84 protein-coding genes and 3 tRNA genes (1 of these 87 cut by a window edge) are annotated in these 88,519 nt (G+C 70.8%); 44 read left to right on the forward strand and 43 right to left on the reverse strand.

Annotation, left to right across the window (positions count from 1 at the left end; translation table 11 throughout):
• On the forward strand, positions 1-3,972 hold the 3' portion of the coding sequence (locus AB0C30_RS31455; protein WP_357951468.1) for a type I polyketide synthase. 1,530 nt of this gene lie to the left of the window's left edge; 3,972 of the gene's 5,502 nt are visible here — the last part of the coding sequence; its start codon lies beyond the left edge, outside the window; its stop codon occupies positions 3,970-3,972.
• Between the two features lie 5 nt (positions 3,973-3,977).
• On the opposite strand, the gene AB0C30_RS31460 is transcribed toward AB0C30_RS31455, so the two are convergent.
• The 3 genes from AB0C30_RS31460 to AB0C30_RS31470 all read right to left on the reverse strand — a co-directional run bounded on the left by AB0C30_RS31460 (position 3,978) and on the right by AB0C30_RS31470 (position 7,605).
• A complete protein-coding gene (locus AB0C30_RS31460) occupies positions 3,978-5,177 on the reverse strand; it encodes a cytochrome P450 (RefSeq protein ID WP_357951469.1) in 1,200 nt (399 codons plus the stop codon).
• A 36-nt stretch (positions 5,178-5,213) separates the two neighbouring features.
• Entirely contained in the window at positions 5,214-6,830 is a 1,617-nt protein-coding gene (locus AB0C30_RS31465; RefSeq protein WP_357951471.1) for an FAD-dependent oxidoreductase, read from the reverse strand.
• A 94-nt stretch (positions 6,831-6,924) separates the two neighbouring features.
• On the reverse strand, positions 6,925-7,605 hold the full coding sequence (locus AB0C30_RS31470; protein ID WP_357951473.1) for a hypothetical protein: 681 nt from the start codon (positions 7,603-7,605) through the stop codon (positions 6,925-6,927).
• Between the two features lie 125 nt (positions 7,606-7,730).
• Between AB0C30_RS31470 and AB0C30_RS31475 the strand changes: the two genes are divergently transcribed.
• Entirely contained in the window at positions 7,731-9,404 is a 1,674-nt protein-coding gene (locus AB0C30_RS31475; protein ID WP_357951475.1) for an SMI1/KNR4 family protein, read from the forward strand.
• 12 nt (positions 9,405-9,416) lie between these two features.
• Here the strand turns inward: AB0C30_RS31475 and AB0C30_RS31480 are convergent, their stop codons facing one another.
• Positions 9,417-10,316, reverse strand: a complete 900-nt coding sequence (locus tag AB0C30_RS31480; RefSeq protein WP_357951477.1) for a hypothetical protein — start codon at positions 10,314-10,316, stop codon at positions 9,417-9,419.
• Positions 10,317-10,423: 107 nt separating this feature from the next.
• Positions 10,424-11,209 (reverse strand): DeoR/GlpR family DNA-binding transcription regulator, encoded by a 786-nt coding sequence (locus AB0C30_RS31485; RefSeq protein WP_357951478.1) that lies wholly within the window; start codon positions 11,207-11,209, stop codon positions 10,424-10,426.
• 67 nt (positions 11,210-11,276) lie between these two features.
• Between AB0C30_RS31485 and AB0C30_RS31490 the strand changes: the two genes are divergently transcribed.
• On the forward strand, positions 11,277-13,238 hold the full coding sequence (locus AB0C30_RS31490; protein ID WP_357951479.1) for a DUF5107 domain-containing protein: 1,962 nt from the start codon (positions 11,277-11,279) through the stop codon (positions 13,236-13,238).
• Here AB0C30_RS31490 and AB0C30_RS31495 read toward each other — a convergent pair.
• The gene (locus AB0C30_RS31495; protein WP_357951481.1) at positions 13,235-14,218 is read right to left on the reverse strand and encodes a LysR family transcriptional regulator; all 984 of its coding nucleotides are present in this window, start codon (positions 14,216-14,218) and stop codon (positions 13,235-13,237) included. The two genes, AB0C30_RS31490 and AB0C30_RS31495, sit on opposite strands and share 4 nt — an antisense overlap.
• 115 nt (positions 14,219-14,333) lie before the next feature.
• Between AB0C30_RS31495 and AB0C30_RS31500 the strand changes: the two genes are divergently transcribed.
• Complete coding sequence (locus AB0C30_RS31500) at positions 14,334-15,254, forward strand: NAD(P)H-binding protein (protein ID WP_357951483.1); 921 nt, start codon at positions 14,334-14,336, stop codon at positions 15,252-15,254.
• Here AB0C30_RS31500 and AB0C30_RS31505 read toward each other — a convergent pair.
• Positions 15,232-15,858, reverse strand: coding sequence for a VC0807 family protein (locus AB0C30_RS31505; RefSeq protein ID WP_357951485.1), 627 nt, complete (start codon positions 15,856-15,858; stop codon positions 15,232-15,234). The two genes, AB0C30_RS31500 and AB0C30_RS31505, sit on opposite strands and share 23 nt — an antisense overlap.
• Before the next feature lie 111 nt (positions 15,859-15,969).
• Here AB0C30_RS31505 and AB0C30_RS31510 point away from each other — a divergent pair, with 111 nt between their 5' ends.
• Complete coding sequence (locus AB0C30_RS31510; protein ID WP_357951487.1) at positions 15,970-16,527, forward strand: TetR/AcrR family transcriptional regulator C-terminal ligand-binding domain-containing protein; 558 nt, start codon at positions 15,970-15,972, stop codon at positions 16,525-16,527.
• 6 nt (positions 16,528-16,533) lie between these two features.
• Here AB0C30_RS31510 and glgC read toward each other — a convergent pair whose 3' ends face one another.
• Positions 16,534-17,769: a glucose-1-phosphate adenylyltransferase gene (gene glgC, locus AB0C30_RS31515; protein ID WP_357951489.1), complete on the reverse strand. Its 1,236-nt coding sequence runs from the start codon at positions 17,767-17,769 to the stop codon at positions 16,534-16,536.
• 153 nt (positions 17,770-17,922) lie between these two features.
• Here glgC and glgA point away from each other — a divergent pair, with 153 nt between their 5' ends.
• Entirely contained in the window at positions 17,923-19,098 is a 1,176-nt protein-coding gene (glgA, locus tag AB0C30_RS31520) for a glycogen synthase (protein ID WP_357951491.1), read from the forward strand.
• 4 nt (positions 19,099-19,102) lie between these two features.
• Here glgA and AB0C30_RS31525 read toward each other — a convergent pair whose 3' ends face one another.
• Entirely contained in the window at positions 19,103-20,407 is a 1,305-nt protein-coding gene (locus AB0C30_RS31525) for a hypothetical protein (protein WP_357951492.1), read from the reverse strand.
• 79 nt (positions 20,408-20,486) lie between these two features.
• Complete coding sequence (locus AB0C30_RS31530) at positions 20,487-20,855, reverse strand: PH domain-containing protein (RefSeq protein WP_214638874.1); 369 nt, start codon at positions 20,853-20,855, stop codon at positions 20,487-20,489.
• A gap of 102 nt (positions 20,856-20,957) precedes the next feature.
• On the opposite strand from AB0C30_RS31530, the gene AB0C30_RS31535 reads away from it, so the two are divergent.
• A complete protein-coding gene (locus AB0C30_RS31535) occupies positions 20,958-21,299 on the forward strand; it encodes a hypothetical protein (protein ID WP_357951494.1) in 342 nt (113 codons plus the stop codon).
• A 91-nt stretch (positions 21,300-21,390) separates the two neighbouring features.
• On the opposite strand, the gene AB0C30_RS31540 is transcribed toward AB0C30_RS31535, so the two are convergent.
• Together AB0C30_RS31540 and AB0C30_RS31545 are read right to left on the reverse strand one after the other, a co-directional pair.
• The gene (locus AB0C30_RS31540; protein ID WP_357951495.1) at positions 21,391-21,873 is read right to left on the reverse strand and encodes an OsmC family protein; all 483 of its coding nucleotides are present in this window, start codon (positions 21,871-21,873) and stop codon (positions 21,391-21,393) included.
• Positions 21,874-22,005: 132 nt separating this feature from the next.
• Complete coding sequence (locus tag AB0C30_RS31545; RefSeq protein ID WP_357951497.1) at positions 22,006-22,413, reverse strand: nitroreductase family deazaflavin-dependent oxidoreductase; 408 nt, start codon at positions 22,411-22,413, stop codon at positions 22,006-22,008.
• A 144-nt stretch (positions 22,414-22,557) separates the two neighbouring features.
• Between AB0C30_RS31545 and AB0C30_RS31550 the strand changes: the two genes are divergently transcribed.
• The 6 genes from AB0C30_RS31550 to AB0C30_RS31575 are packed head-to-tail and all read left to right on the forward strand — an operon-like array spanning position 22,558 to position 29,892.
• Complete coding sequence (locus tag AB0C30_RS31550) at positions 22,558-23,556, forward strand: LacI family DNA-binding transcriptional regulator (protein WP_357951499.1); 999 nt, start codon at positions 22,558-22,560, stop codon at positions 23,554-23,556.
• Complete coding sequence (locus AB0C30_RS31555; protein ID WP_357951500.1) at positions 23,553-24,815, forward strand: sugar ABC transporter substrate-binding protein; 1,263 nt, start codon at positions 23,553-23,555, stop codon at positions 24,813-24,815. The genes AB0C30_RS31550 and AB0C30_RS31555 overlap by 4 nt, the downstream gene beginning before the upstream one ends.
• Before the next feature lie 2 nt (positions 24,816-24,817).
• Complete coding sequence (locus AB0C30_RS31560) at positions 24,818-25,696, forward strand: sugar ABC transporter permease (RefSeq protein ID WP_357951502.1); 879 nt, start codon at positions 24,818-24,820, stop codon at positions 25,694-25,696.
• Entirely contained in the window at positions 25,693-26,514 is an 822-nt protein-coding gene (locus AB0C30_RS31565) for a carbohydrate ABC transporter permease (protein ID WP_357951504.1), read from the forward strand. The genes AB0C30_RS31560 and AB0C30_RS31565 overlap by 4 nt, the downstream gene beginning before the upstream one ends.
• A 21-nt stretch (positions 26,515-26,535) precedes the next feature.
• Positions 26,536-28,062 (forward strand): glucoamylase family protein, encoded by a 1,527-nt coding sequence (locus AB0C30_RS31570; protein WP_357951506.1) that lies wholly within the window; start codon positions 26,536-26,538, stop codon positions 28,060-28,062.
• Between the two features lie 27 nt (positions 28,063-28,089).
• Positions 28,090-29,892 (forward strand): hypothetical protein, encoded by a 1,803-nt coding sequence (locus AB0C30_RS31575; protein ID WP_357951508.1) that lies wholly within the window; start codon positions 28,090-28,092, stop codon positions 29,890-29,892.
• Positions 29,893-29,930: 38 nt separating this feature from the next.
• Here the strand turns inward: AB0C30_RS31575 and AB0C30_RS31580 are convergent, their stop codons facing one another.
• The 5 genes from AB0C30_RS31580 to AB0C30_RS31600 all read right to left on the reverse strand — a co-directional run bounded on the left by AB0C30_RS31580 (position 29,931) and on the right by AB0C30_RS31600 (position 34,941).
• The gene (locus tag AB0C30_RS31580; RefSeq protein WP_357951510.1) at positions 29,931-30,386 is read right to left on the reverse strand and encodes a hypothetical protein; all 456 of its coding nucleotides are present in this window, start codon (positions 30,384-30,386) and stop codon (positions 29,931-29,933) included.
• A gap of 130 nt (positions 30,387-30,516) precedes the next feature.
• Positions 30,517-31,884 carry a cellulase family glycosylhydrolase gene (locus AB0C30_RS31585; RefSeq protein ID WP_357951511.1) on the reverse strand — a complete coding sequence of 456 codons (1,368 nt, stop codon included), beginning with the start codon at positions 31,882-31,884 and terminating at the stop codon, positions 30,517-30,519.
• A gap of 2 nt (positions 31,885-31,886) precedes the next feature.
• Entirely contained in the window at positions 31,887-32,705 is an 819-nt protein-coding gene (locus tag AB0C30_RS31590; RefSeq protein ID WP_357951513.1) for a carbohydrate ABC transporter permease, read from the reverse strand.
• Positions 32,702-33,664 carry a sugar ABC transporter permease gene (locus tag AB0C30_RS31595; RefSeq protein WP_357951514.1) on the reverse strand — a complete coding sequence of 321 codons (963 nt, stop codon included), beginning with the start codon at positions 33,662-33,664 and terminating at the stop codon, positions 32,702-32,704. Before AB0C30_RS31595 ends, AB0C30_RS31590 begins: the two co-directional genes overlap by 4 nt.
• Entirely contained in the window at positions 33,661-34,941 is a 1,281-nt protein-coding gene (locus AB0C30_RS31600; RefSeq protein ID WP_357951515.1) for an extracellular solute-binding protein, read from the reverse strand. The genes AB0C30_RS31595 and AB0C30_RS31600 overlap by 4 nt, the downstream gene beginning before the upstream one ends.
• A gap of 148 nt (positions 34,942-35,089) precedes the next feature.
• Here AB0C30_RS31600 and AB0C30_RS31605 point away from each other — a divergent pair, with 148 nt between their 5' ends.
• On the forward strand, positions 35,090-36,112 hold the full coding sequence (locus tag AB0C30_RS31605; protein ID WP_357951517.1) for a LacI family DNA-binding transcriptional regulator: 1,023 nt from the start codon (positions 35,090-35,092) through the stop codon (positions 36,110-36,112).
• A gap of 139 nt (positions 36,113-36,251) precedes the next feature.
• Here AB0C30_RS31605 and AB0C30_RS31610 read toward each other — a convergent pair whose 3' ends face one another.
• Positions 36,252-36,959 (reverse strand): hypothetical protein, encoded by a 708-nt coding sequence (locus AB0C30_RS31610; RefSeq protein WP_357951519.1) that lies wholly within the window; start codon positions 36,957-36,959, stop codon positions 36,252-36,254.
• Between the two features lie 257 nt (positions 36,960-37,216).
• Here AB0C30_RS31610 and AB0C30_RS31615 point away from each other — a divergent pair, with 257 nt between their 5' ends.
• Complete coding sequence (locus tag AB0C30_RS31615; protein ID WP_357951521.1) at positions 37,217-38,518, forward strand: MFS transporter; 1,302 nt, start codon at positions 37,217-37,219, stop codon at positions 38,516-38,518.
• Here the strand turns inward: AB0C30_RS31615 and AB0C30_RS31620 are convergent.
• The 7 genes from AB0C30_RS31620 to AB0C30_RS31650 all read right to left on the reverse strand — a co-directional run bounded on the left by AB0C30_RS31620 (position 38,498) and on the right by AB0C30_RS31650 (position 45,508).
• A complete protein-coding gene (locus AB0C30_RS31620) occupies positions 38,498-39,133 on the reverse strand; it encodes a hypothetical protein (protein ID WP_357951522.1) in 636 nt (211 codons plus the stop codon). The two genes, AB0C30_RS31615 and AB0C30_RS31620, sit on opposite strands and share 21 nt — an antisense overlap.
• An 80-nt stretch (positions 39,134-39,213) precedes the next feature.
• A complete protein-coding gene (locus AB0C30_RS31625) occupies positions 39,214-40,692 on the reverse strand; it encodes a hypothetical protein (RefSeq protein ID WP_357951524.1) in 1,479 nt (492 codons plus the stop codon).
• Positions 40,689-41,525, reverse strand: coding sequence for an ATP-binding cassette domain-containing protein (locus AB0C30_RS31630; RefSeq protein WP_357951526.1), 837 nt, complete (start codon positions 41,523-41,525; stop codon positions 40,689-40,691). Before AB0C30_RS31630 ends, AB0C30_RS31625 begins: the two co-directional genes overlap by 4 nt.
• Positions 41,525-42,313, reverse strand: a complete 789-nt coding sequence (locus AB0C30_RS31635; protein ID WP_357951528.1) for a zf-HC2 domain-containing protein — start codon at positions 42,311-42,313, stop codon at positions 41,525-41,527. Before AB0C30_RS31635 ends, AB0C30_RS31630 begins: the two co-directional genes overlap by 1 nt.
• On the reverse strand, positions 42,310-42,936 hold the full coding sequence (locus AB0C30_RS31640; RefSeq protein ID WP_357951529.1) for an RNA polymerase sigma factor: 627 nt from the start codon (positions 42,934-42,936) through the stop codon (positions 42,310-42,312). The genes AB0C30_RS31635 and AB0C30_RS31640 overlap by 4 nt, the downstream gene beginning before the upstream one ends.
• Positions 42,937-43,079: 143 nt before the next feature.
• Positions 43,080-44,042 (reverse strand): SPFH domain-containing protein, encoded by a 963-nt coding sequence (locus AB0C30_RS31645; protein ID WP_357951530.1) that lies wholly within the window; start codon positions 44,040-44,042, stop codon positions 43,080-43,082.
• Positions 44,043-44,185: 143 nt separating this feature from the next.
• Positions 44,186-45,508, reverse strand: coding sequence for an MFS transporter (locus tag AB0C30_RS31650; RefSeq protein ID WP_357951531.1), 1,323 nt, complete (start codon positions 45,506-45,508; stop codon positions 44,186-44,188).
• An 85-nt stretch (positions 45,509-45,593) separates the two neighbouring features.
• Here AB0C30_RS31650 and AB0C30_RS31655 point away from each other — a divergent pair, with 85 nt between their 5' ends.
• The 6 genes from AB0C30_RS31655 to AB0C30_RS31680 all read left to right on the forward strand — a co-directional run bounded on the left by AB0C30_RS31655 (position 45,594) and on the right by AB0C30_RS31680 (position 50,245).
• Entirely contained in the window at positions 45,594-46,286 is a 693-nt protein-coding gene (locus AB0C30_RS31655) for a GntR family transcriptional regulator (protein WP_357951614.1), read from the forward strand.
• A 41-nt stretch (positions 46,287-46,327) separates the two neighbouring features.
• Positions 46,328-46,690, forward strand: coding sequence for a DUF2203 domain-containing protein (locus AB0C30_RS31660; RefSeq protein ID WP_357951533.1), 363 nt, complete (start codon positions 46,328-46,330; stop codon positions 46,688-46,690).
• Between the two features lie 95 nt (positions 46,691-46,785).
• Positions 46,786-47,787: a hypothetical protein gene (locus AB0C30_RS31665; RefSeq protein ID WP_357951535.1), complete on the forward strand. Its 1,002-nt coding sequence runs from the start codon at positions 46,786-46,788 to the stop codon at positions 47,785-47,787.
• Between the two features lie 5 nt (positions 47,788-47,792).
• Positions 47,793-48,767: a hypothetical protein gene (locus tag AB0C30_RS31670; RefSeq protein ID WP_357951537.1), complete on the forward strand. Its 975-nt coding sequence runs from the start codon at positions 47,793-47,795 to the stop codon at positions 48,765-48,767.
• Positions 48,768-48,846: 79 nt separating this feature from the next.
• The gene (locus AB0C30_RS31675; RefSeq protein WP_357951538.1) at positions 48,847-49,374 is read left to right on the forward strand and encodes a CGNR zinc finger domain-containing protein; all 528 of its coding nucleotides are present in this window, start codon (positions 48,847-48,849) and stop codon (positions 49,372-49,374) included.
• 256 nt (positions 49,375-49,630) lie between these two features.
• Positions 49,631-50,245 (forward strand): alpha-ketoglutarate-dependent dioxygenase AlkB, encoded by a 615-nt coding sequence (locus AB0C30_RS31680; protein ID WP_357951540.1) that lies wholly within the window; start codon positions 49,631-49,633, stop codon positions 50,243-50,245.
• Between the two features lie 21 nt (positions 50,246-50,266).
• Here the strand turns inward: AB0C30_RS31680 and AB0C30_RS31685 are convergent, their stop codons facing one another.
• From AB0C30_RS31685 to AB0C30_RS31720, 8 genes are all read right to left on the reverse strand, one after another.
• A complete protein-coding gene (locus AB0C30_RS31685) occupies positions 50,267-50,779 on the reverse strand; it encodes a GNAT family protein (RefSeq protein ID WP_357951542.1) in 513 nt (170 codons plus the stop codon).
• Between the two features lie 94 nt (positions 50,780-50,873).
• Positions 50,874-52,436 (reverse strand): phospholipase D family protein, encoded by a 1,563-nt coding sequence (locus AB0C30_RS31690; RefSeq protein ID WP_357951544.1) that lies wholly within the window; start codon positions 52,434-52,436, stop codon positions 50,874-50,876.
• Between the two features lie 10 nt (positions 52,437-52,446).
• The gene (locus AB0C30_RS31695) at positions 52,447-53,793 is read right to left on the reverse strand and encodes an amidase (protein WP_357951546.1); all 1,347 of its coding nucleotides are present in this window, start codon (positions 53,791-53,793) and stop codon (positions 52,447-52,449) included.
• 161 nt (positions 53,794-53,954) lie between these two features.
• Positions 53,955-54,031 (reverse strand) — tRNA-His (locus AB0C30_RS31700).
• A 2-nt stretch (positions 54,032-54,033) separates the two neighbouring features.
• Positions 54,034-54,106: transfer RNA gene (locus AB0C30_RS31705), tRNA-Arg, on the reverse strand.
• Between the two features lie 4 nt (positions 54,107-54,110).
• Positions 54,111-54,183: transfer RNA gene (locus AB0C30_RS31710), tRNA-Met, on the reverse strand.
• A gap of 332 nt (positions 54,184-54,515) precedes the next feature.
• Positions 54,516-55,433, reverse strand: a complete 918-nt coding sequence (locus tag AB0C30_RS31715) for a cation diffusion facilitator family transporter (RefSeq protein WP_357951548.1) — start codon at positions 55,431-55,433, stop codon at positions 54,516-54,518.
• 93 nt (positions 55,434-55,526) lie between these two features.
• A complete protein-coding gene (locus AB0C30_RS31720) occupies positions 55,527-55,721 on the reverse strand; it encodes a hypothetical protein (RefSeq protein ID WP_357951550.1) in 195 nt (64 codons plus the stop codon).
• A 23-nt stretch (positions 55,722-55,744) separates the two neighbouring features.
• Here AB0C30_RS31720 and AB0C30_RS31725 point away from each other — a divergent pair, with 23 nt between their 5' ends.
• Entirely contained in the window at positions 55,745-55,903 is a 159-nt protein-coding gene (locus AB0C30_RS31725; protein WP_357951552.1) for a hypothetical protein, read from the forward strand.
• A 21-nt stretch (positions 55,904-55,924) separates the two neighbouring features.
• On the opposite strand, the gene AB0C30_RS31730 is transcribed toward AB0C30_RS31725, so the two are convergent.
• From AB0C30_RS31730 to AB0C30_RS31745, 4 genes are read right to left on the reverse strand one after another with little or no spacing between them, the layout of a single operon-like run.
• Entirely contained in the window at positions 55,925-56,899 is a 975-nt protein-coding gene (locus AB0C30_RS31730; RefSeq protein ID WP_357951553.1) for a hypothetical protein, read from the reverse strand.
• Positions 56,896-58,137, reverse strand: coding sequence for an MFS transporter (locus tag AB0C30_RS31735; RefSeq protein WP_357951554.1), 1,242 nt, complete (start codon positions 58,135-58,137; stop codon positions 56,896-56,898). The genes AB0C30_RS31730 and AB0C30_RS31735 overlap by 4 nt, the downstream gene beginning before the upstream one ends.
• A gap of 30 nt (positions 58,138-58,167) precedes the next feature.
• The gene (locus AB0C30_RS31740) at positions 58,168-58,971 is read right to left on the reverse strand and encodes a methyltransferase domain-containing protein (protein ID WP_357951555.1); all 804 of its coding nucleotides are present in this window, start codon (positions 58,969-58,971) and stop codon (positions 58,168-58,170) included.
• Entirely contained in the window at positions 58,968-60,008 is a 1,041-nt protein-coding gene (locus tag AB0C30_RS31745; protein WP_357951556.1) for a methyltransferase, read from the reverse strand. Before AB0C30_RS31745 ends, AB0C30_RS31740 begins: the two co-directional genes overlap by 4 nt.
• Positions 60,009-60,152: 144 nt before the next feature.
• Here AB0C30_RS31745 and AB0C30_RS31750 point away from each other — a divergent pair, with 144 nt between their 5' ends.
• Genes AB0C30_RS31750 through AB0C30_RS31825 form a run of 16 tightly spaced genes read left to right on the forward strand, consistent with a single transcriptional unit; the run spans position 60,153 to position 73,192 of the window.
• Positions 60,153-61,658 carry an oligopeptide:H+ symporter gene (locus AB0C30_RS31750; RefSeq protein WP_357951558.1) on the forward strand — a complete coding sequence of 502 codons (1,506 nt, stop codon included), beginning with the start codon at positions 60,153-60,155 and terminating at the stop codon, positions 61,656-61,658.
• Positions 61,659-61,714: 56 nt separating this feature from the next.
• On the forward strand, positions 61,715-62,035 hold the full coding sequence (locus AB0C30_RS31755) for a TcmI family type II polyketide cyclase (RefSeq protein ID WP_357951560.1): 321 nt from the start codon (positions 61,715-61,717) through the stop codon (positions 62,033-62,035).
• Positions 62,035-62,454, forward strand: coding sequence for a cupin domain-containing protein (locus AB0C30_RS31760; protein ID WP_357951561.1), 420 nt, complete (start codon positions 62,035-62,037; stop codon positions 62,452-62,454). The genes AB0C30_RS31755 and AB0C30_RS31760 overlap by 1 nt, the downstream gene beginning before the upstream one ends.
• Positions 62,454-63,722, forward strand: a complete 1,269-nt coding sequence (locus AB0C30_RS31765) for a beta-ketoacyl-[acyl-carrier-protein] synthase family protein (RefSeq protein ID WP_357951562.1) — start codon at positions 62,454-62,456, stop codon at positions 63,720-63,722. The genes AB0C30_RS31760 and AB0C30_RS31765 overlap by 1 nt, the downstream gene beginning before the upstream one ends.
• Positions 63,719-64,942, forward strand: a complete 1,224-nt coding sequence (locus AB0C30_RS31770) for a ketosynthase chain-length factor (protein ID WP_357951564.1) — start codon at positions 63,719-63,721, stop codon at positions 64,940-64,942. Before AB0C30_RS31765 ends, AB0C30_RS31770 begins: the two co-directional genes overlap by 4 nt.
• Positions 64,943-64,957: 15 nt before the next feature.
• Positions 64,958-65,224 carry an acyl carrier protein gene (locus AB0C30_RS31775; protein WP_357951566.1) on the forward strand — a complete coding sequence of 89 codons (267 nt, stop codon included), beginning with the start codon at positions 64,958-64,960 and terminating at the stop codon, positions 65,222-65,224.
• A gap of 3 nt (positions 65,225-65,227) precedes the next feature.
• A complete protein-coding gene (locus AB0C30_RS31780) occupies positions 65,228-65,683 on the forward strand; it encodes an SRPBCC family protein (RefSeq protein WP_357951567.1) in 456 nt (151 codons plus the stop codon).
• Between the two features lie 3 nt (positions 65,684-65,686).
• A complete protein-coding gene (locus AB0C30_RS31785) occupies positions 65,687-66,148 on the forward strand; it encodes a DUF1772 domain-containing protein (protein ID WP_357951569.1) in 462 nt (153 codons plus the stop codon).
• Positions 66,149-66,165: 17 nt separating this feature from the next.
• Positions 66,166-66,891 (forward strand): SDR family NAD(P)-dependent oxidoreductase, encoded by a 726-nt coding sequence (locus AB0C30_RS31790; protein ID WP_357951571.1) that lies wholly within the window; start codon positions 66,166-66,168, stop codon positions 66,889-66,891.
• 2 nt (positions 66,892-66,893) lie between these two features.
• Entirely contained in the window at positions 66,894-67,217 is a 324-nt protein-coding gene (locus tag AB0C30_RS31795; protein ID WP_357951573.1) for an antibiotic biosynthesis monooxygenase family protein, read from the forward strand.
• Positions 67,214-67,522 carry an antibiotic biosynthesis monooxygenase gene (locus tag AB0C30_RS31800; RefSeq protein WP_357951575.1) on the forward strand — a complete coding sequence of 103 codons (309 nt, stop codon included), beginning with the start codon at positions 67,214-67,216 and terminating at the stop codon, positions 67,520-67,522. The genes AB0C30_RS31795 and AB0C30_RS31800 overlap by 4 nt, the downstream gene beginning before the upstream one ends.
• 36 nt (positions 67,523-67,558) lie before the next feature.
• Entirely contained in the window at positions 67,559-68,020 is a 462-nt protein-coding gene (locus tag AB0C30_RS31805) for a DUF1772 domain-containing protein (RefSeq protein ID WP_357951577.1), read from the forward strand.
• Positions 68,021-68,067: 47 nt separating this feature from the next.
• Positions 68,068-68,826: an SDR family NAD(P)-dependent oxidoreductase gene (locus AB0C30_RS31810; protein ID WP_357951579.1), complete on the forward strand. Its 759-nt coding sequence runs from the start codon at positions 68,068-68,070 to the stop codon at positions 68,824-68,826.
• A gap of 13 nt (positions 68,827-68,839) precedes the next feature.
• Entirely contained in the window at positions 68,840-69,223 is a 384-nt protein-coding gene (locus AB0C30_RS31815) for a SchA/CurD-like domain-containing protein (protein ID WP_357951581.1), read from the forward strand.
• Positions 69,220-70,092 (forward strand): NAD(P)-dependent oxidoreductase, encoded by an 873-nt coding sequence (locus AB0C30_RS31820; RefSeq protein ID WP_357951583.1) that lies wholly within the window; start codon positions 69,220-69,222, stop codon positions 70,090-70,092. The genes AB0C30_RS31815 and AB0C30_RS31820 overlap by 4 nt, the downstream gene beginning before the upstream one ends.
• Entirely contained in the window at positions 70,085-73,192 is a 3,108-nt protein-coding gene (locus tag AB0C30_RS31825) for an AMP-binding protein (protein ID WP_357951585.1), read from the forward strand. The genes AB0C30_RS31820 and AB0C30_RS31825 overlap by 8 nt, the downstream gene beginning before the upstream one ends.
• Positions 73,193-73,246: 54 nt before the next feature.
• On the opposite strand, the gene AB0C30_RS31830 is transcribed toward AB0C30_RS31825, so the two are convergent.
• The 5 genes from AB0C30_RS31830 to AB0C30_RS31850 are packed head-to-tail and all read right to left on the reverse strand — an operon-like array spanning position 73,247 to position 78,031.
• Positions 73,247-74,287 (reverse strand): NAD-dependent epimerase/dehydratase family protein, encoded by a 1,041-nt coding sequence (locus AB0C30_RS31830; RefSeq protein WP_357951586.1) that lies wholly within the window; start codon positions 74,285-74,287, stop codon positions 73,247-73,249.
• 4 nt (positions 74,288-74,291) lie between these two features.
• On the reverse strand, positions 74,292-75,662 hold the full coding sequence (locus AB0C30_RS31835; protein WP_357951587.1) for an acetyl-CoA carboxylase biotin carboxylase subunit: 1,371 nt from the start codon (positions 75,660-75,662) through the stop codon (positions 74,292-74,294).
• A gap of 5 nt (positions 75,663-75,667) precedes the next feature.
• Complete coding sequence (accB, locus tag AB0C30_RS31840) at positions 75,668-76,150, reverse strand: acetyl-CoA carboxylase biotin carboxyl carrier protein (protein WP_357951589.1); 483 nt, start codon at positions 76,148-76,150, stop codon at positions 75,668-75,670.
• A complete protein-coding gene (locus tag AB0C30_RS31845) occupies positions 76,143-77,795 on the reverse strand; it encodes an acetyl-CoA carboxylase carboxyltransferase subunit alpha (RefSeq protein WP_357951591.1) in 1,653 nt (550 codons plus the stop codon). Before AB0C30_RS31845 ends, accB begins: the two co-directional genes overlap by 8 nt.
• Entirely contained in the window at positions 77,789-78,031 is a 243-nt protein-coding gene (locus tag AB0C30_RS31850; protein ID WP_357951592.1) for a DUF6059 family protein, read from the reverse strand. Before AB0C30_RS31850 ends, AB0C30_RS31845 begins: the two co-directional genes overlap by 7 nt.
• An 894-nt stretch (positions 78,032-78,925) precedes the next feature.
• Here AB0C30_RS31850 and AB0C30_RS31855 point away from each other — a divergent pair.
• A complete protein-coding gene (locus AB0C30_RS31855) occupies positions 78,926-80,743 on the forward strand; it encodes a BTAD domain-containing putative transcriptional regulator (protein WP_357951594.1) in 1,818 nt (605 codons plus the stop codon).
• Between the two features lie 38 nt (positions 80,744-80,781).
• On the opposite strand, the gene AB0C30_RS31860 is transcribed toward AB0C30_RS31855, so the two are convergent.
• Entirely contained in the window at positions 80,782-81,933 is a 1,152-nt protein-coding gene (locus AB0C30_RS31860) for a nucleotide disphospho-sugar-binding domain-containing protein (RefSeq protein WP_357951596.1), read from the reverse strand.
• A 169-nt stretch (positions 81,934-82,102) separates the two neighbouring features.
• Between AB0C30_RS31860 and AB0C30_RS31865 the strand changes: the two genes are divergently transcribed.
• The 5 genes from AB0C30_RS31865 to AB0C30_RS31885 are packed head-to-tail and all read left to right on the forward strand — an operon-like array spanning position 82,103 to position 88,402.
• Complete coding sequence (locus tag AB0C30_RS31865) at positions 82,103-83,293, forward strand: nucleotide disphospho-sugar-binding domain-containing protein (RefSeq protein WP_357951597.1); 1,191 nt, start codon at positions 82,103-82,105, stop codon at positions 83,291-83,293.
• 31 nt (positions 83,294-83,324) lie between these two features.
• A complete protein-coding gene (locus AB0C30_RS31870; RefSeq protein WP_357951599.1) occupies positions 83,325-84,158 on the forward strand; it encodes a class I SAM-dependent methyltransferase in 834 nt (277 codons plus the stop codon).
• Positions 84,155-86,617: a PEP/pyruvate-binding domain-containing protein gene (locus AB0C30_RS31875; protein WP_357951601.1), complete on the forward strand. Its 2,463-nt coding sequence runs from the start codon at positions 84,155-84,157 to the stop codon at positions 86,615-86,617. The genes AB0C30_RS31870 and AB0C30_RS31875 overlap by 4 nt, the downstream gene beginning before the upstream one ends.
• 5 nt (positions 86,618-86,622) lie before the next feature.
• Complete coding sequence (locus AB0C30_RS31880) at positions 86,623-87,594, forward strand: ABC transporter ATP-binding protein (protein WP_357951616.1); 972 nt, start codon at positions 86,623-86,625, stop codon at positions 87,592-87,594.
• Complete coding sequence (locus AB0C30_RS31885; protein WP_357951602.1) at positions 87,563-88,402, forward strand: ABC transporter permease; 840 nt, start codon at positions 87,563-87,565, stop codon at positions 88,400-88,402. Before AB0C30_RS31880 ends, AB0C30_RS31885 begins: the two co-directional genes overlap by 32 nt.
• Positions 88,403-88,519 lie beyond the last annotated feature (117 nt).

Here is an 88,519-nt window from a genome sequence, read left to right on the forward strand (position 1 = left end):
CACGTGGAGCGCCACCCCGGCCAGTCCGCCGCCGACATCGGCTTCTCCCTGGCCACCACCCGTACGGCCTACCGTCATCGCGCCGTGGCAGTGGGCCGGGACCGTGCGGAGCTGCTGGCCGCCGTCCGCGCCCTCGCCGCGGGCGAACAGGTCCCCGCCGGGGTCGGCGGGGTGGCCGGAGCACTGGGCAAGACGGTGTTCGTCTTCCCCGGCCAGGGCTCGCAGTGGACGGGCATGGCCACCCAGCTGCTCGACGAGTCGCCGGCCTTCGCCGAGCACTTCGCCGCCTGCGAGCGCGCGCTCCAGCCGTTCGTGGACTGGTCGCCGGCCAAGGTGCTGCGCGGTGAGCCGGGCACGCCGCCGCTGGAGCGGGTGGACATGGTCCAGCCGTTGCTCTGGGCGGTCATGGTGGCGCTGGCCGGGCTGTGGCGCTCGTACGGTGTGCGTCCCGACGCGGTGATCGGCCACTCCCAAGGCGAGATCGCCGCCGCCACGGTGGCGGGCGGTCTGTCGCTGGCGGACGGCGCCCGCGTGGTCGCCCTGCGCAGCCAGGCCATCGGCGCCGTGCTCGCGGGCCGTGGCGGCATGGCGTCCGTCGGGCTGCCGGTCGAGGAGCTGACCGAGCGCCTTGCCCGGCGGCCGGGTGAGTACTCCCTGGCCGCGGTCAACGGCGCGCGCTCGGCCGTGGTCTCCGGGGCGCCCGGCGCGCTCGGCGACCTGGTCGCGGAGCTCACCGCCGAGGGGATCCGGGCCAAGCTGATACCGGTGGACTACGCCTCACACTCCGCTCAGGTCGACGAGCTGCGCGAGCGCCTGCTGCGCGACCTCGCGCCGATCACCCCGAAAACGGGCGACGTGCCGATGATGTCGACGGTGACCGGTGACTGGATCGACACCGCCGGGCTCGACGCCGCGTACTGGCACGCCAACCTGCGTCAGACCGTACGGTTCGACGCGGCCGTCCACGAGCTGGTCGGACAGGGACACGCGGTCTTCGTCGAGTCCAGCCCGCACCCGGTGCTCACCATGGGCATCCAGGAGACCCTCGACGCCCTCGGCAGGGACGCCGTGGTCATCGGCACGCTCCGCCGTGAGCAGGGCGGGCAGGTCCGCATGCTCACCTCGCTCGCCGAGCTGCACGTGCGTGGCGTCGGCGTGGACTGGTCCGCGCTCTACCCCGGCGCCCGCCGGGTGGACCTGCCGACCTACGCCTTCCAGCGGGAGCGCTACTGGCTGGAATCCGCGCCCGCGGTCACCGCGCCCGCCGACCCGCTCGACGGGCGGTTCTGGGAAGCGGTGGACCGGGGGGAGGTGCCGCGGTTCGCCGAGGTGGACCCGGCCGCCCTGGACGAGGTGCTGCCCGCGTTGTCCGCGTGGCGACGCCGGATGCGGCAGGCGGCGACGCTGGACTCCTGGCGTTACCAGGTGGCCTGGCGGCCGGTACGGGAGGCGGCCGACGCGACGCTGACCGGAGCCTGGATCGTCGCCCTGCCGGACACCGACGGCGTCGACGCCGCCGCGATCGTCAACGGACTGGCCAAGGCGGGCGCCCAGGTGGTGCCGATCCAGGTGCGGGACCACGACCGGGCCGCGCTCGGGCATGCCCTGCGCGACGCGCTCCCCGACGAGCCGGTCACCGGCGTACTGTCCCTGCTGGCACTCGACGACCGCCCCCACCCGGCCCACCCCGTCCTGTCCCACGGCTCGGTCATGACCGTCACGCTGGTGCAGGCGCTCGGAGACGCGGAGATCTCCGCACCGCTGTGGGCGCTCACCTCGGGCGCGGTGGCCGTGGAGCGCGCGGCCGAACTCCAGTCCCCCTCCCAGGCGGTGGTGTGGGGCATCGGCACCGTCCTCGCGCTGGATCATCCCGACACCTGGGGCGGAATGATCGACGTACCCGCCGAACTGGACGAACGTGGCATCGCACGCCTCTGCGGCGCGCTGTCCGGGCTGGACAGCGAGGATCAACTGGCGGTACGGGCGGCGGGCGTCTTCGCCCGGCGGATGGAGCGCGCGCCGCTCGGCGAGGCGGCACCCGAGACCCCCTGGCGGCCGCACGGCACCGTGCTCATCACCGGCGGCACCGGCGGCGTCGGCGCGAACCTCGCCCGCCGCCTGGCGGCCCGAGGCGCCGAGCACCTCGCGCTGATCAGCCGCCGCGGCCCGGCCGCCCCGGGCGTCGCCGAGCTGGAGGCCGAGCTGACGGCGCTCGGCGCCAAGGTCACCATCACCGCCTGCGACGTCGGCGACCGCGAAGGGCTGCGCCGCGTGCTCGGTTCTCTGCCCGACGGGCACCCGCTGACCGCGATCGTGCACGCGGCCGGGGTCGTGGGCGACGACGTGCCGCTCGCCGACAGCACGCTCGCGGAGTTCGCGGAGACGGTCGAAGGCAAGATCGCCGGAGCGCTGCTCCTCGACGAGCTGTCGGCCGGCCACCCGGTGGAGCGATTCGTGCTGTTCTCCTCGGGTTCGGCGGTGTGGGGCCAGGCGGGACAGGCCGCGTACGCGGGAGCCAACGCGTTCCTGGACGCGCTGGCCCACGCGCGGCGCGCCCGTGGGCTCCCGGCCACCTCGGTCGCCTGGGGCGCCTGGGGCGGCGGCGGCATGGTGGACGAGGAGGTCGGCGCGCGGCTGCGCCGGCTCGGCGTCCGCGTCATGGAGCCCGACGCGGCGGTGAGCGCCCTGGAGCAGGTCCTCGACCACGACGAGTCCCACCGCGTGGTGGCCGACATCGACTGGACCCGGTTCGCCTCCGTGTTCACCCTCGCCAGGCCGCGGCCGCTGCTCCGCGCGCTGCCCGACGTACAGGCGATCCTGGCCGCCGACGGCGAAGCGGCCGGTCAGGACGCGCACGACCCGTCGCTCGCGGCGGAGCTGGCCGGGCTGCCGGCCGAGCAGCGGGTCGAGCGGTTGCGTGACCTGGTGCGGGCGCACGCCGCGCGGGCGCTGGGTCACTCCGGGGCCGACTCGATCGCCCCCGACCAGAACTTCCTGGAGGCCGGTTTCGACTCACTGACCTCGGTCGAGCTGCGCAACAGCCTCGCCGCGGCCACCGGGCTGCGCATGCCCGCCACCGTGGTCTTCGACCACCCCAGCCCCGCCGCCCTGGCCCGGCACCTGTCGGAGGAGTTCGGCGGTACGCGGACCGGCGACCCGCACGCGGGCGACAGCCTCAGCGCGTTGTTCGGTGAGGCGGCCCGCACCGGCAAGACGCACCAGGGCCTGGCCGTGCTGCGGGCCGTGGCCGACCTGCGCCCCTCCTTCGACTCGCCCGACGAACTCGGTGAGATCCCGCCGCCGCTCAAGCTGGCGACCGGCCCCGCCGAGCCCGCGCTGTTCTGCTTCAGCACGCCCATGGCGCTGGGGGGAGCCGCCCAGTTCGCCCGGCTCGCGGCGAACTTCCAGGGGGTGCGCGACCTGCTCGCCCTGCCCGTCCTCGGCTTCGCCCCCGAGGAGAGCCTCCCCGGTACGGCCGACGCCGCGGTGCGCATGTGGGCGCACAGCGTGCTCAACGCGGCGGACGGCAAACCCTTCGCCCTCCTCGGCTACTGCGCCGGCGGGATCTTCGCGCACGCCGCGGCCACCTATCTGGAGGGCATCGGCGTGCACCCGGCCGGGCTGATCCTGCTCGACACCTTCATGCCGGAGGACAAGGTGATCGACGACCTCGGGACGCAGATGGTCGAGGGCATGTTCGACAGGGAAGACGCGTTCGGGCCCTTCACCAACTCCCGCCTGTCGGCGATGGGCCGCTACTACAAGCTGTTCCGCGAATGCGAGCTGGGCGAGGTGGCGGCGCCCATCCTCTTCCTCCATCCGGACACGCCGCTGTCGCCGTCCTCCTCGGGGGACTGGCGCGCCACCTGGCACACCGAGCACACCGAGCGGGAGGTGAAGGGCGACCACTTCACGATGCTGGAGGACCAGGCTCCGTCCATGGCGCACGCCATCGAAACCTGGCTCTCCTGACCGGGCTACGTGGCCGGTAGCTCGCTGTACGGGTTGACGCCGTCGTACTGGATCTCCAGGTGACGCGGACCCCGCAGGGTGGAGCTCGGGCGGTAGGGCGGCGGATCGGTGACCAGGCGGGGGTTCACCAGCCGCCGCGCGAGCTCGCGCAGCGCGATCTGGGCTTCCAGCCGCGCCAGCGGAGCGCCGAAGCAGTGGTGGACGCCACCGCCGAAGCCCAGATGCTGGATGTAGGGACGGTCGGGGTCGAAATGGTCGGGATCGCGCAGGTGCGCGGGGTCGCGGCTGCCCGAGGCGAGCGCGAGGATGATGTGGGCGCCCTTGGGGATGGTGACACCCGCGATGGGGATGTCGTCGAGGGCGACCCGATTGGGCAGGAAGTGCACCGGCGGCTCGTAGCGCAGCAGCTCCTCGATGGTGTGGATGGCCAGGTCCGGCTCCTTGCGCAGCCGTTCGAGCAGCCACGGGTTGCGCAGCATGGTGAGCATGCCGTTGGTGATGAGGTTGACCGTGGTCTCGTGGCCGGCGATCAGCAACAGCGTGCCGGTCGCGATCACCTCCTGCCGCGACATCGTCCCGTCGGGGCCCTCGTCGGTGATCATCCCGGACAGGAGGTTGTCGCCCGGGTTCTCGCGGTGGGCGTCGATCAGCCCGGCCAGGTACTCGCCCAGCGTGAGCAGCACGGCCTGGCGTCTCTTCACCCGCTCAGCCAGGTCGTCCTCACCGGGGCCGAGGACCTCCACGAGCTCGTCCGCCCAGTGGTGGAAGCGGGGTTCGTCCTCCAATGGCACGCCGAGCAGGCGGCAGATCACCGTGACCGGGAACGGGTAGGCGAAGTCGTCGACGATGTCGGCCTGTTCCCGCTCCCCGAGGCCGTCGATCAACTCCGTCACGATCTGGACCAGCTCGCCGCGCAGGCTGTCGACCTTGCGCGGCGAATGCGGCGGCCCGAAGTGACGCATCGCCAGCCGCCGGAGCCGGTCGTGCTCGGGCGGATCGGTGGAGATGAACGAGGGCAGCTGCCCCGCGGTGGAGCTGACCCGCGGATCGTGCAGCAGCGCCACGATCTCCTCGTACGTGCTGACGACGTAGCTGCCGTCCTCCTGCCGTGCCACAGGCGTCTTGCGCAGCTCGGCGTACAGCGGGTACGGGTCGGCCCGGTTGGAGAACTGGAGAATCTGCTGGTAGCTGCTTGCCGGCTCCACGAAGTGCCTCCCTGGACGCGTGGGTTCGAGATGGTCTTACCGCTGGGGGCGTACGAGCGTGACGCGGCGTTCGCCCGGATCGTGGCCGGTCACCACCACGGTCGCTCCTTCGGCGGGCTTGATCCGCTCCGGCACTTCGGCCGGAACGGGCCGTGATCCGTCGAGCCGGTCGACCGTGTGGAAGTCAGGGGGGAACGGCGCGGCCTGCTCGATCAGGCGCCGGTAGAAGTCCAGCCACATCCCGTGGTCGAAGGTGACCGCGGCGGTGATCCTGCCCCGGTAGCCGTAGACGGCGACGAACCGCCGCTCGGCCAGCGAACCCTGCGCGATCATGAGCTCGTCGGCGAAGCTCGGCACGCCGACCGACTTGATGTTGACGCCGAACTGGTTGGACCAGAAGACCGGCAGCGACAGATGCGGCCAGCGATGCGCCTGGTCGCTGATCATGTTGTGCGCCGCGACCTCGGCTTGGGCGACGGCGTTGCCCCAATGCTCCAGCGCGACGAACTGGTAGTGGTAGACCGGATGCGGGAAGCGGGCCACGTCACCGGCGACGAACACGTTGTCGGTGACCACGCCGTTGACGTCGAAGGCCCGGCAGCCCGCGTCGGTGGCGATCCCCCACACCCCGCACGCCAGCCCGGACCCCTCCAGCCATTCGATGTTGCGGACCGCGCCGAGCGCGACCACCGCCACGTCGGCCTCCACGGTGCTGCCATCGGACAGCCGGGCGCCGCGCAGCCGCCCGTCCGCGTCCCCTTCCAGCTCCGCCACCGTGACCTCACAGCGCAGGTCCACACCGGCCGCGCGCTGCATGTCCGCCGCGACCGCGCCGATCACGTTGCCCAGCGCGCCGCGCAGCGGAACGGGCCCGTGGTCGACGAGGGTCACCGGCAGGCCCATCTCGCGGCAGACCGACGCCACCTCCGACCCGGTGAATCCGCCTCCGATGATCAGCACCCGCTTGACGCCGGCGGCCAGCCGCTCCCGCAGGCGCCTGGCCTCGTCGAGGGTGCGCAGGACGTACACGCCGTCGAGCGCGGCCTCCGTCTCCTTCGGCCACGGCCGGGCCCGCGCGCCGGTGGCGATCAGGACCTTGTCGAAGCCGATCTCCCCGCCGTCGGCGAGCCGTACCTTCTGGGCGGACAGGTCCAGCCCGGTCGCCCGGGTCTCCGGCAGCCAGGTGACATCGACCTCGCGAAGCTGGGGGAGCAGGGTGCGCTCGGCGGGCACCTTGCCGGTCAGGACCTGCTTGGACAGCGGTGGCCGGTCGTACGGCTGGTACGGCTCGTCCCCGATCAGGGTCAGCGAGCCCGTGAAGCCATCTCTGCGCAGCACTCCGGCGGCCCGCCCGCCGGCCAGGGAGGCGCCGACGATGACGATGCGGCCCTGGCGCTTGAACGCCTCGCCGTCGCCCGTGGGGGAGGGGCCCAGCTCCGGCCGCATGGTTCTGTGCTGGGTGGTCATCCGGTCGAGGTGAATGGCCTGGACCGGGCAGGCCGCCGCCGCCCGCAGCACATGTTCGCGCTGGTCGTCCTCCGGGCCGGTGTCGTACATGAGCGCTTCCTGGCCGTGCATCGAGAACACGTCCGGCGCCAGGAAGACGCACTGCCCGTACCCCTGGCAGCGCGTGAGATCAACGACAACTCGCACAGTGACACTCCCCGTCGGACCGGCGGCCACCTGCCGCCGAGGCCACCCTCATCACCACGTACCCGACGCCACATAGCTGATATGGCGCAAAGGGTCATTTGTTGGGCAGGTCTGCGGAGATCATCCGGTGATGGGCGGCGATCAGGAAGCAGCCCACGATCAGGACCCAGACGGGGAAGACGATCTCCGACCAGGCGACGTGGCTGACGACCAGGAGGAGCACCAGCCCGGCGAGGTAGCCGAGCCAGGACAGCCACCGGGGGAAGATGCCGAGACGCGTCGCGATGGTCGTGGTCGTCAGGGTGAACACCGCGGCCATGCGCGGCGCGTACTCGGTCAGCAGGGCCAGGGTGAGGTGGCGCCCGAAGTGCCAGAAGGCCATGGGCCGCGACGGGTCCCGCATCGTGCCGATCGTGGCCAGAAAGGCGTCCGCCGTCGCGCCGAAGACGAAGAGCGTGGCCACGAACAGCAGACCGGCGCCGAGGAAGACGGTCGCGAAGAACCGGTCCTCCCGCGCCCCGATGGAGTCGCGTACGGCGCCCATGAACCACAGGAAGAAGATCCCCCCGAACGGCAGCAGGACCAGCGCCACCCGCAGGGCGTGATGGCCGGTGGTGTCGGCGAGATAGGCGGCCGCGCCGATCGGCTGGTCGGGCACCGCCCTGCGCACCAGGATCATGGCGCCGCCCAGCGGCAGCGCGGCGAGGATCCCCGCGGCTCCCGCGGCGCGCGGCGTCCGCAACGCCTTCGCCGGCGATCCGGCAATGCCCGGCATGGAGCCCTTCCTCCCACGACGCCAAAGCCTGTACAGCCTGTACGACGCTACGTGTCCAGTCGATACGCTGGGTAATCATCGTGCGTGGTACGAAGCGGGCGCGTCGCGATGGTTAGGTGTGTCCTGTGACCCATGATCGTGATTCCGAGATCGCCGATGTGCTCCGTACGATGGCCGAGAAGATCGCGGCCGGAGCGCCCGCGGGATGGCGGCGGGCCGAACTGCAGGGGTTCGCGACCGGCCCGGACGGGTCCGGCCATCGCGGACTGAGGGTCGAGCCGGGCGAGGCGGATGACATCGACCTGCACGCGGAGATGTGCGAGATCTATACCCTGGCCGGGGCGAGCGGCGACCACCTCGCCATCGAGCTGGTGGTCGAGGCCAAGGGCCGGTTCGAAGCGGTGGTCAGCGAGTCGCTGGACCGCGTGGATCACGACGAGCACGGCTTCCTGTACGTCCTCGATCGGGGCGTGCTGCCGCCCGAGCCCGCGGAGTTCCAGCGGGGCCGGCCGGATGCCGCCCCGGCGGGAGATCCGAAGGAGGCCGTCGCGCTGCTCGGTGCGTACTTACGCGAGCGTGACCGGGTGCTGGGCGGTCCCGGCACGGACAAGTACGCCCCGCCCCCCGCGCTCCCCGAAGCGCGCCGGGCCTGGCTGGAGGCCCAGCTCCGGGTCCGGTACGGCGTGACGCTCCCCGAGGACCTGCGCGCCCTCTACGCGCTGGTCGACGGCGACGGCGGTGAGGGACTCCTGGACCGGCACCCCTGGTTCGGCCTCGAACTGCTGGAGGACCAGAGCCGCCCGGAGAACCGCTGGTGGGCGGCCGGCCGTAGCTGGAGCCACCAGCCGTTCATCACCGGCGTGGGCCCCGCCCTGGCGATGCGGCGGGCGTCGGACCACCCGTGCTGGATCCCGTTCGCCACCAGCACCGGGGGCGACTTCCTGGCGGTGGACCTGGCGCCCGGCCCGGACGGGCGGCCGGGCCAGGTCATCCGCATGGGCACGCACCACGACGAAGGCCCTGTCTATGTCGCCGACTCCGTGACCAGCCTGCTGCGGCGGCACGTCACCGCCTTGCAGGCCGGCGCCTACGCGGTCGAGAACGGCGAGTTGTGGATCGACCTCGGTGACATGAAGGAGCCGAACCGGCACGCCCACGAGCAGACCCGTTCACTGACGGTCGCCGGTCCCGACGCGGCCTCCATCCGGGGCTGGGAGCCGCGGATCCAGCGCCTGTCGGTGCTCAACGCCCCCTGGGTCGACTTCGGGCCCGTGCGCGGGGCGCCGGTGCTGTGGCAGGTGAAGGTGGACAACTGCCCGGGCGCGGACCTGACCCCGCTGCGCGACACTCCGGTGGAACTGCTCGACCTCGCCATGGACGGGATCGACCTGGCGCCGCTGGCGGGCCACGCCACGCTGCGGTCGTTGACGCTGCGCACCGAGCGGCCCGTGGACCTGACACCGCTGCTGTCCTGCCCGCGGTTGTACGCGCTGGACCTGTCCCGCGCCGCCGTCAGCGACCTCGGCGTGCTGAGCGAGCTGAAGGGACTGCTCTACCTCAACCTGCGCCGGGGGCAGTGGGCGGAGCTGCTGGAGCGGGGCGGTCTCCCGGCGGGGCTGGCGGCGGCCGGGCTCGCCGCCGAGCCGCGCCGGGAGAAGACCTGGTGGTGGTCGGTCGACCGGGCCTACCACGCCCCAGAACCGTCACTGAAGACGGCGGTCAGATGGGCGAGCGACCTGGCCGGGGAGGCGGCGGACGTACGGGTCTTCACGGGCCGCTTCCCCCGGCGGCGGCGCTGAGACTCGCGCGGGTCAGCCTCGGGTGGAGATCAGTCGCAGGGCGAGGTCGTGCTGCTCCTGTGACGGCGGCCGGGTCCACGTGATGCCGGGGCGTCGCTCGGTGAGCATCCGCGCCAGGGCGGCGGACATGACGTCCACGGGCTGGGCGTGCGGCATGTGCGGGCGAAGCTCCTGGTAATCGGCGAGCACCCGGCTGTAGTCGTACATCAGCGTGTTGGTGAAGCGGCTCTGCTCGCCGTCGGCGCGCTCGAGCCCCGCGACGAACTCGGGCTCCGGCTCCTCGATCACCGCCTTGTAGACGTCGAGACGGTTGCGGATCTCGCCGGGCGAGGCGTGGCTGTGCGCTTCGTCGTACATTCTCCGCACATGCGCCGGCACCTCGGTGAGCACCGTGAGCATGCCGTAGCCGGCGTCCTCGTTCCCATAGCCGCCGACGCCCCCGTGGACGCCCTGTGCGTGCGTGGCCATGCCCATCTCGCGGGTGAAGTCGTACTTGTCCAGGCCGTCGACGGGCTCCTGGATCCACTCGTCGTCGATGTAGAGCACACCGTCGATCTCCGCCTCCGCGGCGCGGCCGATCAGGTGCCGTACGGCGCCCGCCGGATCCGCGAGCGCCCTCGGGCCCATCGCGGCGAACTGCTCGGTGAGGAGGAACAGCGAGACCATCATCTGCGGGTTGTAGACGTGCAGCGCCCCCGCCTCCCGGTGCGGGAAGACGGTCCGCTCCTCGTCATAGGCCTCCAGCCCGGCCATGAACGCCCGCTCCTGCTCCTCGGTGAGGACGAGCTCCCAGGCCCACGTACGCTCGACGTGGAACTTGTAGAAGTCCTCACCCCTGAGCGGGTCGCGGAACTTCCACCACAGCGCGACGCCGACGATCAGCGCGACGATCACGCCCAGTGCGATCAACATCTAGATCCCCCACTTCCTGACATTTCCCGTTTCCTGGCGTCAAGCACAGAGCGGGAAGCCTAGCGGTGAGGGTCGGCCGGAACACCGGAAACGATCAAACGCGGGACCTAGACCCGGATCACCCGGATGCCGGTGTCCGCGAACCCGGCGGTCAGCTCCGGCGCGGCCGTGGAGTCCGTCACCAGGACGTTGATCCTGCTCAGCGGGCAGACCAGGGCGAACGCCCGGCGGCCCAGCTTCGAGCCTTCGGCCACCACGATCACCTGGCGGGCCTTGGTGGCCATCAGCCGGTTGACGGCGGCCTCGCCCTCGCCATGGGCGCTGGCGCCGTGCTTGACGTCGAGCGCGTCGACGCCCAGCACCACCACGTCGAGCGCGACGTCGGCCAGCATGCCCGTCGCCACCGGGCCCACCAGCTCGTACGACTCGGCGCGGGCGGAGCCGCCCGTGGTGACCACATGCAGATGCGGCCGTACGGCCAGCTCGTGGGCGATGTTCAGGGCGTTGGTCACCACGGTGAACGCCGGGCCGCGGCGGCCGGAGGGCGGGTCGGGGCGGTTGGCCAGCACTCTGGCCACCTCCGTCGTCGTGGTGCCGCCGTTGAGCCCGACCGTCGCTCCCACCGGCACCAGGGCCGCCGCCGCGGCGCCGATGCGCTGGTTGTCCGGCGCGTGCTGGGCGACCTTGTAGCGCTGCGGCAGGTCGTACGAGACGCTGTGCGCGATGACGCCGCCCCTGGTCCTGGTCAGCAACTGCTGGTCGGCGAGTTCGTCGAAGTCGCGCCTGATCGTGGCCGCGGACACGCCGAGCTTGCGCGCCGTCTCCGACACGTTCAGGCGGCCGGCCTCGGCGACGAGCTCTAACAGCATGTTCCAGCGTTCGTACCGGTTCACCGTCTAATCATGCCCGAAACCCGGCTGAAGCTCTTATCTGTCGGTTTTATGGGAAAATACTCGCCAAATGCTACGGACATCCACAGTCGTGCTCCCCGTGTCCCCGCTGGGTCCGGAGAACCCGCTGCCGCCGCTGCGCACGCTCCCCGATCCGCGTGGCGGGCTGAAGACGGCCGCCGCCGACGCCGAGATGGCGGCCCAGCTGGCTTACGGGCACGCCGAATCGCTCCTGCCGTACACCTTCCAGGACGGCTACGGCCGCGAGCGGGAGGAACGGGAGCTGAAGACGGCGGTGCTGGAGAACGAGCTGCTGCGCGCGGAGTTCCTGCTGGAGTACGGCGGGCGGCTGCGCTCGCTGGTGCACCTGCCGACCGGGCGCGAGCTCCTGCACAAGCCGCCCCACCTGCAGCTGGCCAACCTCGGGCTGCGCAACGCGTGGTTCGCGGGGGGAGTGGAGTGGAACCTCGGCACGTTCGGGCACACCGCGCTGGCCTGCGCGCCCGTCCACGCCGTCCGGGTGGCGGGGCCTGACGGGGTGCCGGTGCTGCGGATGTACGAGTGGGAACGGATGCGGCGGCTGGTCTACCAGCTCGATGTCCACCTGCCGCCCGGCTCTCCGGTGCTCCTCGTACACGTCCGGATTTATAACCCTTCGGCGGTGGATGCCCCGGTCTACTGGTGGTCGAACGCGGCGGTGCCGCAGACGCCGGGCAGCCGGGTGCTGGCGCCCGCGCGCCAGGCGTACCACTTCTCCTATGACGGGATGCTGCGCCGGGTGCCGGTGCCGCGCTGGCGCGAGGCCGACCAGTCCTACCCGGCCCGCAACGAGCAGGCCGCCGACTTCTTCTACGAGCTGCCGCACGGCGAACGCCGCTGGATCGCCGCCCTCGACGCGGACGGCGGCGGGCTCGCGCAGGTCTCCACCGACCTGCTGCGCGGCCGCAAGCACTTCCGCTGGGGCACCGGCGCGGCGGGCCGGAACTGGCAGGACTGGCTGTCCGGCCCGGACCGGCCGTACCTGGAGATCCAGGCGGGCCTGACCCGCACCCAGCTGGAGCACGTACGCCTGCCCGCCCGCTCCGCCCTGTCCTGGACCGAGGCGTACGGCCTCCTCCAGGCCGACCCCACGCGATCCCACGGCCCCTGGCCCGAGGCGCTCGGCCACGTGAGCCGCGCCGTGGACCGGCTGATCTCCCGCGACCGCCTCCAAGCCGCGCACGAGCAGGCCGTGGAGCTGGCCGCGGCGGTGCCCGTGGAGGTCCTGCACGTCGGCAGCGGCTGGGGCGCGCTGGAGCGCCGGGCCCTGGCCAAGCGGCGCAGCCGGGCGCTCAACCTGCCGGGCACGCCGTTCCCCGACTGGACGATCGGACGCGACCAGCAGTCATGGCTCGCCCTGGTGCGCAAGGGCTCGATCCCCACACCCGCCCCCGCCCTGCCGCCGTCCTCCTACACCGTCGGCCCCGAGTGGCGCGCGCTGCTGGAGAGATCGGTCGAGGAGTCGGGCGGCACCTGGTTCACCCTGCTCCACCTGGGCGTGAACCTCTATCACGACGGCGACCACGACGGCGCCCGGGCCGCCTGGGAACGCTCCCTGGTCTGCGCCGAGAACGCCTGGGCCCTGCGCAACCTGGCCGTCCTCGCCCCGTCGCGCGCCGCGGACCTGTACGAGCGGGCGCACGCGCTGTCGCCGCGGTTGCGCCCCCTCACCATCGAGACCCTCGTCGCCCTGCTCGCCGCCGGCCGCCCGGACGCGGCTCTGGTCCTGATCGACAAGCTCGGCCCGAAGGACCGCTGGCACGGCCGGATCCGCCTGCTGGAGTGCCGCGCGGCCCTGGACGCGGGCGATGTAGGCCGGGCCGGGCGGGTGCTGGAGACGGGGCTGGTGGTGGACGACCTGCGGGAGGGGGAGGACACGCTGGACGAGCTGTGGTGGGACTATCACGAGCGGCTCAATCCGACGGGACGGGCGCGGGTGCGGGCGGAGAATCCGCTGCCCTGCCGGTATGACTACAGCGTCAAGCAGTATTAGGGGCGAAGCCAAGGCGTGGCCGGCGGCGCGCCACCGGAGCGGCCGGCGCGTCCAGCTTCTCGAAGTACCCGGCGCACCGCGCCACGCAGCCACTGGTGAGCCCCGTCGGCGGTGTGGCGCGGGTGCCAGGCCATGCCGATCGTCAGTGGTGGCAGCGGCAGCGGGATTTCCAGCAGGCGCAGTCCCAGCGCGTGCGCCGCGTCGCTGAGTGGTGAAGGGGGCTCGCCCGGCAGCGCGGTCGGCACCAGGCAGACCACGTCGCCGACCGCGGCCAGCGCCATCGCCGCCAGATGTCCGGGCAGGACGGCGCTGACCCGCCGGCTGAGCCCTTGCTCGGCCAAGGCCGCGTCCAGCGGGCCGGTGAAGCGTCCCCGGCGGCTGGCCGCCACGTGCTCGGCCGCGGCCAGCCTGGCGGGCGTCAGGGTTCCGTCGGTGAGGGGGTGCCCGGCCCTGACGCCGGCCGCCATCCGCAGCGTGACCAGCTCTTCGACTCGGGTCTCCGGGTCGACGTGGTCGATGGCCCCGATCTCCAGATCGGTCCGGCCTTCGCGCAGCGCGGGGCCCGCCTCCCACTCCTCGGCCAGCACCCGCAGCGAGACGCCCGGCGCCTGGTGCCGGGCCAGCTCGAGCAGTCCCGGTGCCAGCGCCGCGCCGACCAGATCCGAGGCCTGGACGGTGAAGGTGCGCCGCAGTGCGGCGGGGTCGATCCCGCCGCTCGGGGTGAGCAATGCCTCCAGCCGCCGCACCACCGCGGCGGCCTCGTCCCGCAGCGCCTCGGCGCGGGGTGTGGGCACCATCGCCTGTCCTGCCCGCACCAGTAGCGGGTCCTGGAGCACCCGGCGCAGCCGGGCCAGGGTGCGGCTCATCGCCGCGGGGGAGGTGCGCAGCCGCGCGGCGGCACGGGTGACGCTCTGCTCGGTCAGCAGGGCGTCGAGGGCGACGGCGAGGTTGGCGTCGAGGTTCGCGGTTGGGCTGCTCACCGGCATGATTCCGTTTCGGGCAATGATTGGTTGCTGAAGTTCCCATTGTGGCAAGGGGGTTCGGGTCTGCACGATCAAGGGGCTGTACCGATCCGACACAGACCGCGAGGTTTTCATGATCGTCATTACCGCCCCCACCGGGAACATCGGCCGTCGGCTGCTGTCGCTGCTGGTCGAGGCCGCGCCCGCACGCGGAGAGGAGCTGCGCGTCGTGGTCCGCGATCCTGCCCGGCTTCCCGAGGCCGTGCGCGCACGGGTCGAGGTGGTCACCGGCTCGCACGGCGACGCCGTGACCGTCGAGCGCGCCTTCGCCGGGGCCGACGCCGTTTTCTGGCTGGTGCCGCCGGACGCCTCGGCCACGCCCGACGAGGCGTACAGCGGCTTCACCCGCCCGGCCGCGCGAGCGTTCGCCGCCCACGGCGTCGGCCATGTCGTCGGCGTCTCGGCGCTCGGCCGCGGCACCCCGCAGGCCGCCCGGGCCGGGCTGGTCACCGCCTCCCTGGCCATGGACGACCTGATCGCCGGCTCCGGCGTCGCCTACCGCGCCCTGGCCTGCCCGTCCTTCTTCGAGAACCTGCTGGAGGAGGCCGACTCGATCCGCGAGAACGGCGTCTTCACCGACACCGCCGCCGCGGACCGCCCGGCCCCGCTGGTGGCCGTCGCCGACATCGCCGCGACGGCGGCCGGGCTGCTGCTGGACCGCTCCTGGACCGGCGTCGCCAGTGTTCCGGTGCTCGGCCCGCAGGACCTGTCGCCCAACGATCTGGCCCGCATCATGACCGAGGAGCTGGGCCGTCTGGTCCGCTACCAGCGCCAGTCGCTCGACGAGTTGCGGTCCGCCATGCTCGGCTACGGCCTCAACGAGGCGTTCGTCGAGGGCATGGTCGACATGAAGCGCGCCAAGGACCAGGGCCTGGACTCGGGCGTCGACCGCTCGCCGCAGGCGGGGCCGGCCACCGGATTCGCGCACTGGTGCGCGCGGACTCTCAAGCCCGCCGTCCTCGCCACATCGATCAATTTCGCTGTGAAGGGCTGATGCTGACCGCCGCCTCGCCGCGCTTGCCGTACCAGGCGCTCCAGGCGGCGATGAGGGCGATCGTGCCGAGCAGCAGGGCCGTTGACAGGCCGGCCATCACGTCCACCGGCAGCAGGTAGATGAGCGGGAGGCGGACCGCCGACTCGGCCAGGAAGGCCGCCGCCCAGGTCAGGGTCATGACGTAATAGATGCGGCGGAACGCGGGCTCGGCCACGTAGAGGGCGTCCCAGCGGGCGGCGGTGGCCGCGTCCTCCGCGCCGAAGCGCTTGGCGAGGCTGAAGGCGGCGGGGCGGTGCACGGCGCAGGTGGTGATGAGGACGGCGGCGATGACGCCCGTGGTGATCGACTTGACCGCCAGCATGAAGCGCTCGTCCCCGGTGACGAAGGACAGGACGAGACCGAGGCCGAAGAGCAGGCACATGAACGCCGCGAACCCGTCCAGGCGCCGCTCCCTGACAGCGACATAGACGGTGCGCAGGAAGCCGACGACGGCGGCCGATAACAGCGCGGCGTACTCGCCGACGTGCAGCGCGCGCAGCAGGTAGTAGGCGGCGACGGACGGGAGCACGTCCGACAGCACCACCTTGATCATGGAGCGGTTCATGCGAAAGCCCTTTCCCATCGACTGTAAGCGCGCTTAATGCGATGAATTTCGCTTCAAGGAAACCACGATGCGAGGCGCTAACGCAAGAGATCTCGCGTTAATGTGGGTGGCATGGAACCTGCACGCAGGCCGGGCGGCCGCAGCGCGAGAGTCCGTACGGCGGTGCACGAAACCGTCCTCGACCTGCTGAGCAAGGAGGACTGGGACAGTCTGAGCATCGCCCAGGTGGCGGAGCGTTCCGGGGTGCACCAGGCGACCCTCTACCGGCGCTGGGGCACGCTTGGCGCGCTCATCGACGATGTCGTGACCGAGCGGCTGTCGCAGGGCTCACCGGTGCCCGACACGGGCACGCTCCGCGGAGACCTGGAGGCCTACGCCGTCCAGCTCGCCCGGGACGTGGCCGGCCCGCTAGGGCCCCTTTACGTGCGCGCCGCCCAGGTCGGCACCCGCGTGCACGACGACCGGCAGCCGTACCTGATGGACCGGGCCGTGCAGCTCCAGGGCATGCTGGAGCGCGCGGCGGAGCGGGGCGAAAGCGCGCCGGAGCTGCTGGAGCTCATGGAGGTGGTGATCGCGCCGATCTACTACCACGCGATCTTCTTCAACCGGCCGGTCGGCCCCGAGCACGCCAGGACGCTGGTCGACCGGTTGCTCAGCCTGCCCAGGTGAGGGTGGTCAGCGGTCGACGATCTCGTTCTTGCCGATGACCACGATCCCGCCCCTGGTCAGCGCGAAGCGGGTGCGGTCGTAGTCCAGGTCGAAGCCGATCCGCGCCCCGTCGGGGATCACCACGTTCTTGTCGATGATCGCCTTGCGGACGATCGCGCCCCTGCCGACCTTGACGTTCTCCATCAGCACCGAGTCCTCGACCAGCGAGTGCGAGTGCAGCACGACCCTGGGCGACAGGATCGACCTGTTCGCCGTGCCGCCGGACACGATGACGCCCGGGGACACCAGGGAGTCGATCGCCCGGCCCACCCGGTCGCCGTCGTTGTGCACGAACTTGGCCGGCGGCAGCGGGTCGTGGCCGGTGTGGATCGGCCACTTGTCGTTGTAGAGGTTGAAGATCGGGTGCGCCGAGATGAGGTCCATGTGCGCCTCGTAGTAGGCGTCGAGCGTGCCCACGTCGCGCCAGTAGCCGCGGTCGCGCTCGCTCGAACCCGGCACCACGTTGTTCGCGAAGTCGTAGACGTCCGCGCCGCCGGACTTGACGAGCATCGGGATGATGTTGCCGCCCAGGTCGTGCTTGCTCGTGGGGTCGAGGGCATCTTCCCGCAGCGCGTCGATCATCGCCTGGGTCTTGAACACGTAGTTGCCCATCGAGGCGTACACCTCGTCGGGAGAGTCGGCGAGCCCCACCGCGTCCTTCGGCTTCTCCCGGAACGCGACGATCCGCCGCCCCTGCGGATCGGTCTCGATGACGCCGAACTGGTCGGCCAGCGACAGCGGCTGCCGGATCGCCGCCACCGTCACGTCCGCGCCGGAGTCCTCGTGCTGCTCGACCATCTGCCGCGGGTCCATACGGTAGATGTGGTCGGCGCCGAACACGATCACGTGCTCGGGCATCTCGTCGTAGATCAGGTTCAGGTTCTGGAACAGCGCGTCGGCCGAGCCGGAGAACCACCGCGGGCCGAGCCGCTGCTGCGCGGGCACCGGGGTCACGTAGTTGCCGAGCATCGCCGTCAGCCGCCACGTACGCGAGATGTGGCGGTCGAGACTGTGATTCTTGTACTGGGTCAGTACGACGATCTGCAGGTATCCGCCGTTGGCGAGGTTGGACAGCACGAAGTCGATGAGCCGATACATTCCGCCGAACGGAACGGCCGGTTTGGCGCGATCCGCCGTGAGCGGCATGAGCCGCTTTCCCTCTCCACCTGCCAGTACGACCGCAAGAACCCTCCTGGACCTCATATCCGTGACGCTACCCTCAAAATGCCGATCTATCGACGAAACGCCCACCGAACGTAGTTCGTGCCTGGGGCTCACGGAAGATGGCGACCGACAGCCCGCCGCTACGGCTTGTCTGGCTGTGCCCGGCGGCCCGATGGATCGTAAGGTCGTGTCATGCGCGTTGATCTGCTCACCCGGGAGTACCCGCCGGATGTGTACGGCGGTGCCGGGGTGCACATGGAATATCTGGCCAGAGAGCTGCGGCGGCTGGCCGACGTCCGGGTGCGGTGTTTCGGGGCCGCACGGGAGGAGCCGGGTGTCTCCGCCTACCAGGTGCCCGCCGGGCTCGCCGACGCCAACGCGGCCCTGCAGGTGCTCGGGGTGGATCTGGAGATGGCCGCCGCGTGCGCGGGCGCCGGGGTGGTTCACTCCCACACCTGGTACGCGAACTTCGCCGGGCACGTCGCCAAGATGCTGCACGGCATCCCGCACGTCGTCACCACCCACAGCCTGGAGCCGCTCCGGCCGTGGAAGGCCGAGCAGCTGGGCGGCGGCTACACCGTCTCCTCCTGGGCGGAGCGGACCGCACTGGCCGGTGCCGACGCCGTCATCGCGGTCTCGGAGGGGATGCGCCGCGACGTACTCCTCGCCTATCCCGAGATCCCGCACGAGCGGGTGAGCGTCATCCACAACGGCATCGACACCGCCCAATACGCCCCCGACCGGGGCGACGACGTGCTGAAGAAGCACGGCGTCGACCCGGCGCGGCCGTACGTCATCTTCGTCGGGCGCATCACCCGGCAGAAGGGGCTGGTCCACCTCCTGCACGCGGCGCGGACCTTCGACACCGGCGCGCAGATCGTGCTGTGCGCGGGCGCGCCCGACACGCCGGAGATCGAGGCCGAGGTGACGAGCCTGGTGCGGGAGCTCGGCCGGGAGCGCGACGGGGTCATCTGGATCTCCGAGATGCTGCCCAAGCCAGAGGTGATCCAGCTGCTCACGCACGCGTCGGTGTTCGTGTGCCCGTCGGTGTACGAGCCGATGGGGATCGTGAACCTGGAGGCGATGGCCTGCGAGACGGCCGTGGTGGCGACGGCGACCGGTGGCATTCCCGAGGTGGTGGCCGGCGGGGAGACCGGGCTGCTGGTGCCGATCGACCAGGGGATCGACGGGACGCCGCACGATCCGGAGCGGTTCGCCGCCGACTTCGCCGAGCGGGTCAACGCGCTGCTGGGGGATCCGGCGCGGGCCGCGGCGATGGGGGTGGCCGGGCGGGCCAGGGCCGTCGAGCACTTCTCGTGGGAACGCATCGCGCACCGGACCATGGAGCTCTACACCTCACTGACCTGAGGACTCAGCCGAGGCTGGTCCGCCAGAGTAGGGCGCGGGTCAGGTCCTTCTCGGGTTTGGAGGAGCCGGCCGCGTAGACCTCGCTCGTGCCGGGGCGCTGGGCCAGGGCGTCGATCGTGCCGTCTACGGTCTGCGAGGTCCAGCGTCCGCGGCTGAAGTGCAGCAGCCGCGACCCCGTCGAGTCGAGCACCCACATCCCGTCCCGGCCGTCCGGCTCGGCCTGGGTGAACGCCGGCCCCAGCGCGCCCCACCGGCACCGCCACTCGCCGCCGTCCCAGTGCAGGGCGACCGGGCGGGCGCGCTCCAGCGGCTCGTTGTCCTTGGTGAACTCGCCGGGCACCAGCCATGACACCCCGCCGACCACCCACACGTCGGCCGGGCCGAGCACCACGACGTCGTTGAGCCGGACACGCGGGGACTCCGCCTTGTCCGGCGGCCCGAGCACGGGCAGGTCGACCCGCTGCCACGCCTCGCCGTCCCAGCGGGCGGCCGGTCCCTGGTCGATCAGCGGACCGCTGACCGTCCACACGTCGCCGCCGCGCTTGCCGCCGCCGCTGTTCCCCGAACCGCCGCCGCTCCCGCTGCCGCCGCCCACCGCGCCGGCCGGGGCCGGGAGGTCGTGGTGCTGCCAGGTGGAGCCGGTCCACCACAGCGCCGACGTGCCGCTGACCGCCCACGCGCCGCGCGCCGCGGTGCCGCCCGCGCCGAAGGTGTCGCCGAGCCGGCCGGTGAGCCGCCGCGCCGCCCACGTGTCGTTCTGGAACGCGCCGACGAGCCCGGTTCTGCCGTCCGCCAGGCCGAACACCCACGCGTTGGCGGCCGAGGTGGCGCTGAGCGCGGTCACCTGAACGCTCGGCAGCGGGTACGACGTCCACCCCTTGCCGTCCCATCGCCGCAGGCCCGCGAAGGCCGTCTCCACGGACTCGGCCGTCAAGCGCTGGGTGAGGTGGGTGGCCCAGACGGCGCCGTCGCGGCCCACGGCGAGGTCGTGCAGCTTGCCGTACCCCTCGTCGGTGGACACGACCCGCCAGCCGGAGGCGGCCTTCGTGGCGCGGATGTCGTCGGTGGCGGCCGGTGGCTGGGCGCAGGCGGCGGGCTTGGCGGGGAGCGCGGGCCGCCCGCCCCCGAGCACCGGCACCGGCGAGATCGACGTGCTGGGAGCCGAGGTACTCGGGGTCGCCGTGCCGGGACGCGTGGTGGTGGCGGCGCCCGTGCCCGGCGCCTGGGTCGGCGTCGGCGGGGTGGAGGTGCAGGCGGCGACCGCCAGTACCGCCAGGCCCGCCGTACAGACGCGTGCGACTCGGCTCACCCAGCCCGCCCCCTTCACGTGACCCCGTGATTTCCGCAGGATAGGCCAGTTCGGGCCGCCGCGCCCCTTACGGAATTGGTTACGTTCGCGATATGTGATGCAAGATCACGTTATGTACGTGGTGCGCCTTGTTGTCGCCGCGGAAGTCGACTTCGTACGTGTGCGTCCCGACGTGAATGGCGATCGCGCCCGAGGAGAAGAACCCGCCGGCGAACGACTTGTTGCTCACCACGCTCACCGCGGAGATCTTGCTGTAGGGGATGCTGGTGATCGCGACGCGCTTGCCGACGAACGACTTGTCCTGCACGATGACCCGCCGATCGGTCAGCCCGAGGAACCCCGTCCCGGCGCCGATGGCGTCGTACACCGCGATGATCTGCTCGCCCGGCATCAGCCCGCTCTCTATCTGCTTGAGCTGTTCTTTCCTGTCATAGGGGATGTCAGCCATGTCTGGGCAACGAACAGGGCAGGCGACAGCGTTCCGCGGGCGCCGATTGGGTCTTGTAGCCGATGGGGTTCTGGATCACCCTGAACGCACAGGAGGCCTGACATGTCGCATCCACTCGGAGTAAGCCGCCCAGATCTCGATGTCACAGACCTTCCGACACCGGAAGAGATGTTCAAGGTCTCCAGGGTCGGCCCGAAAGAGCTGGTGCCGCCGGGCTGGAAGCTGTGGGTTCCGCTGTCCGTACTCGTGGTGATCTTCGCCTTCATCGCGGGAGGGTGGGCCGCCTCGGCCGGCCAGGGCGTCTACGCGCTCATCCACTCCACCCAGCTGGGCATCTTCGAGGCCATGGTCCGGGTGACCACGGACGCGGCGCACGCCACCAGCCCCCGGCTGCGCGGGCTGATCGAGGGCGACCCGCCCGCCCCCGGCCGTGGCACTACGTGATCCTGGTCCTGAATTTCCTGTTCTTCGGCTTCTTCTTCGTCAACTTCATCGCCGACTTCATCGGCGATCCGCTCGTCACGTTCTAGGGCGGCTACCCCTTCAGGCAGTCGAGGATCCTTGGCTCGTGGTGGATCGGGAAGTTCGTGGAGTTGGCGATGAAGCAGAGCTTGTTGGCCTCGGCGTGCAGCTCCAGGGCCTTGGCGTGCAGGCTCGGCGTGGTGATCATGACCGTGGGGCGCAGGGTGACCTCGGAGAAGCGGCCGCCGCCGGTGCCGGAGTCCACGACCATGGTGCCCTCCGGTTCGTCGACGTAGGAGGTCACGACGATGCCGTTGACCGAGCACAGGTGGAGATACCACAGCATGTGGCACTGCGACAGCGACGCCACCAGCAGCTCCTCCGGGTTCCAGCGGGCCGGGTCGCCACGGAAACCGGGGTCGGCCGAGCCGGGCAGGGCGGGTTTGCCCTCGGCCGCCACCTCGTGGTCGCGGCCGTAGGACCGGTAGCCGGAGGTGCCCTCGCCGAGGTTGCCGGTCCAGGTGACGGTGACGCTGTAGTGGTGTTCGCTGCTCATGGGTTCATCATCTGTCACTCATGTCCCAGGCGGACCATCCGCCCCGCCGTATCCGAAGGGCGCCGCGTCCGGGTGGATATGGCGCCCCGTCCGCCCCGCCGTACGACAGTCCGGCCGGGGCGGGCTCGGCGGTCAGCCGGTGATGGGGTCGAGGACGACGATCGGGATCTTCCGGTCGGTCTTCTGCTGGTAGTTGTCGTAGTCGGGCCAGGTGGCGGCCATCAGCCGCCACAGTTCGGGCCGTTCCTCGTCCGTGGCCGTGCGGGCGCGGGCCTTGAACTTCTCGGCCTTCACCTGCACCCCGACCTCGGGATTGGCTTGCAGGTTCTTGTACCACTCGGGATGGTCGGGATCGCCGCCCTTGGAGGCGACGACGACGCAGACGCCTCCGTGCTTCTGGTAAATGAGCGGCGTCGTGTACGACTTGCCGGACTTACGGCCGGTGGTGGTGAGAAGGAGAGTCGTGGTGTTGTTCCAGTCGTGTCCCTCGGCGCCGTCGGTCTCCTGATAGCGCTGGACATGTTCCTTGCCATAGAGCATGCCTGCCGCCTACCCCATATCGCCGTAACCGCACCGTTACTGGACGAGGTCTGTACGAGATGTTGACACGCCTGACAGACTGCCTTTCTGTAAGCGCTTACACAGCTGCGGGTGGAAGCGCTTACACAAAAAGGAGCAGCCTGGATGGACGTGACGATCTACGAGGTGGCGCGGCGCGCGGGCGTGTCGATCGCGACCGTGTCGCGCGCGCTGCGGGGCACGGGGCCGGTCGCGCCCAAGACGCGCGAGAAGGTGCTGAAGGCGGTCGAGGAGCTCCGCTTCACGCCCAGCCGCCTCGGTGTCAGCCTGGCCGAGGGCCGCCACGCCGCCAACGGCATCGTCTTCCCCAACCTCGCGGGCCCGTACTACACCGAGGTGCTGCTCGGCTACGAGGAGGTGGCCTCCGAGCTGGGCCGGTCGGTGGTGATCCTGTCCACCAAGGGCCGTAGCCGGGTGCACGACCTGGTCAAGGATCTCGCGGGACGGGTGGACGGGCTGATGGTGTTCGGCCACACGGTTCCGGATGACCTGGTCGCCGAGCTGGTACGGATGCGGATGCCGCTCGTCTTCGTCTCCCGCGAGCCGCTGGCCGGGGCCGACACGCTGCGCAGCGAGAACACCGCCTCGGCCCGCGCGCTGGCCGAGCACCTGCTGGGACACGGCTACCAGCGGTTCGCCTTCCTCGGCGCGCCGATCGCGACGGGTGACGACGTGGACGAACGCTGGCAGGGGGTCAGGTCCGTCCTCGGCACCGCGATCGAGGCGGTGCCGACGGAGCACTACACCGTCGAGTGCGGCTACCAGGCCGCCCTGACCCTGCTGCGCGCTCCGGCGCGGCCCGAGGCGATCGTCTGCTCCGACGACGAAGTGGCGCTGGGCGCCCTGCTCGCCGCCGAGGAGCTCGGGCTGGCCGTACCCGACGAGCTGGCCGTGACCGGGTGGGACGACATCATGGCCGCCCGCCACGCCCGCCCCGCGCTGACCACCATCCGCCAGCCGATGCGCGAGCTGGGCGCGCGCGCCGCGCGGGCGCTCGACGAGCTGATCACCGGCGCCCGCGACACCCCGAAACACCTCGTCCTGACCACCGAGCTGGTGCTGCGCGCCAGTTGCGGTCACCACCCCCAGGAGGAACCCAAGTGAACCCCTCGACCCGGCGCTCCGCCGCCGGTCTGCTCACTCTCGCGATACTGATCACCGGCTGCGGGCGCGGTGCCGACAAGGCACCCGAGAAGGCGCAGGACGTCAAGACCGGCGCGGCCGCCGGCGAGATCACCGTCTGGGGGATCGGCGAGGAGGGCAAGGCGCTCGGCGCCTTCGCCAAGGACTTCGAGAGCGCCAACCCGGGCGTCAAGGTGAACGTGACGCCGATGGGCTGGGACGTCGCCCACGACAAGATCACCTCGGCCATCGCGGGCAGCGCCACCCCCGACATCAGCATGATCGGCTCCACCTGGGCGGGTGAGCTGTCCAAGACCGGCGTGCTGGACCCCACGCCCGGCAACCTCATCGACAAGGCCGCGTTCTTCCCCGGCGCCTGGCAGACCGTGGACGTCAACGGCACCGCGTACGGAGTTCCGTGGTACGTCGAGACCCGCGTCCTGTACTACCGCACGGACCAGGCCGAGAAGGCGGGCGTCAAGCCGCCGGCCACCTGGGCCGAGCTCAACACGTTCGCCAAGGCGCTGAAGGAGAAGGGCGGCGCCAAGAAGGGCTTCCAGCAGGGCTACACCGAGGGCTCCTGGCAGGAGCTGGTGCCGCTGATCTGGCAGGCCGGCGGCGAGATCGTCAAGGACGGCAAGTACACCTTCGACACCCCCGAGGCGGTGACCGCGCTCAAGCAGTACGCCTCGCTCTTCCAGGAGAAGCTGGCTCCGAACGACACCGCCAAGGGCGCCTTCCCGCAGAACTTCATCAAGGGCGAGGTCGGCGGCTTCTTCTCCGGCCCCTGGATGGTCGGCGTGCTGAACAACGACGGCGGCGCGGACTTCAAGGACAAGTTCGACGTCGCGCCCTATCCGAAGGGCCCGGTCTCGGCGACCAGCTTCGTCGGCGGCTCCGATCTGGTCGTCTTCAAGCAGGCCAAGAACCGCGACGCCTCCTGGAAGTTCATCCAGTGGCTCACCGACCCCAAGGTGCAGGCCAAGTGGTACACCACGGTGAAGGCGCTGCCCAGCGTCCAGTCGGCCTGGCAGGAGCCGGAGCTGGCCTCGGACAAGCAGCTCGCGGTCTTCGGCGAGCAGCTGAAGGACGCCAAGACGCCGCCGCCGTACCCCACCTGGGAGCAGGTGGCGAAGGTGTTCGAGACCGAGCTGGAGAAGCTGGCGCTCGGTAAGCAGACGCCGGAGCAGACGGCCAAGGCCATCCAGGCGCAGGCCGACACGATCGGCACCGGCCTGTAGTGATGACGCTGCTTCGCAGGGGCGGGCTCGGCTGGGTGTTCGTGCTGCCGTTCGTGCTCATGTTCGTGGTGTTCTACCTCGGGCCGCTGCTGGCCGGGCTGGGCATGAGCTTCACCGACATGCGCAGTACGGACGTCACCGACCCGCTGGCCGTCGACCCGGTCGGCGTCGAGAACTACATCAGGCTGGCCGGCGACGAGGCGATGCGCAAGGCGGCGCTGAACACCGCGATCTTCGTGGTCACCGGGCTGCCGCTGACCATCGGGCTCGGCCTGGCCGCCGCCGTGGCGCTGAACTCCGGCATCGCCCGGCTGCCCGCCGCCTTCTTCCGGCTCGGCTACTACCTGCCGCACATCACCAGCATCATCGGCGTCGCGGTCGCGTGGAAGTTCCTGCTGGAGCCGGAGGCGGGACTGGTCAACCGGCTGCTGGGGCTGGTCGGCCTCCCGGGGGCCGCCTGGCTGCAGGATCAGGCCACCGCGCTGCCGTCGATCATCGTGATGACGGCCTGGCGGAGCTTCGGGTTCGACATGGTGGTCCTCCTCGCGGCGCTGCAGGGGATCCCCCGGGAGCTGTACGAGGCGGCGGAGGTGGACGGGGCCGGGCCGTGGAAGCGGTTCAGGTCGGTCACGCTGCCGCAGCTGCGGCCGGTGATCCTGTTCTGCACCGTCTACAGCTCGACCGGGTTCCTGCAGTTCCTGGAGGAACCGCTGATCATGACCGGCGGCGGGCCGCTGAACTCCACGCTGTCGGCCTCGCTGGCCATCTTCAAGCAGTTCGGCGTGGGCAACTACGGCTACGCGGGGGCCGCCGCGACCGTGCTGTTCACGGTGATCATCGCGCTGGCCGTACTTCAGCTCAGGATCGGGAGGGCGCGGTGAGGCGGACCCGCAGGCAGAACCTGATCACCTACCTCGGCCTGAGTGTCGGGCTGCTGCTGGTCGTCGGGCCGTTCTTGTGGGCGGGGCTCAGCTCGCTCAAGCCGGAGCCGGAGATCCGGCGCGACCCGCCGACGTTCTGGCCCGAGACGTTCACGCTGGACAACTACTCCGAACTACTGCAACGGGTGCACATCGGGCAGGCGTTCGCGAACAGCGTGTTCGTCGCGCTGGTCATCGTGGCCGGCAACCTGCTCTTCTCCTCGATGGTCGGCTACGGGTTCGCCAAGATGCGCTTCCGTGGCAGGGACGCCGTCTTCGGGCTGGTGCTGGTGCAGATGGCAGTGCCGGCGATCGTGCTGATGATCCCGCAGTTCGTGCTGATCGCGAGGCTCGGCATGGTCAACACCTTCCTCGGCATCATCCTGCCGGGGCTGATCACGCCGCTGGGTGTGTTCATGATGCGGCAGTTCATCGCGGAACTGCCCGACGAGCTCATCCACGCGGCGCGGGTGGACGGGGCGGGGGAGTTCCGGATCTTCTTCAGGATCGTGCTGCCGCTCTGCAAGCCCGCGATGGCCACGCTGGGCCTGATCACCTTTCTCGGATCATGGAACAACTTCCTCTGGCCGGCCGTGGTGGCGCAGTCGGAGGACGTCTACACGCTGCCCGTGGCCCTGAACATCCTCAACAGCCACGAGGGCAGCCACTACAACCTGCTCATCGCCGGGGCGATGATCGTGGTCGCGCCGATCCTCGTCCTGTTCGTCTTCCTGCAGCGCTTCTTCATCCAGGGCATCGCCACGTCCGGACTCAAGTAGCTCGAGTTGAGGAGCACCCCCATGCGCAAGACCGCCGTGATCGCCGGCCTGCTGGTGCTGGCCGCCGCCGCTGTGCCCAGCCCGGCCAGCGCTTCATCGGGAAATAGCACGTTATTTCAGTACGCAAAGGACACGTGGCGGTCGATGGCCGCCATGGTCGACCCCGCCACCGGCATCCCGTCCGACAAGGTCACCGGCGACCTGAAGACCAGGGCCAAGGTCACCTCGCCCACCAACATCGGCACCTATCTGTGGAGCACGCTCGTCGCCCGCGACCTGCGCGTCATCGCCTCCGGCGAGGCCACGGCCCGCGTCGGCAAGGTGCTCGACGCGCTGGAGCGGATGGACCGCGACACCCCGACCGGCCAGTACTACAACTGGTACGACCCGGCGACCCTCCAGCTCGTCCACACCTGGCCCGACAACGGCGACCCCGTGTCGCTGTTCGCCTCCAGCGTGGACAACGGCTGGCTGGCCACGGCCCTGATGATGGTCCGCAACGCCGTGCCCCGCTACTCCGCACGGGCCTCGAAGCTGGTCACGTCCATGAACTTCGCGTCGTACTACGACCCGGCCGCCCGCCCCGACGCGGGCACCGGGCTGCTGCGCGGCGGCTTCTGGCCGCAGAAGCCGGAGGGCTGCTCGGTCGAGAGCGACTACGCGGGCACCGGCACCAAGGTCTGGTCCACCTGCCACCACTATGGCGCGCCCGCCGAGACCCGCATCGGCCAGTACGTGGGCATCGCGCTCGGCCAGATCCCGCCCCAGAGCTACTTCGGCCCCTACCGGACCTTCCCCGACAACGGCTGCGACTTCGGCTGGCAGGACCAGAAGCCGGTCGGCGCGTGGAAGACGTACCTGGGCGTCAACGTCTGGGAGGGCACATACGGCTACCGCGGCATGAGGTTCGTCCCGAACTGGGGCGGTTCGATGTTCGAGGCGCTGATGCCGGACCTGGTCGTGCCCGAGGCGAAGTGGGCACCCCGGAGCTGGGGCCGCAACCACCCGGTGTTCGTCAAGGCGCAGATCGAGCACGGCCTGAACGAGGCGAAGTACGGCTACTGGGGCTTCTCGCCGTCCAACGACCCGCGCGGCGGCTACCGCGAGTACGGCGTGGACCCGCTCGGCATGGACACCCCCGGCTACACCTCCGACGAGGAGCGCACCAGCACCGATCCCGGGTACGAGGGCTGCCGCCCGGCCCAGCCGGAACCCACCGCCTACGGCGAGGGAGTCGTGACCCCGCACGCCAGTTTCCTGGCTCTGCCGTACGCACGGGCCCAGGCGATGGATAACCTGGCCAAGATCCGCAAGAACTTCGACGCCTACGGGCCCGGCGGTTTCTACGACTCCGTCGCGGTCCGCTCGGGCGCCGTGTCGAAGTGGTACCTCGCGCTCGACCAGGGCATGGTCATGGCCGCCCTGGGCAACGTGCTCACCGGCGGCGACCTGCACCGTTACTTCGGTGGCGCGGGCGTCGAGGCGAAACTCCGGCCGGTGATGGAAATCGAGGAGTGGGCCGTTCAGGGGGTCCCTCCCACCAACTGAACCCTCCAACAGATCGGGGAATCCCAGATGAGTACGGCTGATGCCGCGCACCGTGACTGGCGAGAACGCATCCACCAGGCGTCGGGGCAGGCGGTTCCGGCCGCCGAGCTGAGCCTTCCGGCGCCGGCCGGGCTGCGGGCCGTCCCCGGCGTGGGCCATGTGACGCTGACGTGGGAACCCGTGCCGGAGGCGATCGGCTACCTGGTGCACAGGGACGGCGTCGCGGTGTCGCAGCCCGACGTGGACGTGGCCGCCGTGCCCGCCTGCCGCTATGTCGACACGGGACACGGCGCGGCGTCGTACACGGTCGCGGCCGTCGCCTCCATGGAGACCGTCGGGCCCGTCTCGGCGGCGGTCCCGGCGGCTCCGCTGGCGGGCGGTCCGGCGGCGGTCAGCGTGCGGGTCGACGCCGCCGCCGTGGCCCGTGACCTGCCCCGGCCGTGGCGGTACATGATCGGCTCCGAGCACCTGTCGTACCTGCTGAGCAAGGACGAGACAGGCGGCCGGCCCATCGGCGCGGAGCTCACCGAGGCGCTGCGCGTCGTGCGCGAGGAGTTCGGGGTCGAGACGGTCCGCGCCCACGCCATCTTCGGCGACGACCTCGGGGTCTACAAGGAGGTCGACGGCCAGGCGGTCTACGACTTCGGCAAGGTCGACGAGGTCTACGACACGATCATGGCGCTCGGCCTGCGGCCGATCGTCGAGCTCGGCTACATGCCGCGCGACCTGGCCGCCGACCCGTCCAAGACGGTGTTCGGCTACGAGGCGATCGTCTCCCCGCCCAAGGACTTCGAGGCCTGGAGCGACCTGGTCAGAGCATTAGTCGAGCACCTGGTCGACAGGTACGGGATCCAGGAACTCATCGAGAACTGGGCCTTCGAGGTGTGGAACGAGGCCAACCTCGCCGTCTTCTGGACGGGCACGCCCGAGGAGTACTTCCTGCTCTACGACGTCAGCGCCGCCGCTGTGAAGAACGTGCACCCGTCGCTGCGGGTCGGCGGGCCCGCCTCGGCGGCCAACGGCTGGGTGGAGGAGCTGCTCGCGCACGTCGCCGAATCGGGCGCGGAGCTCGACTTCATCTCCACCCACACCTACGGCAACGCCCCGCTCGACTGGCGCCCCACCCTGGCCAGGTACGGCATGCCGGACACCCCCATCTGGTGGACCGAGTGGGGCCCCACCCCGACCCACTTCCACGGCATCGGGGACGGGCCGTTCGGGGCCACGTTCCTGCTGCACGGCATGAAGTCGGCGGCCGGCCGGCTGGCCGCCGTGTCGCACTGGGTGGCCTCGGACCACTTCGAGGAGCTGGGGCGGCCGCCACGGCTCTTCCACGGCGGTTTCGGCCTGCTGACGGTCGGCAACCTGCGCAAACCCCGCTTCCACGCGCTCACGCTGGCCACCCGCCTGGGCGACGCCGAGCTGGCGACCGTGATCGAAGGTGACGCCGGTGGGGTCGAGGTCTGGGCGGCGCGGCACGCGGACGGGCGCGTCGGGGTGCTGGCCTGGAACGGCACGTTCAACCAGGCGCAGGCCGACGGGGCTCCGGAGCTGTCGCGCGCGGTCTCCTTGACGGTCGCGGGTCTCGACGGGGACTACACGCTCACCCACCACCGCATCGACGAGTGGCACTCCAACATCGGGGCGGTCTGGCGGGCGATGGGCGATGGCGACTGGCCCCAAGAGCACCAGTGGGACAAGCTGCGCTCGGACAACACCCTGGACGAGCTGACCCCGGCGGCCGTGGTCACGGCGGAGGGCGGTGCGGTGACGGTGGACTTCAACCTGCCGATGCCGGGCGTGTCGTTCGTCGAACTGACCCCGCGCTGACGCTCCAGAGCCCCTACCTCTGATGCCGTCGGAGGGGGTCAGAGGTAGGGGCGGGTGACCGTGACCAGGTCGGCGGCGGCGTCGCGGGTGCCGACGTAGACGGCCGTCTCGGGGGTGCGCTCCCGCACGTCGCGGTCGCGGATCGCGAACACGGCGGGCGCCGCCCCCACGTCGCCGTAGCGGGAGGTGACGGCGGCGTCGATCGCCCGGCGCGCGTCGGCCACCACGTCACGCGAGGTGTGCCCGGTGCCGGAGACGGCCAGGTAGCCGAGCAGCGCCGCGAACCTGGGCTCGCCCTCGGCCGCGGGCCGCTGCCGGGGCAGCACCGGGCGGTCGAGCCAGAACACCTTGCCCGCCAGGAACGCGGCGTAGCTCACGTCGTCATGGTCCAGCGTCCGTGCCGTCTCTGCCAGCAGCTCCCCGAACTCGGCCAGGTCCGCCTGCGGCGGCAGGTCCGTGGTGACGAACAGGGGCACGATCAGCGAGTCCAGCATGTGGGTATCCCTCCGTGAGGAGCCTCATCGTAGGGTGCGCCACCGACAATCCCGCGTGACGCCACAGCCGTGTCGCCAGAAGAAGACAGCAGCGGCGCCGGAGCATCGCGCCCGAAGACCGCCCCGGCAGTTACTTGCCCAGGTTCGCGGCCAGCAGGTCGAGCAGCGGCTGCCGTCGTACGCACTGCTCCAGCGCGAAGGAGTCGGCCAGCTCCACCACCTCGTCGTCGGACAACCCCCTGAACAGCTCGGCGTACTCGGGCAGCATCGCCTGCGCGATGAGGATGTGCCGGATCAGGTCGTCGGCCTGGTAACGCGCCCCCCACGGATAGGGAGCCCAGCCGGGCGCCTCGGCGTCGAGCAGCGTGTGCAGCGGCGCCAGGACGTCGGCCGACTCCTCCATGGTGGAGCCCCACCGGTCCGCGCCGAGCCGCCGCTTCTTGCCGATGAACGCCCCGAACCTGTCGAGGTACGGCCCCGCCGCGTGGACCAGCCCCTGCAGCCCGACATCCTTGTACGTCCACAGCGACCAGCCGGCCCCGTGCTCGTCGTAGATGTCGAGCTGGTCGCGCAGGATCCGGTAGCGCTGCTCGTCGATCTCGGGTTGGCCGGTGTAGACGGGCCCGAACTCACCCACCCACAGCGGCGTCCCCGTCGCGCGCTGGAACCGGGACCGCTTCTGGAAGGTCCGCTCCAGCTCGCGCCGGTCGCACCATTCGCCGCGGGTGTAGCCGGGGTACGGCCCGCCGTGCGCGAACCCGGCCAGGGCGTAGTCGTGGCAGACGAAGACCGTGTTCCCGTACACCTCGCGGAAGATCGAGAAGTCCGTGGCGTAGGTGTTGCCGTCGAGGAACAGCACGTGCCGCGGATCGGCGGCGCGCAGCGCCTTGACCAGCCGGTCGTAGAACGGCCCGATCACCTTGCCGCTCGGGTCGCCGGGCTCGTTGACCGGGTTGTACCCGGCCACCCACGGATGCTCGCGGTAGCGGTCGGCGATGGCCTCCCATAGGTGGATGGCCCGGTCCTGGAAGTGGCGATGGTTCCAAAATGCGGCGACATGGGTGGGATTGTCGGAGTGCCAGTGCTGGTTCTGCGCGCCGGGCAGGGCGTGCAGGCCGATGACGCTGTACACGCCGTACGAGCCGAGCAGGTCGACCACCCGGTCGAGGTGGCGGAAGCCGCGCTCGATGACCTCGAAGGGCCGCTGGTCGGACTCGAGATGGCGGTAGTTGACCGGGATGCGCACGCAGTTCACCCCCAGCCCGGCCAGCAGCGCCGCGTCCTGTTCGGTGAAGAACGAGGTCAGCAGCCGCTCGAAGAACAGCTCCGCCCGATCCTCGCCCAGCACCGCCTGTACGGCCTCGCGCATCGCCGTCTCGTTGGCGGGGTAGCCGGTGATGAAGTTCTCCATGTTCAGCCAGCCCCCGAGTCCCACCCCGCGTAGCCGTACCGGAGTGGAATCGGCGGTGACGAGCCGGCTTCCGGACACCTGCAGCATGTTCACCCTTTCGTGGCACCAGCGGTAAGACCACCGATCAGGTGGCGTTCGGCGATGGCGTAGAACCCGAGCGCGGGCACCATGGCCAGGACGAGATAGGCGAGGATCCGGGCGGTGTCGGTGCTGTACTGGCCCTGGAACTGCTGGATGCCCAGCGGCAGCGTCCATCCGGACTCGTCGCTGAAGACGACCAGCGGCAGCATGAAGTTGTTCCAGCTCCCGACGATCGCCAGGACGGAGACGGTGGCCAGCGCGGGCCGGGCCATCGGCAGCAGGATGCGCCAGAAGAAGCCGAAGGCCGAGCAGCCGTCGATGGTGGCCGCCTCCTCGATCTCGCCGGGGATGCTCCTGAAGAAGCCGCGCAGGATGAGGATCGTCAGCGGCAGCCCGAAGGCGGCCTGCGTCAGGATCACGCCGAGCGGGCTGTCGAGCAGGCCGAACGTACGCAGCAGCACGAAGATCGGCAGGATGGCCACCGCGAACGGGAACATCAGCCCCATCGTGAACAGCGTGAACAGCACCTCCCTGCCGCGGAAGGCGAACCTGGCGAAGACGAAGGCGGCCAGCGCCGACAGCGCGACGACGAGCACAGTCGAGGCCAGCGCGATGAACGTGCTGTTCCACAGCTGCCGCCAGAACGAGCCCTGGGTGAGCACGTCGGTGTAGTTCGCCGGGACCCACGGGTCGGGCAGGCCGAACGGGTTGACCGACAGCTGGGCGGTGCTCTTGAAGCCGCCGAGCAGCGCGTAGATCACCGGGATGAGGATGAACGCGCCGACGATCCACGCGATCACGTGCAGGGGCAGCGTCTGCCGTCTCATCGGCGGTCTCCCATCCTGGTGGTCGCGCCCTCGAGATCGCGGCGCATCACGAAGCGCTGGTAGGCCAGGGCGAAGACGAGGCTGAGGGCGAACATCACCACGCTGATCGCGCTGGCGTAGCCGACCTGGGACCGCTTGAACCCGAACTCCAGCATCGTGACGGCCATCGTCTCCGAGGAGTGCGAGGGGCCGCCCTGGGTGAGGATCCAGACCAGGTCGAACAGCTGGATCGTGTAGATGACCGACAGGAACACGCTGATCCTGATCGTCGGCCCCAGCAACGGCAGCGTGACGTGCCAGAACACCCGCCACGGCGTGCCGCCGTCGATCTGGGCGGCCTCGATCAGCTCGTCGGGGATGTTCTGCCGCCCGGCCAGGTAGATCATCATGTGGAAGCCGAAGTACTTCCACGTCATGACCAGGAAGAGCGACAGCATGACGGTGTCGGGATCGGCGAGCCAGTCGGAGTTCAGCCCGACCAGGCCCAGGATCCGGTTGGCCACTCCCGCGTCCGGCGACAGGATCAGTGAGAACAGCACGCCGGTGATCACTTCGGAGAGCACGTACGGCGCGAAGAACACCAGCCTGTACAGCGTCCGCCCGCGGATGCGCTGGTTGAGCAGCATGGCGATGCCGAGCGCGATGGGCAGCTGCACCACGACGGTCAGGACGACGAGGACCACCAGGTGCCAGACGTCGTCCCGGAAGACGTCCGTGCCGAACAGCCGGGTGAAGTTGTCCAGCCCGATGAAGTTCGTCGGCAGCCCGCCGAAGCCGTTCCACTTGAAGGCGCTGGCGTAGAAGGCGATGAGGATCGGCGCCACGACGAGCAGCAGGAACAGCACCAGCGCGGGCAGCACGAACAGCGCGATCGTCACCCAGCCGCGCTGCCGCCCCCGGGAGGGGGAGGCGGGGGCCGGGAGCGCGGGCGCCTCCGGTCCCCGGGTCAGCGTCGTCATTCGCTCTTGGCCACTTCCGTGATGGCCTCGACGACCTGCTGGGGCGTCTTGGTGCCGGCGATAAGCTGCGCCACGCTGTCGTTGACCTCCTGACCGACCGCGGGCGGGTACGCCTGGTCGAGGAAGAGCTGGAAGCCGGTGGCGGAGGCCAGCGACTGGGCCACCACCTTCAGGTTGGCGTCCTTGACCGCGCTCTCCTCGCCCTTCAGCACGGGAAGCACCCCGCCGGATTCGACGGCCTTGGTGTGATTGCCCTTCTCGGTCATGAACTTCACGAACTCCACCGCCTCCGCGGGCGCGTCAGCGCCCACCGCGATGCCACCGCCGCCGCCGAACGCCTCGGTGATCGCGCCCTTGCCGCCGTCGACCGTGGGGAAGGGGAAGAAGCCCAGGTTGTCGCCGAGTCCCTTGCCCGATGAAGCCTGCACGCTCGGCGCCCACTGGCCCATCAGCTCCATCGCGGCCTTGCCGTTGGACATGGTCGCGGCCTGGCCGTCAGGAGTGCCGTAGCCGGCCCCGAGGAAGCCCTTCTGGAACGGCTGCAGGTCGACCAGCGCCTTGAGCTGCTGGCCGGCGGCGACGAAGTCGGGCTTGGTGAAGTCGTGGTCCACTCCGGCCTGCTGCAGGGCGGGCAGCCCACCGATGCGCATGGCCAGGTAGGCCCAGTAGTAGTGGCCGGGCCACTTCTCCTTGCCGGCCAGCGCGATCGGGGTGATCCCCGCCGCCTTCAGCTTCTTGACGGCTTCCAGGAGCTGCGCCCACGTGGCGGGCGGCGCGGTGATGCCCGCCTTGGCGAAGAGCTGCTTGTTGTACCAGAAGCCGACCATCCCGATGTCGGTCGGCAGCGCGTACGTCTTGCCGTCGAACTGGTAGGCCGCCAGCGACGCCTTGGTGAAGCCGTCCACGACGGGAGCGACGTCGGTGGTGATGTCCTTGACCAGGCCCGCGTCGATCTGTTGCTTCAGGACCCCGCCGCCCCACGTGGCGAACAGGTCGGGCGCCTTGCCCGACTGCGTGAGCGTGGTGATCTTGGCCTTGTAGGCGTCGTTCTCCAGGACGGTGAGCTTCATGGTGACGTTGGGATGCGCGGCCTGGAACTCCTTGGCCCTGGTCGCCCAGATCGTCTTCATCGGCTCGGAGGTCGACAAGTGCCACCACTCGAGCGTCACCTTCGCGGCCGAGGCCGGCTTGCCGCTCCGCGCGGGCTCCGGGGTCCCGCCGCCGCCGCAGCCGGCGAGGAGTAAGGCCGTGGCGACCAGTACGAGACTGCGCCTCATAGGGGTTCCCTTCTCCGCTGCTGAAAGTTTCGTTAAACCCCCGATAATTTCATTGCCCGGAGCATAAGTAACCTGTCTGTAATGCGTCAATAGCCATCGTGGAGGCGATCCCGACTCTGGGCCGAAAGTTTCGGTTAGACTCCGGCTCATGCCAGCGAAGAGGCGGGTGACGATCGCCCTGATAGCCGAGGAGGCCGGGGTCTCGATCCCCACGGTGTCCAAGGTCATCAACGGCCGCCCCGAAGTGGCCCCGGAGACTCGCCACCGCGTCGAACGGCTGCTGCACGAGCACGGCTACCAGCGGCGCACCAGCCAGGACGACACGCCCTCGGGGCTGGTGGACCTGGTGTTCGCCGAGATCGAGTCGCCGTGGGCGATGGAGATCGTCCGCGGCGCCGAGTCCGCGGCCCGCGACGCGGGGGCGAGCGTCGTCATGTCGGTCCTGCACACCCACGCGGGTCCCGGCAGAGACTGGCTGGACCGGCTGGCCTCGCGGCGGACGGACGGCGTGGTCGTCGTGGCCTCGAAACTCTCGACCGGGGTCCAGGCGCAGCTGAGCGCCCGTTCACTGCCGTTCGTGGTGGTCGATCCTGAGGGCGAGCCGGCGCCGGGCGTGGTGTCGGTGGGCGCCACCAACTGGCACGGCGGTCTGGCCGCCACTCGCCACCTGCTGGAGCTGGGGCACCGCAGGGTCGGCATGATCAGTGGGCCGGGCGACATGCTGTGCAGCCAGGCGCGCATCGACGGCTACCGGGCGGCGCTGGAGACCGCGGGCGTCGAGGTGGACCCCACGCTGATCCGCCGAGGGACTTTCTTGGTCGACTCCGGCCACGACCAGGGCCATGCCCTGCTCTCCCTGCCCGACCCGCCGACGGCGATCTTCGCGGGCAGCGACCTCATGGCCTTCGGCGTCTTCGAGGCGGCCCGCCAGCGCGGCCTGCGCGTACCCGAAGACCTGAGCGTCGTCGGCTTCGACGATCTGCCCCTGTCGAAGTCGGCCTGGCCCCCGCTCACCACGGTCCGCCAGCCGCTGCAGGAGATGGCCGCCCTGGCGACGCGCACGGTCCTGGCGATGAAGCGCGGGGAGGCCCCGGAGAGCCGGCGGGTGGAACTGGCCACGGACCTCATCGTCCGCGAGAGCACGGCGGCACTGGTCAAGCCCGAGGCTTGAGGGGCGACCGCACCGGGCGGCTCAGGTCGCGCGGCCCCAGCACGTGTCGGCAGCGGACCGCGCTGCCGCTGTACGTCCAGGCCGCCGCGGTTCGTTCGTCCGTGGCGGCCTGGACAGCGTTGTCAGGTCGACAGCGTTGTCAGGTCGCGAGCTGGCTTCCGTAAGCCCGCGCGACGAGCTCGGCCACCGCGCTGTGCGCGCCGAGCGGCTCGGAGTGACCCGCGCGGACCGCCGTGGCGGCCTGCTCGACCACCTCCGCCGACGCCTCGTGGCCGATCAGGCAGGGAGCGATGGCCAGGCGCGTGGCGCCGGCGGCCCGCAGCCGTTCGGCCGCCACCGGCACCCCCGGATCGCTGTCGAGAGAGGCGGCGACCACGGGGAGCGTGAGCCGCGAGGCGAGCAGCACCGCGGTCGCCTGGACGGCGTGCACGGCCCGCTCGCCGCCGACCGTGCCGAGGATGATGGCGTCGACGGGGCTGGAGACGTTCAGCAGCCGGACCCGGTCGGCCCTGGCCAGGCCGCGCTCGGCCAGCCTGATGTGCAGCGCCTCGGCCAGCAGCGGGTGCGGGCCGAGGGCCTCCGTCACGACCGCGTTCGACCCGGACGCCGCGACGGCCTTGCCGATCTCGGCCAGGACGATCGGATCGTCCCAGGTCAGCAGCGGCACCACGATCGACTCGCGCCCCGAGGGGAGCGAATCGGCGAGATCGGTAACGCTGGTGAGGCGCACCTCGATCTGAGGGTTGTCGACGCGTACCACGGCCGCGATCTCCGCTGCCACGCCCGAGGTGCTGCCCGGCACCGCGAGGACGAGGACAGGGGCGTCCGGCGGCAGGGACGTGGGCACGGGACGGCGGTGTCGACCGCCGCCCGGCCGGGGGGAACGTTCACGTACAGGCAGGCTCACAGGCGCGCAGTTTATGCCTATAAAGGGACCTGTGTTCTGCGAAATGGCCGCGATTCAATCACAACGCTGGCCGTGTGACCGAGATCACATCGTGATAGCCACAAATCTTGACTTATCTGGATAAAGCGGCAAACTCAACAGCAACTAGAAACGCGTTCTAGAGCGACAGTCACGCACCGTCCCCCTAAGGACTGGTAATGAAGCCGTTCTATGTGCGCGAGTTGAGCGTGTACCCCGTCGGCCGCCGACGGGTCTGGCTCCTGGCGATAGCCGTGCTGGCGAGTCTGGTGGCCAATTTCGAGACGACGATCGCCACCATCCTGCCGTTGCTGCTGGACGACCTGAAGATGTCCCTGACGGTCTACGGGCAGATCGCCGCCGTCTCGGTGCTGGTGGGCGGGCTGTCGGCCGGGTTCGGCGGCATCCTGTCCGACCGGTGGGGCCGGGTCACGATCCTGGTGCCCACGCTGACCGTCACCGCGGCCTGCAATTTCCTGCTGGCCACCGTGGACTCGGTCGGCGAGCTGTTCGCGGTGCGCTGCCTGATGCTGTTCATCGAGGGCGCGGGCATCACGATCACCGCCTCGCTCGTCCGCGACTTCTCGCCGCGCCTGGGCCGTGCGCAGGCGTTCGCGTTCTGGACCTGGGGGCCGGTCGGCGCCTCCTTCCTCGCCTCGTTCATCGCCGGCTTCACGCTGCCGATGTTCGGCAACGCCTGGCAGTCGCAGGCGGTCATCATGGGCGTCGTCTCGCTGATCCTGTGCGGGGTCATCATCTGGCAGATCGCCGAGCCGTCGGCGGCCCTGCGGGCGCAGATCATGCGGCAGGAAGAGGCGGTGGTCTCCGAGGAGAAGATCGATCCGGGCAAGGTGAAGGAGTTGTTCCGGCATCCGCACCTCTGGGCCCACGTGCTCGGCAACACCGGCTGGCAGGTGCTCTACTGGACCTTCGCGATCTTCGGTCAGACGATCCTGGCCGACTCCTTCCGGATGGAGACCGCTGAGGCCAACCGCGTCGTCGCCTTGGGCATCCTGCTCAACGCGCTGGCCGTCATCGTGGTCGGCCGGATCTCCGACCGATTGGAGCTGCGCAAGCCGTTCACGGCCGTGGGCATCGTGCTGACGGTCGCGACGCTCGCCTACTTCATCAGCCTCATCGGCACGGGCGCCACGGTCGGCACGGTCACTCTGGTCTACGCGATCCTGTTCCTGGTCCTGGGCGTCGCCTACGTCCCTTGGATGGCGAACTTCTCCGAGGACGCCGAAGACGTCGACTCCCGGCTCCAGGGCGCGGCACTGGGTCTGTGGGGCATGGTGGTCCGGGTCATGATCGTGGCCCTGCTGGTGATCTCGCCGACGGTGGTGAAGGCCGGCGGCGGGTGGGGAACCTGGCTGTGGGTGGCGCTGGCCGGCCAGGTGGTCTTCCTGCTCTCGATCGCCGCCTTCAAGGGCTCCTGGCGCCGCCCCCGCGCCGACGAGTCACCGAAGGTCACGGCCTGACACCACCAGCCACAGGTACGGCACCGGCAACGCGAACAGCCAGAACCGGTGCGCCTCGTCCCAATGCCCGAACCCGCACGTCGGCGGCCACAGCCTGACCTCCGGCGGCAGCAGGATCGTGCCCAGCACCAGAACGAGCTGCACGACCACGGCGGCCATGGCGGCCTGCCGTCCGGCGGCGTACCGGACGGCGGTCGCCGCGGCCGCCAGCCCGATCCCCAGGCAGACACCCACCTCGATCAGCATGTCCCCGACGGGGAACAGGGTCTCCTCGGGCAGCCTCGACAGTACGTAGGCGAAGGCGCCCAGCCACACGGCGACGGCGGGGCCGCCGGCGAGCAGGCACCGCTGAGCTTGCCGCAGCCGGTGCGGCACCGGCTCCGGGCCACCGGACATGGCGTCGACCAGCGCGAAGGCGGCGGCGGAGCCCAGGAGCGTACCGGCGATCCGCAGCAGGATGAGCCCCATGGCGCTGGTGAGCGGCTGCCCGAAGTCCGCGAGCGTGACCAGCGCCGCGGTGAAGAGCGTGACCACCGCCAGCGGGGCCCAGTCGATGGCCCGGACGAGCGGCCGCAGGAGCAGGAGCGGCACAACGAGCCGCGCCGTCTTCGGCACGGTTGCCGGCGAGGTCGTCGGCGGGCTTGTCGGCGCGGCCCCAAGCGCGGGTGGAGGAGCGGGCGCGGTTCTTTGCGCGATCATCGACATGGGGTCCCTTTCGGCTTGCTGATCGGGTAGCGCTGGGGGAGTCCGAGCAGCGGAAGCGCCTGCTCGACGGTGGTGGCGGGGCGCATGAGCGTGTCCCAGTTGGTCCAGACGCGTTCCCGGGCGCCGGAGGACTGGAGCAGGAGCTTGGCGTATCCGATCTCGCTGTCCCCGTAGTCGATGAGGGAGCGTAGGGCTGTGCGCCCGTCCATGTTCAGGGTTTCCTGAGGGAGAGCGATCGCCGAGGCTTGCCCCATCAGCCAGAGGGCGACGACCATGCGGGCCTGTCCACGCGCGTCGCACGCGTTGTCGAAGTCGTCGATGATGTCGAGCGCGACGCTCTGCGCCAGCAGCTTGCGCTGGTCAGACGCGCCCCACGCCATGGGCGCGATGGCGACCCGATCTTCATTCGTGTACCACCAGTTCGAGGTGTACTGCTTCACCAAGGGAACACGAACGCGCGCGTCCGGTGGCACGGCGCGGACGATGGGCGCGACCACTCCGGCCCACAGCGGGATCCACGACGCGTAGTCCGACAAGGCGCAGTAGCGGACTCCCTCACGCCGCTCGCACCGGTAGGCGTCCCGGCCGAAGTACTTCTCCCGCACGCGCGTGTCGACGTCGTCAATGGTCAGCGTTCTTCCGGTCGGGAAGAGGGCCACGGGCCGTACCGCCGCCGCGGTGGCCCCCGCGGGCACCGCGACGGCCAGCGCGACCACGGCCGCGACGAGCGTTACCGGCCGGCGCCCGTGCCGCAGCAGCGCGGCCAGGCCCGCCAGCACGGCCAGGGCCAGGACGTAGACCAGGTGGGGGCCGGTCGGCCGGTCGGGCCAGTCCATCCAGTGCGTCTGCATCACCGGCAGCCACCAGGTGCCGGGGTTGGTGTTGAAGAAGATGAGCAACCCCAGCCCGGCCACGACCACCGGCCCCGCGATCAGCCAGCTGACCCATCGGCCCACGGCCACGCCGAGGGTGGCGGCCAGCGCGCCGACGCCGAGCGCGGTCAGCGGCTCGAACATGTCCAGCCGCCCGCCGGCGGGCCCGCTCAGCGCCCGTACCAGCAGATAGCCGCCGACGACCAGCGCCTGTCCCACCACGGCGACCACGACGGCCGCGAACAGCACCGCCCTGGTACGCACCTCGGCCCGCCCCGGCAGACCCGCGAGAAGCTCCGGCATCCGGTGCCGCCCGTCGCGGGACACGGCCAGGCTCGCCACCACGAGCAGCGCCCCGGCCAGGCAGGCGGCGATCCCGGTGGCGTGGACCGGATCGACGGTGAGGTCCGGCTGCTGGTCCCGGCTCAGGCGCAGCTGTACGGCCAGGACCAGCGCGGCCATGCCCCACACCAGTGGATGCCTGGCCATCCGGCGCAGCTCGACCCGGAACAGCTGACCGGTCATACTGCCGCTCCCCTCGGCGGACAGTCGCTCGGTCATGGCGAGGCTGTCGTCGGTGGACGACCGGCCGGTCACGCGGCCTCCCCGATCAGCAGCAGATAGCCGTCCTCCACACCTGGATCGGTGGGTTCGGCCCCGGGCGGGCGGTCGCCGAGGGTGCGGTAGCGGCCGTCGGCGGTGCGCCAGAACAGCCGCGACTCCGTCGGCGGCCGGTCCGACAACCACACCTGCCCGGCCGCGGTGGCGGCCAGCCCGCCCGGGGTTCCGTCGAAGACGACGCGGCCGCGGGCCATGGTGACCACGCGCTCGCAGAGCGCCGCGACGTCCTCCGTCTGGTGGGTGGAAAGGAGCACCGTACGACTCTCGCCGAGCCGGGAGACGAGCGCCCTGAACAGCATCCGCTGCTCCGGGTCCAGGCCCACGGTCGGCTCGTCCAGGATCAGCAGCTCCGGCTCGCCCAGCAAAGCCTGGGCCAGGGCCAGCCGCTGGCGCATGCCGCCGGACAGTTTGCGGACCTTCGTCCTGGCCTGGTCGGTGAGGTCCACCTCGGCCAGCACCCGCCGCACCTCGCTGTGGCGGTGCCGCCTGTCGGTCAGCTCCTTGAGTATCGCCACGTAGTCGACCAGGTCGAACGCGGTGAAGTGCGGGTAGTGGCCCGGGTCCTGCGGCAGGTAGCCGAGCCTGCGCCGCAGCGCGGTGCGCTGGGTCGACTGCGCGGGGTCCAGGCCGAACGCGTCGACGTGGCCGCCGTCATAGGACAGCGTGGTGGCCAGGCAGCGCAGCAGCGTGGTCTTGCCCGCGCCGTTCGGCCCGAGCAGCCCGGTCACGCCGGGCCCGACGGACAGGGTCAGCCCGTCGAGCACCTGCTTGTGGCCGTACTTCTTGGTCAGGTCACGGATGTGGAGCATCAGGCGGTCACCTTGGAGTAGAGGCGTAGGGACATCAGCAGGGCCGCGCAGCCGTACCCGATCTGCGCGGCGAGCCCGAAGGCGGCGAGCAGGTCACCGGTGGCGCCGCCGGCGGCGGCCACCCCCAGGAGCCAGAGGCCGCCCGTCGTGAGCGCGGACAGCGGCACCGGCAGCCACGACGACAGCAGGAGGCAGCAGGACGTCATAGCAAGCGACGGCAGCAGCCACGCGGCGCTCAGCCACGCGGGGGCGGGCAGCAGCGGCGACGCCGCCGCGGCCAGCACCACGGCCACGGCCAGCGTGCCGGTGGCCCTGATCAGCAGCAGGCGCGCTCCCGACAGCGGGGTCGCGGCCAGCGACTCGTGCACCGGATCCACCCGCGGCCCGTAGGCGAGGGCGATCCCGGCCAGCGGCAGTATCGGCGCGACGGCCAGGAACAGCGGCAGGAACGTGGCCGACTCTCTGGCCGCGAGCACCGCGAACGTCAGCGCCGCGACCACCGCGGCGACCCACGCCCCGTTCATCGTCGGCGTGGCGGTCAGCAGCCTGGCCACGTGCTGGGGCACACCGCACAACCCCAGCAGCCGCTCCATCGGCGACGGGCGCGGGCTGAGCACCTCGGCCTCCAGCCGCTGCCACGAGTCCCGCAGCCAGTCTTCTTCGTACGGCACCGCCGCCCGGCAGTCCGGGCAGCCGCCGAGGTGCGCGTCCACGGACATCGCCCGGGCGGGATCGAGCCCGCCTGACAGGTAGGCGTCCATGAGATCGTCGCTGATGTGCCAGCTCATGCGAGTTCCTCCCTGAGCCGAGCCCGAGCCCGCATCGCCCGGGTCTTGATGGTTCCTTCCGGGACGCCGAGCAGCCGGGACGCCTCCTTGACGGTCAGCCCGTCGAGCACGGTCGCCTGGATGACCGCGCGCAGCTCCGGCGAGAGGCGGTTGAGGGCGGCGCCGAGGTCCCCGTGCTCGACACCGAGGAGCGCGACGTCCTCGGCCGACGCGATGGCGTGCTCTTCGACGGCCCGTTCGGTGAGGGGTCGCTCATCGAGGGCCCGCCCTTCGACCGGCCCGCTGCCGAACCGGTGCGGGCCGAACCGGTGGGAGCCGCGGCCGCGCAGGGCCGAGACGAGGCGGCGCACCGCGATCGTCCACAGCCAGCCCGCCGTGTTGCCCCCGTCGAAGCGGGCCGCCGACTTCCACACCGCGAGGAAGGTGTCCTGCAGGGCGTCGTCCACCGCGTCAGGGTCGGCGCAGCGCCGGGCCAGCCGGGTTCTGAGCCAGGGGGCGTGCCGGCGGTGGAGCAGGCGCAGCGCCGTGACGCTCTCCGCAGCGATAGCGGCGATCAACTCGGCGTCCGTGCTGTCGGAGCCGACGTCCGGGGGCTCGCGCCTGCTGAGGTGGAACCGTTTCACACCTCAGCTATCGCACATGAGTGCCTGAACGGTTCTCAACCGGCCGAGAACACTCAACCGGCCGAGAACACTCAACCGGCCGAGAACACTCAACCGGCCGAGAACACTCAGCGGGTCGGGGTCACTCAGCGAGCCGGAGTCACTCAGCGAGCCGGGACCACGATGGACTGCGGGTTTCCCGGGGCGTAGACGGTGATGCCCTGGGGGAGCGACTTGAGCTTGTCGATCTCGGCGCAGGCCGGGCATTTGTCGTAGCCCTCCTGCCGGGCCTGGTTCGCGGCCGACTCGGCCTTGGCCTGGGCCACCCGGGCCTGGGCCTCGGAGACGGCGGCGTTGGCGGCCAGCGATCTGTCCACGGCCTGCTGCACCTCGGCCGGCAGCGTCACCTTGGCCAGGGTGAACCGCAGGCCGGTGAAGAACTCGCCGCCCAGCGCCTCGGGCAGATCCCGGGCCAGGGTGGCGTTGACGGCGTTCTGGACCCTGGTGATGTTCGTGTTGCTGCCCTGGGTCTTGGTGTCGCCGCCCTGGTCCTTGAGCGCGGTGTTCGCCAGCAGGGAGCACGAGGGGACGAGTTCGGCGCAGCGCATGTTGCCCAGTTGCCCGCGCAGCGCGTTGTCCACCACGGGGCGGACGGCCTGGCCGAAGAACGCCGACCAGCCGTCGTCGCCGTCCCACGCGGCCAGCGACTCGTCGTTCTGGGCGCGGTACGTGCGCGTGCCGTACTTGTCGTCGAATCTCTTCAGCGTGTCGTGGTCGAGGTTGAGCGTGAAGTACAGGGTGCCCTCGATGCCCAGGTTCACGCCGTCGCTGCTCGGCACCGTCACCACGTCCACGCCGAGCGTGGTCGCGCGCTTGGCGTCGGCGGTGATCGTGTAGAAGCGCTGCTGCGCGGGATAGGGGTGGACGGAGGACCACATGCCCGTCCAGGTCAGGCCGGAGCCCGGGTCGATGACCTGGCGTACCTGGTTGTCGTCGAACCAGCCGCCGTCGCGGACCACGGCGATCTCGCCGCCTTCGGTGCTCTCCAGACCGCCGATCGCCCCGATGACGGTGGGGATGGCGAGCAGCGCGGCGAGGACCAGGATGACCGACAGGGTGATGCGCACGGAGACCTCCCGCGCGGGCGGCGGTGGCAGCCACCGCCCGCGCATTTTCGCGGCAGACTTGCGGAGGTACGGCCGACGGTTTCCGGCCGAAGGTAGGACGCGGCGCTCAGGCTCGTCGCGGGACGTCGTCCGGGCTGGCGGGCTCAGGCTCGTTGCGCTACGTCGCCGGGGTTGGCGGCGGGGTCGGCGGTGATGTCCAGGTCGCGGGTCTCCGGCGCGATGGCCAGGCCGACGGCCGTGACGGCCAGCGCGGCCACCACGTAGAGGGAGACCGCCGTCGTGGTTCCGTACGCGGCGAACAGCTTCAGCGCGATGATCGGCGCCAGCGCGCCCCCGACGATCCCGGCGACCTGGTACCCCATGGACGCGCCGCTGTAACGGAGCCTGGTGCTGAACAGCTCGGCGATGAAGGCGGCCTGCGGGCCGTACATCGCCGCGTGGGTGATGAGCGCGACGATCGCGGCCAGGGCGATCAGCGGGAACGACTTGGTGTCGAGCAGCGGGAAGAAGACGAACACCCAGACCGCGGCGCCGATGACGCCCGCGAAGTAGACGGGCCGCCTGCCGACTCGGTCCGACAGCGCGCCGAACAGCGGGATCAGCGCCAGTTGCAGCGCCGACCCGATCAGCACCGCGTTCAGCCCCACCGAGCGCTCCAGCTTCAGCGGGCCGGTGATGTAGACCAGGATGTAGGCGGTGAAGGTGTAGAAGGCCACGTCCACGCCGATGCGCGCGGTGAACGCCGACAGCAGCGCGCGCGGGTGCGTACGCAGGACCTCCAGCAGCGGCATCTTCGCCTTGGCGCCCTGCCGGGCCAGCTCCGTGAACAGCGGCGACTCCGTGACCTTCAGCCGGACCCAGAGCCCGACGAGCACCAGCACGCCCGACAGCAGGAACGGCACCCGCCAGCCCCACGACAGGAACGCCGCATCCGAGAGCGTGAACGACAGGATCGCCAGCGTCCCGGTGGCCAGCACGTATCCGGCGGGCACGCCCACCTGCGGCCAGCTGGCGTTGAAGCCGCGACGGCGGTCGTCGCCGTGCTCCAGCGACATGATGACCGCACCGCCCCACTCGCCGCCCAGGCCCAGCCCCTGTACGAACCTGAGTGTGGCCAGCAGGACCGGCGCGAGCGCGCCGACGCTGTCGTAGCCGGGCAGCACGCCGATGAGGAACGTCGAGACGCCCATCACCAGCAGCGTCACGACCAGCACGGTCTTGCGGCCCGCGCGGTCGCCGAAGTGGCCGAACACGATCCCGCCGAGCGGCCTGGCCACGAACGCGACGGCGTTGGTCGTCAGGGCCAGCAGGGTCGCGTTGAGCGGGTCGAAGGTGGGAAAGAACAGCTTGCCGAAGACCAGCGTCGCCGCGGTCGTGTAGAGGAAGAAGTCGTACCACTCCAAAGAGGTGCCGATCAGGCTGGCGAGGATCACCCGCCGGGTCTGCCGCGTGGAGCCTGTCATCATCGCTCCTTCGATCAGGGAGTTCTTATCAACATAAGGATCGTTGAACAATTCGACAAGAGGTTTGTTGGATGATTCCCTGTTGACTGTGGATGACGCGGTGGACAGCCCCCTTTCGGATCTCGAACATGACCGGTCCAGGCTGGGCCGCAGCAGCACGGCCGAGCGGGTGGCCGACATCCTGCGCGACCGTGTCACCGAGGGCTTCTTCGAGCCAGGTCAGCGCCTGTCCGAGGAGGCCATCGCGGACGCGCTCGGCGTGTCGCGCAACACGCTGCGCGAGGCGTTCCGGCTGCTCGGCCACGAAGGGCTGCTGGACCACCGGCTCAACAGGGGCGTGTTCGTGCGGATCCTGTCGGCCGAGGACGTCGCGGACCTCTACCGCGTACGCCGGGTGATCGAGGGCGCGGCCGTCCGGCGCCGCCCGAGCGGCCAGGAGCTGGCCGTGATCAGGGAGGCCGTGGCCGACGCCGAGCGGGCCGCCGCCGACGACGACTGGCGCGGCGTGGGCACCGCCAACATCCGCTTCCACCAGGCGCTGGTGACGCTCAACCAGAGCCCCCGGCTCGACGAGGCCATGCGCCAGCTCCTGGCCGAGCTGCGGCTCGTCTTCCACGTCATGAAGAACCCGCGCGCCTTCCACGAGCCGTTCGTCACCCGCAACCGCAAGCTCCTCGAGCTCCTCGAAGCCGACCGGCCGGACGAGGCCGCCGCCTTCCTCGACGCCTACCTCGACGACGCCGAGCAACTGCTCGTGCGCGCCTACGAGCCGAACCGGTGACGATGATGCGCGCCTACGAGCCCACCCGATAGCGTTCGCACATGGCCAGGACGTTCACCCTCGACGAGGCGCGCTCGCTCATGCCGTCGATCATCGACGACGCCGGCGTGCTGATCGCCGCCCGCGCCGACCTGGCCGAGATCGCCTTCGACCGCGAGAGCGCCGGCGGGTCCGCGCTGGGCGGCATCCCCGAGATGAAGGCGATCGAGGCGCGCATCGAGGAGGTCCTCAGCACCTGGACCGGGCAGGGCATCGAGGTGAAGGGGATCGCGCCGGTCCTCATCGACTTTCCCGCCGTGCTCGACGGGGTGTCCGTACGCCTGTGCTGGATCGAGGGCGAGACCGAGCTGACCTGGTATCACCGCACGGAACTGGGCTTCGCGGGCCGCCGCCCGCTGCGCTGACCACCTGTCCGGGCGGGCACATGAATGTGTCTCACCTGTGATCAACCCGTTTCACTCCGCCGGTATCTAACCGGACGAGTGAAGGGAACACCACCATGAGGCACACCTCAGCGGCCGCCGCGCTCCTCGCGTCGGCGGTCATCGGCGGGCTGGGGATCACTCCCCCCGCCGCGTACGCCCAAGCAGGCCCTTCCCAGGTCCGGGCGGCCTGGATCAAGACCTGCACCGACAAGAAGAACGAGACCACCTACCCCTGCGGCCACTGGCGGCTGATCACGCGTGACGGCGGGAAGCTCACCGTCAAGGACGCCGCCGCCACCGAGATCGACGGCAAGGGCAGGAAGCTCGACGACGCCGGCCTGTTCGCCATCAGCGGCGACGGCCGTGTGATCGCCTACGAGCGGGCCGGCGACCACCGCATCGTCGTACGGCAGGCGGCGGGCGGACCGGTCAAGGTGCTGGCCGCGTCCCTGGTGCCCAAGCGGTACGGGACGAGCCCGCTCAGCCTGTACCTGTCGCCCCAGGGGGACAAGCTGCTGGTCGACTCCACCGATGAGAAGGAGCGCGTCCCGTCCAAGGTGGTCACGATCGCCACCGGCAAGATCGTCGAGCTGCCCGCCAAGGACTCGATGAACGGCTTCAGCGCTGACGGGGGCGAGGTGCTGGCCCAGCGCTTCAATCGCGACAACACCCTCACGCTGATCGCGTACCGGGCCGACGGCACCTCAGTCAGGCGCACGCCGTCGCAGGTCGTGGCGAACTCCGCCATGACCGCGCTGGCCGCGGACGGCAAGACCGTAGCGGTGATCATCTCCGGGGACGAGGAAGCCAAGAAGGCCCCTCGGCTGCGGATCTACGACCTGGAGACCGGGGACCTCTCCGCGGGCGTGGATCTGGCGCTGAAGCCGGCGCAGACGCCGTACCTCGCCCAGTGGAGCGCGGACGGGCGGCTCACGGTGCTCGTGCAGACAGGTGACGAAGGCTCGACGGCGGTGGTACGGGAGTTCACCGTCGACACGGAGACCGGCGCCGCCACGCAGACGGACAAGTACTCGATCAGCAAGACCAGGTACGCCTTCAGAGTGGCGGGGGAGTGACGACCATGAAGATCAGGATCGCCGTGGCGATCGCGGCAGGGCTGGCCGCCCTGGTGACCGCGCCTCAGGCTGCCCAGGCCACGCCACATGACCACCACGACGGCATCCGCTACGCCTCGGTCAAGGGCTGCACGGTCAAGGGCGAGCAGCGGCCGTGCGGCGAGTGGCGGCTGGTGATGCACAGCGGGGAGAAGGGCTCCCTGCCCGACGCCGAGACCATCGCCCGCGAGGCGAACGGCAAGTCGTCGCACACCCAGGTCGCGCCCATCGCCGTCAGCGGTAACGGCCGGCGCGTCGCGTACTTCACCAAGTCCGGGCGGCTGGCCGTACGGACCATGGGGGGCGGGGTGAAGGTCTTCGCCAAGGACGCGCTGCCGCGCGTGGCCCAGTACGACGTGACGTTCCAGCTCTCCGACGACGGCGGCCGGCTCGCGGCCGTCTTCGCCACCGACAAGGCAGTGAAGACGCGGATCTTCGACACGGCCACCGGCACCCTGCTCGGCTCGACGCCCGGCCGGCAGACGCTGCTCGGCTTCAGCGCCGACGGCGGCGAACTGCTAACCGAGGTCTCCGCCGACGAGTCCGTCACGGACCTGATCGCCTACAGCGAGTCCGGCGAGCAGCTGTACCGGGCCACGCCGCCGCAGATCGTCGCCTCGAACTCCCCGTCGGCCCTCGCGGCCGACGGCCGGACCACCGCGAACGTCGTCATGGGCGGCGCCAAGTCCCAGCTCGTCCTGTACGACATGCAGAGCGACCAGGTCATCGCCAAGCGGAAGGTCAAGCTGCCGGCCGGCGACCTCCACATGATCGACTGGACCGGCGAGCGGCAGGTGACGCTGCACCTCGTGCAGTACCCCGACGGCAAGGCGAACAAGATGACGATCGTCCAGATCGACACCGAAACCGGGGCCGTCAAGGTCCGGGACCACTACTCGCTCCTGAAGGACAGCTACGTCTTCGCGGCCTGCGGCGGCTGAGCTCTCGTCAGGTTCGACGCGGCACGGCGGGGCTGGGGGAGCCCCGCCGTTTCCGTGTCCGCGGGCATACGCTGCTGGCGTGGCGGTTCACTCGACCAAAGCGATGGCGGCCCGGGCCGTGGCCCTGTGCGTCGCGCTGCTGCACGAGGAGCCGTCGGCGGAGTCCGTCGCGCGGGTGCTGCGCGACCACGGCGAAACCGGCGACCTGGACCTGGGCGAGGCCGACCTGGCGGCGATGCGGGCCGCGGCGGAGCGGCTGGTCGCCGTCTTCGCCGCCGCCGGTCCCGACCTGGCGGCCGCCCGGCTGAACGATCTTCTGGCGACGGCCGCGCGGGCGCCCCGCCTGACGAACCACGCGGGCACGACTCCGTGGCACCTGCACGTGGACGGCGACGACTACGCGCCGTGGGGGGAGTGGTTCCTGGCCTCCTCGGCCCTGGCGCTGGCCGTCCTGCTGGCCGATCACCAGCGAATGCCGGGCGGGCTGTGCGCCTCGGCCACCTGCCGCCGGCCGTACCTGGACCTGGGAGGCGGCAGCCCGAGGCGCTACTGCAGCACCCGCTGCGCCACCCGCGAACGCGTCGCCGCTCACCGCGGCCGCACCTGACCGTCTCGGCGGCAACCGGCACGGCAGCAAACGGCACAAACGGGCAGTGAGGTAACAGGCGTGACGGGCGGGGATACCCGATACTGGACCCGTGGGGATCGGCGGCCTGCGTGGCCGCCCCGGTCTGTACGGGCTGCGTGCCGTACAGACCGGGCGGGTGGGACGACGAGCCGCGCGCCCGGCCGTGATGGCCGGGCGCAGCCGGTCTGCGGACCTAATCGAATGAATGTTTGAACGATCGCCTACACTTGATGCCATGACGGCTGTTTTCCAAGCTTCTCTGCTGGGAGCCGACGAGCTCGTCGGCTCGGCGATCCGCCGGACGCGTCTGGAGCGCGGGGCGTGGATCGACTTCGGGCCCGGCTGGCTGGCGGAGGCCGACGCGCTGTTCTCCCGGCTGTGCGAGGTGGTGCCGTGGCGGGCCGAACGGCGCCGGATGTACGACAAAGTAGTCGACGTGCCGCGGCTGCTCGCCTTCTACGACGAGGACGAGCCGCTGCCCGACGCGGCGCTCGACGACGCCCTGCGCGCGCTCAACGAGCGCTACGCCGAGGAGCTCGGGGAGCCGTTCCGCACGGCCGGGCTCTGCTTCTACCGCGACGGGCGCGACAGCGTGGCCTGGCACGGCGACACTCTGGGCAGGGGCGGCACCGAGGACACCATGGTCGCGATCATCTCGGTCGGCGCCCCGCGCCCGCTGCTGCTGCGCCCCCGGGGCGGCGGCGCCTCGATCCGTCACGACCTGGGGCACGGCGACCTCATCGTGATGGGCGGCAGTTGCCAGCGCACGTGGGAGCACGCGATCCCCAAGACCACCCGTCCCACCGGGCCGCGCATCAGCATCCAGTTCCGGCCGCGCGGCGTGCGCTGAGAGCAGGGATGGCGCCAGGCACTACTTCTCCGGCCGCAGCACCGAATACAACAGCTGGTCGTGCCAGCTTCCGCCGCGCCACTGGGCCCGGCGGATCACGCCTTCTCGTTCAAATCCGGCATTGGCCAGCGCGCCCTGCTCTGCGAGGTTGGTGACGTCGGTAATGGCCTCGATCCGCTCTGCCCGGGTGTGGTCGAACAGGTACGTCACCAGCTCGCGGTGCGCCCGGCTGCCCACACCCTTGCCGCGGTGGCGCGGGAAGATCACGATGGACAGCGACCAGCACCAGGAGGTGTGCCGCGGACCCCAGATCCGCTGGAACCAGTGCATCCACCCGGCCACCTCGCCACGGGCGTCAATGGTGAAATAGCCGCCCTCGGCGCTCAGCAGCCCGGTCGCCGCGAACTCCTCGCGCATCGCGTGCAGGGTGCGATGGCCGAACCACTGCAGCTCGCCGGTCCCCTTCGGGCTGCCCAGATTCTCCTCGAACACATCCAGGTCCGCCGCACGGACCGGGCGCAGGCTCACGTTCACTCGGGTTCCCTTCCTCAGCTGCACAGAGCCGTACAGGATAGGGCAGCGCGCCGCCGAGTGATCACGGAGGGTGGCCTTAGGACAGCAGCGAGCGCTAGAAAGTCCTGGATCTCCGCAGTGCGGGAGGCCGCCCGTCGGGATCGACCGCCAGGCGGTAGAGCGGCGTGGCGAGCAGCCCGCGCACCCGGGGCAGCTCGGGATAGGAATGCGGCCGCAGCCGCCCCGGCGGTCGCGGCCCCTTACGGCCGCCGGCGTGCCAGGCTTCGAGCCGCGCCGCCGCGTCGGCGAAGGCGTCGAACGCGGCCGCGGGATCGCACAGCTCGTCGCGAGCCGCATCGTCCTCGGGCAGGTCCAGGTGCTCGCCCATCAGCGCCAGGCGCAGCTCGCGGGCGAACCGCCGGGCGCCGGGCGGCTCGCGCGGATCCTCCTGCTCATCGAGTACGGCACAGCTCAGCTCCGAGTCGTAGCTCCAGGAGCGCAGGTTGACGTTGTCGGACCCGACCGAGGCCCACACGTCGTCGACCACGCAGACCTTGGCGTGCACGTAGACGGGGGTGCCCTCATGGTTCTCCAGGTCGTACAGGGCGACCCGGTCGCCGCCCGCCCGCAGCAGCCGGTTCAGCGCGTGGACCCTGCCGATCAGGCTCGCGGGCCCGGCCAGCCAGCCGTCCTGGTCGGGGTGGCGGGGCACCACGATGACCATCCGCAGATCGGGCTCGCGCTCCAGCGCCTCGGCGAACGGCTCGATCACGTCCGTGGACCACAGATACTGATCTTCCAGGTAGACCAGCGAACGGGCCCGGCCGAGCACCTTCTGGTAGGCGTGCGCCACGCTCCGCTCGCCCTCCGGCGCGAACGGGTAACTGCTACGCCTGGCGGGATAGGTGCGCAGGAGCTGTACGGTGTGCGTGCCCGCAGGAGGCGGCGGCGGCCCCGGCTCGGGCAGCGGAGGAACGTCGTCCATCCTGGCGAGATGGTCGCGCAGCCGCCTGATCGGATCCCTGGTCTCCGGCGCGGGATCCTCCCACCGCTCGCAGAACACCTTCTCCACCTCCGCCACCGCGGGGCCGTGGATGGCGACCTGGACGTCGTGCCACGGGGGCCGCCGGCCGTACTCGCCGGGCATCGGGCACGCCTGCGGATCGCCGAGGTGGTCGGCGTCGTCCCGGCGGCTGTGACACAGGTCGATGCCGCCGAGGAAGGCCACGTCGGCGACCGGATCGCCGTCATGACGCAGGATGACGAACTTCTGGTGGTGCGAGCCGCCCGGCTTGGTCCGCGTGTCGAGGACGGCCTGCCCGCCCGCGGCCTCGATCGCCTCGCCCAGGTGCCGGTTCTCGGCCGAGCTGAAGCGTAACCGGTCCAGGTGCGAACGCCAGATGAGCCCTCTGACCAGCGCGCCTTTGTGCGCGGCGGCGGCCATCGCGTCGCCCACGGAGGGCCCGTTCTCGGCGAGCCGCTCGTCGGGATCGCCGCGCCAGTCGGCGAACAGGAGTAAGTCGTCCTCGCGCAGCGCCTCGACGCAGGTCTTCAGCTCGGCGAAGTAGGTCGCGCCGTGGATCAGCGGGCGTACGTCGTTACCCGTCGACCAGGCGTCGAGCTTGGTCGCCGGATTGCCTCTTTCCTGGTCCGTGAGGAACCAGTCCTGGATCCGCATTCGCAGTCGGCTACCCGGGCGGCGGGCCTCCATGCGTGGCCCCGGCGGTTTCGAACAGCAGGTGCTCCCCACCGGGACGGCAGACGAGCTGCAGCCCGACCGGCAGGCCGCGCACCGTTCCGGCCGGGACACTCAGCGCCGGAAAACCGACCACGTTCCACATGCTCGTCAGGGCGAGCAGCGCGGCTCGCACGGCGACGGCCCCGCCGGCCAGCTCGGTCGCCCGCTGACCGAGAAACGGCGCGGTGAGCGGTACGGTCGGCAGCGCGAGCACGTCATGCCGCTCGAACAGCGCGCCGACGCTCTCGGCGAGTCGTGGGCGGGCCCGCATGGCCCGTACGTACCGCCAGCCCGGCATCTCGGCGGCGCCGCGCAGGCGTTCGAGCAGCTCGGGGTCGAACAGCTCGGGCGCCTCGGCCAGCCGGTCGGCGTGTACGGCCGCCGCCTCGCTGCTCTGAATGGCGGTGAAGGTCTCGCGCAGCTCGTCCACCTCCTTGGATGGGAACGCGAGCTCCTCCAGCGGTCCGGTGCCCGCCTCCACGGCCCGGCGTACCGTACGGGCCACCTGCGGGTCGCAGGCGAACACGCCGGCGGGATCAAGCCAGGCGACCCGTGCCGGCCAGCCGTCCCCCTTCTGGACACCGGCGGGGACGAGGGACCGGTAGGCGATCAGGCAGTCCCGCTCGTGGCCCGCGAGAAGCCCGACGGTGTCGAAGGTCTGCGCCAGGGGAAAGACACCGTCGACCGGGATCGCCCCGTACGCGGGCTTGAAACCGGCGACCCCGCATAATGCCGCCGGAATGCGGACCGAACCACCGGTGTCGGTGCCGAGGGCCACCGGCACCATGCCCGCCGCCACGGCGACCGCGCTGCCGCCGCTGGAGCCGCCCGACATGCGCGCGGGTTCCCACGGATTGCGCGACGGGCCGGCGGCGGAACGATCGCCCGTGGGGCCGTACGCGAACTCGTGGGTGTTCGTCTTGCCGATGACGACGGCACCGGCCTGGCGCAGGCGGGTCACGCAGGCGGCGTCGGCGACCGCGACGTGACCGGCGAAGTGCCGCGAGCCCATGGTCGCGGGCAGCCCGGCGACCATGATGAGGTCCTTCACACCGACCGGCACGCCATGCAGCGCCCCCCGGTCGACGCCCCCGGCCAGCTCCTCGTCCGCCTGCCGCGCCGCGGTCCGCGCCCCGGCGGCGTCCACGGTGATGAACGCGTTGAGCAGCGGGTCGAGCTCGGCGATGGCGTCGAGCGCCAGCTGGGCGAGCGCCGTCGAGGTGGTCCGGCCGTCGCGCAGGTCGCGTGCGAGGCCGTCGATCGTACGTCCGGTGAAGGGGCCAGAGGGTGTCGGCATAGGGCTTAACCGTAGAGGCCGGCCGGTCGCCGCGAGGACCTCCTCGCCGACCCGCGCGAGCACATCACGGTGGCCCGCGCCGAGCCGGACCCCCGACCCAGGCCGGGATCCGCACGATCCTCGACCGGCCCGGTTTCCACACCCTCTCGATGACACCGACGTGGGGCGGCCGACGGGACTTGAACCCGCTTTCACCAAGATCACAACTTGGTCCCTCGTTCGCTTCGGGATCGGCCGCAGTGCCTTCGGCCGGATTCGAACCGGCGTCCTCCTGCTCCGCAAGCAGGCGCGCTCTCCACTGCGCCACGAAGGCCCGGTAGCGGGTGCGGGGATCGAACCCGCCTGCAGCGGTTTATGAAACCGCCGGGCACACCAGCACCCTCACCCGCCATCGGGAACTAAAAAACCGCCCAGACCGTGTGGTCCTGGGCGGCGGCTCGCTGACTGTGACGTCAGTGACGAAGACCCCAGGGCATACGGCCATGGCGGACCATATGACCGTGGCGCATCGCGTCGCTGCTGAGGTTCTTCATGTCGAGAAGCATGCCGGACGGATCATCGCCGGGCAACGCATTTATTCACTGAGCCGGTGCGTCGGCCCACGCCGGCAACGGCTCGCAGGCGCAGCGGCCGCTCGCTGGACCTCAGACGCGCAGCAAGCGCAGGCAGAGCCGCTTGAGTTCACGGCACGTTGACCCGCCTTCACGGAGCATCGACCTGCTTCACGGCACCCTCTCCGGCGGGGTCGGCTGCAGGTACACCGCCGACGCGATCGAGACCTGCTCCCTGATCCGCCGCTCCGTCTCCGCCAGCGCCTGCGCGGCCCCGTCCACGTCGCCCGACGAGTGCATCGTCACCCGGGCGGCGATCAGCAGGTCCTCCGGCCCCAGGTGCAGGGTCCGTACCTGGGCGAACGCCTGGATGGACGGGTCGCCGTCCAAAACCTTCTCGATGGCGTCCTGAACGGCGGGTGTGGCCGCCTCGCCGATGATCATGCTCTTGGTCTCCCTGGCCAGCGTCACCGCCACCGCGACCAGCAGCAGCCCGATGGCGATCGAGCCGAGACCGTCGAAGGCGGAGTTCCCGGTGAGCACCGTCAGCCCGACGCCGACGAGCGCGAACACCAGCCCGGCCAGCGCCGCCGTGTCCTCCAGCAGCACCACCGGCAGCTCGGGCGCCTTCGCGTCGCGGATGAACCCGGCCCACGACCGGCCGTCACGCACCCGGTTGGAGTTGCGTACGGCGGTCCGCAGCGAGAGCGCCTCCATGACGATCGCCACCACCAGAACCCCGACCGCCCACGGCCAGCTCTCCAGCGGATGCGGGTGGGTGATCTTCTCGTACCCCTCGTACAGGGCGAACAGCCCGCCCCCGAAGAACAGCACGAGCGACACCAGGAAGCCGTAGAAGTAGCGCTCGCGCCCGTAGCCGAAGGGGTGGTCGGCGCTCGGCTCCCGCTTGGCCCGCCGCCGGCCGAGCATGAGCAGGCCCTGGTTACCCGTGTCGGCGATGGAATGGATGCCCTCGGCGAGCATCGCCGAGGAGCCGGTGAAGAAGAAGGCCACGAACTTGGTGGCCGCGACTCCCACGTTGGCGGCCAGCGCCGCGAGAGTCGCCTGATGTGATCCGTCGCCGCTCATGCGGCCCCCTCTACCCAGGTGGCGGCAATCTTGACATTCCGCGGTCCACGACCCTGCGGCTGCTGGCGGACAATCTGCACGAAACCTCGACGATCACCCGCAGGATTTGTCCACAATCCGTTCGTACCCCAGCGCTTCCAGATCGGCGAGAGCGGCGACGGCGCCGCGCTGGTCGGCAAAGCGGACAAAGCCGGGGATGACACCGCTCTGATCGGCGAAGCGGACAAAGCCGAGGACGACACATATAGCGCGGCAGTCCGCCTCTTCGTCGCGGAAGAGCAGAACCACGCCCGCCTGCTAGCTCACCCGCCGTGCTGACGGGCTGCTGGTGGGGCCTGATGCTCGGCACGGTGACCGTGGTCGCCGTCGATCACGGTCTGGCGCTGCGCTGCCTGGGCCTGACTCGGACGCGTTTCGTCCGCGACGTGCTCACCTTGTTCGCGCGAGCCGTCTCGGCGTCCGTACGGTGAGCGCGGTCGATCCGGCCCATCTCAGGCGGGGGAAGGGGAGTCCGCCTCCGCGGCCAGGAGCTTGGGGGTTCCTGAGCCGTCGGCGGCCGCCGACCACACATCGGCGTGGCCCCAGGGACGGATGATCGCGTAGGCGAGCGTCTGGCGGTCCAGCCACATCGCCTGATCGTCCACACTGCGAGTCTCGGCCAGGTGGGTCACCCGTTGGGTGGACAGGTCCAGGACGGACAGCCGCCAGCCGTGTGCCGGATCGCCACCGACGGCCTCCTTGAAGGCGAGGCGAGTACCGTCGGGGGACAGTGAGGGGCATTCGACGTTGTCCCGCAGGATTCTCACCGTGCGGACGGCGAGGTCTCCCGCCACCAGATAGCGGTGGCCGCCGGTGGACATGGTGGCGTAGAAGTGGTCATCGTCGGCATCGAAGGTGATGCCCCAGAAGTTGCGGTCAGGCGCCGTGGTGAGCCCGTCGCCCCCGGTGACGGCGAAGTCCTCCAGCGTGACCGTCAGCTCGCCCGTACGGGTGTCGAAGATCCCGGCACGCGTGGAGAACGTGCTGCTGTCGTAGGAGTCGCCCGTGACGAAGACCGTCCAGGCGACCATCCGGCCATCGGCCGAGACCCTGGCCCTGTTGGGCAATCCGGCCAGGGAGAAGACCTTCGTCTGGTGCGGCCGCGCGTCCAGGACGGCGACCTGGTAGGTGCCGAGTGCGCCCTCGGGCCGCAGGCACACGGTGGTGCCGCCGGAGGCGTAGACCCGGCTGCACGTGAGCGAGGTGGGCGCGGCGGAGTGGTCGGCGAGCGAGACTCTCATGACCCGGTTCCTCGATCCCGGGGCCGTGCTGCGCACGAGAATGCCGCGACCGGTGGCCGCCTCGGTCGTCGCGACCGGCGGGATGGGTGTGCTGCGCGCGACCGCGTGCCGTATGTAGAAGACGGTGACGGCGGTGAGTATCAGCGTGACCACGGCGGCGATGGTGACGCGGGCGGAGGCGGTCACCGGGCCGCCGTACGCCTGGACAGGGCCGTACGCCTGGACAGGAGGACTGCGGTGGCGAGCGTCGCGACGACGGCGCCCGCGGCGGCTCCCCGGGTCGCCGTTGCGGCTCCCCACAGCTGCCAGGTGAGCCCGAACAGGACCGAGGAGAGCAGGTATGCCAGGGCCTGCCCGGTCTGGACGAGGGCGAGCCCCGTGGTGCGCAGGTGTTCGGGCAGCATCGGACCCGCCAGCGCGATCAGGACGCCGTCGGTGGCCGCGTAGAACACGCCGTACAACCCGAGTGCCGCCACCAGCAGCGGCCATTCGCCCAACGGGCTGAACAGCAACAGGTAGACGGCCGCCAGCGCGCAGTAGCCGCCGAGCACCACGGGCAGTCGCCCGACCCGGTCGGCCAGCGCGCCCAGCGGCGCGGCCAGCAGCAGGTAGGCCAGGTTGGTCCCGACGGCCAGCAGCGGGAACCAGCCGACTGCCAGCGACTCCCGCTGCTGCAACAGCAGGTAGACGAAACCGTCGCCGACGGTGGTCAGCCCCAGCAGGCAAGCCGCCGCGGCGATCCGCCGCACGCCGGGGGTTCCGAGCAGCTCTCGCAACGGCGCGCGCGGGGCGGGGGCGGCGGTGGGCGCATGGTCGCGTACGAACAGCATGAGCACCATGACCGCCACCGCCGCGACGCAGAAGCTGGCGACGAACACCGCGTCGAAGGCCTGCCCAGAGACGGCGAGTACGGCAAGCGCCGCGATCGGGCCGAGGAAGGCGCCGAAGCTGTCCATCGCGCGGTGCAGGCCGAAGGCTCTGCCCAGTGCCTCGGGGGCGGCGGACAGCGTGATCAGCGCATCGCGTGGCGCGGTACGCAGCCCTTTGCCCGTTCTGTCGACGGCCACCACCAGGCCGATCATGCCTGCGGAGCCCGCGGCCAGGAGACCGAGCTTGGCGACGGCTGACAGGGCGTACCCCACCTGCGCGACGACCTTGGGCCTGCGCGTCCGGTCGGCGACATACCCGCCGGCCAGCCTGAGCACGGCGGTGGCCCCCGTGTACAGGCCGTCGACCAGGCCGTAGGCGGCCGGGCCCAGGTGCAGCCCGATGACGAGGTAGAGCGGCAGGACCGCGGTGACCATCTCGGCGGAGACGTCCGTGATCATGCTGACGGCGCCGAGCGCGACGACGTTGGCGCCGACGGCGGCCCATGGCCGTTTCCCGGTGGGAGCGGTGCTCCTTCCGATGGTTGACAGGTACACGGTGCGTGCTCTTCCTCCGTCCGGCGGGGATCAGGGCTTATGTACCAGCGTCGCCACATAGGACGGGCCGCCCGAGGGGAGGATCTCCTCGACGCGCCAGGCCGTTCCCTCTGCCAGCTCGCCGAGCTCGGCCGGGGAGCAGTACAGGTAGTCGAACCACGAGGTGGTCATGGTCTTGTGCCGGACCCGCATCCGGGTCTGCCCGGGCAGGCGGCCGCGGCGCCGGTTCAGCTCGCCGTAGGCCACCTGGGTCGGGTCGAGCTCGCTCAGCAGGTCGGGATCCATGCTGTCGGCGATGATCCGGGCTCCCGGCGTGGCCATCGCGGCGAGGGCGCCGAGGAAGGCCGGGGCGCTCGCCCGCCCCTGGAGCAGGCCCACGTTCGCGCCGAGCAGGAGAAAGGTGTCATATCGCCCGCCGTCGGCCGCGCGGTTCACGGCATGATCGGCGACGGTGGCGTGCACCACCGACCGTAGACCACGGCGCCGGCAGACCTTGAGGGCACCTGGGGAGGTGTCGAGGCCGGTCACCTCCTCCCCTTGCTCCTGGAGCGCCAAGGCGTGCCGGCCCGCGCCACATCCGACGTCGAGCACGCGGCCGCGTGCCCGCTCCATCCCGGTCACGATGTGCTCGGGCCACAGCGCCGGCGGCTGGAACCAGTGGGCCGCCGGGGTGACCAGGAGGTTCCCGTCCTCGCGCTCCACGATGTCGTAGGTCCAGCGCGCCTCGGGAGGGGCCGGCAGCTCGTAGAAGGCGGCCTGCAGCATCTCGCCGAACGCGTCACCGATCCGGAGCTCCGTCTCGAGCAGGAGCGACTCCTCCAGCACCGAGCTCACCTGTCCTTCAGCGCGACCACGCAGGTGTCGTGCTCGCCGAGGGTGAAGGTGGAGATGGACTGGAAGCCCGCGTCGCGCAGCCAGGTGCGGCATTCGGTCAGGGTGTACTCCGAGCCGCCGGGCGACAGCAGCTGCATGTTCAAGCTGATGATCTCGTTCCAGGGGTCGCCGCCGTGCCCCTGCCCGGTGAGCTGGTCGTAGATGAGGAGCGCCCCGCCGGGCTGGAGGGCGCCGAAAGCCTTCCTGATCAACTGGGCGCGTTCGGCGGGCGACCAGTCGTGCAGGACGTGTCCGATGATCAGGACGTCGCTCTGGGGCAGCGCGTCCTTGAAGAAGTCGCCGCTGACGAACCGTGCCCGGTCCCTGAGGCCGAGCGCCTCCATGTGCGTGCCGAAGGCCGACTCGATTCCCCGCAGGTCGAAGACATATCCGCTGAGGTGTTCGTGGGCGTTGAGAATGTGGGCGAGCAGGTTTCCGCGAGCGCCGCCGATGTCGACGACCGTGGTGTAGTTCGCCCAGTCGAACTTGGCGGCCAGCTCGGGACCCAGCGGCCCGCTGACCGCGTCCATCATGCGCAGGAAGCGATCCAGGTGGTCGGGGTCGCCCATCATCCGCTCGAAGGCCGCGGCCTGGTCCTCTCGACCGGCGACCTGCGGCTCGCCGGTCCTCAACAGGCCGGTGAGGTTCTCCCAGGCGGGATACATCATGTGGTTGGCCCGCTCGAGGAACCCGCCGCCGTAGGAGGGCGAGGTGCGGTCGAGGAAGCGGGCCGCCGCCGGAGTGCTGGCGTAGTGGTCGTCTTTCACGTCGAGCAGGCCCAGGGCGGCCAGCGTGGACAGAAAGTCGGGTACGGCGCGAGGGTGCAGACCGAGGCGCTCGCACAGCTCCGCCTCCGTGGCCGGTCCGGCGCTCAGTTCGGTGAACAAGCCCAGCTCGATCGCGCTGAGAACGGCCTTGGCGCCGCAGAACGCGGTGCCCAGCCGGTTGATGTCGGCCAGCGTCGTGATTTCGCGCCTGGGTACGGCCGTTTCCGTCACGTCGGGTCCTCTCTCGATGTGTCCTGCCAGGACGCTGGCAGGCCGATCTCGAGATCCGCTCGAGCATGGCTTCGCTCGACCGGGCATCGCTCGGGTCCAGCGAGGTTCGAGCCGGGCACGAGGGCAGGCCCGCAAGGTCCTGCCATGACCATCGGTTTTCCGCGCGCCCGGCCCGCCGAGGAGACGACGCTGGGCGCCTACGGGCGCCTCGGCTGGTTCAGGACCCTGTTCCTGACCGACGTCTGGGAGCGATTCAGCTTCTTCGGCATGCAGGCGATCCTGGTTCTGTATGCCACCGAGCCGGTCGCGCGGGGCGGCCTCGGACTGCCGGGTACCGTCGCCACCGCGTTGTACGGCTCCTACATCGGGCTGATCTTCGTGCTGGCGGTACCGGGAGGCTGGCTGGGCGACCGGGTACTCGGCGAGTGGCGCGCGACCTTGATCGGCGGCGCCGTCATCGCGCTGGGCCACTTCACCATGGCGCTTCCCTTCCAAGCGAGCGCCTACGCGGGTCTGGCGCTGATCGCGGCGGGCACCGGGCTGCTCAAGCCCAACCTGCTGGCGTTGCTCGGCCGCTTCTACGGCGGGGGGCGTGCGGCGGCACGTGAGGCGGCGATCTCGGTGTTCTATGTCGGCATCCAGATCAGCGCGCTGCTGGCACCGCTGATCACCGGTTTTCTCGGCGAGATGCTGAGCTGGCATCTGGGCTTCTCGGCGGCGGGAGTCGGCATGACCTTCGGGGTGCTGCAGTTCGCGCTGGGCGCCGGGCACTTCGCGGGCAAAGGGCGGGCGCCGGGGCATCCGCTGGACGCGGGTCAGCGGCGGCGCGCGCTGCGACTGCTGGCCGGCGCGGTGGCCGTGGTCGCGGTCCTCCTCGCCGCCGACCTGCTCAGCGGCGGGTTCGGCATCATGCACGTCGTGGCGGCTCTGGGTGTGGTCACGCTGGTGACGCCGCTGGCCTATTTCGCCGCGCTGCGCCGCCGCCCCGAGCTGGACGCGGCCGCGCGGGCGCGGTTGTCGGCCTACCGCTGGCTGCTGCTGGCCTCGGCGCTGTTCTGGCTCTTCGTCATCCAGGGCGGCTCCACGCTCAGCCTGTTCGCCAGAAACTCCACGGACCGGGTCATGTTCGGTCAGCTCGTGCCCGCCAGCTGGTTCCAGTCGGTCACCCCGTTGTTCATTCTGGTGCTCGCGCCGTTGTCGGCGCGGGTCTGGCTGTCGGCGGGCAGCCGGCTCGGGGCACCGGTGAAGTTCGCGGCGGGATTGGCCTTCGCCGCGTCGGGGCTGCTGCTGATGAGCCTGGCCTCCTGGCTGGCCGAGGGCGGCGAGCCGGTTTCCCCGCTCTGGCTGCTGGCCGCCTTCCTGCTGCTGGCCTGTGGCGAGGTGGCCATCGCGCCCATCGGGCTGAGCACGTCGGTCGACGTGGTGCCGGCGGCGCTCACCGGCCGCGTCATCGGCCTGTACTGGACCTTCTCCGCGCTGGGCGGCGGCCTGGGCAGCCTGGTGGTGCGCCTGTCGGACGTCGTTCCCCGGTGGGCGTACTTCCTCATCCTGGGCTTGTCGGGCCTGGGCGCGATGCTCGCCTTCATCCTGGCGCGCGTGCCGCTGACGCGGCGGCTGCGGACGGCGGAAACCACAGCGCTATTCGAGTGACTTTCGAACCGCTCAGAACACCATGAACTAACTAGTCGTCCCGTGAAGGAGCAACGGTGCATCGAACGCTCATCGTCGCCCGGATGGATCCCAAAGACGCGGACTCGGTCGCCCGTCTCTTCGAGGAGTCGGACGCGACGGATCTGCCGCACCGGGTCGGGGTCTCCGGCCGTGCGCTCTTCCAATTCCAGGGACTCTACTTCCACCTCATCGAGGCCGAGGGCCCCGTGGACGCGCGGCTGGCCGAACTGCGCACAGACCCGCTCTTCACCGATCTCAATGAGCGGCTCAAACCGTACATCGGCGCCTACGATCCGGCCACCTGGCGCTCTCCCGCCGACGCGATGGCCCAGACCTTCTACACCTGGAGCCGCTGATGTCCCGCTTCACCGTGATCTCGGCGGCGCAGGTGCCGCCCAACCGGCGCAGGGGCGGCGAACTGCGCGTGGTGCTCGGTCCCGCGACGACCGGTGCCACCACCGGGTTCCTCGGCGTGCTCAGACTCGATCCCGGCGAGCACATCGCCGAGCACTACCACCCCTACTCCGAGGAGTTCCTCTACGTCACCGGCGGCGAGCTGGTGGTCAGGCTGGACGGCGAGCACCTGACCGTGCGGGCGGGTGAGGGCGTGCTGGTCCCCAAGGAAGTCAGGCATCGGGTGTGGAACGACAGCGGCGAGCCGGCCGAGGCCGTCTTTCACCTGTGCCCCCTGGCCCCCCGTCCCGAGCTGGGCCACGTCGACACCGAGCCGTTGCCCGCCGCGCACGAGCCCGCACTCCAGGTCGAGGCCGGCTGATGGGCGCCCGGCATGCGGTGATCACCGGCATCGGCGTCGTCGCCCCGGGTGGCCTCGGGGTGAAGGCCTTCTGGTCGCTGCTCACCGAGGGCAGGACGGCCACCCGCCCCATCTCCGCCTTCGACGCGACCGGGTTCCGCTCCAGAATCGCCGCCGAATGCGACTTCGACCCCGCCCACGAGGGTCTCACCCCGCGCGAGACCCGCAGGATGGACAGAAGCGCTCAGTTCGCCGTGGTGGCCGCCCGCGAGGCGCTCGCCGACAGCGGCTGGCCCCAGGACGACGGGCCCCGCGACCGCGTCGCCGTCGTCATCGGCAGCGCGGTCGGTGCCACCGTCGGCCTGGAGAACGAGTACCTGGTGGTCAGCGACGTCGCCCGTGACTGGGTCGTCGACCACCGCTACGCCATGCCGCACCTGTACGAATATCTGGTCCCCAGTTCCACGGCCGTCGAGGTCGCCTGGCTGGTGGGCGCGGAGGGCCCGGTCACCACCATCTCCACCGGATGCACCTCGGGCCTGGACGCCGTCGGCCACGCCCTGGCCCTCATCGAGGAGGGTGTGGCCGAGGTCGCCATCGCCGGTGCCACCGACGCGCCCATCTCGCCGATCACCGTCGCCTGCTTCGACGCCATCAGGGCCACCTCACCCAACAACGCCGAACCCGAGTCGGCCTCGCGCCCCTTCGACAAAGAACGCGACGGGTTCGTACTTGGAGAGGGCGCGGCCGTCTTCGTCATCGAGGAGCGGGAGGCCGCCCGCCGCAGGGGAGCCCACGTCTACGCCGAGATCTCCGGCTTCGCCAACAGGAGCAACGCCTTCCACATGACCGGCCTGCGGCCCGACGGCCGAGAGATGGCCGAGGCGATCAGGGGCGCCCTGCGGCACGCCAGGGTGGATCCCACCGACATCGGCTACATCAACGCCCACGGTTCTGGCACCCGCCAGAACGACCGGCACGAGACGGCGGCCTTCAAGCACAGCCTCGGCGAGCACGCCTACCGCGTCCCGATCAGCTCGATCAAGTCCATGGTCGGCCACTCGCTCGGCGCGATCGGCTCCATCGAGATCGCCGCGTGTGTCCTCGCCCTGGAACATCAGGTCGTCCCGCCCACGGCCAACCTGCGCGTCGCCGACCCCGAATGCGACCTGGACTACACGCCGCTCACCGCGCGCGAGGTCAGCATGGACACCGTGCTGACCGTGGGCAGCGGGTTCGGCGGTTTCCAGAGCGCCATGCTGCTGACCGCCCCCGGGCGGGCGGAATGAACGCCGTCGTCACCGGGTTGGGCGTCGTCGCGCCCAACGGCACGGGCGTGGACGCCCACTGGGCCGCCGTTCTGGCCGGCACCAGCGGCATCGGCCCCATCAGCCGCTTCGAGGCGGGCGACTACCCGGTACGGCTGGCCGGCGAGGTCGCCGACTTCACCGCCGCCGAACGCCTGCCCAGCCGGCTGGTCGCCCAGACCGACCGCTGGACGCAGCTCAGCTTGTACGCGGCTCAGGCGGCGCTCGCCGACGCGGGCCTGAGCGCCGAGGACCTGGCCGGATTGGACGAGTACGGGCTGGCCGTGATCACCGCCAGCTCCTCGGGCGGCAACGAGTTCGGCCAGCGCGAGATCGCCGACCTGTGGCGGCACGGCCCGCAGCGGGTGAGCACCTACCAGTCGATCGCCTGGTTCTACGCCGCCACCACGGGCCAGATCTCCATCAGGCACGGCATGCGCGGCCCCTGCGGGGTCGTCGTGGCCGAGCAGGCCGGCGGGCTGGACGCGCTGGCGCAGGCGGTGAGCGCGCTCCGCTCGGGGTCGCGGCTGGTCGTCACCGGTGGTACCGAGGCCCCGCTCAGCCCGTACGCGCTGGTCTGCCAGCTCTCGGGCGGCCGCCTCAGCCACCGCGACGACCCCGGCTCCGCCTACCTGCCCTTCGATGTGGACGCCTGCGGCCACATCCCGGGCGAGGGCGGCGCGATCCTCATCGTCGAACCCGAGCAGGAGGCCAGAGAACGCCACGCGCCGCAGGTCTACGGCCGGGTCGCCGGTCACGCCGCCACCTTCGACCCGCCCCCGGGCAGCGGCGGGCGCCCCACGTTGTACCGCGCGGCCGAGCTGGCTCTCCAGCGCGCGCAGATCACGCCCGAGCAGGTGGACGTGGTCTTCGCCGACGCCGCGGCCGTTCCCGAACTCGACCGGGCCGAGGCCGAGGCCATCACGCGGCTGTTCGGGCCGCGAGGTGTCCCGGTGACCGCGCCCAAGACCATGCTCGGCCGCCTGTACGGCGGCGGCGCACCGCTTGATCTGGCAGCGGCCCTGCTGTCGATCCGCGACGGCGTGATCCCGCCGACCGTCGGGGTGCGCGAGCTCGCTCCCGCCTGCGCCGGCCTCGATCTCGTCACCGAGACCAGGCCGGCGCCGGTGCGCCGCGCGCTCGTCCTGGCCAGGGGTTTCGGCGGATTCAACTCCGCGGTCGTCGTCACGGCGGCCGCCTGATGAGAAAGGCAACAGATGCCGGGTTTCACGCTCGACGACCTACGCGTGATCATGCGTTCCTGCGGCGTCGAGGAATCCCTCGACTTCGAAGGCGACATCAACGACATCCATATCGCCAACCTCGGCTACGACTCCCTGGCGATGCTGCAGATCGCCTCGCTGATCGAGCGGGAGACCAGCATCACCATCGACGACGCCGCGTTCGCTGAGCTCGACACGCCACGCACGATCATCCACTACGTCAACGCACAGATTGTCAACGCACAGATTCAGGCGGGCTGACATATGGCCGTACACACCGACAATTCCATCCTTATCTCCGCACCCATGGACCTGGTCTGGGACCGGACCAACGATGTGGAGTCCTGGCCGTCGCTGTTCAGTGAGTACGCCTCGGCCGAGGTGCTGGAGCGCCAGGGCGACGTGATCAGGTTCCGGCTCACCATGCACCCCGACCACAACGGCATGGTGTGGAGCTGGGTGTCCCAGCGCACCCTCGACCCCGTGACGCGCACCACCAGGTCCTACCGGGTGGAGACCGGCCCCTTCAAGTACATGAACCTGTTCTGGGAGTACCTGCAGACCCAGGAAGGCGTCCTGTTGCGCTGGGTGCAGGACTTCGAGATGAAGGCGAACGCTCCGCTGGGCGACGGCGACATGGCCGAGCGGGTCAACGGCAACAGCGTCGTCCAGCTCGAGCGCATCAAGAAGATCATCGAGACCGACGCGGCGGCGGGCTGACCCGTGATCAGGTTCCTGCTCCCGGTGGCGCTGCTGGGCAACGGCCTCGCGGCCGGTGACATGTTCTGCACGGCCGTGGGCCTGGCACCGCTCATGCTGACCCTGCCCTACGGCGGCTACGTGCGCCTCGTGCAGTTCCTGTGGCCGCGCTACGACCCCGCGGTGCCCGCCATCAACCTGGCCACCCTGCTGCTGGACCTGGTCATGGCGGTCATGACCGGGCAGCCGGTGCCGCGGCTGCTCTTCGGGGCGGCCGCGGCACTGATCGGCGCGGTGATCGTGATCTCGGTGGCGAAAGCCGTACCGATCAACCGCTATGTGATGGCACTGGACCCCGAGGCCTGCCCCGCCGACTGGGGCGAGCGCGACCCTCGGCTGCGCTGGCGCAACTGGAACCTGGTCCGCACCGTGCTGATGGTCGCCGCACTCGCGGCCAACGCCGTCGGCGCGGCAGTCCTGACCTGATCATCTTTGGAGGAGACATGCGACTCGATGGCAAGAGAGTCCTGCTGACCGGTGGCACCCGGGGCATCGGCCATGGCCTGGCGCTGGCGCTGGCGCGGGCCGGGGCGCGGCTGGTCACCTGCTACCGCAGCGACGAGGACGCCGCGAAGCTCCTGGCCGCCGAGCTGGACGAGCTGGGCGAACACAAGGTGGTGCGCGCCGATGTGACGGACGCCGGCGACGTCGCCGCGCTCATCGACGAGTGCGGGACGTACCTGGGCGGCCTGGACGTGCTCGTCAGCAACGCCGGCACCATCAGCCACGTGCCCTTCGGCGAACTCGCGGTCGAGGAGTGGCAGCGGGTGCTGGACACCAACCTGACCTCGATGTACCGCCTCGTACGGCAGGCACTGCCGCTGCTGGGTGAGGGCGCCTCGGTCATCGGCATCGGCTCGCGCTCGGCCTTCGTCGGCATCCCCCAGCGCGCTCACTACACCGCCGCCAAGGCGGGCCTGGTCGGGCTGGTCCGCTCGCTGGCCAAGGAGCTGGGACCACGCGGGATCCGCGTCAACCTCGTCTCGCCGGGCGTCATCGACCCGGGGGACGGCACCCTGCCCGAGCCGGTCAGGCAGCGTTACGAGGGGCTCACCGCGCTGGGCAGGCTCGGCACCCCCGAAGAGGTGGCGGGGCCCGTGCTGTTCCTGGCGGGCGACCAGGCCGGCTATGTCACCGGCGAGACCATCCACGTGGACGGAGGGATTTGAGCATGAGCGCTGACGTCTTTCGAGTGATGCTCCGCATGGAGGTGCTCCCCGGCAAGGGGGCGGAGTTCGAGAAGGTCTGGCACGACAGCGCGGCCACCATCACCGGCCAGCCCGCCAACCTCGGCCAGTGGCTGTCCCGCAGCGCGGAAGAGGACGGCGTCTACTACATCGTCAGCGACTGGGTCGGGGAGGAGCCGTTCCGCGCCTACGAGCGCAGCGAGGCGCACCTACGGCACCGCGGCCGGCTGCATCCCTACCGGTCCAGCGGTTCGATGACGACCATGCACGTCGTCCACGATCTGGCCGGCGCGGCGCGGCGGTCATGAGCAACAGACTGCGGGTCCTGCTGCACACCGTGGCCCCCGAGTCCGGGCCGTCGGGGCTGGAGCAGGCGTACCGGCAGATCAGCGAGGAACTCGCCGGCACCCCGGGACTGCTGGGCAACGAGCTCATGCACTCGCTCCTGGACCCCGGCACCTTCGTGGTGATGAGCGAGTGGGAGAGCCTGGAGGCCTTCCGCGTCTGGGAGGAGGGCTCGACCCACCGCCAGAGCACCGCGCCGTTGCGCCCCTACCAGGACCAGCGACGCCAGGATCGCTACGGCATCTACGAGGTCGTCGCTTTCTACTGAGCCGCCTTTCACGGAGTACCTGACGGAGGTCTTCACGTGCTCGCCGTACTGGACGTTCTCGCGCTCGTCGGGAGCGGCGTCACCGCGGGCGTGCTGTTCTGCGTCGCGCTGAGCATCGTGCCCACCTTCGCCGCGCTGCCCCCCGACACCTACATCCAGGTGCACCGGCTCGTCGGCCGCAACTACGACCCCACCATGCCGATCATCGTCATCGGCACGACCCTCGCCGCCGCGGCGCGGGCCACCCTTACGGCCGGCTGGCCGCAGCGCCTGCCGTTCACGCTGGCCGCCGTGCTGCTGCTGGCCGTGTCCCTGGTCTCGCACCTGGGCAACGTGCCCATCAACCGCCTGGTGAAGTCGCCGGAGCGGGACGTGCCGCACTCGCGCCTGACCGACCTGCGGCGCAGGTGGCGCGCACTGAACCTGCTCCGCACCGGGCTGGCCCTGCTCGCCCTGGCCTGCATGGCCATCGCCACGGTGGCCTCGCCACACACATGAGCTCGAGGAGGAGTTATGGACGAGAGAGCGATGGGCGAGGAGGAGTGATGGACGAGAGAGTCATGGGCGAGAGAGCGATGGACACTGCTCTGGCAGGCAAGCGCCTGCTTGTGACGGGAGGCACCAGGGGGGTCGGCAGAGCCACGGTGCTGGCCGCCGCGCGGGCCGGAGCCCGCGTGGTGACCTGCTTCCACGCCGACGAGGCGGCCGCCGCCGCCCTCTCGGCCAAACTGGGCACCCCGCACCGGATCGTCCGGGCCGACCTGACAAGAGCCGACGACGTCGCCCGCCTGGCCGCCGAGTGCCGTACGGAGTTCGGCGGGCTGGACGCCGTGATCAACAACGCGGGTGTAGACGGTCACAGCCGCTTGGCGGACCTGGACGAGCTGGAATGGCAGCGCGTACTCGGGCTGGATTTGACCTCGGTCTTCCGGGTCACCCAGGCATGCCTGCCGCTGCTCGGCCCAGGCTCGGCGATCGTCAACGTCGCGGCATCGGCCGCGCTGCGGGGCGTACCGGGACGCTCCCACTACACCGCGGCCAAGGCCGGGATATTCGGCCTGACCCGCTCCCTGTGCAAGGAGCTGGGACCTCGCGACATCCGGGTCAACGCCGTGGCACCCGGGATCATCGACACCGGAGGTGGCGATCCGCTGCCGCCGCCCGTCGTCGAGCGCATCAAGAGCATGACGGCCCTGGGCCGCCTGGGCCGCCCGGAAGAGGTGGCCGCCGCCTCCCTCTACCTGGCGGGCGACCTGTCGGCCTACCTGACAGGCACCACCCTGACCGTCGACGGCGGCATCTAGCGGAGGAGGGGCCATGCCCTACGCAGCCATCACCTACAACGTCAAGCCCGGCCACGAGGACGAGATCGCGGCCATCTTCGCCGACTTCCAGCGCGTCGACACTCCCGAACTGCGCGACGAGGAAGGCAAGATCGCCGGCCGCCTGCTCGGCACGGCCGTGTTCATCAACGACGCGACCCTCGTCAGGTTCATCCACTATGAGGGCGCGATCGAGCACGTGGCCAGGCACATGGCCGGGCACAAGGGCGTGCACCTGATCGAGGAGAAGCTCAAGCCCTACCTCGCCGGCCCCCGCGACACCGGTACCACCGAGGGGTTCAAGCGGCACTTCTCGGCGAGCCTGATGCGCTGCATCTCCCAGCTGTCGGCCGAGCCGGCGAAGGAGACGACGGCGTGATCGCCGTCATCGGCCTGGGCGGGATGGGAGCGGGCCTGGCCCACCGGTTGCTGGCGGCGGGATTCCCCGTCACGGTCCACAACCGGACTGCCGGGCGGGCCGAGTCCCTCGCCGGGGCGGTCGTGGCGGCCTCGCCCCCGGAGGCCGCGGCCGGCGCCGAGCTGGTCCTGCTCTGCCTCAGCGACGAGGCCGCCGTCGACGCCGTCCTGACCGCGCGGGTGCTGGCGGAGGTGAAGCCGGACGCCGTGATCGTCAACACCTCCACCGTGTCGCCCGGCTACTCCCGGCTCCTGGCCGGGCGGGTCGTCGCCGCCGGACGGCGCTTCGTCGAGGCGAGCCTGCTGGGCAATCCGTCGCAGGCGCGCGCGGGCGAGCTGCGGGTGCTCACCGCGGGGGAGGCGGAGGACGTCGCGGTGGCGCGCCCCGTGCTGGACGCGCTGGGCAAGGAGGTGATCCATCTCGGGCCCACAGGTCAGGCCGCTGCCTTCAAGCTCGTCTTCAACCTGCTGCTCGGCGCGCAGGTCGCCTCTCTCGCCGAAGCCGTCGTCTACGGCGTGCGGGCCGGGATCTCCCGCGAGCTGCTGCTGGACGCGATCGCCGCCAGTGGCTTCAGCTCCAAGGTGATGGCCTTCCGCGCCGGCATCATGCGCGAACGCCGCTACGAACCCGCCGCCTTCAGAGCCAGATTGATGGAGAAGGACCTGCGCCTGGGTATGGCGGCCGCCGCCGAGCTGGGCGTCGCCCTCCCGGTCGCGGAACGCGCGGCCGAGCGCTTCGCCGCCGTCATCGCCTCGGGCGACGGCGATCTGGACGCCGCGGTCCTCATCGAGCTGGCCGAGCGCGAAGCGGCGGCGGGTGCGCATGAGTGACGGGGCACCGGTGCTGCGCGGGCCCGTCGTCTCCTACGAGCACGGCGAGCACATCGACGAATGGATCGACCGGCAGGCCTCGCTGCACCCCGCCGCCCCTGCTCTGCGCTGGCGCGGCCAGGAGACCTCCTACGCCGACCTCGTCGTCGACGCCGAGACGATGGCGGGGGCGCTGGCCAAGCGCGGCGTCGGCCCCGGCGACGTGGTGCCGGTCAGGATGCGGCGCGGCCCCCGCATGGTCGCGGCGCTGCTGGCCGTACTGAAGAGAGGCGCGGCCTACGCGGCGGTCCCTCCAGACTGGCCGCGGGCCCGCTACGAGCAGCTCACCGACCTGGTCACCCCCCGCGTGGAGATCACCGGCGCGGGCGGGACATTGCGCCACGGCGTCGTCACCGCCGCCACGCTGCTACGCGAGGGCTGGCGCCTGCCGCCCGCCGAGCCACCCGAGCGCGGCTCGGGGACCGACCCCTGCTGCGTCTTCCTCACCTCGGGCAGCACCGGCACCCCCAAGGCCGTGCTGGCGCCGCACCGAGGCGTGATCCGTACCGCGCTCGACCCGCTGCACACCCTGGACGGGCCGATGAACTCGCTGCAGAGCGCGTCCGTCGCCTGGGACGTGTTCGCGATGGAACTGTGGGTCCCGCTGATGCGCGGCGGATTCTGCATGCTGCACGAGGAGGGGCACCTGACAGCCGCGGGCATCCGCGACGCGGTCGCCCAGGGCGTCAACGTGCTGGCCCTGCCCGCCGTGCTGTTCAACGCGGCCCTCGACGACGACCCCCGCTGCCTGGACGGCATCGAGCTCATGGTCACCGGCGGCGAGCGCGCCTCGGGCCGGCATTTCGCCGCGGGCGTGCGCGAGCACCCAGGGATGCGCCTGGTCCACGCCTACGGACCCGTCGAGAGCTCCATCTGCGCCACCGCCCACCTGGTGACCAGCGCCGAGGAGGGAGAGGATGTGCCGATCGGCCGTCCCGTGGCCAACACGACGGTGTACCTGCTGGACGCGGAAGGGCGGCTGAGTGCCCCCGGTGAGCTCGGTGAGATCGCGATCGGCGGCGACGGACTGGCCATCGGCTACCTCGGTGATCCCGAGGCCACCGCCGACCGCTTCCCCACACTCGAGCTGGACGGCGAGCCGCGACGGGTCTACCTGACCGGCGACCTGGCCAGGATCGACGACTCAGGCGACCTGGTCTTCGCCGGCCGCCGCGACCGCCAGATCAAGCTGCGCGGCTTCCGCATCGAGCTCGGCGAGGTCGAGCACGTCATCGAGCGCGTCCCAGGGGTCGGGCGCGCCGCCGCGTTCGCCCTGCCCGCGGGCACGCGGGTGCCGGTACGGCTGGCCGCCTGCTACACCACCGACGCCGGCACCCGGGTCGGCCCGAAGGCCCTGCGCGAGGACCTGCTGAGCCGCCTGCCCGAGGCGTTCGTCCCCGACACGCTGGTCCCGCTCGCGGCGCTGCCGCTGCTGGCCAACGGCAAGGTGGACTACGCCGCGCTGCCCGGCCTGCTCCCCGATCCTGACGACGCCGGCGGCGCCGCCGAGCAGGAGCGGGACAACCCCGCGCCGATCGGCCCCGAGCTGCGGACGATCATGGAGCTCGCCGGTGACCTGCTGGACCGGCCGATCGGCCAGGGGGACGACCTGTTCGTCAGGGGCGGCACCTCGCTCACCGCCGTACGGCTGGCCAACCGGATCCGGGTCAGGCTGGGGCAGGTCATCGCCGCCGCCGACATACTGGAGCGCCGTACCCCGGCGCGGATCGCCAAGCTCCTGCACCCGGGTTCCATGACCTGCGCGGAGGCGGAGGACGGCAGCCCGGACTGGCTCGACGGGCTACCGCTCAACCAGTACAGATTCTGGCTCAGCGAGTGGCTCAGCCCCGAGCACGACCAGGCGCTGATCGGCATGGAGTATCGGCTGCGCGGGCCGCTGGACCGAGCGGCCCTGGCCGCCGCCGTCGACACCGTGGTCGGCTGGCACGAGTCGCTGCATACCCGGCTGCCGGCCGTACGACGCAGACCGGCCATCGAGATCCTCGACCCCGCGTCCCTGCCCTCCGTGTTCACCGTCGCCGAGCCGGCGGGCGACCTGGCGGCGGCGCGGCAGCTGGCCACGGCCTTCGCCCGGCGCCGCTACCACATCGGGCGCGAAACCCCGCTCGGGGTGCTGCTCATCCCGCTGGGCACCGATGATCACCTGCTGGTGCTGTCGGCGCACCACTCGGGGTTCGACGGCTGGTCGGAAGTCCTGTTCTGGCGGGACGTGGGCCAGGTCTACGCCGACCTGGTCGCGGGCCGCCGTCCGCCGGACCGCGTCCCGACCTCCTTCCACCGCGTGATCGCCAAGCAGGAGCGGTGGGCGGCGCCCCGCTACGACGACGCGTGCCGTTTCTGGGCCGACCACCTGGCGGGGATGCCCGCGTTGCCGCTGCCCGGCCCGGCCGACGAGGTCGGTCCCGCGGCCGAGCTCGTCCTGGCGATCGACCAGAGCCTGCTGGAACGGGCGGCGCGGGCCGCGGCGCTCGCGGGCGGCACCGTGACGGCGCTGTTCCTGGCCGCCTACGTTCGCGCGCTGCGCGCCCACACCGGCGCGGACGACTTCCCCGTGACGGTGCCCGTGGCCGCCAGGTCCATCCCCGAGACCGAAGACGTGATCGGCTGCTTCGCCTCTCTCATCACCCTGCGCTTCCCCGGGCTCTCCGCCCATCCGATGGCGGCGGTCAGAGCAGTCGCCGACGGCCTGCGCGCGGCGGTCTCCTCGCCGGTCGTGCCGATCGACAGGTTCTACGACCCGCCGGCCGACGCACCCCGGCACCCGCTGCTCCAGGTCCGCTTCGCCATGCACGACTACGCACCGGGCCGGATCGAGCTGCCCGGCATCACCTGCGAGGGCGAGCGCATCGGGCCCGCCCGCGAACGCAGTGACGTGGCCTTCGAGGTCTGGCCCGCGCCGCGGCCTCGTGCCATGCTGCGCTACCGCTCCGACGTGCTCACCGAACCCGAGGCCCGGCGCCTGGCCGACCGCTGCCTGGCCGAGGCCGAGTCCCTCGTCACATCCCTGTCCGCCGGAGACTCCGCGATTCCAAGAGCCTGACGACCAGGGCCGCAGCTCTCAGGCGGCCCTGGTCGTCTCCCCGGCCCGTGGTTCTCAGGTTCGCATGGGGGCGGTGGCGAACTCCTTCATGCCGTCCTCGAAGGCCACAGTGGGGGCCCAGCCGAGCTCGCTCCTGAGGCGGGCGGGGGAGGCCACGAGGTGGCGCACATCGTCGAAGCGGCAGCGGCCGGTGATCACCGGCGCGGGGCCTCCCGACAGGTCGGTAAGAGTGTGGGCGAGCTGCCCGACCGTCCTGGGCGCTCCCGTCGCCACGTTGTAGGCGCGGAACCCCGGGCGGTCCACCCCTATCGCGGCCACATTGGCCAGCGCGATGTCGCGGACGTGGATGAAGTCCCTGCGCATCGCGCCGTCTTCGAACAGCTCGATGGCCTGCCCGTTCTGCAGGACCGAGCGGAAGACGCAGGTGACCCCGGAGTAGGGGGAGTCGTGTGACATGCCGGGGCCGTACACCTGGTGGTAGCGCAGCGCCACCGCCGTGCCGCCGGTCTCCCTGGCCCATGCTCCCACCAGGTGCTCCTGGGCCAGCTTGGTCGCACCGTACACATTGAGCGGGGCCAGCCGGTCGTCCTCGTCGAGATCGGCGGGCGCCGTCGTGGACCCGCAGCGGGGGCAGAGCGGGTCGAAGCGGCCCTCGGCCACGTCGGCGGGCGAGCGCGGCCCCGGCGACACGCGGCCGTGCTCGGCACAGGTGTAGACGCCCTCACCGTAGATGACCACGGAGCTGGCGAAGACGAGCCTGCCCATTCCCGCCTTCGTCATCGCGGCCAGCAGGATCGCCGTGCCCATGTCGTTGATCGACGCGTACTCCGGCGCGTCGGAGATGTGGTGCCCGCGGCCCACCATCGCGGCCTGGTGGCACACGACATCGACCCCGCTTATCGCCGCCTCCACGGTGCCGGGATCGCGGACGTCCCCATGGATGAACTCCACGTCGTCGGGGAAGTCGGGCAGCCGTCCCCCGTGTACGGCCGGCAGCAGGGCGTCCAGGACCCGCACCTCGTGACCTTGCTCCCGCAGGGCCTCCACGATGCGGGTCCCGATGAACCCGGCTCCTCCCGTGACCAGAACGCGCATGTCTCTAATGCCTTTCGGAGCGGTCGCCGAACTGGTCGAGCATCTCCTCGACCAGCGTTGTCGAGTGGGTGCCCGCCGCGAAGGCGGGATGGTCGATGACCTGCCGCAGGAAGCCGGCGGTCGTGTGGAGGCCCGCGCCCTCGATCCGGAACTCCGCGAGGGCCCGGTCCATCCGGCGCAGGGCGGCCTCCCTGCCGGGCGCCCACACGACGACCTTGGCCAGCAGTGAGTCGTACTCGGGACTGATCCGCTGTCCGGCGTGGCCGTGCGTGTCGACCCTGGTGAAGGGACCGCCGGGCGGGACGAAGGTGTCCAGCACCCCGGGCGTCGGCATGAAGGCCCGCGCCGGGTCCTCGGCGTTGACGCGGCACTCGACGGCCACCCCCCGCGGCGCCACGTCGTCCTGGGTGAGCGACAGCGGCTCCCCGGCCGCGATCAGGATCTGCTCACGCACCAGGTCGATCCCGGTGACCATCTCGGTCACCGGATGTTCCACCTGCAGCCGGCAGTTGGCCTCCATGAAGTAGAAGCCGTCCTTCTCCACGAGGAACTCGAACGTGGCGGCTCCGGTCAATCCCAGGACACGGGCGGCGTGCGTCGCGGCGGAGGTCATCCCGTCGAGCAGGCAGGCCGGCAGCCCTGGCGAAGGCGTCTCTTCCAGCAGCTTCTGCCGCCTGCGCTGGACCGAACAGTCTCGCTCACCCAGATGGACGACGCCGCCGTGCTGGTCGGCCAGGACCTGAACCTCGACGTGGCGGCTGGATCGCAGGTAGCGCTCCACGTAGACGCGGTCGTCACCGAACAGGGACCGCGCCTCGGCCCTGGTCCTGGCGAAGGCTCCGGACAGCTCGCGCGGATGGTCGACCACGGCCATGCCGCGCCCGCCACCGCCGGCGCTGGCCTTGATGATGACCGGGTAACCCAGATGGTCGGCCGCCTCCTGGGCCTGCACGGCCGTCGAGGTCGCGGTACGGCTGCCCGGCAGCACGGGGAGCCCGGCGCCCACCACGGCGGTACGCGAGTGGACCTTGTCGCCCAGGGTGGACAGCACCCGCGGAGACGGGCCGATGAAGGTGAGGTCGTGGTCGGCGCAGACCTCGGCGAAGTCGGGATCCTCGGACAGGAAGCCATACCCCGGGTGGATGGCGTTCGCGCCGCAGAGCCTGGCGGCCTCGATGACGGCGGGGATGTTCAGGTAGCTGTGACGCGCGGGCGCGGGGCCGATCTGGACGGCCTGGTCGGCCAGCCGTACGGCGGGTGAGTCCGCGTCGGCTGTGGAGTGCGCGACGGCGACCCTGATGCCGAGTTCCTTGCAGGTGCGGACGATCCGCAGCGCGATCTCCCCGCGGTTGGCCACGAGTATGGTCTTGAACATGGCGCTCAGGAGGTTTCCGGGATGATGACGAACAACTCCTGGCCGTACTCGACGGGTGTGCCGTCGATGACGCAGGCCATGGCCACATGGCCGGCCACGTCGGCGTCGATCCTGTTCATCAGCTTCATCGCCTCGAGGATGCCGAGCTGCTGACCGGCGACGACGTAGTCGCCCACCTGGACGAACGGCTTCTCTCCCGGGGCGGGCGCCGCGTAGAAGGTGCCGACGAGCGGGGCGGCGACCGCGTGTCCGGACACGGTGGCAGGGGTGGCGGGCGGATCGGCGGAAGGGACGGCGGGCGGATCGGTGGAAGGCGTGGCGGGCCAGGCCAGCTCCACCTCGGCGCCGGAGAAGGCGAGCCGCAGGTGCGCCACGGGGCGGTCGCGGGTGGCGTCCAGAATCCCGATGAGGTGATGCCGCAACGTTGCCAGGGCTCCCGTGGCCGCTGAGTCCTGCGGTGGTGTGTCAGTTGGTGGTGTGTCAGTCATGGAAGTCTCCCGTTCCCGGGCCCCCGTACAGGGAGAAGCGCCTGCGGCGCTCCTCTACCAGTACGGCGGGCTCCAGCTCTGCAAGCTCGTCCAGATGAGCGGCGACCGCGTCCTTGACGGCCATGGAGGTGGCCTGCGGATCGGTGTGGGCGCCGCCGGGCGGTTCGGGGATGACGGCATCGACGATGCGGTGTCGTAGCAGCCCGTGCGCCCCGAGCTGCAGGGCCGCGGCGGCGCGCGGCGCGGCGGCCGGGTCACGCCACAGGATGCTGGCACAGCCCTCGGGGCTGATCACCGAATAGACGGCGTTCTCCAGGGCCAGCACCCGGTCGGCCACCGCCAGCGCGAGAGCTCCGCCGCTGCCTCCCTCACCGGTGATGACGCTGACGATGGGAACCGGCAGTCCGGACATCAGACGGAGGTTCTCCGCGATGGCGAAGGCCTGGCCGCGCTCCTCGGCCTCCTGCCCGGGATGGGCCCCCGGCGTGTCGACGAGCGTCAGCACGGGCAGCCGCAGCTTGGCGGCCAGCCGCAGCAACCGCCTCGCCTTGCGGTAACCGGCGGGCGAGGGCATCCCGAAGTTGCGGGCGATCCGCTCACGCAGGTCGTGGCCTTTCTGGACGCCGATCACCACGATCGGCCGCCCGGCCAGGTCGCCGACGCCGCCGATGATCGCCGGGCAGTCGCCGGAGGCGCGGTCGCCACGCAGTTCCTGGAACCCGTCCACGATGGCGTCCACGTGGTCGAGCGCGGTGGGCCTGCCGGGATCCCTGGCGAGTTGCACGGCCCGCCACAGATCGGCGTCGTCAGGGCGGCCCATGACCCGGCTGACCCTCGCGCACGGCACACGGGGAGGTCGCTCGCCGTCGGCGGTGGCGAGCAGCCGCCCGATGACCTCGCGCAGCTCGGCGCGCGGCACGATGGCGTCGATCAGGCCATGCTCCAGCAGGAACTCCGCCGTCTGGAAGCCATCGGGCAGCCGATGGCCGATCGTCTGCTCGATCACGCGCGGCCCCGCGAAGCCCATGCGCGCCCTCGGCTCGGCCAGGATCACGTCGGCGAGCGCGGCGAAGGAGGCGGCGACACCGCCGTAGGTAGGGTCGGTGACCAGCGAGATCGTCAGGATTCCCGCCTCGTCCAGCCTGGTCAGGGCCTGGCTGGTCTTGACCATCTGCATGAGGGCCAGGGCCCCCTCCTGCATGCGCGCCCCGCCCGAGGCGCTGATGAGGATCAGCGGGATCCGGTCGTTCAGGGCCTGTCGCGCCGCCCGCTCGATGCGCTCACCGACGCCGCCGCCCAGGCTGCCGCCGAGGAAACGGAAGTCCATCGCGCCCGCGACGAGGGGACGCCCCATGATCGTGCCCGTCGCGCAGACGATCGCCTCATCCAGCCCTGTCGACTCGCGTGCCTGTTCCAGGCGCTCGCGGTAGGGGCGGATGTCGGTGAAGTCCAGCGGGTCGTCGGCGTCGGGCGGTGCCGGCAGTTCCTTCCACTCCCCGTCGTCGAACAGCAGCTCAAGGCGGTGGCGGGCGTCGAGCCGCCCGTGGTGCCCGCATTCGGGGCACACCTGCAAAGTGCGGGCCAGCCGCCGGTCGTACACGGGGGTGCGGCAGCTCTCGCAGCGCGCCCAGGTCCCTTTCACCATCGGGCCTCATCGGGGGCGTTGCCGAACTGGGCCCAGAGTCGCCTCTCCTCGTCGGAGGGCCGCAGGTGCGATACGAGACGCTCAGGGTGCCCGGGGACCATCGCCTCCTCGGGAGGCATCCAGTCCCCCGACCATGAATAATGGGAGTGGCCAATCGCCGCCAGACCTGTCGTCAAATAGCGGGCGAATGCCCGGGATTTCGTCCAGAAAAATTTTCCGATGATTTTCAGGGACATCGCACGCCCTTTGTTAACAGCCGGTTACCTTACCGGATGTGAGCAATTGTCATATTCTCCGCCTCGCTCGATTGGCGGCGCGAGAAGATTGTTGGGGACGTCCTTCCTTGTGACTCTGCGTCTCGCCGCTCGAGGATCGGTAGAGATCGACTTGAGGTGCGACAATCCGACTATCGGTCATAAGAAGTGTTATGTCAGACAAACGGAACATAGCTCGCATTGTTGATCATTGTGTCGTGTGGTGCCAGGTAGGCGTCGGTCCGCCGATCCCGTCGGCGCCGAGCAGCTCCAGGGCCTCCTGGGGCGCGGGTGATCCGGCGGCGCCGGCTCGCCCGCGCCGCAAGGGGCCCTGGTTGCGGACGGTAGGCGCCTCATCCGTTAAGTGACACATAACGCGGTTCTGGACTGTCCCCAATGACTGTTGACAATGTTCTTTGGAATGTTGGGCAATTCTTGACAGCCTAACGGTGACGCACTCGTCACTTTCGGAAACATTGCCAGGTCGACCCGCTTCGTTGTGGACGCGGCCCGCGGCAGAGTTGCCAGGGAATAGCCAGCTTCGGCGGCCTGTCCGGATTTATGTTCAGATGCTGTCACAAACCCTGGACTTTCAATAACATGCTTCTATATGTTGCTCGATGTGACTTAGTCAGAGCGCCTCTGGCGCCGTATGTCGGAGGTGGCGCAGGCCGGAGGGCGAGCTGAAAGGCTTCGCCCTAACGGGGAATTCGCGTCGAGTCTCAGGTGGTTCTCGGGGTCTTCGTAGCACTGTCTCGGGCCGGATGATCGTGGCTTGCCCTTCCGGCTACCGGAGGCGTTGGAGCTTGCTGCCGCCCGTGGAGACGCCTGGCGCTTGGCGGGTCAAGCGAAGGCTGGTGGCATATGCAATTCCGTGTGCTGGGTCCACTTGAGGTCACTGAGGGCGATAAAGTGCTGACGCCGAGTGCGCTCAAGCAGCGTACCGTGCTCGCTCTGCTGGTGACCCATCGCAACCGCGTCGTGCCGGTCAGTACGCTGATCGAGGAGATCTGGGGCGAGTCGCCGCCCAAGAGCGCGGTCACTACCCTCCAGACGTACGTCTACCAGGTCCGCAAACTGTTCGCCGTGCACGCGGGACAGCACGCCGACGACATCCTCATCACCAAGCCACTCGGCTATGTGGCCGCCATCTCGCCCGACGACCTCGACCTGACCGTGTTCGAGAAGCTCCTGGCCAGGGGGCGGGCGGCTCTGGACACGGGCCAGGTCGAGGAGGCCTCCACCGCGCTCCACTCCGCCCTTCGCCTGTGCAGGGGGAGCGCGCTGCCCGACGTGCAGCGCGGGGCGCTGCTCTCCGCGCAGGTCGCCAGGATCGACGAGGCCATGTTGCGCGCGCTGGTCCTGCGCGTCGAAGCCGACCTGCAGCTGGGGCGGCATCACGAGCTGGTCAGCGAGTTGCGCGCGCTGGTCGCCGAGAACCCGCTGCACGAGGATCTCTACGCCAAGCTGATGATCGCGCTCTACCGGTCCGACCGGCGCTCCACCGCGCTGGAGGTCTACCACGAGTTGCGCTGCTCGCTCAACCGGGAGCTCGGGCTCGACCCGTCCCCCGCCCTGCGGCGCCTGCACCAGGAAGTGCTGTCCGACGCGCCTTCGCTGCAGCCTCCCGTGCAGGCCCGTACGTGGGGTGGCACGATCCTGCAGAACGTGCAGCTCGCGCAGCTTCCGCCGGACATCGGCGACTTCGCGGGAAGAAACGATGATTTGGCCGACCTGGACAGGCTGCTCACCCCGCGCGAGACCGCCCCGAGGGTGGTCGTGCTGACGGGGTCGGCGGGCATCGGCAAGTCGGTGCTCGCCAGCAGGGCCGCCCACCGGGTGAGAGACCGGTTCCCCGACTGCCAGCTCTACGCCGACCTGGCCGGCGACACCGGGCCGGCCGATCCCGCCGAGGTGCTCGCCGGGTTCCTGCGGACGGTCGGAGTGCGCCCCGATCTGATCCCCAGCAGCCTGCGCGGTCGTGAGCAGCTCTTCAGGGCCTGGGGTGCCAACCGGGCGGGACTGTTGCTGCTCGAGAACGCCACCTCCGCCGCCTTGTTACGGCCGCTCCTGCCGAGCGGCCCGCACTGGGCGGTCGTGGTCACCAGCCGCTCCGTGCTGACCGGGCTGGCGGGAGCCGACCACCTGCGCATCGGCCTGCTCACCGTCGAGGAGGCGGTGGAGATGCTCGGCAACATCGTCGGGAAGGAACGAGTGGCCGCTGAGCCCGAGGCCGCCGTCGATATCGTCACGATGTGCGGGCTGTGGCCGCTGGCCATCCGTACGGCGGCCGACCGCCTGGTCGCCGCGCCGCACTGGACGCTGGACAAGCTGGTCGTACGGCTCAGCGACGAGTGCGACAGGCTCAGCGAGCTGCGCACCGAGGACCTCGACATCCGCGCGGAGATCGCCTCCAGCTACCAGGAACTCGACGATGTCGAGCGGTCGGCCGTGCTCACCCTGGCGGCGGCCAAGACCTCCATCTTCACTCTTGGCGCGGCCGCGTCGATGCTGGAGGGCGACAGACAGCTCGTGGACAGCACGCTCGACAGCCTGGTCATCAGGCAGTTCCTGCACACCGCCGTCGAGCAGGGCCTGCCCAACGGCGACATCGGCTACCAGATCCCCGTGCTGTTCCGGCTGTTCGCCATGGAGCTCCTGGAGACCGTCGGGCCGATCCTGGGTCTTGTCTAGTCAGCCGCCGGCTCGGGCGCCGACCAGCATGCGCCGGCTCAGGCACCTGCGTATGCGCCGGCCAGCTCGGTGAGGGTGGTCACCGCCTCGGCCGGACTCGGCTGGGCGGCGTTCTCCGCCGCCACCTCGAGGGCGGCCCGCCGTACCGACTGGTCGCTCAGCAGGACTCGTACCGCCTGCCTCGCCTCGGCGGCGTCCAGCTGGGGGTAGGGCACTGACAGGCCGACGCCGCGCGCGGCCACGCGCTCGGCGTTGACCAGCTGGTCGCCCTTGACGGGCACGACGAGCTGGGGGACGCCGCACGCGGCGGCCGTCATCGTGGTGCCCGCTCCGCCCTGGTGGACGACGGCGGCACAGGTCGGCAGCAGCAGGTTCAGCGGGACGCCGCAGGCGACCCTGACCCCTGGAGGCAGGTCACCGAGCAGCTCACGCTGGGCGGGGTCCACCGCGAGCACGATCTCGCCGTCCACGCCGGCCAGGGCGCGCAGCAGTTCCTCCAGCGGCTCCAGATTCCCTCGGGCCTGGGCCAGCGAGGTGCCCCAGGTGACGCAGACCCTGGGTCCGCCCTCGTGCAGCCAGGCCGGCGCGTGGGTGCGCCCGTTGTGCGGGATGTAGCGCATCCGCCACCGCTCGGGCAGGCCGGGAATCTGCAGGCTGGGCGGGCACGGGCACAGCGTCGCCGTCCCCGCCGCGTCGACGCCGGTCAGCCCCAGCCGCTCCCACAGCGGCGCCAGCAGCGGCCACTCGGCGCCCCGCCGCGGCGAGGTGTGGTCGATCCCGTAGGGGAGTCTCACCGAGGGGATGCCGAGCGCCCGCGCCGCCGCGGGTCCGGCGTACTCGCGCGGCTCGAACACCACCAGGTCGGCCGGCCACTCCCGCGCGATGGCGACCACGTCGTCCACGATCGCCTCGGCCGCGAGCCGGAACATCGTCATCGTCCGCGCCGTCCGCTCATCGGCGCCGCCCGCGGGGTCGCCCCTGACGGTCAGGTCCAGGCCGAGCCAGGCGGCGCCCGGGTCGGCGTCGGTGCCCGAGGCGACCGGCTGCAGCCCGGCCTCGGCGATCCGCGCGGCGAAGGACGGCTGGGCGGCGACCCGCACCTCGTGCCCGGCCAGGCGCAGGGCCCAGCCCAGCGGCACCATCGGAAAGTAGTGCGAGGCCGCGGCGTACGTCGTGAAGAGGACCCGCATGAGGCGCTCCTGTCGATGGTGCGATGAGGGTTGGCCGTCAGCGTGGGACCGGCCCCTCGTGAGCCGATCCTGGATCGGTTGAGGCACCCCGGCTCATCGATACTCGAGCGGATCGCGAACGCTCGCTGCGACCGTGACAGCACATGTCACCCGAGGGAGTGGTCGCCCTATGCGCGTGTTGTTCACCACCTGGGCGTGGAGCCCGCATTACTTCCCGATGGTCCCGCTGGCCTGGGCCCTGCGCAACGCCGGGCATGAGGTCCGGGTCGCCGGGCAGCCGGGGATCATCGACCCGATCGTCAACTCGGGTCTGCCCGCGGTCAGCGTGGGCAAGGACATCGACTTCGTGGAGACCGTACGCCAGCAGATGGGCATCGACGGAACAGCGGAGATGACTCCCGAGCGCTGGCGCGAGCTGCGCAAGGGCAAGGGCAAGGCGGCCCTGCGGATCTTCGTGGACCTCGCTGAGGCCATGGTGGACGACCTCGTCGATTTCGGCCGCGCCTGGCGGCCCGACCTGGTGGTGCACACCCCGTCGGGGTTCGCGGGACCGCTGACCGCGGCCGCGCTCGGCGTGCCCAACGTCCGCCATCTCAAGGCGCCCGACATCGCCTACCCGGCGCGGGAACTGGAGGTGGAGCTGCTGGAGCCGCTGCGCAAGAGGCTGGGGATCTCCGCCCCCGTCGACCCGATCGGCGCGTTGACCGTCGACCCGTGCCCGCCGCGCATGCAGGTCCCATCGGAGTACCCCCGGCAGCTCATCCGCTACATCCCCTACAACGGCCCGGGAGTCATGCCGGACTGGCTGCTGGAGCCGGCCGAGCGGCCTCGTGTCTGTGTTACCTGGGGCACCACCCTGGGCAGGCTCAACCCGAACATGGTCCTGGCCGGCACGATGCTGCGGGCCATCGCCGAGCTCGACGTGGAGGTCGTGGCGACCGTCGCCCCCGGGCACGCGGCCCTGGTGGGGGACCTTCCGGCGGGTGTCAGGCTGGTGGAGTCCCTGCCGCTGCACATGCTCCTGCCGACCTGCGACGCCATCGTCCATCAAGGCGGCACGGGCACCACCATGACCAGCCTGGTCTGCGGCGTGCCACAACTGATCGTGCCGCAGTTCCCCGACCACGCCTTCAACGCCGCCCGCCTCGCGGGAGCGGGCGGCGGCATCGTGCTGATGCCCGAAGACGCCGATCCCGAAGCGGTACGCGCCCATGTGCGGCGGCTGCTCGATGACGAGGAACTGCGCGCCTCCGTGCGCAGCCTGCACGACGAGGCGGTGAGCCAGCAGGCCCCCACGGAGATCGTGGGCGTGCTGGAGGATCTCGCCGCCCGCTCACCGCACGCGCCGGCTCACTCCTGATCCCGAAAGTGATCCCGAAAGGTAGATCCGCATGATCGGCAGAAAGCAACTTCCCGAGGACTACCGCAAGTGGAACGAGCGCTGGGGCGCCCCGTTCGGCCACGCCGCCGGTCGGCGCCTGGCCGCGGGCGGGCATCCCACACAGGACGTCCGGGCCGCCCAGCACAACCCGAGCGGCCCTGACTTCGGCCCGTTCGCCTTCCAGCCCGCCAGCCACACGCGCATCTACGAATACCCGTGGGCCTACCTCACGGCCGAGCTCGACTCGCCCAAGCGGCTGCTCGACATCGGCGGCGGCGCCAGCGGCTTCCAGTTCGTGGCCGGCATGGAGGGGCACGACGTCGTCAACGTCGATCCCACGGCCAGGAGCGACTACAACGACTGGAGCGACCCCGGCTACATCCTGCTGACCCCCAACCGGCACCAGGTGCTCAACAACACCTTCGGCACCTCGGTCAAGCTCGTCGCCGAGCGGATCCAGGACGCCGACCTCGGGGTCGAGAGCTTCGATCGGATCTTCTGCCTGTCGGTCCTCGAACACCTGGACGCCGCCGAGACGCTGGAGATCATCGACCACTGCGTCAAGCTGCTGCGTCCGGGCGGGATGCTGCTGCTGACCGTCGACCTGTTCCTGGACCTCAAGCCGTTCGGGGTCATGACCAGGAACGTGTGGGGCATCAACCAGGACGTCCACGCCCTGGTCGAGCGCTCAGGCCTGGACCTGGTCGCCGGCGACCCGCGCGAGCTGCTCGGTTTCCCCGAGTTCGACTTCGAGCGGGTCGTGGACCTGCTGCCCGAGCTCTTGATCTCGAAGGTGTACCCGGTGATGACGCAGACGGCCGCCCTGCGGAAGCCGGTCGGGTGAGTTCCGGCACGCTGACGCTCGCCTTGGCCGACCTGGGTGGGGCCACCTCCGCCCAGGTCGGCACCAAAGCGGCCACCTTGGGCGGGCTCATGGCCGCGGGTTTTCTCGTGCCCGGCGGGTTCGTACTCACCACGCGTGCGCTGGCCCTCGCGCTGGAGGAAGGAGTTGTGGCGAAGGGAGCTGTGGCGGAGGGAGCTGCGGGGGAGGGAGCGCTGCCGGAAGGCGGGGTCCCCCGTGAGGTCGCCGATGCCCTGTGCGCGGCCTACGACGCGCTCGGCGGCGGCCCCGTCGCCGTGCGCTCCTCCTCCGCCGACGAGGACCTCCCCGGCCGCTCGTACGCGGGGATGTACGACACGGTGCTCGACGTCACGGGGCACGACGCGCTGCTGGACGCGGTGCGGACCTGCTGGGCCTCGGCCTTCCATGACCGGGTCGCCGCCTACCGGGGTGACCGGGAGCCCTCGATGGCCGTGCTGGTGCAGCGCATGGTTCCCGCCGAGGCGGCTGGGGTGGCCTTCAGCGCCAATCCCGTCACAGGCGACCGGGACGAGACGCTGGTGAGCGTGGTCGCGGGGCTGGGGGAGCGGCTGGTCTCGGGGCAGGCCACGCCCGACGAGTGGTCCGTACGCGAAGGCAGGCCCACGCGGACCGCGGAGTCCGAGAACGCGCTCGGTGAGAAGGAGGTCGCGGCCGTCGCCGACCTGGTCGCCAGGGTCGAGGCGTGGGCGGGGGTGCCGGTGGACGTGGAGTGGGCCTGGTACGGCGGCGCGGTGGCGCTGCTGCAGGCCCGTCCGATCACCACTCTCGGCGACACGGGGGCACCGAACGGATCAGCGCCGCCGCCCGGATTCTGGACGCGTGGCGAGTACTCGCTCAAGCCGCTGTCCCCGATGAACGTCTGCACTCTGATCCAGGCCGTCAATGACTTCAGCACCGAGCTGTTCAGGTTCGCTGTCGCGGACCGCGTACAGGTGCGCAGCATCGAGGGCTGGTCCTACGTCAGGATCGCTCTCATCCACGAGCCCGAAGCCATCCTGAAGCGCCTCACCCGGATCGCGGCGGCCCTGCGCGCCGACGAACCCTGGCAGCTCGTCAGCTCCTGGCACGACACCTGGGAGCCGGAGATCGCCGCGGGCATCGACCGCGCGAAGCGGACCGACCTGGCGGCGCTGACCGACACCGAGCTGCTCGACCGGCTGGCCGCGCTGCACGAACTGGCCGCCGAGGCGCAACGTCTGCACTTTCTGGTGGGCGGCGCATCCAGCCTGGTCTGGGGCGAGCTCGGTGCCGTCTGCGAGGAACTGCTCGGCTGGGACGTCGCCCAGGTTCTCGTGCTGGTGTCCGGGACGCCGGGCAAGACCAGCGAACCCGCGCGCGAGCTGTCCGGCCTGGCGGCCTTGGCCCGCGGTAAGCCCGCCGTCCGGGACTTGCTGCTCCAGGAGGCGGAGGCCGACCGGGTCCTCGCCGCCGATCCCGAGTTCGCCGCCCGGGTGCGGGCGTTCATGGACGTGTACGGCCTGCGCTGCCTCGGCGCCGACCTGGCCGAGCCCACCATGGCCGAACGCCCCGCTTCCCTGCTGCGCCTGGTGGCCGCCCAGCTCGAGGCCCCCGGCACCGCCGCGGGCACTGAGGCGGCCAGGGCACGGAAGAAGGCGGTCGCCGAGGCCCACGCCCGGCTCGCCACCCCTGGGGACGATTCCGGGAGCGACACGGTCGCCCGGTTCGACCGGCTGCTGGAGCGCGCGCTCATCGCCTACCCGCTCAGGGACGACACGGCCTTCCATGCCCACACCGCCTGGGGCCTGTTCCGGCTCGGCCTGCTGGAGACGGGCCGTCGCCTCGCCCTGCGTGGCCAGATCTCCGAGGAGGCCGAGGTGTTCATGCTGAACCTGGACGAGGTGCGCTCGGCCGTCGCCGACGGCCGGCCGCGAGGCGAGCTGGTCGCCGCCGAGACGGCGCGCGTGGCATGGGCCGCCATGCACATGGGGCCCCAGTCCTACGGGGACCCGCCCACGCTTCCCCCGGTGGCCGAGACGATGGCCGGGCTGGACGCCGACGATCACGCCGCGCTGGCCCCCATGCGCTGGGTCGACGCCGCCTACCGGGTCGGCTCCGAACGCCCGGAACAGAGCCCGGGCGTCCTGCTGCGCGGCGTGGCCGCCTCGGCCGGGCGCTACACGGGGCCGGTCAGGATCCTGGTCAGCGAGGCCGACTTCGCCAAGCTCGAGCCGGGTGACGTGCTGGTCTGCCCGGAGACCACGCCGCAGTGGTCGATGCTGTTCGGCAGTGTCGGCGCGCTGGTCACCGACAGCGGCGGGCTGCTCTCCCACCCGGCGATCATCGCCAGGGAGCACGGCGTGCCCGCCGTCGTCGCGACCGGCAACGCCACCCGGCTGCTGCGCGACGGCCAGCTCGTCACCGTGGACGGCCGGGCCGGACTGGTGGAGGTCCTGTCGTGACGTCGATGTCCGCCATCGAGGCGCGGGACCTTCGCAAGACCTACACCCCACCGTCCGGCGAGGTGCACGCCGTATGCGGCGTCGACCTGGAGGTCGGGCGTGGGGAGTTCTTCGGGCTGCTCGGGCCCAACGGCGCGGGCAAGTCCACGACGATCGGCATGCTGACCACGCTGGTGACCCCCAGCGGCGGCGTCGCGAGGGTGTCAGGCTTCGACGTCAGCCGCGACCCGCTGGAGGTCAAGCGCAGGATCGGCGTCATGGGGCAATTCAACACCCTGGACCGCGAGCTGAGCGTCATCGACAATCTGGAGTTCCGCGGCCGCTATGTCGGGCTGTCCCGGCGGGCGGCGCGGGCCCGCGCCGAGCTGCTCCTGGAGCAGTTCGAGCTGGCAGACAGGCGCGACGCGGAGGCGGCACAGCTGTCGGGCGGCCAGATGCGCCGCATGATGATCGCCCGTACCCTGATCAACCGCCCCGAGGTGCTCTTCCTCGACGAGCCCACCGCCGGCATCGACCCGCAGACCAGGATCGATCTGTGGGGTGTGCTGCGGGAGATGCACGCGAGCGGCCAGACGGTCCTGCTGACCACCCATCACCTGGAGGAGGCCGAGGCGCTGTGCGAGCGGGTGGCCATCATCGACAAGGGGCGGGTGCTGGCCTGCGACACCGTCGACGCGCTCAAGAAATCCCACGGCGACACCGTCATCACCGCCACCTACGACGTACCGCCGCCCGGCGAGCCGCGGGCCCTGCTCGGGCGCGAGGGCGTCAGCGCGGTGACGGTCTCGGGGGCGCAGATCCGCGTCGTCACCACCCGGCCAGAAGGCCTGTTGCGGGAGTTGATCGACATCGGCGCCGCGCACGGCGCCGACCTGCTGGACATCACCACCCTGCGCCCGAGCCTGGAGAGCGTCTTCCTGGCGCTGACCGGAAGGGAGTACCGCAATGACCACATTGGACATCGCGCCGCCCGCTGAGGAGACGCGGCGCCTGGGCGGGGCCCACACCTTCTGGGCGATGCTGGCCAGGGACGCCAGGGTCGTGCTGCGCAAGCAGTGGTTCACGTTCCTGTCGCGGGTGCTGGTGCAGCCGCTGCTGTTCATGTTCGTCTTCTCGTACGTCCTGCCGGCGGCCCAGCTCTCCCCGGCCGCCGGTGGCGTCTCCTACAGCACGATCATGATCCCTGGCATCCTCGCCACCACGATGATCTACGCCGGCATCATGGGCGTCTCGGTGCCGCTCATCTCGCAGATGTCCTTCCCGCGCGAGATCGAGGACCGGCTGCTGGCCCCCATCCCGCTCTGGGCGCTCGCTCTCCAGAAGATCACCTCGGGCGCGATACAGGCGCTGCTCGCCGCGATCTGTGTCTTCCCGGTTCTCTACTTCACCCACGCTCCCGGGGAGTCGCCGGTGCTGCTGGTGACGAGCTGGCCGCTGTTCGCCGCCGTCGTCGTCTCGGGGGCGCTGCTGTCGTCGTGCCTGGGCCTGCTACTGGGGACGATCATCGACCCCACCCAGTTCAACCTGCTCTTCACCGTGATCATGATGCCGGCGCTGATGCTGGGCTGCGTCTACTATCCCTGGGCCGCGCTCGGCAACCTCCCCTGGCTTCAGGCTCTCGTGTTGCTCAACCCGATCGTCTACCTCAGCGAGGCGTTGCGCGCCGTACTGACACCGGTCATGCCGCATATGCCGCAGTGGGCGTTCATGCTCGCGCTGGTCGGCGGGACCCTGGTGACCGCGCTGCTCTCGATCCGGTTCTTCCGCAAGGCCGTCAGCAAGTAGAGCCGTCAGCGAGTAGAGCCGTCGGCAGGTAGAGCCGTCAGCAAGAAGACGACAGAGGGCGGGGGGGGGGGGGGGGGCCCGCCCCCCCCCCCCGAGTGGGAGAGTGGGGCCTGCCCC

Source organism: Nonomuraea sp. NPDC048901 (assembly GCF_040649695.1).
Classification (GTDB): domain Bacteria; phylum Actinomycetota; class Actinomycetes; order Streptosporangiales; family Streptosporangiaceae; genus Nonomuraea.

What these genes read in the sequence shown, in the direction of transcription:
- AB0C30_RS31560 (WP_357951502.1), top strand. Translation starts at nt 24,818, where the DNA reads ATGACGCTGCTTCGCAGGGGCGGGCTCGGCTGGGTGTTCGTGCTGCCG.
- AB0C30_RS31500 (WP_357951483.1), top strand. Translation starts at nt 14,334, where the DNA reads ATGATCGTCATTACCGCCCCCACCGGGAACATCGGCCGTCGGCTGCTG.
- AB0C30_RS31470 (WP_357951473.1), bottom strand. Translation starts at nt 7,605, where the DNA reads ATGCCGGGCATTGCCGGATCGCCGGCGAAGGCGTTGCGGACGCCGCGC.
- AB0C30_RS31825 (WP_357951585.1), top strand. Translation starts at nt 70,085, where the DNA reads ATGAGTGACGGGGCACCGGTGCTGCGCGGGCCCGTCGTCTCCTACGAG.
- AB0C30_RS31650 (WP_357951531.1), bottom strand. Translation starts at nt 45,508, where the DNA reads ATGATGACAGGCTCCACGCGGCAGACCCGGCGGGTGATCCTCGCCAGC.
- AB0C30_RS31530 (WP_214638874.1), bottom strand. Translation starts at nt 20,855, where the DNA reads ATGGCTGACATCCCCTATGACAGGAAAGAACAGCTCAAGCAGATAGAG.
- AB0C30_RS31690 (WP_357951544.1), bottom strand. Translation starts at nt 52,436, where the DNA reads ATGCGGATCCAGGACTGGTTCCTCACGGACCAGGAAAGAGGCAATCCG.
- AB0C30_RS31845 (WP_357951591.1), bottom strand. Translation starts at nt 77,795, where the DNA reads ATGGTGAAAGGGACCTGGGCGCGCTGCGAGAGCTGCCGCACCCCCGTG.
- AB0C30_RS31830 (WP_357951586.1), bottom strand. Translation starts at nt 74,287, where the DNA reads ATGCGCGTTCTGGTCACGGGAGGAGCCGGGTTCATCGGGACCCGCATC.
- accB (WP_357951589.1), bottom strand. Translation starts at nt 76,150, where the DNA reads ATGACTGACACACCACCAACTGACACACCACCGCAGGACTCAGCGGCC.
- AB0C30_RS31575 (WP_357951508.1), top strand. Translation starts at nt 28,090, where the DNA reads ATGAGTACGGCTGATGCCGCGCACCGTGACTGGCGAGAACGCATCCAC.
- AB0C30_RS31505 (WP_357951485.1), bottom strand. Translation starts at nt 15,858, where the DNA reads ATGAACCGCTCCATGATCAAGGTGGTGCTGTCGGACGTGCTCCCGTCC.
- AB0C30_RS31870 (WP_357951599.1), top strand. Translation starts at nt 83,325, where the DNA reads ATGATCGGCAGAAAGCAACTTCCCGAGGACTACCGCAAGTGGAACGAG.
- AB0C30_RS31765 (WP_357951562.1), top strand. Translation starts at nt 62,454, where the DNA reads ATGGGCGCCCGGCATGCGGTGATCACCGGCATCGGCGTCGTCGCCCCG.
- AB0C30_RS31545 (WP_357951497.1), bottom strand. Translation starts at nt 22,413, where the DNA reads ATGCTCTATGGCAAGGAACATGTCCAGCGCTATCAGGAGACCGACGGC.
- AB0C30_RS31810 (WP_357951579.1), top strand. Translation starts at nt 68,068, where the DNA reads ATGGACGAGAGAGTCATGGGCGAGAGAGCGATGGACACTGCTCTGGCA.
- AB0C30_RS31665 (WP_357951535.1), top strand. Translation starts at nt 46,786, where the DNA reads ATGAGGCACACCTCAGCGGCCGCCGCGCTCCTCGCGTCGGCGGTCATC.
- AB0C30_RS31835 (WP_357951587.1), bottom strand. Translation starts at nt 75,662, where the DNA reads ATGTTCAAGACCATACTCGTGGCCAACCGCGGGGAGATCGCGCTGCGG.
- AB0C30_RS31680 (WP_357951540.1), top strand. Translation starts at nt 49,631, where the DNA reads ATGACGGCTGTTTTCCAAGCTTCTCTGCTGGGAGCCGACGAGCTCGTC.
- AB0C30_RS31615 (WP_357951521.1), top strand. Translation starts at nt 37,217, where the DNA reads ATGAAGCCGTTCTATGTGCGCGAGTTGAGCGTGTACCCCGTCGGCCGC.
- AB0C30_RS31760 (WP_357951561.1), top strand. Translation starts at nt 62,035, where the DNA reads ATGTCCCGCTTCACCGTGATCTCGGCGGCGCAGGTGCCGCCCAACCGG.
- AB0C30_RS31795 (WP_357951573.1), top strand. Translation starts at nt 66,894, where the DNA reads ATGAGCGCTGACGTCTTTCGAGTGATGCTCCGCATGGAGGTGCTCCCC.
- AB0C30_RS31715 (WP_357951548.1), bottom strand. Translation starts at nt 55,433, where the DNA reads ATGAGCGGCGACGGATCACATCAGGCGACTCTCGCGGCGCTGGCCGCC.
- AB0C30_RS31480 (WP_357951477.1), bottom strand. Translation starts at nt 10,316, where the DNA reads ATGTTGATCGCACTGGGCGTGATCGTCGCGCTGATCGTCGGCGTCGCG.
- AB0C30_RS31775 (WP_357951566.1), top strand. Translation starts at nt 64,958, where the DNA reads ATGCCGGGTTTCACGCTCGACGACCTACGCGTGATCATGCGTTCCTGC.
- AB0C30_RS31670 (WP_357951537.1), top strand. Translation starts at nt 47,793, where the DNA reads ATGAAGATCAGGATCGCCGTGGCGATCGCGGCAGGGCTGGCCGCCCTG.
- AB0C30_RS31790 (WP_357951571.1), top strand. Translation starts at nt 66,166, where the DNA reads ATGCGACTCGATGGCAAGAGAGTCCTGCTGACCGGTGGCACCCGGGGC.
- AB0C30_RS31750 (WP_357951558.1), top strand. Translation starts at nt 60,153, where the DNA reads ATGACCATCGGTTTTCCGCGCGCCCGGCCCGCCGAGGAGACGACGCTG.
- AB0C30_RS31570 (WP_357951506.1), top strand. Translation starts at nt 26,536, where the DNA reads ATGCGCAAGACCGCCGTGATCGCCGGCCTGCTGGTGCTGGCCGCCGCC.
- AB0C30_RS31860 (WP_357951596.1), bottom strand. Translation starts at nt 81,933, where the DNA reads ATGCGGGTCCTCTTCACGACGTACGCCGCGGCCTCGCACTACTTTCCG.
- AB0C30_RS31770 (WP_357951564.1), top strand. Translation starts at nt 63,719, where the DNA reads ATGAACGCCGTCGTCACCGGGTTGGGCGTCGTCGCGCCCAACGGCACG.
- AB0C30_RS31880 (WP_357951616.1), top strand. Translation starts at nt 86,623, where the DNA reads ATGTCCGCCATCGAGGCGCGGGACCTTCGCAAGACCTACACCCCACCG.
- AB0C30_RS31585 (WP_357951511.1), bottom strand. Translation starts at nt 31,884, where the DNA reads ATGCTGCAGGTGTCCGGAAGCCGGCTCGTCACCGCCGATTCCACTCCG.
- AB0C30_RS31595 (WP_357951514.1), bottom strand. Translation starts at nt 33,664, where the DNA reads ATGACGACGCTGACCCGGGGACCGGAGGCGCCCGCGCTCCCGGCCCCC.
- AB0C30_RS31540 (WP_357951495.1), bottom strand. Translation starts at nt 21,873, where the DNA reads ATGAGCAGCGAACACCACTACAGCGTCACCGTCACCTGGACCGGCAAC.
- glgC (WP_357951489.1), bottom strand. Translation starts at nt 17,769, where the DNA reads ATGAGGTCCAGGAGGGTTCTTGCGGTCGTACTGGCAGGTGGAGAGGGA.
- AB0C30_RS31800 (WP_357951575.1), top strand. Translation starts at nt 67,214, where the DNA reads ATGAGCAACAGACTGCGGGTCCTGCTGCACACCGTGGCCCCCGAGTCC.
- AB0C30_RS31885 (WP_357951602.1), top strand. Translation starts at nt 87,563, where the DNA reads ATGACCACATTGGACATCGCGCCGCCCGCTGAGGAGACGCGGCGCCTG.
- AB0C30_RS31850 (WP_357951592.1), bottom strand. Translation starts at nt 78,031, where the DNA reads ATGTCCCTGAAAATCATCGGAAAATTTTTCTGGACGAAATCCCGGGCA.
- AB0C30_RS31635 (WP_357951528.1), bottom strand. Translation starts at nt 42,313, where the DNA reads ATGAGCTGGCACATCAGCGACGATCTCATGGACGCCTACCTGTCAGGC.
- AB0C30_RS31630 (WP_357951526.1), bottom strand. Translation starts at nt 41,525, where the DNA reads ATGCTCCACATCCGTGACCTGACCAAGAAGTACGGCCACAAGCAGGTG.
- glgA (WP_357951491.1), top strand. Translation starts at nt 17,923, where the DNA reads ATGCGCGTTGATCTGCTCACCCGGGAGTACCCGCCGGATGTGTACGGC.
- AB0C30_RS31865 (WP_357951597.1), top strand. Translation starts at nt 82,103, where the DNA reads ATGCGCGTGTTGTTCACCACCTGGGCGTGGAGCCCGCATTACTTCCCG.
- AB0C30_RS31660 (WP_357951533.1), top strand. Translation starts at nt 46,328, where the DNA reads ATGGCCAGGACGTTCACCCTCGACGAGGCGCGCTCGCTCATGCCGTCG.
- AB0C30_RS31580 (WP_357951510.1), bottom strand. Translation starts at nt 30,386, where the DNA reads ATGCTGGACTCGCTGATCGTGCCCCTGTTCGTCACCACGGACCTGCCG.
- AB0C30_RS31590 (WP_357951513.1), bottom strand. Translation starts at nt 32,705, where the DNA reads ATGAGACGGCAGACGCTGCCCCTGCACGTGATCGCGTGGATCGTCGGC.
- AB0C30_RS31695 (WP_357951546.1), bottom strand. Translation starts at nt 53,793, where the DNA reads ATGCCGACACCCTCTGGCCCCTTCACCGGACGTACGATCGACGGCCTC.
- AB0C30_RS31535 (WP_357951494.1), top strand. Translation starts at nt 20,958, where the DNA reads ATGTCGCATCCACTCGGAGTAAGCCGCCCAGATCTCGATGTCACAGAC.
- AB0C30_RS31510 (WP_357951487.1), top strand. Translation starts at nt 15,970, where the DNA reads ATGGAACCTGCACGCAGGCCGGGCGGCCGCAGCGCGAGAGTCCGTACG.
- AB0C30_RS31490 (WP_357951479.1), top strand. Translation starts at nt 11,277, where the DNA reads ATGCTACGGACATCCACAGTCGTGCTCCCCGTGTCCCCGCTGGGTCCG.
- AB0C30_RS31780 (WP_357951567.1), top strand. Translation starts at nt 65,228, where the DNA reads ATGGCCGTACACACCGACAATTCCATCCTTATCTCCGCACCCATGGAC.
- AB0C30_RS31605 (WP_357951517.1), top strand. Translation starts at nt 35,090, where the DNA reads ATGCCAGCGAAGAGGCGGGTGACGATCGCCCTGATAGCCGAGGAGGCC.
- AB0C30_RS31815 (WP_357951581.1), top strand. Translation starts at nt 68,840, where the DNA reads ATGCCCTACGCAGCCATCACCTACAACGTCAAGCCCGGCCACGAGGAC.
- AB0C30_RS31600 (WP_357951515.1), bottom strand. Translation starts at nt 34,941, where the DNA reads ATGAGGCGCAGTCTCGTACTGGTCGCCACGGCCTTACTCCTCGCCGGC.
- AB0C30_RS31550 (WP_357951499.1), top strand. Translation starts at nt 22,558, where the DNA reads ATGGACGTGACGATCTACGAGGTGGCGCGGCGCGCGGGCGTGTCGATC.